The organism is Bartonella sp. ML70XJBT.G, assembly GCF_028618575.1.
In the GTDB taxonomy this organism is placed as follows: Bacteria; Pseudomonadota; Alphaproteobacteria; order Rhizobiales; family Rhizobiaceae; genus Bartonella.
Genome location: NZ_JAQITA010000009.1, coordinates 1 through 97,671, shown reverse-complemented (window position 1 = coordinate 97,671; position 97,671 = coordinate 1). Strand labels below are relative to the sequence as shown.

At 37.8% G+C, this 97,671-nt stretch carries 77 protein-coding genes, 6 tRNA genes and 1 pseudogene; 40 read left to right on the top strand and 44 right to left on the bottom strand.

Going from position 1 to position 97,671, the window contains the following annotated elements; genetic code table 11:
* The 3 genes from PVV64_RS05765 to folE all read right to left on the bottom strand — a co-directional run.
* Positions 1-672 (bottom strand): DUF4102 domain-containing protein (locus PVV64_RS05765; RefSeq protein WP_273760172.1); only part of this gene is annotated, 672 nt, incomplete at its 3' end.
* 161 nt (positions 673-833) lie between these two features.
* Positions 834-918: transfer RNA gene (locus tag PVV64_RS05760), tRNA-Leu, on the bottom strand.
* 135 nt (positions 919-1,053) lie between these two features.
* The gene (gene folE, locus PVV64_RS05755; protein WP_273760171.1) at positions 1,054-1,677 is read right to left on the bottom strand and encodes a GTP cyclohydrolase I FolE; all 624 of its coding nucleotides are present in this window, start codon (positions 1,675-1,677) and stop codon (positions 1,054-1,056) included.
* A 126-nt stretch (positions 1,678-1,803) separates the two neighbouring features.
* Between folE and PVV64_RS05750 the strand changes: the two genes are divergently transcribed.
* From PVV64_RS05750 to thrS, 3 genes are all read left to right on the top strand, one after another.
* Positions 1,804-2,232: an iron-sulfur cluster assembly scaffold protein gene (locus PVV64_RS05750; protein ID WP_273760170.1), complete on the top strand. Its 429-nt coding sequence runs from the start codon at positions 1,804-1,806 to the stop codon at positions 2,230-2,232.
* On the top strand, positions 2,233-2,586 hold the full coding sequence (gene yidD, locus PVV64_RS05745; protein WP_273760169.1) for a membrane protein insertion efficiency factor YidD: 354 nt from the start codon (positions 2,233-2,235) through the stop codon (positions 2,584-2,586).
* A 118-nt stretch (positions 2,587-2,704) separates the two neighbouring features.
* Positions 2,705-4,681 carry a threonine--tRNA ligase gene (thrS, locus tag PVV64_RS05740; protein ID WP_273760168.1) on the top strand — a complete coding sequence of 659 codons (1,977 nt, stop codon included), beginning with the start codon at positions 2,705-2,707 and terminating at the stop codon, positions 4,679-4,681.
* Between the two features lie 45 nt (positions 4,682-4,726).
* On the opposite strand, the gene PVV64_RS05735 is transcribed toward thrS, so the two are convergent.
* The 5 genes from PVV64_RS05735 to PVV64_RS05715 all read right to left on the bottom strand — a co-directional run bounded on the left by PVV64_RS05735 (position 4,727) and on the right by PVV64_RS05715 (position 8,645).
* On the bottom strand, positions 4,727-5,230 hold the full coding sequence (locus tag PVV64_RS05735) for a MerR family transcriptional regulator (protein WP_273760167.1): 504 nt from the start codon (positions 5,228-5,230) through the stop codon (positions 4,727-4,729).
* A gap of 195 nt (positions 5,231-5,425) precedes the next feature.
* Complete coding sequence (locus PVV64_RS05730; protein WP_273760166.1) at positions 5,426-5,755, bottom strand: integration host factor subunit alpha; 330 nt, start codon at positions 5,753-5,755, stop codon at positions 5,426-5,428.
* A 78-nt stretch (positions 5,756-5,833) separates the two neighbouring features.
* Complete coding sequence (locus PVV64_RS05725) at positions 5,834-6,808, bottom strand: beta-ketoacyl-ACP synthase III (protein ID WP_273760165.1); 975 nt, start codon at positions 6,806-6,808, stop codon at positions 5,834-5,836.
* A 36-nt stretch (positions 6,809-6,844) separates the two neighbouring features.
* On the bottom strand, positions 6,845-7,927 hold the full coding sequence (plsX, locus tag PVV64_RS05720; protein ID WP_273760164.1) for a phosphate acyltransferase PlsX: 1,083 nt from the start codon (positions 7,925-7,927) through the stop codon (positions 6,845-6,847).
* 160 nt (positions 7,928-8,087) lie between these two features.
* Positions 8,088-8,645 (bottom strand): DUF177 domain-containing protein, encoded by a 558-nt coding sequence (locus tag PVV64_RS05715; RefSeq protein ID WP_273760163.1) that lies wholly within the window; start codon positions 8,643-8,645, stop codon positions 8,088-8,090.
* A gap of 300 nt (positions 8,646-8,945) precedes the next feature.
* On the opposite strand from PVV64_RS05715, the gene PVV64_RS05710 reads away from it, so the two are divergent.
* Positions 8,946-9,365, top strand: a complete 420-nt coding sequence (locus tag PVV64_RS05710) for an outer membrane protein assembly factor BamE (protein WP_404978415.1) — start codon at positions 8,946-8,948, stop codon at positions 9,363-9,365.
* Between the two features lie 51 nt (positions 9,366-9,416).
* Here the strand turns inward: PVV64_RS05710 and nusB are convergent, their stop codons facing one another.
* From nusB to glyA, 6 genes are all read right to left on the bottom strand, one after another.
* A complete protein-coding gene (nusB, locus tag PVV64_RS05705; protein ID WP_273760162.1) occupies positions 9,417-9,887 on the bottom strand; it encodes a transcription antitermination factor NusB in 471 nt (156 codons plus the stop codon).
* Between the two features lie 2 nt (positions 9,888-9,889).
* Positions 9,890-10,348, bottom strand: coding sequence for a 6,7-dimethyl-8-ribityllumazine synthase (locus PVV64_RS05700; RefSeq protein WP_273760161.1), 459 nt, complete (start codon positions 10,346-10,348; stop codon positions 9,890-9,892).
* 81 nt (positions 10,349-10,429) lie between these two features.
* Positions 10,430-11,047 (bottom strand): riboflavin synthase, encoded by a 618-nt coding sequence (locus PVV64_RS05695; protein ID WP_273760160.1) that lies wholly within the window; start codon positions 11,045-11,047, stop codon positions 10,430-10,432.
* On the bottom strand, positions 11,029-12,156 hold the full coding sequence (gene ribD, locus PVV64_RS05690; RefSeq protein ID WP_273760159.1) for a bifunctional diaminohydroxyphosphoribosylaminopyrimidine deaminase/5-amino-6-(5-phosphoribosylamino)uracil reductase RibD: 1,128 nt from the start codon (positions 12,154-12,156) through the stop codon (positions 11,029-11,031). The genes PVV64_RS05695 and ribD overlap by 19 nt, the downstream gene beginning before the upstream one ends.
* Positions 12,149-12,631, bottom strand: coding sequence for a transcriptional regulator NrdR (nrdR, locus tag PVV64_RS05685; RefSeq protein WP_273760158.1), 483 nt, complete (start codon positions 12,629-12,631; stop codon positions 12,149-12,151). The genes ribD and nrdR overlap by 8 nt, the downstream gene beginning before the upstream one ends.
* Before the next feature lie 13 nt (positions 12,632-12,644).
* On the bottom strand, positions 12,645-13,958 hold the full coding sequence (gene glyA / locus PVV64_RS05680) for a serine hydroxymethyltransferase (RefSeq protein ID WP_273760157.1): 1,314 nt from the start codon (positions 13,956-13,958) through the stop codon (positions 12,645-12,647).
* Between the two features lie 312 nt (positions 13,959-14,270).
* Between glyA and argC the strand changes: the two genes are divergently transcribed.
* The gene (gene argC / locus PVV64_RS05675) at positions 14,271-15,206 is read left to right on the top strand and encodes an N-acetyl-gamma-glutamyl-phosphate reductase (protein WP_273760156.1); all 936 of its coding nucleotides are present in this window, start codon (positions 14,271-14,273) and stop codon (positions 15,204-15,206) included.
* 20 nt (positions 15,207-15,226) lie between these two features.
* Here argC and PVV64_RS05670 read toward each other — a convergent pair whose 3' ends face one another.
* The 4 genes from PVV64_RS05670 to hfq all read right to left on the bottom strand — a co-directional run bounded on the left by PVV64_RS05670 (position 15,227) and on the right by hfq (position 19,997).
* The gene (locus tag PVV64_RS05670; protein ID WP_273760155.1) at positions 15,227-16,318 is read right to left on the bottom strand and encodes a COX15/CtaA family protein; all 1,092 of its coding nucleotides are present in this window, start codon (positions 16,316-16,318) and stop codon (positions 15,227-15,229) included.
* A gap of 122 nt (positions 16,319-16,440) precedes the next feature.
* On the bottom strand, positions 16,441-18,216 hold the full coding sequence (locus PVV64_RS05665; protein ID WP_273760154.1) for a hypothetical protein: 1,776 nt from the start codon (positions 18,214-18,216) through the stop codon (positions 16,441-16,443).
* Positions 18,217-18,358: 142 nt separating this feature from the next.
* Complete coding sequence (gene hflX, locus PVV64_RS05660; protein ID WP_273760153.1) at positions 18,359-19,702, bottom strand: GTPase HflX; 1,344 nt, start codon at positions 19,700-19,702, stop codon at positions 18,359-18,361.
* Positions 19,703-19,757: 55 nt separating this feature from the next.
* Positions 19,758-19,997 carry an RNA chaperone Hfq gene (hfq, locus tag PVV64_RS05655; protein WP_273760175.1) on the bottom strand — a complete coding sequence of 80 codons (240 nt, stop codon included), beginning with the start codon at positions 19,995-19,997 and terminating at the stop codon, positions 19,758-19,760.
* A gap of 724 nt (positions 19,998-20,721) precedes the next feature.
* Here hfq and PVV64_RS05650 point away from each other — a divergent pair.
* The 8 genes from PVV64_RS05650 to mazG all read left to right on the top strand — a co-directional run bounded on the left by PVV64_RS05650 (position 20,722) and on the right by mazG (position 34,071).
* Entirely contained in the window at positions 20,722-25,284 is a 4,563-nt protein-coding gene (locus tag PVV64_RS05650) for a hypothetical protein (protein WP_273760152.1), read from the top strand.
* A 622-nt stretch (positions 25,285-25,906) separates the two neighbouring features.
* Complete coding sequence (locus PVV64_RS05645; protein ID WP_273760151.1) at positions 25,907-28,225, top strand: NADP-dependent malic enzyme; 2,319 nt, start codon at positions 25,907-25,909, stop codon at positions 28,223-28,225.
* Between the two features lie 203 nt (positions 28,226-28,428).
* Positions 28,429-28,713 carry an acyl carrier protein gene (locus PVV64_RS05640; RefSeq protein ID WP_273760149.1) on the top strand — a complete coding sequence of 95 codons (285 nt, stop codon included), beginning with the start codon at positions 28,429-28,431 and terminating at the stop codon, positions 28,711-28,713.
* Positions 28,714-28,724: 11 nt separating this feature from the next.
* Positions 28,725-29,900: a beta-ketoacyl-ACP synthase gene (locus tag PVV64_RS05635; protein WP_273760148.1), complete on the top strand. Its 1,176-nt coding sequence runs from the start codon at positions 28,725-28,727 to the stop codon at positions 29,898-29,900.
* A gap of 14 nt (positions 29,901-29,914) precedes the next feature.
* Positions 29,915-31,189: a beta-ketoacyl-ACP synthase gene (locus PVV64_RS05630; RefSeq protein ID WP_273760147.1), complete on the top strand. Its 1,275-nt coding sequence runs from the start codon at positions 29,915-29,917 to the stop codon at positions 31,187-31,189.
* 70 nt (positions 31,190-31,259) lie between these two features.
* Positions 31,260-32,288: a zinc-binding dehydrogenase gene (locus tag PVV64_RS05625; RefSeq protein WP_273760146.1), complete on the top strand. Its 1,029-nt coding sequence runs from the start codon at positions 31,260-31,262 to the stop codon at positions 32,286-32,288.
* A gap of 6 nt (positions 32,289-32,294) precedes the next feature.
* Positions 32,295-33,224, top strand: coding sequence for a lipid A biosynthesis lauroyl acyltransferase (locus PVV64_RS05620; RefSeq protein WP_273760174.1), 930 nt, complete (start codon positions 32,295-32,297; stop codon positions 33,222-33,224).
* Between the two features lie 31 nt (positions 33,225-33,255).
* A complete protein-coding gene (mazG, locus tag PVV64_RS05615) occupies positions 33,256-34,071 on the top strand; it encodes a nucleoside triphosphate pyrophosphohydrolase (RefSeq protein WP_273760145.1) in 816 nt (271 codons plus the stop codon).
* A 74-nt stretch (positions 34,072-34,145) separates the two neighbouring features.
* Here the strand turns inward: mazG and sufA are convergent, their stop codons facing one another.
* Positions 34,146-34,511, bottom strand: coding sequence for a Fe-S cluster assembly scaffold SufA (sufA, locus tag PVV64_RS05610; protein WP_273760144.1), 366 nt, complete (start codon positions 34,509-34,511; stop codon positions 34,146-34,148).
* Positions 34,512-35,144: 633 nt separating this feature from the next.
* On the opposite strand from sufA, the gene PVV64_RS05605 reads away from it, so the two are divergent.
* Positions 35,145-35,221, top strand: a tRNA-Pro gene (locus PVV64_RS05605).
* 535 nt (positions 35,222-35,756) lie between these two features.
* On the opposite strand, the gene PVV64_RS05600 is transcribed toward PVV64_RS05605, so the two are convergent.
* Entirely contained in the window at positions 35,757-36,215 is a 459-nt protein-coding gene (locus tag PVV64_RS05600) for an Hsp20 family protein (RefSeq protein ID WP_273760143.1), read from the bottom strand.
* 283 nt (positions 36,216-36,498) lie between these two features.
* Here PVV64_RS05600 and PVV64_RS05595 point away from each other — a divergent pair, with 283 nt between their 5' ends.
* From PVV64_RS05595 to PVV64_RS10510, 4 genes and pseudogenes are all read left to right on the top strand, one after another.
* Positions 36,499-37,416, top strand: coding sequence for a serine aminopeptidase domain-containing protein (locus tag PVV64_RS05595; RefSeq protein WP_273760142.1), 918 nt, complete (start codon positions 36,499-36,501; stop codon positions 37,414-37,416).
* 780 nt (positions 37,417-38,196) lie between these two features.
* On the top strand, positions 38,197-38,559 hold the full coding sequence (cpdR, locus tag PVV64_RS05590; RefSeq protein WP_004858948.1) for a cell cycle two-component system response regulator CpdR: 363 nt from the start codon (positions 38,197-38,199) through the stop codon (positions 38,557-38,559).
* Between the two features lie 96 nt (positions 38,560-38,655).
* Positions 38,656-38,730, top strand: a tRNA-Val gene (locus PVV64_RS05585).
* An 802-nt stretch (positions 38,731-39,532) separates the two neighbouring features.
* Positions 39,533-39,719, top strand: a pseudogene (locus PVV64_RS10510) (integrase); the annotation flags it as partial.
* Between the two features lie 741 nt (positions 39,720-40,460).
* Here PVV64_RS10510 and PVV64_RS05575 read toward each other — a convergent pair.
* The 5 genes from PVV64_RS05575 to PVV64_RS05555 all read right to left on the bottom strand — a co-directional run bounded on the left by PVV64_RS05575 (position 40,461) and on the right by PVV64_RS05555 (position 43,600).
* Positions 40,461-40,537, bottom strand: a tRNA-Arg gene (locus PVV64_RS05575).
* 38 nt (positions 40,538-40,575) lie between these two features.
* Positions 40,576-40,881 (bottom strand): ETC complex I subunit, encoded by a 306-nt coding sequence (locus PVV64_RS05570; RefSeq protein ID WP_273760141.1) that lies wholly within the window; start codon positions 40,879-40,881, stop codon positions 40,576-40,578.
* Positions 40,882-40,968: 87 nt separating this feature from the next.
* Positions 40,969-41,045 (bottom strand) — tRNA-Pro (locus PVV64_RS05565).
* Between the two features lie 657 nt (positions 41,046-41,702).
* Positions 41,703-42,392 (bottom strand): DnaA regulatory inactivator HdaA, encoded by a 690-nt coding sequence (gene hdaA / locus PVV64_RS05560; protein WP_273760140.1) that lies wholly within the window; start codon positions 42,390-42,392, stop codon positions 41,703-41,705.
* Complete coding sequence (locus PVV64_RS05555) at positions 42,389-43,600, bottom strand: AI-2E family transporter (RefSeq protein WP_273760139.1); 1,212 nt, start codon at positions 43,598-43,600, stop codon at positions 42,389-42,391. Before PVV64_RS05555 ends, hdaA begins: the two co-directional genes overlap by 4 nt.
* Before the next feature lie 156 nt (positions 43,601-43,756).
* Here PVV64_RS05555 and purM point away from each other — a divergent pair, with 156 nt between their 5' ends.
* The gene (gene purM, locus PVV64_RS05550) at positions 43,757-44,842 is read left to right on the top strand and encodes a phosphoribosylformylglycinamidine cyclo-ligase (protein WP_273760138.1); all 1,086 of its coding nucleotides are present in this window, start codon (positions 43,757-43,759) and stop codon (positions 44,840-44,842) included.
* Positions 44,839-45,450 (top strand): phosphoribosylglycinamide formyltransferase, encoded by a 612-nt coding sequence (gene purN / locus PVV64_RS05545; protein ID WP_273760137.1) that lies wholly within the window; start codon positions 44,839-44,841, stop codon positions 45,448-45,450. Before purM ends, purN begins: the two co-directional genes overlap by 4 nt.
* Positions 45,451-45,857: 407 nt before the next feature.
* On the opposite strand, the gene PVV64_RS05540 is transcribed toward purN, so the two are convergent.
* The gene (locus PVV64_RS05540; RefSeq protein ID WP_273760136.1) at positions 45,858-48,398 is read right to left on the bottom strand and encodes a response regulator; all 2,541 of its coding nucleotides are present in this window, start codon (positions 48,396-48,398) and stop codon (positions 45,858-45,860) included.
* Between the two features lie 210 nt (positions 48,399-48,608).
* On the opposite strand from PVV64_RS05540, the gene PVV64_RS05535 reads away from it, so the two are divergent.
* Complete coding sequence (locus PVV64_RS05535) at positions 48,609-49,115, top strand: flagellar biosynthetic protein FliO (protein WP_273760135.1); 507 nt, start codon at positions 48,609-48,611, stop codon at positions 49,113-49,115.
* Positions 49,116-49,168: 53 nt separating this feature from the next.
* On the opposite strand, the gene dksA is transcribed toward PVV64_RS05535, so the two are convergent.
* Positions 49,169-49,585 carry an RNA polymerase-binding protein DksA gene (dksA, locus tag PVV64_RS05530; protein ID WP_273760134.1) on the bottom strand — a complete coding sequence of 139 codons (417 nt, stop codon included), beginning with the start codon at positions 49,583-49,585 and terminating at the stop codon, positions 49,169-49,171.
* 327 nt (positions 49,586-49,912) lie between these two features.
* Positions 49,913-50,446, bottom strand: coding sequence for a flavin reductase (locus tag PVV64_RS05525; protein ID WP_273760133.1), 534 nt, complete (start codon positions 50,444-50,446; stop codon positions 49,913-49,915).
* Between the two features lie 140 nt (positions 50,447-50,586).
* Here PVV64_RS05525 and rpe point away from each other — a divergent pair, with 140 nt between their 5' ends.
* The 10 genes from rpe to PVV64_RS05475 all read left to right on the top strand — a co-directional run bounded on the left by rpe (position 50,587) and on the right by PVV64_RS05475 (position 59,710).
* Entirely contained in the window at positions 50,587-51,261 is a 675-nt protein-coding gene (gene rpe, locus PVV64_RS05520) for a ribulose-phosphate 3-epimerase (RefSeq protein WP_273760132.1), read from the top strand.
* 10 nt (positions 51,262-51,271) lie between these two features.
* Positions 51,272-52,576, top strand: coding sequence for an adenylosuccinate lyase (gene purB / locus PVV64_RS05515; RefSeq protein WP_273760131.1), 1,305 nt, complete (start codon positions 51,272-51,274; stop codon positions 52,574-52,576).
* An 83-nt stretch (positions 52,577-52,659) separates the two neighbouring features.
* Positions 52,660-53,208 (top strand): alpha/beta hydrolase, encoded by a 549-nt coding sequence (locus PVV64_RS05510; protein WP_273760130.1) that lies wholly within the window; start codon positions 52,660-52,662, stop codon positions 53,206-53,208.
* Positions 53,209-53,385: 177 nt separating this feature from the next.
* Positions 53,386-54,150 carry a phosphoribosylaminoimidazolesuccinocarboxamide synthase gene (gene purC / locus PVV64_RS05505; RefSeq protein ID WP_273720726.1) on the top strand — a complete coding sequence of 255 codons (765 nt, stop codon included), beginning with the start codon at positions 53,386-53,388 and terminating at the stop codon, positions 54,148-54,150.
* Positions 54,151-54,228: 78 nt separating this feature from the next.
* The gene (gene purS / locus PVV64_RS05500) at positions 54,229-54,468 is read left to right on the top strand and encodes a phosphoribosylformylglycinamidine synthase subunit PurS (RefSeq protein WP_273760129.1); all 240 of its coding nucleotides are present in this window, start codon (positions 54,229-54,231) and stop codon (positions 54,466-54,468) included.
* A 12-nt stretch (positions 54,469-54,480) separates the two neighbouring features.
* Positions 54,481-55,152, top strand: a complete 672-nt coding sequence (gene purQ, locus PVV64_RS05495) for a phosphoribosylformylglycinamidine synthase subunit PurQ (protein WP_273760128.1) — start codon at positions 54,481-54,483, stop codon at positions 55,150-55,152.
* Between the two features lie 292 nt (positions 55,153-55,444).
* Positions 55,445-57,655, top strand: coding sequence for a phosphoribosylformylglycinamidine synthase subunit PurL (purL, locus tag PVV64_RS05490; RefSeq protein WP_273760127.1), 2,211 nt, complete (start codon positions 55,445-55,447; stop codon positions 57,653-57,655).
* 64 nt (positions 57,656-57,719) lie between these two features.
* Positions 57,720-57,953 carry a BolA family transcriptional regulator gene (locus tag PVV64_RS05485; RefSeq protein ID WP_273720678.1) on the top strand — a complete coding sequence of 78 codons (234 nt, stop codon included), beginning with the start codon at positions 57,720-57,722 and terminating at the stop codon, positions 57,951-57,953.
* A 99-nt stretch (positions 57,954-58,052) separates the two neighbouring features.
* A complete protein-coding gene (gene grxD, locus PVV64_RS05480) occupies positions 58,053-58,385 on the top strand; it encodes a Grx4 family monothiol glutaredoxin (RefSeq protein ID WP_273760126.1) in 333 nt (110 codons plus the stop codon).
* Between the two features lie 68 nt (positions 58,386-58,453).
* On the top strand, positions 58,454-59,710 hold the full coding sequence (locus tag PVV64_RS05475) for a multidrug effflux MFS transporter (RefSeq protein WP_273760125.1): 1,257 nt from the start codon (positions 58,454-58,456) through the stop codon (positions 59,708-59,710).
* 94 nt (positions 59,711-59,804) lie between these two features.
* Here the strand turns inward: PVV64_RS05475 and parC are convergent, their stop codons facing one another.
* Together parC and aspS are read right to left on the bottom strand one after the other, a co-directional pair.
* Positions 59,805-62,054 (bottom strand): DNA topoisomerase IV subunit A, encoded by a 2,250-nt coding sequence (gene parC, locus PVV64_RS05470; RefSeq protein ID WP_273760124.1) that lies wholly within the window; start codon positions 62,052-62,054, stop codon positions 59,805-59,807.
* Positions 62,055-63,048: 994 nt separating this feature from the next.
* On the bottom strand, positions 63,049-64,842 hold the full coding sequence (gene aspS, locus PVV64_RS05465; protein ID WP_273760123.1) for an aspartate--tRNA ligase: 1,794 nt from the start codon (positions 64,840-64,842) through the stop codon (positions 63,049-63,051).
* Positions 64,843-64,976: 134 nt separating this feature from the next.
* Between aspS and rnd the strand changes: the two genes are divergently transcribed.
* Positions 64,977-66,131: a ribonuclease D gene (gene rnd, locus PVV64_RS05460; protein ID WP_273760122.1), complete on the top strand. Its 1,155-nt coding sequence runs from the start codon at positions 64,977-64,979 to the stop codon at positions 66,129-66,131.
* Positions 66,132-66,673: 542 nt separating this feature from the next.
* On the opposite strand, the gene ppx is transcribed toward rnd, so the two are convergent.
* Positions 66,674-68,185 carry an exopolyphosphatase gene (ppx, locus tag PVV64_RS05455; RefSeq protein WP_273760121.1) on the bottom strand — a complete coding sequence of 504 codons (1,512 nt, stop codon included), beginning with the start codon at positions 68,183-68,185 and terminating at the stop codon, positions 66,674-66,676.
* A 6-nt stretch (positions 68,186-68,191) separates the two neighbouring features.
* Positions 68,192-70,372: an RNA degradosome polyphosphate kinase gene (locus tag PVV64_RS05450; protein ID WP_273760120.1), complete on the bottom strand. Its 2,181-nt coding sequence runs from the start codon at positions 70,370-70,372 to the stop codon at positions 68,192-68,194.
* Between the two features lie 310 nt (positions 70,373-70,682).
* Here PVV64_RS05450 and PVV64_RS05445 point away from each other — a divergent pair, with 310 nt between their 5' ends.
* Both PVV64_RS05445 and PVV64_RS05440 read left to right on the top strand, forming a co-directional pair.
* Positions 70,683-70,931, top strand: coding sequence for a zinc-finger domain-containing protein (locus PVV64_RS05445; RefSeq protein WP_273760119.1), 249 nt, complete (start codon positions 70,683-70,685; stop codon positions 70,929-70,931).
* Between the two features lie 33 nt (positions 70,932-70,964).
* Positions 70,965-72,212, top strand: coding sequence for an FAD-binding protein (locus PVV64_RS05440; RefSeq protein WP_273760118.1), 1,248 nt, complete (start codon positions 70,965-70,967; stop codon positions 72,210-72,212).
* A 188-nt stretch (positions 72,213-72,400) separates the two neighbouring features.
* Here the strand turns inward: PVV64_RS05440 and dnaE are convergent, their stop codons facing one another.
* Complete coding sequence (dnaE, locus tag PVV64_RS05435; protein WP_273760117.1) at positions 72,401-75,889, bottom strand: DNA polymerase III subunit alpha; 3,489 nt, start codon at positions 75,887-75,889, stop codon at positions 72,401-72,403.
* 399 nt (positions 75,890-76,288) lie between these two features.
* Here dnaE and recG point away from each other — a divergent pair, with 399 nt between their 5' ends.
* Positions 76,289-78,397: an ATP-dependent DNA helicase RecG gene (recG, locus tag PVV64_RS05430; protein WP_273760116.1), complete on the top strand. Its 2,109-nt coding sequence runs from the start codon at positions 76,289-76,291 to the stop codon at positions 78,395-78,397.
* Positions 78,398-79,218: 821 nt separating this feature from the next.
* On the opposite strand, the gene glmS is transcribed toward recG, so the two are convergent.
* From glmS to PVV64_RS05405, 5 genes are all read right to left on the bottom strand, one after another.
* A complete protein-coding gene (gene glmS, locus PVV64_RS05425; RefSeq protein WP_273760115.1) occupies positions 79,219-81,042 on the bottom strand; it encodes a glutamine--fructose-6-phosphate transaminase (isomerizing) in 1,824 nt (607 codons plus the stop codon).
* A gap of 171 nt (positions 81,043-81,213) precedes the next feature.
* Complete coding sequence (glmU, locus tag PVV64_RS05420; protein ID WP_273760114.1) at positions 81,214-82,563, bottom strand: bifunctional UDP-N-acetylglucosamine diphosphorylase/glucosamine-1-phosphate N-acetyltransferase GlmU; 1,350 nt, start codon at positions 82,561-82,563, stop codon at positions 81,214-81,216.
* Positions 82,564-82,577: 14 nt separating this feature from the next.
* Positions 82,578-83,366 (bottom strand): cytochrome c biogenesis CcdA family protein, encoded by a 789-nt coding sequence (locus PVV64_RS05415; RefSeq protein WP_273760113.1) that lies wholly within the window; start codon positions 83,364-83,366, stop codon positions 82,578-82,580.
* Between the two features lie 45 nt (positions 83,367-83,411).
* Entirely contained in the window at positions 83,412-84,389 is a 978-nt protein-coding gene (locus PVV64_RS05410) for a carboxypeptidase regulatory-like domain-containing protein (RefSeq protein WP_273760173.1), read from the bottom strand.
* Positions 84,390-84,450: 61 nt separating this feature from the next.
* On the bottom strand, positions 84,451-84,774 hold the full coding sequence (locus tag PVV64_RS05405) for an iron-sulfur cluster assembly accessory protein (protein WP_273760112.1): 324 nt from the start codon (positions 84,772-84,774) through the stop codon (positions 84,451-84,453).
* A 100-nt stretch (positions 84,775-84,874) separates the two neighbouring features.
* Here PVV64_RS05405 and PVV64_RS05400 point away from each other — a divergent pair, with 100 nt between their 5' ends.
* The 3 genes from PVV64_RS05400 to PVV64_RS05390 all read left to right on the top strand — a co-directional run bounded on the left by PVV64_RS05400 (position 84,875) and on the right by PVV64_RS05390 (position 90,526).
* A complete protein-coding gene (locus PVV64_RS05400; protein ID WP_273760111.1) occupies positions 84,875-86,071 on the top strand; it encodes a deoxyguanosinetriphosphate triphosphohydrolase in 1,197 nt (398 codons plus the stop codon).
* Positions 86,072-86,102: 31 nt separating this feature from the next.
* Complete coding sequence (gene argS / locus PVV64_RS05395; protein ID WP_273760110.1) at positions 86,103-87,860, top strand: arginine--tRNA ligase; 1,758 nt, start codon at positions 86,103-86,105, stop codon at positions 87,858-87,860.
* A gap of 146 nt (positions 87,861-88,006) precedes the next feature.
* Positions 88,007-90,526 (top strand): SPOR domain-containing protein, encoded by a 2,520-nt coding sequence (locus PVV64_RS05390; protein ID WP_273760109.1) that lies wholly within the window; start codon positions 88,007-88,009, stop codon positions 90,524-90,526.
* 153 nt (positions 90,527-90,679) lie between these two features.
* Here the strand turns inward: PVV64_RS05390 and PVV64_RS05385 are convergent, their stop codons facing one another.
* Positions 90,680-90,982, bottom strand: a complete 303-nt coding sequence (locus tag PVV64_RS05385) for a hypothetical protein (protein WP_273760108.1) — start codon at positions 90,980-90,982, stop codon at positions 90,680-90,682.
* A gap of 297 nt (positions 90,983-91,279) precedes the next feature.
* Here PVV64_RS05385 and PVV64_RS05380 point away from each other — a divergent pair, with 297 nt between their 5' ends.
* A complete protein-coding gene (locus PVV64_RS05380) occupies positions 91,280-92,389 on the top strand; it encodes a branched-chain amino acid aminotransferase (RefSeq protein WP_273760107.1) in 1,110 nt (369 codons plus the stop codon).
* A 123-nt stretch (positions 92,390-92,512) separates the two neighbouring features.
* Here PVV64_RS05380 and glpX read toward each other — a convergent pair whose 3' ends face one another.
* Both glpX and PVV64_RS05370 read right to left on the bottom strand, forming a co-directional pair.
* On the bottom strand, positions 92,513-93,499 hold the full coding sequence (glpX, locus tag PVV64_RS05375) for a class II fructose-bisphosphatase (protein ID WP_273760106.1): 987 nt from the start codon (positions 93,497-93,499) through the stop codon (positions 92,513-92,515).
* Between the two features lie 154 nt (positions 93,500-93,653).
* Positions 93,654-94,964 carry a homoserine dehydrogenase gene (locus tag PVV64_RS05370; RefSeq protein ID WP_273760105.1) on the bottom strand — a complete coding sequence of 437 codons (1,311 nt, stop codon included), beginning with the start codon at positions 94,962-94,964 and terminating at the stop codon, positions 93,654-93,656.
* A gap of 1,086 nt (positions 94,965-96,050) precedes the next feature.
* Here PVV64_RS05370 and PVV64_RS05365 point away from each other — a divergent pair.
* Positions 96,051-96,125, top strand: a tRNA-Glu gene (locus PVV64_RS05365).
* A 151-nt stretch (positions 96,126-96,276) separates the two neighbouring features.
* On the opposite strand, the gene PVV64_RS05360 is transcribed toward PVV64_RS05365, so the two are convergent.
* From PVV64_RS05360 to PVV64_RS05345, 3 genes are all read right to left on the bottom strand, one after another.
* Complete coding sequence (locus PVV64_RS05360; protein WP_273760104.1) at positions 96,277-96,504, bottom strand: hypothetical protein; 228 nt, start codon at positions 96,502-96,504, stop codon at positions 96,277-96,279.
* A 116-nt stretch (positions 96,505-96,620) separates the two neighbouring features.
* Positions 96,621-96,848, bottom strand: a complete 228-nt coding sequence (locus PVV64_RS05350; protein WP_273760102.1) for a hypothetical protein — start codon at positions 96,846-96,848, stop codon at positions 96,621-96,623.
* Complete coding sequence (locus tag PVV64_RS05345) at positions 96,845-97,507, bottom strand: lysozyme (RefSeq protein WP_273760101.1); 663 nt, start codon at positions 97,505-97,507, stop codon at positions 96,845-96,847. Before PVV64_RS05345 ends, PVV64_RS05350 begins: the two co-directional genes overlap by 4 nt.
* Positions 97,508-97,671 lie beyond the last annotated feature (164 nt).

Below are 97,671 nucleotides of genomic sequence, written 5' to 3'. Positions count from 1 at the left end.
AGATTGATAAAAATGAGGAACTTCTTTCCAGGGCATAGCCGGAATATTTTGAACATTTTGAATAAATTTTCCCAATAAAGCTTTTGCTTTTGGTACCAATTGCATATCTACATCTATACCGCGTGCCACTGCATGTTTTATAGCAATATTTAAACGCGATAAAGCCTTGCTCGCTGTTTCATTTTTTGTTTTCCAAATAGGTGATAAACACTCTTTTATATCAATCTGCGTCAATTCAGTAATTGCTATATCTCCAAGCTTTGGGAAAACATGCAATGTAAGAGGTGTTAACCACCTTGCGGCTGTTCCTTCATTTTTCAATTCGCTTTTTTTGGCTTCAAAGGCGCTTAAAACAATTTCTCGTAAAGAAATACTATCAACAACCTGTCGTAACTTTTCATTTTGCCTTTTACGAATCGGGTCAATCCCTTGGTTTAAAAGATCACGGCAAGAGGTAGCCTTAAGTCTTGCTTCTTTCAAAGATACAACACTACAAGAGCCTAACCCCATTTCACGACGTTTTTTATTGAAATCGAATCGAAAAACCCAACGTCCTTGATTCTGTGCTGTTTTAATAAGCCATAATCCAGCTCCATCTGCATATTTGCCTTTAGGCAAATTTTTTACAGATAAAGCAGATAATCTATCACGTGTTCTTGTTTTCCTAGTCACTTTTCAAACCACCTTTTGAACCACCTTTTGAATTGCGCTTTCGGTGGTTTCATCAGATATCAAAATCGTATGTAAAAAACAATTAAGGAAATAAAAACAATCACTTATAAATGAAATGAGACAAACAGCGACATCAAGTGATATTGTAGAGAATCTATAAGTGGTGCGGTCGAGAAGACTCGAACTTCCACGGGTTGCCCCACAGCGACCTCAACGCTGCGCGTCTACCAATTCCGCCACGACCGCACATGGTGAAGAAAAATATTTCAGTTTTCTGGCTTTAACAAATCACAAAGCAAGGTACAAGCCTATTTTCACTTTCCCATAATTTATTTTACTCAAACAGTTTATAGTAGAAGATAAATCACGAAAATAGAGGCTTTACTGTGATCTTTGAATCATCATGATGAAGTGAGCCTGTATAGCTTGATCATCTTCATAACAACCACGAAAACATGTGGTAATCGTTGTTGCCCCTTGCTTTTGAATTCCTCGCATGGCCATGCACATGTGCTCAGCCTCAATCAATACCGCAACACCATGTGGTTGCAGATGCAGCGCTAAAGCATCCGCTATTTGAGCTGTCATAGATTCTTGGGTCTGTAAACGACGAGAAAAAATATCTACAACACGCGCAATTTTTGAAAGTCCAACAACCTTTTTATCAGGAAGATAGCCGATATGAGCTTTTCCAACAATTGGGATCATATGGTGCTCACAATGCGAATAAAAAGGGATGTTCTTTACGATTATTGCCTCATTGTATCCTGAAACTTCTTCAAAAACTGTATCTAAAATTTCTTCAACCGATTTGCTATAACCCATAAAAAGTTCGCGATACGCTTTAGCGACACGTCTTGGAGTATCTAAAAGTCCTTCTCGATTTGGATTTTCTCCTATCCACAAGAGCAATGTACGAATCGCTTCTTCCACCTCTTCAAAGCTTGGACGCTTCTCTTCAGATAAAAATAGCTCTCTCGTACCTCCTTTAACAACATTATGCATTTAAAAACTCCAAGCTTACCTTACACAAAGCATTTGCTATCTATCTATTTCATTTTGTATAATCTCTATATAAGCGAATGAAAAGCTTAAACAATCACGACCCCTCAAACATTTTGGTAATAGCGCATGATTGACAATATCTATAGTGATGAAATACTTAAACATGCTGCACATATAAGTAGAATTGGTCGTCTTTACAATCCGGATGCAACGTCAAGAAAGTGCGCGCGCCTTTGCGGTTCAACAATCACTGTAGATTTAAAAGTAGCAAATGATATCGTTATCGATTTTGCTCATGAAGTGCATGCATGTGTGTTAGGCCAAGCTTCAGCTTCGCTCTTAGCATCTCATGTCATAGGACAAACAACACAAAATCTGAAAATGTTACATCAAATTATCGATTATATGCTAACCCAAGATGGTCCCCCTCCTCCAGCACCCTTTGAAGCCTTTTCTTGTTTGCAGCCTCTTAAAGACTATAAAGTACGTCATGCCTCAACAATGCTTCCCTTTGATGCTATTGTGGATTGTCTTAAACAAATTGAAGAAAAATAAATGCTCAAATTACAGCCTCAACAAAAAAGGAAACAAAAGCGAAATTATACGGGCCCTTGGAAGAAAACACCGGGGCGATTGTTGGGTATTTTCTTGATACGTTTCTATCAAATAACACTTTCCAGTCTCATAGGAAATCAGTGCCGTCACGCACCAACCTGTTCAGAATACACGTATGAAGCAATCGCACGCCATGGGCTATGGGTTGGTGCGTGGATGGGGCTTTTTCGTCTTATACGTTGTGGTCCATTTGGAACCTATGGATTTGATCCAGTTCCTAGCTCTCTTGAAGGACCTTATTGTTTTTATAAACCTTGGCGTTACTGGAAAATTTATAAAAAACACAATAAATAATTCTTTTCTTTTTTTATACGTATTGATAAAAAATAGGCTATAGATTTTAATAAATGATGACTCATTTTTTACAAAACCATCCGCAATCGTTGGCGGAATTGGCTTAAAGGGGTATTTTATGTCTTGCTCTGTTTCTCTTTCTTTTCCTGATGGTTCAAAACGTAATTATCCCACCGAAATGACAGGCCTAGAATTAGCAGAATCCATTTCTAAATCACTTGCAAAAAAAGCAGTCGCCTATAGCCTTAATGGAATCACTCGAGATTTATCGGATCCACTGGAACAAACAGGTCAAATAGAAATTATTACTCGAGAAGATCCCCGTGCTCTTGAACTCATACGTCATGATTGTGCACATGTTTTAGCTGAAGCAGTACAAGAGCTTTTTCCTGAAACACAAGTGACTATTGGTCCTGTTATTGAAAATGGTTTTTATTATGATTTTGCACGCGAGCAGCCTTTTACATTGGAGGATCTCACCGTCATTGAAAAGAAAATGCGTGAAATTATCCAACGGAATAAACCTTTTAGAAAAGAAATTTGGTCTCGTGAGAAGGCGCGCGAGATTTTTTCTGAGAAAGGCGAACTCTATAAAGTTGAGCTTATCGATGGCATTCCTGCAAATCAAGATTTAAAAATCTACTATCAAGGTGATTGGTTTGATCTTTGCCGTGGACCACACATGCAATCTACTGGACAAATTGGCAATGCCTTTAAATTGATGAAAGTTGCAGGTGCTTATTGGCGTGGGGATGCCAATAATCCAATGCTAACGAGAATTTATGGCACGGCATTTGCCAACGAAAATGACTTAAAAGCCTACCTCCACATGCTAGAAGAAGCTGAAAAACGTGATCATCGCCGCTTGGGACGTGAAATGGACTTATTTCATTTTCAAGAAGAAGGACCGGGCATGATTTTTTGGCACAAAAAAGGCTGGAAAATGTTCCAGAATTTGATCAACTATATGCGAAGACGTCTTGATGATCATCAATATGCTGAAGTGAATGCACCACAGGTTCTCGATAGATCACTTTGGGAAATATCTGGTCATTGGGGATGGTATAAAGAAAATATGTTCAAAGTGATTCCAGCCGCTGAGGATTGGGATAATGAGTCTATTTATGCTCTCAAACCAATGAATTGTCCTGGTCACGTACAAATTTTTAAACATGGTTTAAAGTCTTACCGCGATTTGCCTATCAGACTTGCTGAATTTGGTGTTGTTCATCGTTATGAACCTTCAGGCTCTCTCCATGGACTTATGCGTGTGCGCTGCTTTACACAAGATGATGCGCATATTTTTTGTACAAATGAGCAACTTGCTGATGAGTGCCTCAGTATTAATGATTTAATCTTATCAACTTATGCTGATTTTGGTTTTAAAGAAATTAGCCTTAAGCTTTCTACACGCCCTGAAAAACGGGTTGGTTCTGACGCATTGTGGGATCATGCGGAGAGTATCATGAAATCCGTTCTTCAAACAATTGAAACAAAATTTGCAGGACAAATCAAAACAAGCATCTTACCAGGCGAAGGTGCATTTTACGGTCCCAAATTTGAATATACATTAAAGGACGCTATCGGTCGTGAATGGCAATGTGGCACCACACAAATAGACTTTAATCTTCCTGAACGTTTTGGAGCATTTTATATTGATAAAGATTCAGAAAAGCATCAACCTGTTATGATTCATCGAGCTATTTTTGGCTCAATGGAACGTTTTCTTGGTATATTGATCGAAAATTTTGCTGGACATATACCTCTGTGGCTTGCACCTGAACAAATCGTTGTGGCAACAATCACATCAGAAGCAAATGAATATGCACAAAAAATCACAGCAAGACTTAAAGCTATTGGACTTTCTGCAACATCAGACCTTCGTAATGAAAAAATTAACTATAAAATACGTGAACATTCTTTACAAAAAGTTCCTGTGATTTTGGTTTGTGGAAAACGCGAATCTGAAACGAATAGCGTCAACATGCGTCGCTTAGGAAGCACAGAACAAACTCTTTTATCTATAGAAGAAGCAATGAAGCGCCTCACAGATGAAGCAACACCACCAGATTTGCGTCGTTTAATAAATGCCTAAATAACACTAAAAGATAGCAGAAAGCATAAAGAGAAAGAAGTGCCGTTATCGTGCTCTATCAAGTACACGTTTGCATTCAATCAATTCAAACAGTATTTCTTGCAATAATGCTTTGTCAGTTTTATCTTTGTACGCATTAACAGAACCTATCGATGCTTCGCCTTCATTCTTCATAAAACCTAAAAGCCCAAAAGAAGACTTTTTAGACTTATTGTTGCTAGTTTCAGAAGTTTGTCCCGCATGTTTTTTTTCTATTACAACACTCATAGCATCAAGATTTCCATTTACTAATGCAGTAACAAAAGCAACACCATTTTCCTTTAAAAGGCGCTGTACACCTTTTATCGTATAACCCTGATCATAGAGTAACTGTTTAATACCATTGAGCAAGTCAACATCAGCAGGACGATAATAGCGCCGTCCCCCTCCACGTTTCATTGGTTTAATCTGCCTAAAACGTGTTTCCCAGAATCTTAACACATGCTGAGGAAGCTCCAACAACTCAGCCACTTCGCTAATTGTGCGAAAAGCATCGGAGCTCTTATCCATTTTGCAACACCTTATCTAAAACATTACGAATGATTTCATGAAAGACTCAATCAATTCTTAATCTCTCAACAAGATTAGTCAAAAATAGGACTACACTTGATGACATTTAAACTAAAAAGCCTTTTTTAACAAAAACGCAGAACTCGATTTTATACAGTTTTTTTAACAAATATTAAATATTGTAATAGCATTTAGTTATGCGATATTATTTTTGCTTGGTTGTCTTGCACGATGCGAATCAAGGATTCTTTGTTTAAGTACATTTGCAGCCTTAAATGTCACCACACGTCGCGGAGAGATAGGAGCTTCAATACCAGTTTTCGGATTGCGTCCAACGCGTTCATTTTTACTGCGAACTTGAAAGGTTGCAAAAGAAGATAATTTAACTGCCTCACCTCTTACCAATGAATTGCAAATTTCATCTAGAACCAATTCAACCAAAGCTGCTGATTCAGTGTGTGACAAGCCCACCCTTCTACACACTACGCTCGCTAAATCTGCACGCGTTACTGTCTTACTTGTCATTATAACCACCTATTTCAAATATTAAAAATTACAAAGTGACTTATACGTTTTATTCAAATATGGTCAAGCGACTATAATTTACCAACGAATAAGAATTGCTCCCCATGTAAACCCACCCCCCATAGCTTCTAACATGATGAGATCTCCTTTTTTAATTCTTCCATCATCAATTGCCGTTGTTAAAGCCAGTGGCACCGATGCTGCGGATGTATTACCGTGTTGATCAACGGTAATCACCACTTTATCTATGGTCATTCCCAATTTTTTAGCTGATGCTTCAATAATACGCTTATTGGCTTGATGAGGTACAAACCAATCTAATTGTGAAGATTCCACACCTGCCGCCGCAAAACAATCATCCACCACATCCGTTATCATACCCACTGCATATTTAAAAACTTCTCGCCCTTCCATGCGCAAATGACCTGTTGTTTGTGTTGTTGAAGGACCACCATCAACATACAGCTTATCCATATACGCACCATCAGAGCGTAATCTCGTAGACAATATGCCACGATCAAAAGCACTCCCCTCCTCACATTTATATGCTTCCAAAATAGCAGCACCTGCACCATCACCAAATAAAACACATGTCGTGCGATCTTTCCAATCTAAAATTCGAGAAAATGTATCAGATCCGATAACTAAAATTCTTTTGGCAGCTCCGCAGCGTAAATAAGCATCTCCTGTTGTTAAAGCAAAAATAAAACCGGAGCAAACAGCTTGAATATCAAAAGCAAATCCATGACGCATTCCCAAGGCATGCTGAATTTCAACAGCCGAAGCAGGAAAGGTACGATTCGGGGTTGAAGTTGCTAAAATAATACAATCAATGTCTTTTATTGTTAAACCAGCATTGATAAGTGCTGCTCGCGCAGCTTCAACGCCTAAAGAAACAGTTGTTTCATTTTCATTGGCAAGATAACGTTGACGTATTCCCGTACGCTGAACAATCCATGCATTTGATGTTTCAACAAATTGCGCAATCTCATCATTTGATAAACTCTTTTGAGGTAAGGCACTTCCTACACCACACACAATGGATCGAATCATTCGTCCCTAACCTTTTCTTGATACTTTTTCATTGTATTATAAAAGCTTATCATAATCTCCCCCGTTCATTATCACTTCATTTTCTTGATCAAAAAGTGTTTCTTTATTCTCATGAAACCATCGTAAATCAGCAGTTATTTTTTTCAACAGTTCGTTATGGACCATCTCATAACCAACACGGATAGCAGAGGCAAAACCTTTAGCATTAGCGCTACCATGACTTTTTATGACAACACCATTCAAACCTAAAAGCACACCACCATTCACCCTATCAGGATCCATTTTATTCTTCAGTGTACGAAAAGCGCCCCGCGATAAAAAGTAACCAAGAGATGCTAAAAAAGAACTCCGCAATGCACAGCTTAAGATCTCTGCTATTTGTCGCGCAGTTCCCTCTGCTGTTTTCAAGGCAATATTACCAGAAAACCCTTCTGTTACAACAACATCTACTGTTCCCTTTCCAATATCATTGCCTTCAACAAATCCTTTATACTCTAACCCCTCTAATTGCACATCACGCAATATCATTCCAGCTTTTTTAATTTCATGAAGGCCTTTTACCTCTTCAACCCCCACATTTAAAAGCCCAACGGTTGGTTTCTCGGTATGATATAGAGCACGAAACATACCAGCTCCCATAACCGCCAAATCAACCAATTGGCTAGCAGATGCACCAATTGTGGCTCCAATATCCAAGACAATACTCTCACTACGCAGTGTTGGCCAAATACCTGCAATTCCTGGACGCTCAGCTTCCGCCATCATTTTTAAACAAAAATAAGACATTGCCATAAGCGCACCAGTATTGCCGGCAGAAATACAAGCATCAGCTTTGCCATTTTTCACCGCTTCGATTGCATGCCACATGGATGATTTACCACGTCCATTGCGAAGTGCCTGACTTGGTTTCTCATCCATACGCGTATAACTTTCTGTAGGATAGAACTGTGACACAGAGGCCAAACAAGGGTATTTTTTTAAAACTGGCTCAACAATTTCTTCTATCCCATAAAACAGAAAATAAACATCTGGCAAATGTTTTTGTGCAATTGCTGCTCCTGCAATAGTTGCTTCTGGACCATAATCACCGCCCATGACATCCACAGAAATTCTAATCACGCTTGTCTATCCCACATCTCATTTACGCATCTCAAATGCCTATCACAATTTTTGACTATTGGAACAACAAAAAAATAGCCGGCAAAAATAGCTCCGCAAAAAATAACGTTTTTATACTAATATACAACAGATAACTTTTTTATGTTTTTAGTTTTTACAATCATTTCCAATCTTTCAAAACAGCAAATGGCGATGATTTTTGTTCAGATTTTTCTTCATTTTCAACCACACACATCTTGACCCCCTCTTTGCGTGGATAATGATTAATGGACAACTCAAAAAATTCTTCCATGATAGCTCCGATATCAATTTTATCGCCATAAAACACTTCTGGCATATCTTGCCCCTCCGCATCTAGAAACAATTCCCCTGTATCCTCCAATATGTTAGGTTTCAATAAATTTGAATCTTCAGGAACAAAAACGACCTCAATCTTTTCGTGGATAATATTCTCTAGTGGCTCTAAAGTGACAACACATAATTGCATTATACGTGCCTGCAATAGTCCTTTTATACGTACCCCATGTTTTTTCCACGGAAAAATATGAAATTTTCCCTCACAAGATTTTACTTCAACGAGAGCATGATTTTTAGCTAAATGCGCACATTCTCGCTGGTTTGCACAAATATGAACCCTTATGCCTTTTGCAGGAAGAGAGCGTACTAATACTGGATAAGCCAAGGCAAATGTCATTTGAGGAATATTTTGAACATTCATTGGCAACTCCCGAATAGGAAAAAATATATTGCGCTTCTATTGAGCCAAAACACATTTCATTCATTTTTTTCTTTTCTAAAGAAACTCTGTATGGCATAATTCGCCTTATAACAGGGAAACTCAATGTAAGCTACGGTAGATGAAGCTAAAATGAGAAAAAACTTGAGGTTACTTTCTTGTAATATGTCTAAATGTACTTGTAATATATCTAAATATAAAAGGGAGATACCATTGTTTCAAATACCCCAGAGAGTGGACGTGATCAAACGTAAATTATGGATTGGTCTGTCAATAGCAAGCATGATAGCAATTGCGGGTTGTAGTATTCTTGATTCCTCAGGGACAAGCCAAATTTATCAAGAAGGTTACGTTCTTGATAAAAATGCTCTTAACTCCATTACCATTGGATCAAGCCAAGAGCAAGTTTTGCTCACGCTAGGAACGCCCTCGCTTAAAACAAAATATGACAATGAGGTCTTTTATTATATCTCACAAACGCGCTACCGTGGGATGCAATTTATGAAAACAAAAATTATTGATCGTAAAGTTTTGGCTATTTACTTCAACAAAAATGATCAGGTTACTAAGGTAGCCAATTATGGTCTAAAAGACGGTCAAATTTTTGATTTTATTACACAAACCACACCAACAGCGACAAAAGAGCAGCCTTTTTTAATTCAAATTATAAAAGGCCCAGCCGATTTACCTATCCATAATTAAGTTATGACAATCTGTATACAACCCTGATAACATCAGGGTTGTATACATCTTTTAAGTGCGAACTTTTTTTGCCATGCCATCAAGAACTGCGTTGACAAGTTTTGGCTCATCGCCTTCAAAAAATGCCTTTGCTATATCTACATATTCATCCATAACAACAGCAACAGGTACGTCTTGGCGATTAATCAACTCCCACAAACCCGCACGCAAAATTGCGCGTAATATAGAATCAAGACGTGAAAGTGACCACTCTGCAGAAAGCTGCTGATGAAGCATGGGATCAAGTTGCTTTTGATTCTTTACAACACCAGTTATAATAGCCAAAAACCACTGATAATCAGCATCAAGATACTGATCTCCATCAATATCTTTTCCTAGACGATAAGCCTCATATTCAGCAGCAGTTTCCATAACACCAGAACCGACTATATCCATTTGATAAAGTGCTTGAACTGCAGCAAGTCTTGCTGCTCCACGTTTATTCGCTAAACGGGGAGAATCTCTTCTTTTCTTATCAGGCATATTTACTGATTATCTCCAAATCTCTTTTTTAGAGCGACCATACATAAAGCAGCTTGAGCGGCAAAACCACCTTTATTTTTTTCATCCTGCCTCGCACGCGTCCATGCTTGTTTTTCATTTTCAACAGTCAAAATACCATTTCCAATAGCCAACTGTTTATGAACAGTTAAATCCATCAAAGCGCGGCAAGAATCATTGGCAACAATTTCAAAATGATATGTTTCACCCCGAATAATACAACCAAGTGCTACATAACCATCGTAAAATACCTTATTACTTTTTTCGGCAAAAGCTATTGCGCTTGGTATTTCTAATGCTCCTGGAACCGTTACAACATCATAGCTTGCTTCAGCTCTTTGCAAAGCATTCACTGCACCTTTCAAAAGTGCATCAGAAATCCCCTCATAAAAACGCGCTTCAACAATCAAGAGGTGCGATTTTTTATGCAGTTCTTTTATCATAACCAAATTCTACCAGAAAATGAATCAATACGTATAAGATTATAAAGTCTAAAATTCTAAAAACTATGAGTAACTTTTAGCTTATTTATCTTTCATTTTAAAATCAGAAAATTTTGCAGCATAACGAGCAAACTGATCAATTTCTAAGTTGACCTGATCTCCAACTTTAGCTTTTCCCCACGTCGTCATTTCAAGTGTATGACGAATAATGAGAACATCAAAAAGACAATCCTCAATACAATTAACAGTCAAAGAGGTTCCATTAAGAGCAATAGATCCCTTATTTACAATAAAGGGCGTAAACCGTGTTGGAACTTTTAAGAAAAAACGAACTGCATCACCTTCATTTTTCTGATCAATAATGAGAGCGAGGCCATCAATATGCCCAAAAACCAAATGTCCACCCATTTCATCACCCAGTTTGAGCGAACGTTCTAAATTAATACAAGTTCCTTTTGACCATCTAGCAAGATTCGTCAAACGCAACGCTTCTTCCCATGCCTCCACAACAAACCAATTGATATGAGCGTGTTTTGATCCTCTCTCAACAATTGTTAGACAAATTCCAGAACAAGCAATTGATGCACCAATTTTTAAACTTTCTAGATCATAGTGTGTCGAAATCTTTAAACGCACACCTTGCTTTAAAGATTGAACATCTTCAACACAACCAATGTCCGTTATAATCCCTGTGAACATAATGTTTTACGTCTCCATTTATAAAAACGGTCATTTCCAAACATTCTTGTCTCAACTTCATAAAACTGCGAGAGATAATTTGCAAAATGAGGTGCTTCAATACGGTTTTGTCCTAAAATAATGGGGGCATAAAAGCATACCAAATGATCCACACAACCAGCATTTAAAAATCTTTCCCCTGTTTTTACACCTCCCTCAAGTAAAACACTCTGAATTCCACGTTGATAAAGGAGCTGTAAAATTGCAAGAGGTTGCATGCAACCATTTTTCATTTCTACCGAATACACTGATACACCTGATTTCTCGAGTGCCGTTTTTTTGCTTCCCTTGGCAAGATTCATATCACAAATAATCCATGTAGGAATTTTTTTTGCCGTTTGCACAACTTTTGCATCAAGGGGGACAGATAAGTCTGTATCCAAAATAATACGTATGGGCGAACGCATTTCCATTCCTGGCAAACGACAATTCAATTGTGGATCATCTGCTAATATAGTACCAATACCAACAAGAATAGCATTATTTTGAGCACGCAGAATATGCGTATGCGTGTGAGAAATCATTCCACTAATTTTGATTCCCCCCTGCCCTCTTTTTCCCACACCATTATCGGCAGAAATAGCCATTTTCAGAGTAACAGCACAACGTTGCATCTTCCTTATACACCAATGTGTGCACAATGCTTCAAAAGCTTCTTCAGCCAAAACACCTTCAACAACCTCAATACCAGCCGTACGTAAAAGAGCAATACCACGACCATCAACACGCTTATCTAAGTCAGTAAGAGCAATAACAACGCGAGAAACACCTGAATCAATAAGCGCATTTACACAGGGCGAGGTTTTTCCATAATGTGAACAAGGCTCTAACGTAGCATAAACAGTAGCTCCACGTGCTAAAGAACCGGCCATGCGCAAAGCCTGTACTTCAGCATGCGGTCTCCCGTCTATAGCTGTTACACCATAACCAACAATGTATGGTCCCGAAGCGTTATCGTTTTGCACAATCAATGTACCAACAGAAGGATTCTCACCGGTCAAACCAACATGACGCTCTGCCAAACGGATAGCTGCTGCCATAAACCGTTCATCTTGCACTCTTTTATTCATCAAAACAAAATTCTGTATCCGTTACACTCTTCGACAACTCGTCTATAACATCGTGAAAATCACTTGCATTACGAAAATCTCTATAGACAGAAGCAAAACGGATATAGGCAATATCATCAATTCTTTTCAATGCTTCCATCACAAGATGTCCAATTTTTTCTGAAGCGATCTCTGGTTCCCCCAAACTTTCAAGTTGACGGACAATACCAGAAATCGCTCGCTCAATATGGTCAGGATCAATATTCCGCTTACGTACAGCGATATCAATTGATCGCATTAATTTATCACGATCAAATGGCTCACATCGTCCACTTTTTTTAGAAACTAAAAGCTCACGCAACTGAACACGTTCAAAAGTTGTAAAACGACCGCCACAAACCGAACACACACGCCGACGACGAATAACGGATCCCTCTTCGGCTGGACGCGAGTCTTTGACTTGTGTATCCTCATATTGGCAGTAAGGACAGCGCATCTCTTGGGTATCCTTAACAAGTGCTAAGATAAGAGTAAAGAGGAAATTGATTCGTTATATCTTTCACCTTTTCCTTAACAGTCATTTCAACAGCACTATTATCCGCATCGCTTTTTGCTGTTCCCAGACCATCAAGAACTTCTGAAATCAGGTTCCCCACTTGAATAAATTCTTTTTCTGCAAAACCACGTGTTGTTGCAGCAGGTGATCCCAAACGAATTCCTGAGGTGATAGATGGTATTTCAGGATCAAAGGGAATACCATTTTTATTACAAGTAATATTTGCTCGTCCCAAAGCCAATTCGGCACGTTTTCCTGTCACATTTTTGGAACGCAAATCAACCAATAATAAATGATTATCTGTACCACCAGAAACAATATTAAAACCATTATTCTGTAATGTTTTTGCTAAGGTTTTAGCATTGGCAACAACATCAGCACTGTAAGTCTTGAAAGAAGGCTGCAAAGCTTCCGCAAATGCAACAGCTTTAGCTGCAATCACATGCATTAAAGGCCCCCCTTGAAGACCGGGAAAAATCGCTGAATTAATTTTTCTGGCTAAAACTTCATCATTTGTTAAAATCAAACCTCCCCGAGGACCACGCAATGACTTATGCGTTGTTGTTGTTACAATGTGTGCATAGGGAACAGGTGAAGGATGAACACCGCCAGCAACCAAACCCGCAATATGCGACATATCAACGAGAAAATAAGCACCAATTTCATCTGCTATTTCGCGGAAGCGTTTCCAATCCCATAGACGAGGATAAGCAGAACCACCTGCTATAATAAGCTTAGGCTTACGTTCTTTTGCAAGGCGTTCAACTTCCTCCATATCAAGAATTTGATCTTCCTGACGCACGCCATAGGAAACAACATCAAACCATTTTCCAGACATATTGACCGATGAACCGTGTGTCAGATGACCACCAGCATTTAAATCCAATCCCATAAATGTGTCACCAGGCTGGAGTAAAGCTAAAAAAACCGCTTGATTCATTTGGCTACCAGAATTAGGCTGGACATTTGCGAAAGCAGCACCAAAAAGCTGTTTTGCTCGTTCGATTGCTAAATCTTCAACGATATCAACAAACTGACATCCCCCATAATAGCGTTTTCTTGGATAACCTTCTGCATATTTATTTGTTAAAACTGACCCTTGTGCTTCAAGAACAGCTCTTGAAACAATATTTTCTGAAGCAATCAGCTCAATTTCATGTTGTTGACGCTCAAACTCCCCCTTAATTGCATCAAAAATTGCAGAATCGGCAGTTTGTAAACTATCATTAAAAAAGCGCTTTTGTATGTCATTTCCTTGCTGAATCATAAAACACATTCCTAAATTAAAAAATAAATTTATTAGACGATAACACAGCAAATTACGCAAACCAAATATTTAAAACCACTTTCACTTAAAAAGTGGCAAACTTTATTTAATTTCTTTACTAGATAAACAAAAAACGTTTCCCTCACAAAAATAGTAAAAAATGAATATTAAAATTTTTCTCATGGGTTCTTAATGGTCCCATTTTTTACAAGCAAAACGATCTATAAGTTCAAGAAACACAATAATTTAAGTTAGTAATTATTTATAATATGATAAGCAAAATATGGCAAAAAATCATTTCAGGCAAAGAGAATGGCAACAAAAGTTTTTATTGATGGTGAACATGGAACTACCGGATTACAAATACAAAAACGGCTAGCAGAGCGTTCGGATTTTAAATTACTCTCTCTAGCGCATACAGATCGACATAATATTGATATTCGTCGAGACTGTCTTAATCAAACTGACATTGCTATTTTGTGTCTTCCAGATGATATCGCACGCGAAACCGTTAATTGGCTTAAAAATAATAAAAAAATTAGAATCATTGATAGCTCGACAGCCCACCGTATTGCGCCAAATTGGGTCTACGGTTTTCCTGAAATGACCGCGGGACAAAAAAAACGCATTCAAGCGGCACATTACGTGAGCAATCCTGGATGTTATCCTACTGGCGCAATTAGCTTGATTCGACCACTACGTGAAGCTGGCCTGCTGGATTCTTCTTATCCGATATCAATTCACGCGATATCCGGTTATACTGGTGGCGGCAAGCAATTAATTGCACAAATGGAAAACCACTCTCAACACAATGATGTTCGAGAAAATTATTTTATCTATGGTCTTAATCTTGAACACAAACATGTCCCTGAAATTAAACTCTATGGACAAATGAGCCAAACACCTATTTTTACACCAAGTGTTGGTCGTTTTCCGCAAGGAATGATTGTAAATATTCCACTCTACCGCCATTTATTTACAAAATCAGCTAATTGTTCTGATCTACGAGAAATTTTTGAAAACCATTACAATGGACAAAACATTATAACAATTGCATCACAAGAAGAAACAGATACTCTCACTCGTCTCAATCCAGAATGCTTAGCACATACAGACAAGATGAAACTGTTTGTGTTTGGCAATGAACGCGAAGGAATTTTCAATCTCTGTGCTCTCTTCGATAATTTAGGAAAGGGCGCAGCCGCAGCAGCTGTTCAAAATCTCGACTTAATGCTATCAAGAAGCTAGACTTTTCTCGATAGATAGCTTTATTCAACAGCGCGATACGCTCCTTTTGTTGCGCGCCAATGGGCAACTGAAAAACACAAAACTGCTAACGCAACACTTTGGTGGATAAGCCCTAAGCTTATGGGCACTTCATGGAGCAAGGTCAAAATACCCAAAAATGCTTGAATAACAATCATAATACATACAAAAAATGCACGACGAGAATGTGTTGAATTTGGCACACTTTTTCGCAGATAGAGAGCATGAATAACCGCTGCAACAAATAAGAAATAAGCAAAAAAACGATGGACAAATTGAACTGTTAAGGGATTTTCGAAAAAATTGCGCCAAACAGGAGTATGTTGCAACAATCCATCAGGAATAATCTGAGCATCCATAAGGGGCCACGTATTATAAACTTTTCCAGCATGGAGTCCTGCAACCAAAGCCCCCAAATAAATTTCGATCAAAATAAAAACAACAAGCCACCCTGCAAAATATTGTATCTTTTGACCAGCTGGTTTTTCTGAATATTCTGCGAGCCCTCGTGATAAATAAGTAACAAAAATAATAACAAAACAAGCTGTTATAAGATGAAATGCCAAACGATATTGGCTCACGCTGGTCAAATTACTTTGGCCAATACCTGAAGCAACCATCCACCAACCAATGAATCCTTGAAATGCAATAAGAATGGGAACAATGGTAAGTTGAAGTAAGATATTTTTTTCAATACGCTTGGTCGCCCAAAACCAAATTAAACCGAATAAAGCAACAAGTCCAACAAGACGCCCTAAAACGCGATGTGCCCATTCCCACCAGAAAATCACCTTAAATGCATTTAACGTCATATCACGATTAAGCAGCTTATATTGCGCTATCTGTTGATATTTTAAAAACTCTTCTTGCCATTGCTCCTCACCAATAGGTGGAATGACTCCATGAATTGGCTTCCACTCAGTTATCGACAACCCTGATCCCGTTAAGCGGGTAGCCCCCCCCACTAAAACAATTGCCAAACAAAGTAATAAAATAGAATAAAGCCACAGGCGAATTTGTGTTCTATTTTTTTTCTGCAATGGTGTCAAAACGCTGTCATTAAAACTCTTTATGGTCATCTCTGATTGCCCCACGCCTCTCTCCAATCCCAATTCATTTTACAACTTAAACATGACAAATCTTAACTCTTTTAAATTATGTACTACAACTTTAGTATAAAACAAGGGTAGCACAATAACATGCAATTCATATTATTCTATGAGAGATATGAGTCCACCACACGATAAAGAGTCTTTGGAAACTGACGCACCATTTTTCGTATCCAATCTTGTTCATGAAGAGCAATACTACAGATATAATAGTCTGATAGCCTCGCAAATTGTTCAACTCCATATTGAGGTTCACTCTCCATCTCTAAAATAATAAAATCATAATTCTTTTTAAATTCTTGTAAGAGATTCGGAATACCATCTAAAAAATCTTGTGCAGACACAGCACTCGTTAACCCTTGTGGAAGAATATCAATGCCCGTGTCATAATCACGATAAATAACATCCTGCAACTGAGCATTTCCTGTTAAAATATCGGTCAATCCTCTATGTGGACCAATGACTTTCTCTATTTGTTGACCAGAAACATCAACCAACAGAATGGTTTTGCCCTCTTTGATGAGATGAAGAGAGAGCTTTGCTGCTGTTCGTGCAGCTTCTGGCCCAATAATTGAAATGATCACCGAAGTGCAACGCTTCAAAAAATCGGATAATCCTTCTATTGTAACAAAAGATTCAAGATTTTCTATTTTTTCAGATACAAAAGCGCTCTCACCACTTTTAAAATCATTTTCTCTTAGTTTATCTTTCCTTGTTGCAGAACATTGACGAAACAACAATGCTCCTCCCAAAAGAGTGATCAAACTCGTAAAGACACTGATAATAACATTCTTTCCATAAACATCCATAAAAGGAATTGCTGTTAACGTTGTTGGTACAACGACATGAATCTTTGTGTTGTGCAAAAGAGAAGAATCCTTATTCATCTCTTTGTTTTGCGCATCTACCACAGCTCTTATTTTATTTTCGAGCTCGTTAAACATTTGATTCAAAGACTGGGATTGATCTTTTACAAAAAAACTCATCCTTTTTTTAAGTTGTTTTTCGAATTCTGTTGCCAGAATCTCATCGGAGTGAAACTGGTGAACAATTTGCAAAATTTTATTTTCTAATTGCTGAGAAACCGCCTCTAATTCAGCAGTCATTGCTTTTATTTGAGGATGTGTCCAGCCTAATTGTACAACCATATGCGCTCTTTGCGTTTCCAAAAGATCACGCTTAGTTTCCAATGCAGAAATCATTGAATTGCCTGCAATAAACGATAAAGACAATAAAGATTGTCCTTTCTCGCGCGCCATATTAATAGTAGAATTCACACTCGTTAAATGAATACGCTTTAAAGTCGCTTCCGTTAATTGTACAGAAAGATCATGAAGCTCTGTTTGTTTTATATTGTGATAAATGAAAGAATCAACAGAAGAACGAAATCCATGCATTATGTCGAAAATCTTAGTCTTATCATAGTGTTGAGCAGTTTGCTGTTCTCTTAACAATATTTTTTTTTGCTGTTGTATAATTGCTTTTGAAAATGCCGAAAACCAAATCTCTAATCCGTGTTGAGCAGCTTCAAGAGTTTCTGCTTCAAAAATAAGATCAAAGCAATTACCATTGCGCAACAAACGGATATTTTCACGAAAATCTTTCTTCTGAGAACTCCCTAAAGAAAGACTCTGTAAGCGTGAATCGTTTAAAACTATGGGCTGTGAAAGAAGAAAAGCGATAACATTATTTTGTTTATCAATTGGCAAAGGCTTCCCAATAGAATCCGATACTGAAAATGTTAAGGTTGCCCGATAAATCCGTGGCTGAATAAAATAATACATCCAAATCAAAAATGTACAGAGCACTGCTAACAACAAAACAACCAAAATGTTTTGCAATACTGTGCGGACCAACAGTTTTCTATCGCACTTAAGAATCATCTTTCTTTCAACCAGCAAAATACTTCATGACTTTTATTTAAGAGAAAGTAGTAACTATCCTCTTAACTTGAAGTCATATTATTTTGCTATGAGACAACTGTAAAATTTAAGAAAAAATATTCAAGAATATCTTACAAAAACTTCAGTTTAGATTTTGTTTGATATAATCCAAGCGTTTTTTTGCTTCACAGGTAAGTACGGCTCTAATGGTAACAGAACCATCATCATGTCCTTCTTGCATAATCTCACCAGAGTTTTCATAAAACCAATCAATAAGCGACATTTGATGAGGTCTTAAAAGACATTCAACCTTTTGCATTTCTCCAAAAATCCGCTTTTCAATTGCTATCAATAATTGATCCAATCCATCGTTCATGAGCGCTGATACCATTACCGCAGGATTTAATCGTGTTTTTGCATTTGTTTGCAAGACATTTAATGCTTGCTCATCCAATAGATCAATTTTGTTCCAAACCTCTATGATACGTTCGGTATCATCAATATCAATACCAAGACTTGAAAGTACCCCCAAAACATCCTGAGCATGCACACGATGATCAAAATCAGACATATCTCTCACATGAAGAATGAGATCAGCTTCAACCACTTCTTCAAGGGTTGCTTTAAAAGCTGCAATCAAATGCGTTGGTAAGTGAGAAATAAAGCCTACCGTATCAGACAAAAGAATAGTTTGTCCATGGGGAAGAATAACTTTGCGCAAAGTAGGATCCAACGTTGCAAACAACATATTCTTTGCCAAGACGTCTGCACCACTTAAATGATTAAAAAGTGTTGATTTTCCTGTATTGGTATATCCCACTAAAGCAACAACAGGATGGGGTGTTTTTTTTCTTTTAGCTCTATGAAGAGCACGTGTTTTCATAACTGTTTCTAACTCGCGACGGATCCGAACAATTTTCTCTTGCAAAAGACGCCTGTCTTCTTCAATTTGCGTCTCACCAGGCCCCCCTAAAAAACCACGGCCACCACGTTGCCTTTCCAAGTGTGTCCAACTACGTACAAGTCTGCTTTTTTGATAAGATAAATGCGCTAATTCAACTTGTAGAACCCCTTCTTTTGTCCGCGCACGCTCTCCAAAAATTTCAAGAATGAGAGCTGTTCTATCAATAACTTTACAATGCCATAATTTTTCCAAATTACGCTGCTGCACCGGCGTTAAAGGATAATCTACAATCGCAAGTTCAATAGAATATTCACTTATATATTGGGCAAGTGCCTCTACTTTACCCTTTCCAAACAAAGTTGCTGGACGAAGTGTAACAATATTAACCGTCTCATGATAAACAACGTCCAACCTTATAGCACGCGCGAGCCCTAAGGCCTCCTTAAGCCGAGAAGATACTGAACATCCCCTTGCGATATTTTCACTTTTATTGTCTTGGCAAATTGGTACCAAAACAACAGCGCGCACTTGTTTTTCAATTCGCGAAGGAAATCCCCCAAATCTCTTATTTTCATTTATCATGGCAATTCAAGCATTTTAAACATGGTATAAGAGATTTTTAAGTGACATGACTTGTTTATTCAGAATTTTCTCCTTCAAACATCTGCACAGATTGTCCGGGCATAATCGTAGAAATAGCATGCTTATAGACCAATTGCGCATGCCCATCACGACGTAGAAGAACACAAAAACTATCAAACGAAGTTACAATACCCGTTAATTTAACGCCATTGACAAGAAAAATTGTAAGCGAAATTTTTTGCTTGCGCACCGTATTTAAAAATACATCTTGCAGGTGTTGTGATCGTTCTGCCATTATTCTTACACCTTTATCACCAATTGCATAGAATATCCGTGCACGCATATCGACTGAAAAATACACAATTGTCAACGTAGGAGCTTCAAAAATCAGCAAAAGACAACTTAATAACGAAAAAAAACCACTTTTTCACCGAAAAAATAACACTCTTAAAGATGAAGAGTGGCATAATCTAGAAAACCTGTCATCAAGAAAATTTCTTCATGTTTACCTTTTACGAATTTCAGTCAAAAACAACTTTCCATTTTGCGCGCTCAAACACCCATGCATACCATATTAGAACACTCTATGCATTTTAAACAAAGAGAAGAATTCCTTAGAATAGTAAAAACAAGTGTAATAGTAACATGATTCGTTAATTTATCACGAGAAAAAATAGGCTGCACACCGCAAACCTGTTCCTACATCGCAATTTAAAAAAAACATTGTGTATCACTTGTCATCAGATTGCCCTTAAACTAAATGTAATAGGCTTATAGTTTTACTTATAAATTAAAAGTTGTAAACAATGTTTTGATTTTTTAAAAATCAAATAATATGTTGTTTTTATTGAGATTTGTAATATTTTTGAACAAGTTAATGCACTGCATTAACTTTAATCTTGATAAGTTTTCAAAAATTTTCTTGGAGCGTATTCCTTTCTAAATAATTAACAGTTAGTATGTCGGAATATCTGAAGAAGGAGGTATCCTTTTCCAGTCTGTAAGAGTACGAGGCGAGTATGGCACGCAGAACCAAGTTACAAACATTTGAAATTGAAGTTGAAGAAGCTCTCTCAAAAGCTATGAATTTTGATTTTGTTAATGCAGAGATTGAAACAATATCACCCAATAATTCTGATAATGTTATTAGTGTAGATGAGCTCATTCAAAAGATTGCGATGGCAGAAGAAGAAGTTTTCGCTGAAAATGGTACTTCGACTCTTATCTCCAATATTCATGATAGTGCTGTTATTGATGAATCCGTTGTTGAACAGCTTTTTGCTTCCAAAGCTGGATCTGAACTTTCAGGTGGGACTGTTCATAACAGATTATTATCCACACAACTTTTTCCTGCTAATGATGATATTACAACGCCTTTAAATTATGGATTATTAAAGCAGCGTTCTACCTCTCGAATCTATTGGTCTACAACAGCACTCAGTGCTTTATGGGCAACAGGAGGTGCTATTATTGCTCATAAGCTAGCTCCTGCTGGACTCAATTCTTTATCGAATATTACTACTTTTGTTACATCCTCGACGGGACTAGCTGTAGCCGCTGGAACAGTGATTCCTATTCTTATCTCTTGGGGATTTGCTCAATTAACAAAACGCTCGAATGAATTGCATAATATTGCTCTTCTCATGACCAATGCTGCACAACGTCTTAGTGAACCACAGCATATTTCTGAAAAACAAGCTCTTGCTATAGGGCAGACCATTCGTGAAGAAGTTGCGGCTATGAACGAAGGGATTGAACGTACCCTTGGGCGTGCTGTTGAGCTTGAAGCGATTATACAAGGAGAAGTTCATAATCTAGAACAAGCTTATGCTGAAAATGAGTCCCGCATTCATACTCTTATAAGAGAATTGAGCAATGAACGTATAGCCATCTTGAATCATGCTGATCGAGTTCAGTCAACAATTAAAGGAACACAAGAGCAACTGAATGATGAATTTGGCTTGGTTACTTCTAAGATTGTAACCAATGTTGAAAAGCTTGTGCAAACTCTTTCCCAGACTTTACAAAAACAAGGAGAAGATCTTGTTGAAAAACTTTCCCATGCCGGTGATGGCGTAACAAATCAACTCGTTGAAAAATTTAATAAAACTACAACACAAATCCAGCAAAAAAACACGGAATTTTTTCACGAATTAGGGAAAAATTTTGAGAGCTTCTCAAAACGTTTTGATAATAATGAAAAACAGATAGAGAAAACTTTCCATGAAACTTCTGCTAAAGCTGAAATGCATATTGCTAAAATGGCAACGCATATACAAGCAGCAACAGAGCAAACTCTCCACAGTGTTGATGAAAAATTTAAAGCACTAGATGAATCGATTATTAATCGCAATAATCAGTTTCTACAAAATTTTGATGACAAAGTTATACAGCTCGATGAGAAAGCATACAAACTCTCTGCTAAATTTGATAACGTAACTTCAGAAGCGATTGAAGCTTTTGAAAACCGTTTAGCAAATGTTGATCTTTCTCTTAAAGAGCACAGCAATTCCATCATTGAATCCTTCATAGCGCGCAGTCAAGATCTAGAAGAGAATGCTGAAAAACTTGGTCATTTCTTGGAATCACATGTCTTGCAAATTAATGCAAATCTTCAAGAAAGAACAGCTGATATCACCGACGCCTTTACAAATGGCCAAGAAACTATTCTTTCTGCAATCGACAAAAGCAAAGAGAAACTAAAAGAAGAAGTTCAACATATCGATAATGCTATTATTGATATCATACAAGAATGTTCGCAAGACTTCAAATTGCAACTTTCTGATCAAAGATCCCTCATGGCAAACATGCTCGACAATGAAAAGAATAAAATTGCCGATACATTAAGAATTCAAATTGATGCCTTAGCACAAAATACTTCAAGTCTTGAAAAGATTTTGATTGATAATGTTCAAATTGTTGATCATCAAGCAGAAAATCATGTTGCAAATATCGTTCAATGTACAGAAAAACTACAAAAAGTTATTGCACAAAGCTGCAATACAACGAAAGATGCTTTAGAAGCACAAGCTAGAAATATTGATATACGCGCCGATGCGCTTCGTGATTCTTTGGCGATTAATAGTTTTTCTCTTAACGAAGTTCTTGCAGATCAAACACGTATACTTGAACAACGGATGGAAACGATTCATAATCTCATTGCTAAAAGTGACATACATGTTGATGCCGCGTTAAAACAGCAAATAGGCCTCGTTGAAGATGCAATTGCAGCGAATAATCGAAACATTACCGAAACGGTTCAAGGGCATATCAGAAATCTCGAAGGACATGCTGAAATTCTAAAGAATACTCTCTCTCAATCTAACGGAACATTCTTTGAAGCCCTTGAAACACGTATAGAAACCTTGGACGAGAGTTTGGAAAATCATACTCGCCAAATCTTTGAGCGTGCAACCAACCTAGAAGAAGCTTTTTCAGAAAAGCTTGGACAGATATGTGAAACTATAGAGATGCAAACATCTGTCCTTGAAAAGCGCTCTGATTCATTGCAAACATCTATGATTCTTAATAATGAACAAAGTCAAGCAATTCAACAAGCTCTCGAAACAAGTGTTGATAATATACGGAGTACATTGGAAGATTCCGTTAACACGGTTGCAAATAGCTTGCGTGATAAAGTGGTAGAAGCCTCCGATATTCTTTCTTCTACAAGTGAACAGATACTTTCATCGGTAGAGAATGTTACCACAAAAGCAGAAAATATTCTCTCAGAGTCTGGCAACCGCATTGTATCAAACGTTAAACAAACAGTTTATGATACCAGTGAAAAAGTTTTATCCGTTCTCTCTGAGCAAACAGCTCATACAATTGAAGCCTTTACAACGGCCAGTCATAATGCACAGGCATTGTTGAATGAAACCATTCACACTTCAACAACAGAAATTGAACAAGTCCTCAATGAGCGCTGCAATGTTCTGCATCACTCCATGCAGAATCTAAAAAATAATTTAGGATATCAACTTTCTGATGTAAGTGATCGTTTGGAAGAAGCAAAGAATCAAACAGCGACTCAAATTTCAGAACACGTTGGAAAAATTACAGAACTGACAAGCCATTTAAATCAAGCAGCGCAGAATACAACGGAATCAATTGGTTGTTTAACACAGCATCTTAGTGAACAGCTCTCCCTTTCAACACAAGATGCTGAACAAAGGATTTATGCATACAATGAGTCTTTAGTGAATAGCTTGGCACAAACCAACTCTGAAACACTTCAAACAGTAACTGCTCTGAAGGATGATCTTGTCACGAATGTCTCATCGATCGTTGCACAATTAAATCAATCAATTGATAGCTTCCACGAAAATAATAATGTTTTATTATCAACAGTTCAAAATATTGATGGTCAATTCAATGAGGCTGCCAATCATTTTTTCCGCAATACGAACCAAGTGGCAGAACAATTATCAGCCTCAAATCAAGCGCTCCATAACAATGTTGAGATTCTGCAAGGACTTTCACAAAATACATTTGAGCAGATTAATCATATAACAAATCGTTTTGGAGAACATGCTAAAACACTTTCTGAAACTATTCATGTTCTCGAGCAGTCTGAAAATTCACTTGGTGCAACCCTTGAAGAAAAACACAACATGCTCTCTGCGTTAAGCAATGCACTTGTTGCAAAATCAAATGAAATTAATCAATTGATTGTACATTATGAAAACGTTCTCAACTTAGCATTAGAACGCACGGATAAAAATGCGCGTCACTCCACCCATTCACTCCAACAATCACTGAATCAACTTATTAATGAAGCTTCAGTACGTTTTTCAGGAGCAGCAAAAGATATACGTCGCTCCGCTGATGACGTTCGTTTAGAACTTTCAAAAATTAATAATGATCTTAATGAAAATGTTCAAAGGCTTCCAGAAAAAACAAAAGAAACAACACAAACAATTCGCACAGCTCTGAATGAACAAATTACAGCATTAAAAGACCTTGTAAACGTTATACAAAAGAATAATCAAAAGAATGCCAATGAACCGATAATGTCAGCGCTTCCTTCATCATCAACACTTAAGAGGAGTGAGAGTATTTCTTCTGAAGTGGTTAAAAAGATAGTGCCGCCTAAACCTGATTTGCAACAAAATCACAATAAAAAGCGGCAAAATAAATGGGTATCGAATCTCTTAGAAAGAGCTTCACGTGAAGAAACTTGGTATGATGAGGTGCCCGATGATACCGTTTTTGCACCGGTACAAACCAAAACGCGCTCTGCAAATGAGTCTCTTAGTTCTTTAGCAGGGGGTATAGTACAAGCCATGAACCATAATGCTGTTGTTGAGCTATGGGATCACTATCGCCGTGGACAAAAAAATATCGTTACAGAACGTCTTTATACTTCAAATGGAAAAAAGATATTTGAAATGATCAAGAAAAAACATATGAGTGATGTTAATTTTAAACATTCCGTGAATCAATATATTGTAGATTTTGAAAAACTATTACGTGATATCTCGCAGGGTTCTGGTTCTTCCGATGCGATTCGTAAATACCTGATATCAGATACTGGAAAAGTCTATACTATGCTTGCTCATGCGAGTGGTCGCATTCAATAACTCATAATAAAAGTGGAAAAGTGTTTTTTCACTTTTTTTCGTTGTCGTGACTGTTCTTCGTCGTGTAACGCATTTGTAACATTCTGCATCAAAGGTTGAGTGGATGATTAATATTGGATTTTTATAAATATCCCAAACAATGTCCTATAAATCGCATAACATAATAGGATAAGTATCACTTCTCCTCCTTCTTTTATGAATTCCTTCATGACTTCACTTTTTTCAGACAATAATAGTCTGTAAATCCTGTTCTCACTTATAAAAACGCTCATAAAGCATATGTTTATGACAACCTAACACAATGTGAATAAGCCTCTCTTTTCTATTCTTCTAAAGCCAGCATTGCAAAAAAAATAACTGCTTGGTAATGTAACCACGCGTAGTATTTTACTTGATTTTTTTAACTGACGAACTTCTGCGAATTTTGTTAAGGGGAGAAGACTTATTGTGCTGATAGCAATAAAATTGTTTAAGAAGCGCGAGCACAAAAAAATATCAAACTGATCGATCTAGGACAATTTGTTTATGCATTTTTATATTCAGAAAAATGAGAATCTATCAGTGCAAGAAACTTATTGTAGATGGAACATCTCATATAAACATACACTAGGATACCGCAAAAATGTCTAAAGAACGAAATAGTGACTTCAGTTTACAAAAAGCTGAACTTGACAGTGCCGCACTTTTTTATCATCAACATCCCAAACCTGGAAAATTGGAAATACAAGCAACAACACCTCTTGATAATCAGCGTGATCTAGCTCTTGCTTATTCTCCAGGGGTTGCAGCACCATGTCTTGCAATTCATAAAGACCCCAATCTTGCCGCACAATATACTTCTCGTTCTAATTTAGTCGCTGTTATCTCTAATGGCACGGCTGTTCTTGGATTGGGAAATATTGGTCCGCTTGCCTCAAAACCCGTTATGGAAGGAAAAGCTGTTTTATTTAAAAAATTTGCCAATATTGACGTTTTTGATATTGAAATCGATGCTCCCACTATTGAACAAATGATAGAGACAGTCTCTGCTTTAGAACCTACATTTGGTGGTATTAATCTTGAAGATATCAAAGCTCCTGAGTGTTTTGAAATTGAAGAAAAGCTTCGCTCTCGAATGAATATTCCCGTTTTCCATGATGACCAACATGGAACTGCCATTATTGTTTCTGCAGCTGTATTAAATGCCTTAAATCTTTCAGGAAAAAAAATTGAAAATGCAAAAATAGTTTCTTCTGGTGCTGGTGCGGCCGCTTTAGCTTGCATTAATCTTTTGGTTCGTCTTGGAGCAAAAATTGAAAATATTTGGCTGAGCGATTTAGAAGGCGTTGTTTATGAAGGTCGCAAGACACTCATGGATCGCTGGAAAGTCAATTATGCACAAAAAACGAATGCACGAACATTATCTGAAATAATTGAGAATGCAGATATTTTTCTAGGCGTTTCAGCGGGAGGTGTTTTAAAATCTGAATATTTAAAAAAAATGGCTCCCAACCCACTCATTTTAGCGCTTGCCAATCCAATACCAGAAATTATGCCAGAAGAAGCACGTTCTGTAAGGCCAGATGCAATGATCTGCACAGGGCGCTCTGATTATCCCAACCAAGTCAATAATGTTCTTTGTTTTCCCTATATTTTCCGTGGTGCATTAGATGTCGGAGCGACCGCAATTAATGAAGAAATGAAAATGGCTGCAGTCCATGCAATTGCAGCTCTCGCTCGTGAAGAGACTTCAGATATTGCAGCACGTGCATATTCAAAGAAACCACCCAGTTTTGGTCCAGACTATCTGATCCCCTCCCCCTTCGATCCACGCTTAATACTACGCATTGCGCCTGCTGTTGCTAAAGCCGCAATGGAAACTGGCGTAGCAATTCGGCCGATTGAAAATATGGAAGCCTATTATGATACTCTCAATCGATTTGTCTTTCGTTCTGGATTAACAATGAAGCCTGTTTTTGCGGCAGCCAAAACAGCAAAACGTAAACGCGTCATCTATGCCAATGGTGAAGATGAGCGTGTGCTTCGAGCCGCACAAATTGTTCTTGAAGAACAAACAGCAATTCCTCTTCTTATTGGCCGCCCTCGTGTTGTAGAGGCAAGATTAAAACGCTTTGGTCTAAGAATTCGCCCTGGCATAGATTTTGAACTTACAAATCCAGAAAATGATCCACGTTTTCGTGATTATGTTAATTTATTTCTTCGTTATACAGGAAGACGTGGTGTTTCTCCTGAAGTCGCAAAAACAATTGTCAGAACATCAACAACAGCGATTGCCGCCCTCGCCGTGATGCGTGAAGAAGCTGATGCAATGATCTGTGGCTTAGAAGGACGTTTTGAGCGTCATCTTGAACTCATTGAACAAGTTATTGGACTCGATTCCAATGTTCGTCATTTTTCTGCTGTGAGTTTACTTATTTCTCCACGTCGTACTCTTTTTTTAACGGATACTTACGTCAATGAAGATCCTTCTGCAGAAGAAATAGCAGAAATGACAGTATTAGCAGCACAAGAAATTGAGGCATTTGGCATAACACCAAAAGCAGCATTATTGTCACACTCGAACTTTGGTTCAAAAAATACAGAAAGTGCGCGCAAAATGCGTCGTGCAACCGAAATTCTTAGCAAATTATATCCCGATTTAGAAGCCGACGGAGAAATGCACGGCGATGCTGCACTTTCTACAGTTTTCCGTGACCGTGTTTTTCCGGATTCACGCCTCAAAGGGGAAGCTAATTTGCTTGTCTTTCCAACACTTGATGCCGCTAATATAACACTTAATCTTGTAAAAAACCTGACCAATGCACTTCATGTTGGCCCTATTTTGATTGGAGCCTCACGTCCTGCACATATCTTAACACCTTCGGTCACATCACGTGGAGTAGTCAATATGACAGCTCTTGCCGTTCTCGCCGCAAATAGAAAAAAAACGAGTACAAAGTAAATGGAAATAACTAAACGCATAATAAAACTTTAAAGTTTTTGAAAATCTTAAAGTGTAGATTTCATGCACTTGCAAATGTATTTACCCTATGAGAAAGACAGCTATGTTCTAAGATTAAGTCTTTTTTTTAAAGAAAAAAAAGGCTAGAAGAGTAACGTTAAGTGTCTTTTGAATTTAGAAACTCTATAATAAGGAATTGTACATTGTCCTCTACATTTGACAAAGTTGCTGATATTATCGCAGAAATCAGTGAAATTGATCGCAGCATAATCACACCTGAAAGCCATACAATCGATGATTTGGGAATCGATAGCCTTGATTTTCTGGACATTGTTTTTGCTATCGATAAAGATTTTGGCATTAAAATCCCTCTAGAACAATGGACACAGGAAGTCAACGAAGGTGCTGTAGCAACAGAAGAATATTTTGTTCTTAAAAACCTTTGTGCAAAAATCGATGAACTCGTTGCCTTAAAACAGGCGGAATAATTTTTTTTACTATGCACCATCAAGCTGTATTCATCACCGGTATAGGACTTATAAGCTCTCTTGGTGAGGGAGTTAATCATCATTGGAAACTCTTGAATGATCCAACACACACACCCAATCTTGATGATACAACTTTTTCCCCCTACCTTGTTCATGCATTGCCTGAAATTGATTGGAATTTACAAATTCCCAAAAAAAGTGATCAACGGCAAATGGGCACGTGGCAACGTCTTGGTACTTATGCCGCTGGCCTTGCTCTTGATGATGCGGGTATGAAAAATGATGAACAATTAACATCAACAATGGATATGATCGTCGCAGCAAGTGGTGGAGAACGTGACATTGCCGTTGATACACAAATTCTCTCACAAGCACGTACAACAGCTGATCACATTTCCATGTTAAATTCAGTTCTTTCGACTGAACTTCGTCCAACTTTGTTTTTGGCACAACTCTCAAATCTTTTGGCTGGAAATATTTCGATTGTTCATAAAGTAACGGGCTCTTCTCGTACTTTTATGGGCGAAGAAGGCAGTGGACTGTCTGCACTTCAAATTGCTGTTGCTCGTATTCGATCAGGACAAAGCACCCATGCACTGGTAGGAAGTTCTTATAATGCACAAAGTTATGATATGTTATTGGCCTATGAACTTGGAGGTCTTTTAACACAAAACGGATGGTCACCGGTATGGGACCGTAGAAATTATCCTGGTGGCGGTGTTATAACAGGTTCTGGGGGTATCTTTCTCGTCCTTGAAAGTGGTGAACAAGCAAGAAAACGCAATGCACATGCTTATGCTGAAATTAGCCAGATCATCACAGATCAAACAGATAGAACAAAAGTCTCGCTTGAAGAAACAATTGTATCAATGTTAAAAATGATGGAAGCGAAATCTGCTTTCGCCATTTCCGCTGCCTCAGGATCCCATGAAGTAACCAAAGCAGAACAAAATGCTTTTGAAACGACTGATATATTTTACCGTGGTATTACAACATTATTTGGTTATATGCGGGAAGCGCAATTTCTTTTAGCACTTGCAATTGCTGCACTTGCTGTTGACAAAAGATGCAGTTTCCCAACATTAAGTACACATGAAAAGCCCTTTTCCAAAGAAGTGCATGAAGCATTTGTTACAACCATTGGCATTAAAAGAGCTGAAGGCATAGTCCGCCTAACTGCTGCCTGAGGAGAATTTCTATAGTGAAATATCATGATTATTTTGGACGTCCGCTTGTAGCAATAACGGGAGCAGGAATCATAACGTCACTGGGACAAGGTAAGCAGGAAAATTGGCAAAAATTAACAAGCGGTGTTAGCGGTATTCATAAAATAACACGTTTTCCCATTGAAGGATTAAAGACCCATATTGCTGGAACAGTTGATTTTCTTAAAGAAAGTACGCTTGGTGCTTCAGCTCTTTCTGAAAGGCTTGCGGAGCTTGCTGCAGAAGAGGCTTTAGAACAAGCGTCCCTTGATAAAATAAATTTTAATGGACCATTATTTCTAGCTGCTCCTCCGGTTGAGCTTGACTGGACAGCACGCTTTGCTCTTGATCAAAAAGAGAGCTCTATTGAGGAGTCTTCTTATGCACATCTTCTTGAAGTCTGCCGCCATAACCTCTATGAGACACTTTTCGAAGCCACACAATTTGGAGCAATTGCAGAAAAGCTGCAAAAAAAAATTGGTACAAAAGGACTTCCTGTCACACTTTCTACTGCTTGCGCATCTGGTGCAACGGCAATTCAATTAGGTGTTGAGGCTATTCGAAGGGGAGAAACGAATCGTGCACTCACTATCGCTACAGATGGTTCAGTTTCAGCAGAATCCCTTATCCGTTTTTCATTATTATCTGCTCTTTCAACCCAGAATGATCCTGCAGAAAAAGCAGCAAAACCCTTCAGCCGTGACCGCGATGGTTTTGTGATGGCAGAAGGGGCTGGTGCTCTTGTTCTTGAATCTCTCGAAAGTGCCCTAAATCGTAATGCGACAATTTTAGGGATTCTAGCCGGCTGTGGAGAAACAGCTGATGATTTTCATCGTACACGTTCAAAACCCGATGCATCTCCAGCAATTGAAGCTGTTCGTGGAGCTTTAGATGATGCAAAAATAACCATCAATGAAATTGACTATATCAATGCGCATGGAACCTCAACACCGGAAAATGAAAAGATGGAATATATTGCATTATCAACAGTCTTTGGAGATATTTTAAAGCATATTCCTGTTTCTTCTAATAAGTCAATGATTGGCCATACATTAACTGCAGCTGGCGCCATAGAGGCTGTTTTTTCGCTTTTAACGATTCAATCAGGGATCCTTCCCCCTACAATCAATTATGATGATCCTGACCCTGCTATCCCTTTAGATGTTGTTCCAAATTATAGTCGTAAAGCTTGTGTCAATGCAGTTTTGTCAAATTCCTTTGGATTTGGTGGTCAAAATACCAGTCTTGTTATCACAGCCTATAAAGGATAATCTTTTTCAATATTGATCAAACTTGATCATACTTAATCTCATAGCCTTAATACATTAAAGAGGGATAATAATGCGTGCACTGCAACTCTTAAATGAGCGCCAGCTTGAACTCACCAATATTGCTCCACCACCACCTCCTCCTTCCGATGAGGTAACTGTCCGTATAAAAGCTGTTGCTCTTAATCATATTGATGTATGGGGCTGGCGTGGTATGGCTTTTGCTAAAAGAAAAATGCCACTCATCATTGGTGCAGAAGCTTCTGGTGAAGTAATTCAACTGGGAAGTAATGTTAAAAATTTGCAACTTGGACAGATTGTCTCAATTTATGGTGCACAAACCTGCGGAATATGCCAAGCTTGTGGTGAAGGACGTGATAATCTTTGCAGTCAAGTAAAAGGCGTCTACGGTTTTCATCTTGATGGATTTGCCTGTGAACTTGTTAATTTGCCAGCACGTCTATTGGTTCCTGCCCCTGCAAAGTGTGAGGCGTTGCAAGCAGCTGTTGCTCCTATTACTTTTGGCACTGTAGAACATATGCTTTTTGATAATGCAAAACTACAAGAAGGCGAAACAATTCTGATACAGGCTGGTGGTTCTGGTATTGGCTCAGCAGCTATTCAACTCGCCAAACAGAAAGGATGTACAGTCATCACAACTGTAGGTTCCGATGAAAAAATGGCAAAAGCACAATCGCTTGGTGCAGATCACGTTATTAACTACCGTAAAGATCGTTTTGAAGGGATTGTACGCAAATTAACCAAAAAACAAGGGGTTGATGTTGTTTTTGAACATGTGGGAGCCGATACATGGAATGGTTCTCTGTTGTGTATGAAACGAGGAGCACGCTTGGTAACTTGTGGTTCTACTTCTGGAGTTACAGCACCACTTAATCTTATGCATTTATTCCAACAACAACTGAAAATATTCGGTTCATTTGGTTGTCGTATAGAAAATATGCAAAACGCCATGCAGAAAATGGCACAGGGCATTGTGCACCCTGTCATTGATACAATTGTTGGATTTGATGAAATTGATACAGCTTTAAAACGCATGGAAAGCCGTGATGTTTTTGGTAAAATTATTCTTAAAATTGATTAAGTTATGATGAAGTTTTATATTAAAAATTTTATTTATCATATTAAAATAATAGCAAAAAAATTGTTTTATTTTTTATGGGGATATTTTCTCATTGGTTCTCTGTCTCTTTTAAAATATTTTCCAGTCAATATTGGAGTTTCTTTCTTTTCTTGGCTGGCAAAAACATTTGGTCCCCTTCTACATCGTCATCAAATCGCTCTTGCTAATCTTAGAGCTGCGTATCCAGAAAAAACCGAAGCAGAACTCCAAGCAATTGCAATGGAAATGTGGGAGAATATAGGATGTTTTTTGGCTGAATATATTTTTCTGGATAAAATTTTTGATTTTGATCCTCATGCAGACCAACCAGGTTTTATTGAGGTTAAAGGTATTGAAATATTTCAACGATTAAAAAATGAAAAAAAACCGCATATTTTTTTCACAGCACATACCGGAAATTTCGAACTCCTTCCTATATGCGCGCAAAGTTTTGATCTTAATGTGACAGTGTTATTTAGACCACCCAATAATCCCTATATTGCCAAACGGGTTCTTAAAGCTCGGAAAACGTCCATGGGGCATCTTGTTCCATCCAAAGCTGGTGCAGCTTGGGCATTAGCAGCCAAGTTAGCAGAAGGTAAAAACGTTGGTATGCTTGTTGATCAAAAATTTCGCCGTGGTATTTTAGGAACATTTTTTAAGAGACCACTTAAAACAAATCCTTTAATTATAAAACTTGCTCGTCAATATAATTGTGATATTTATCCAGCACGTTGTATCCGTCTTTCTGGAGGGCGTCATCGTTTAGAATTATATGAACGTGTAAAACTCCCACTTGATGAAAAAAATGAAATTGATATAGCCGCTTCCACGCAAAAATTAAATGATATTGTTGAAAGTTGGGTGCGTGAATATCCAGGACAATGGACATGGTTACACAGACGTTGGGATGATTGATATATCCATAAGCCTTATAGGAGAGGCATAAATGATCGCCTCAAAAGATATTAATACTCTTATAGCAATTGTTACAGCATTACGAAATCGTGAGAGCGGATGCGTCTGGAATATAAAACAAACATTCGAATCTCTCATACCCTATATGCTCGAAGAAGTTTATGAGGTTATCGATGCCATTGAACGAAAAAACAAAACAGACCTTTGCGAAGAGCTTGGTGATCTTCTTTTACAGGTTGTCTATCATGCTACAATCGCTCAAGAAGAAGGAAGCTTTACTTTTGAAGATGTTGTTTACGCAATCACCCAAAAAATGATTCGCCGTCATCCTCATGTTTTTGGTAATGCGGAACAAAGAAAACGGGGGTTTATAGCAGAAGAATGGGAACATATTAAAAAAATAGAATGGCAGAAAAAAAGCAGCAAAGAAGCAAATATATCAGAGGATGTGACAAAAAGCATTCTTGCAAAAGTAAAAAAAATCCAGCCAGCAGATCAAGAAGCGCTCGCCTTACAAAAAGAGGCTGCAAAAGTCGGGTTTGATTGGCGTGAGAGTCATAAGATTTTTGCAAAAATTGAAGAAGAACTCCATGAACTCAAAGAAGCAATCCGAGATAATAAAATATCAGATATAGAAGCAGAATTCGGTGATCTTTATTTTGTTTTGCTGAATCTTGCATGCCACCTCAATATTGATTCACAAAAAGCATTAAAAAAGACAAATACAAAATTTCGCAATCGCTTTACCTATATTGAAGAAAGCCTATCCATGCGATCTAAAACATTGGCTGAAACATCCTTGAATGAAATGGAAGAACTTTGGAATAAGGCTAAAATGGAGAGATAAAAAAGATCGGTTTCACAAACCTACAAAATGATCGCTTGAATCACTCGATGAGATCTTACAGCGCTCAACTGGCTTTATATGTTATTGAACTGATTTTGCAAGGCAGGACGAAGTTCTACCGATTCCCCACACCCACATGCTGAAACTTGATTAGGATTTTTAAACACAAACCCAGATCGAAGTGTTGTCACTTCATAATCGACCTGTGTTCCTAATAAAAATAACACGGCATCATGTGCTATAAAAACGCGAGCCCCATCTACTTCGACAACATCTGCATCTAATTTCTCTTCTTTTACAAGAGTAATGGTATATTCCATACCCGCACAACCACCTTTTTTGATGCCAATCAGAATACCCCGCGCATCTTTTGCATCCATAATCGTTTTAACACGTTCTACTGCAGCTTCTGTTAAAGTTATTACCGAAAAACGGCTCATTATCTACTCTTTTCTTACTCAATAAAGATATTTAGAGCATTCTATCTCCAACGTTCTATTTATCTGGTATATGAGAAATAAATCCACAAGATATAAATTGAATGTTTTGATTTTTTCTCATCGGAATAAAAGCCTCATATTTAACAATTTAGATTTATGATTGTGCAATCTGAGATTTTTATTTTATAGCTCTTATATCTGATACAAAATGCTTTTTTATAAAATCAAAAATAAAGAAAAACTTTCAATGTCATAGATTTACCATTGCATTTATAAAATGGTTATCTTTTTTTTAATTCCTGATGAACAAACAAAAGCCTTAAAAATCTATCATCATTACTCCCGTCTTTACGAAATCCTCTTAAATATTAAAAAATGAATATGTTTCTATGCATAGGGAAATTTACCTTATGTCTCCACAAAACGCGTAAAATAATTCGATGCATATGTACATATAACACCATACATCAATGAAACTAAAGACTGAACAATTTAATGAACAAAAACTATTGAAGTACAAAATTTCGCTTTACAAACGTAAGCTTTTTAAAGAGCAAGAGTATTTTAGATTTTATTTCTCTTCACTTTTCTCTTGCCTTTAAAGAGACAGTCGTTTAGTCGTTTTATACAATTCGGAGCGTAGCGCAGCTTGGTAGCGCACTTGACTGGGGGTCAAGGGGTCGTGGGTTCAAATCCCGCCGCTCCGACCATTTTCGGAGGAACTTTCAAGTCAATACAGAGTGAGGTTATTTGTGGCTATCATCTAGTTTGGCATATTTTGGTAGCTCATTTGTAGCAATTCATTTTTTCAAAGCTTTCCCTCACTTTTTAGCAGATCTTGGTTTTACCATTTTACCCTCTTTTTGATTTTTAGATTTCATACCCTGCCTAAAAAATTCTCATTTGAAGGTAAAAAATAGTTATGAAACCAATAAATTATCACTTTTCTCTAATAAATTTTTCTCTCTCATTTAAACACAGTGAGCCATCTACAAATACACATATGCCTCTTTTGTGAATTAAATTATTCTTCCATTATGCAGAGATGAAGTTTAAAAACAGTTCTACTTCCTCAACTTACCGTGATATATCATGGGAGGATTATCATAAATTGAGAATAAAGAGTAAAAAGTCTTTCTTTTAATCAAAGACATTAAAAACGCGAGACAAAAGCCTCGCGTTACCTTATTATTCCAAGGAATCTATCATCACTTAGCTTTCTCAGCTAAATGCACTTTAGGTCTACTAGGTGTTATCATTTTGCATGACGGATGATGATGATGTCTGCACAGTTATTTTTTTAGGCTTTAGCTCAGCAGGCATTTCTCTTTTAAGCTGAATATGAAGAAGACCATCGCCAAGTTCTGCTCCGATAACTTTAACATGATCCGCCAAATGAAAACGCCGCTCAAAAGCACGCGAAGCAATACCTCGATAAAGGAACTCCCGTTCTTTATCATCATCTTCAGGTTTTCTTTCCCCCTTAATAATCAGCTGGTTACAATGCGTTTCGATATCGATTTCATCTTGAGAGAAGCCCGCAACAGCCATAGAAATTCTATAAGAATCTTCGGTTAAACGCTCGATATTATAGGGTGGATAGGAAGAGACATCATCAGGTTGTGTCCTAGAATCAAACCAGTTAAAAAGATGATCAAAACCTACTGTGGAACGATAAAATGGTGAAAAATCTACTTGACGCATAAACATTGCCCTCCTTTAGAGCGACTATAATTTATAAATTGGTTCACAAAGTTTCCAAATGGCCAACTTTCCCATGAACCCACAGTCCCATTATGGCGACCGCACTATTTATCTGGTAGTCATTCTATAATATTTCAACGGTTTTGTAATTTAAGTTTATAAAAATACATAAAAAGCAATATAATTATTTGCCTAACTCATCTTCATCATTACATAAATATTTTAGTCCTCTCGTTATCTCATTTTGTACTAAGTTACAAAAATACACAGCAAAGGATGTAAATTGGAAACACCTCTTTATCCTACAAACTGCAATCCCACCCCTCCCAATATCTGTCATAGCTACCTTAAAATAGCTACAAATCGCAAAATTCGTTTTGCCCTAACATATCCTGAAAGAGAAAAATCTAAGGGAACAGTCGTTATTCTCGAAAGCTATGCAAACATTTTAGAAGAATATTTTTTATTAATGAATGAACTATCTAAACGTGGTTTTCATACAGCAATATTTGACTGGTTTGGTCGAGAAAAATCACCACTTAAGACAAAAAAACAAAAACGACATCATTATTTTGATATTAACAATGATATAAATGACTTAGATGAATTTCTTAAAAAAATTGTATACCCTGACTGTCCACCACCTTACTATATGCTAACCTATGGTATAGGTGGTTTGATAGCATTGAGTGGATTGGATCTTCTTAACCATCAGTTTAACAAAATGCTTTGTGTTTCTCCCCCTTTTGCCCCTTTAGGCAATAAAACAAACGGCTTTCAACATAAATTAACACAATTTCTTTCTGATATAGGTCTTGGCTTTTTACCAGCTAAAGGTGGGAAAAAATTCAAACAAACACAACAAACAAATAGACAATTGGAACGCGCTTATAAAGCACCCTTCTCCTCTATCAAGCCTCCAACATCGCAATGGATGGCATCCGTACTTAATGCAATTGATTCCATGAAAAAAAATATCCTTCATGGGCATTTAAAAATTCCAATACTGTTTATCCTCGCCAATCAAAACAATATGACCAACAACATTGAAGTGCGACAATTATGTCAACAAATACGTTTAACAGACAGTATCACCGTTACAGGTGCCGAACTTAATACAATCATGCATGAAGAAAATTACAAAAAACAGTTTTGGGCTGCATTTGATGCATTTATTTCCGCGGATATATCCGTGAAATAACATTTCTTAATAGAACCATAATTTGATGTCAGAGAGTAAAATATACTGCTTTTCAAAGTAGAAATGTGAGCGTGTTACAGAATTTTCTTTAAAGCTTTGTTTATACAATTAAAAGTTTAATATTTGAACTTCTGTAAAAAACAATCGGTTATTTGAGATACAAAATTGGGTAATTATGCAAAATTATAAACGTATAATAAATAATAGCAACATTCAGTAAAATCTTTGATATAAGATGATGCAATATTCTCAATAAATTATCAAAATTGTGTTTGTAGCTATTGTATTTTTTCTTCTTTAAGAGATTGATTTTATTTATAAAGATTTTAATAAACCAAGTTATTTTTCTAATGTATCTCTCTATAAAGACCTACGAAAAACAAATATAATTATATGTTGTCGTATAACTTCTCAAACTTAAACACAGCAAATCAATATAATACTTCTCTCGATTTCCCATATAGATATTTATAAAGTGAATATTCACGTAAATACCTAAAAAACGCTGTGATTAAGCATGAGAAAAATGAAAAAGAAAAAGAAATTACGATTAATTGCGTTTAAGATATTCACACATAGCGTTTTTATTTCAACGCCACATACATTTTGAATTTAACCAACTCACAACCAATCTACTATATTCTTGACAAGAATGTAAGAATTAACCATTTTGCCATTCATTCCAATTATGAGCATTTTATCATCTTTTTTATAAATACTCTCTATTATATAATTGGTGTGGCAAAAAACTCTGACAAATGGAGCCATTGGAACATAATCATGAAACGAATCCTGCTTGCAGAAGATGATAACGATATGCGCCGCTTTCTAGCAAAAGCTTTAGAGCGTGCAGGCTACGAAGTCGCTGATTTCGATAATGGTGCTAGCGCATATGAACGTTTACAAGAAGAACCCTTTTCCCTTCTCCTTACTGATATTGTAATGCCAGAAATGGATGGTATTGAACTAGCACGACGTGCTACTGAAATTGATCCTGACTTACGCGTAATGTTTATTACAGGATTTGCAGCAGTTGCACTCAATTCAAATAGCGATGCTCCACCTGATGCAAAAGTACTTTCTAAACCGTTTCATCTGCGTGAACTCGTGAATGAGGTTGAAAAAATACTGATAGCGGCTTAAAGGGCATTTTTCCAAATTATTCGTGTCTGATAAAGAGAAAATTAAATTAGGCATTGACGTTTGAAATTCTATGTGGTGTATGCAACTTCATTAAGTGGGCGTGTAGCTCAGCGGGAGAGCACTACGTTGACATCGTAGGGGTCACAGGTTCAATCCCTGTCACGCCCACCATTTAGTTTTATATCCTAGATAAACTATTAAGTTATTGTCTCTTTTAAAAGGTACGGGACACCTAAAATAAAACTATAGGACTAGGATCCTCCAACACGCCACAGTGCGTCCTTTTTAACAACTTTTTCTGATAATTCTTTGCATTTTATTCAATCCTATTATGAAGCACTATGCAATGTTCTAACCAACATACCAACAATTTTACCGCTAAATGAATCAGAGAGTTTTATTATAGAAATTTTACCATTAGTATTTTCTTGTCTTCTCAAGAACATTGCTGTTGTCTAATTCAACCTATTAAGCTGAATCTCATAGCAGTGGATCTTTTAAGAAAGATATTCTTTATTATCGATAAGAACTACAACGAACCAGAATTTTTTCCGTTTTGATAACAACAAAAGCTCTCAAGTAAGAATGGCTTTTTGCTCTCATTTAGTTTGAAAATGCTGATCGAAAGAAATAAAAATATTTTTGCTCTGTTCCAATATGGAGATATAATAACATTACATTCCCCCCCTTTCTCTACTTAAAAGAGATCTTTAATATCTTACAAGTAATTGATTTATAATAACAATCTATCGTTATTCATGATTGAATTAGAACCTCTAATACCATAAGATTCTCTCATTTCAAGCCTTTCCCATATTAAATCAATCAAAATCACTCGCTTACACATCACAAGCGGGATGAGTGTGTGGATAAAAATTGTACAAGAAAGGAATAAAATAACTCTGATGAATGGTCTTAGGTGCCAAGAGCTGTAGCAACATTGGAGGTTGGAAAATAGTATGATGGTGCCAGCTTGTTATTGCACAAGCATAAAAATGGCGATGCTCACAATGGATTTACCATTATACCCTCCACAAACGCCGTCGTGAAATGAACTTGGGTGCCTTAAAAGATGTCTCTTTAAAAAAGATGAATGTGCCCTAACTGGGTAGCGTTCTGTTTTGCATGAGGAGTGTTCCCCCATTAAAGACCGTGAAAAATAAAAGCGTGATGCAATACGCAATCTCCATTATTTAAAAAATCTTTTTAATTGAGCGTTTGATAATACTCTTTTAAACAAAAATTCTGCCTTGAATATAAATCGCCTACCTTTCCTAAAGGCAGAAGGATTTCTGTGCTATGGTCAGAAAAAAAGATATTAACTAATATTGCCCTGTTTCTGAACAGTTAGCCCCCCGCATAAGCTTATCTGAATTGATACCCTTTATATTTTTTCTATGATGATACAGTTAGGATAAACTAAAAAGTTATCAAAGATCCATATCATCCATCTCACAATAGAAAAAGCCAATTTAAAACAGCTATTTTTTCCTATTTTAGCGAAATAAGCAGAAAACCTTTAAATTGCTTCCCTAAGTGATAAAATATTCATTTTTGGGAAAAGTGGAAATAAGCCTATCAAAGAGAGTTTTGGCAACCTGTTTCGTACAGCGTGTAATCAAGCAGGAATCAATAAATCAGCACATGATCTTGAGAAAATGAGCAGAACACCTGCTTACTATCAACAGAGGGGAGCTACCGTATCACCACTTCAAGCACTTTTCGGCTAAACAAAAAACAGCCTAGCATTAACTTTATACAAAAATATCCAATAGAAAAAACTGAGCAATCGAATCAATAAAAACTTTCAAAAGGTTCGGAGTATGTAGGAAAACAAATTCATAGAATCAAAAGAACATAAATTCCTGAACTTTTGATAAACTATTGATATCATTTGAACATGGTGATCCCGACAGGATTCGAACCTGTGACCCACGGCTTAGAAGGCCGTTGCTCTATCCAGCTGAGCTACGGGACCAACTGATTATTCTCTCCATTGCCACAACACCCTTAAACTTAATGCGTCCAAGGTTGCTGCCTATCACTACGAAAATTATCAGAATAAGAGACAACACGCCGAATCGATCTATGCGCTCTCTCTACACGATAAGGAATAGCATTTTTGTCTGCAAAAGCAATCGCCTCTTCCTTGCTCTTAAAATGGATTTTTATCTGACTACTTACATCAGCGGTTGCCGTATATCCCATAAGAGGCTCAAGCATTTTTGCCTGTGATGGCTCATATTGCAAAATCCAAAATCCAGTATTCCTTTTACCTGACTGCATAGCCGTCTTTGCAGGACTATAAATACGTGCAATCATAGTTAGTTTCCTTTAGACTACACAACACTTGAATGATAATTCCTCACCACGCACCGATTGTAGCATTCCCTCACATAAAATCAAATATGGTCGGAGCGATAGGATTCGAACCTACGACCCCCTGATCCCAAATCAGGTGCGCTACCAGGCTGCGCTACGCTCCGCCATTTATATTTATTTGATACACATTCCCTAAAATTTTCACGACAGAAGTGCAAGAGAAAAACACGTTTTTTAAAAAATTTTATTGTATTTCTTTACAAAAAAGAACTTTTTTAGTTTTTTTTCTCTTCTTTGAAAGATTCATTGACAAAAATAAAAAAACAATATCCATCAAAAAAGGAAATCAATTGAGGTGAATAACAATTCAATTCTCTATGAAAACTCTCAATATTATATCATTTCAAAAATGATTTTCATGACATCAAAAACATCTCATAAATATGATTCTACCGCGCTCACTTCGCATCACAAAAACTATAAAATTCCAGCTTTTTTCATGGGATTCTCAGAACGAATCATAAAAAAATTAAAAACCTTCTATTATTCTCTCTACCTGATCACTTTTTTTTCAATTCTACGCTTTTCTAACAAGAGCAACACTAAACTAAAAAATAAATATTTTTCTTAAATGATAAAAAAGCTCATAAAAAACACTATCCGTGCGAGAAACAGATAGATAAAAACACACTGCTTATTCACTTTAGACAGATGTCAAAAAAGCAAATGCTTAAATAACCACATTTCTATTGACGACAGTAGCACAACAAATAGAACAGCAGCTTTTTTATGAACAAGTTTGAGCTATACTAAAAAAACATTCATTGAATTTCCATATTAAGGACTTCACTAATGATAGCACGCGTTACTTTGCGCTTTCGTTCTAATGTTAACCGATCAACAGAATCAATAACACGCCTCAGTGCGAATACAGAACGTTCACAACGACTTACAAGATAAGAAACAGCATCCGGATGAACAATAATCTGCTTATCGGAAAAAAGTTTGAACGCAACAGCTGTTAACAATGCGTCATCAGGCTGATGAATCGCAACCAATACAACTGAATTAAGACGACTTTTTAAATCATTTAACTTTAAATCCCATGCTGATGGTCTTGTCCGAGCAGTTATCAACAAAGTAGCCTGACGTTTATCAAGATTTGCTTGCTTAACACTATTCATCAAATGAAAGAGCCCTGTCTCACTAATTTCCCCCGCATCAATATCTTCAATTAAACATGCTCGCCCTAGAGAAGCCATAGCAACAGCTTGATCAATTTCATTGCGATGAACACTTAAAGCATTCGTTTTTTGCAGCCATACGCTAGAAAAGTGCGTCTTTCCAGATCCTTCTTGTCCAACCAAAACTGCAATAGGGAAAGCCCAATTTGGCCAATGATCAATAAGCTGAAAAGCCATACGATTGCTTTCCGTCACCACTAAATCATCGAAGCGAAAAATCGGATTATAAGGAAAGTTTAAAGGTAATTGCGTTTCACGCCCGTTCATTCTAGGGACTCCGAATTTCCACTTCGCGAATACATCTGAGAATTAAGATACGTATGAAGAGCAAAACGAACCAAAACAGCAACAGCTGCAGCAGCAGGAACAGCAACGAGCATACCAGTAAAACCAAAAAGTGAAGAAAAAGCAAAAAGTGCAAACATCAACCACACTGGATGTAATCCGACGGATGACCCCACAAGTTTTGGTTGGAGAATGTAGCCTTCAACAAATTGCCCAATTAAAAAAAGAACCACCACAACAACAATTCCCCCCCAATTATTTGGATAGAATTGAACCCACGCAACACCAACAGAAAGTATAAAGCCACTCATTGTACCAATATAAGGAACAAAGCTGATAAGACCAATAAACATACCAATCAAAAGAGCAAAATTGAGTCCCGTGATAGTGAGACCAATAGCATAATATCCTCCTAATATGAGACAAACTGTTCCTTGTCCACGAACAAAACCAGCGATAGCTCTATCCATTTCATGAAAAATACTACGAACAGTTTCAAGATGATCGCGCGGTATCAACGAATCAATTGTTGCAACCATACGGGGCCAATCTAAGAGCATGTAAAACGTCACGACAGGTGCCACGACAAATAGGCTGACAAGATTAACGATAGATTTTCCTGACTTTAAAAGTGAATTTAAGAGAGAGGTAATAAAGTCAGAACTTTTGCCTAAAAGTCCTTTAATGTTACTCTGTAATTCATTTGGATCACTCCCAAAATAGCGCCTCACCCAATCAAAATCATGCTCAACGAAAAAAGTTTGAATACGATTAATATAAACGGGTAAACCATGACTCACAAATTGTTGTATTTGCCAACTGATAATAGGAATCAAAATAATTAAAGCAGCAACAAAAACAACAAGAATTAACACAGTAATGAGGATAGTACCAAAAGCACGACGAATACCAAATTTTTCAAGCAATTGAACAATAGGATTAAGAAAATAAGCCAACACAATCCCTGCTACAAAAGGAAGCAAAATGGATCCAAAAACAAACATAAAAAGAATGAAAAAAAACAATGTACCAAGCCAGAAAAAAATTTGTTTTTTCATATTATTTGGTAACGGTATTTGAGTATACGCTGGTACATAAGTCTTATAACGGTCACGAGAACCATTCTCACTCACTTTTTTTTTCATAAGCTGCCAAGAAGATTGTCCGTGATTATCTGATATCTTGCTCATAAAATATCCTAAAAAAACTCTTCACAAAGATTATAAACTTCTTCACCATAAGCTACAAGTAAAGTTGCTTATTTTCTTATCAATATCTCTTGCAGAGATCACTCTATCATGGCATTGCATAACATTAAAACCTGATTTTTCATAAGGAAGGCTCCAATGAGCAATCAAGATATCATAAATGATAAATCCAACTGTGGTCTTACCTACGCAAAAGCCGGTGTAAACATTGATGCGGGCAATGCTATGGTAGAAAAAATTAAACCCTTAATACGCACAACAAAACGCACAGGAGCCGATGGAGAAATTGGTGGTTTTGGTGGACTTTTTGATTTAAAAGCAGCAGGCTTCACAGATCCCATTCTTGTAGCTGCGAATGACGGGGTGGGAACAAAATTAAAAATTGCCATTGAAGTAGGTATCCATGATACTGTGGGAATTGATCTTGTCGCTATGTGTGTGAATGATTTACTCGTACAAGGTGCGGAACCTCTCTTTTTTCTCGATTATTTCGCAACGGGTAAGCTTGATCCTGAACAAGGTACTGCAATCATTTCCGGTATTGCTGAAGGATGTAAACAAGCAGGCACAACCCTTATTGGAGGAGAGACTGCAGAAATGCCAGGTATGTATGCACAAGGAGATTATGATTTAGCTGGTTTTGCTGTAGGAGCATGTGAACGTGGCGCATTACTCCCTTCAAAAGACCTTACAGAAGGTGATATCATTTTAGGTCTTAACGCATCTGGAGTTCATTCCAATGGCTTTTCTCTTGTCAGGCGAATCGTTCAAGAAAGCTCTCTCAAATGGGAAGATTCAGCCCCGTTTAATCCTCAAATGAACCTTGGGAGAGCATTTCTCACACCAACACGCATTTATGTAAAATCTCTTCTTCCTATTATGCGAAGTTACCAAGGAATCAAAGCTCTTGCACATATCACCGGTGGTGGCTTTCCTGAAAATATCCCACGGGTCCTTCCCTCTTCTCTCTGCGCTGAAATCAATCTTTCTAACATTCATGTTCCCCCCGTCTTCTCATGGATTGCCAAACAAGGTAAAATAGAGAAAACAGAAATGCTACGAACATTCAATTGCGGCATTGGTATGATTGTTATTGTAGCGCAACAAGCAGTTGAAAAAATTACGCAAGAACTTGAAATGCGAGGAGAAAGCGTTACCAACCTTGGCGTTTTAACAAAACGCCAAGATAAAGGAATACTCTACAAAGGTGTGCTTTACTTATGAAAAAACGAATTGTTGTTTTTATTTCTGGCAACGGATCTAATATGGTTGCCCTTGCCAATGCCTGTAAACAAAAAGAATACCCTGCTGAAATTGTTGCAATTATTTGTGATAATCCTCACGCCGCTGGCATTGAAAAAGCTTGTCACCATAACCTACCTGTTCATGTTGTTGATCGCAAAAGCTATCCAACAAAAGAAGCCCATGAAGAAGCAATCTTCACAGTTCTCGCTCAACATCAGCCAGACCTGCTCTGTTTTGCAGGTTATATGCGCCTCATCTCATCACGTTTTGTAAAACTTTATGAAGGGCGAATTTTAAACATTCACCCTTCTCTTTTACCTTCATTTAAAGGTTTAAATACACATGAAAGAGTTTTACAAGCAGGAGTTAAAATCAGTGGTTGCACTATTCATCTTGTTACAGAAGACATGGATGCAGGAAAAATTCTTGCTCAAGCGGCCGTTCCAGTTTTCCTAAGTGATACAATTGAAAGCTTAGCGCAGAGAGTTCTTAAAGCAGAGCATATCCTCTATCCGCTGGCTTTAAAAAACTTCATTGAAGGAGAAAACAAAACTGTAGATAACCAGCAACAACTTTTATCCTTTTGAATATTTTATTGAGTGTTTTCGATATTTCAACATAAGAGAAACCATTTTCTCCACGAATAATCTTCTTGCGGAATCTGTAGTCTTCTTTAAATTGCTAACGGTTACCCAAATGACTGTTACTTATTCTCTTTAATAATTTTACGCCTATTGTTTATCTTTTCAGGATTTTTCGATTTTTGCCTAACAATCTTAAAATAACGTCCTTCTCCCCACTCTAAAGAACGCTGATTCTGAACACTACAGTCTATAAACGATCTAAATTTTTTTGCAGCTCCCCACAACTGACCACTTCACGTGCTTAACTCCATAGGTACTATGCCCCCCACTTTAATATTTTTCTCTATGCTTACAAAAACACCTAATGTATAAACTTTTACATCCCTTACCCTATTGCATAACTTTTGATTTTATTGTGCAAGTGTTTCTTTAACTGTTAAAGCTAATTGTTTGAGTGTAAATGGTTTAGATAAAAAACCAAAAATAGCATCTTGAGGAAGATTTTTAGCAAATGCATCTTTTGCATATCCAGAAACAAAAAGAAATTTGATATCGGGATAATTTTTACGTGCTTCCTTGAGCAAGGTTGGGCCATCCATTTCTGGCATCACCACATCAGAAACAATGATATCAATTTTCCCATTATTTTCCTCAAGAATGGCGAGGGCTTCCACTCCACTTTCTGCCTCTAAAACAGTATATCCTCTCATTTGCAGCGCTCTTACACCCCCCATTCTGACAGCATCTTCATCTTCAACCAACAAAACAGTTGCAGATCCTGTTAAATCTGTATTTTTTTCTTGCTCTTCAGCTTTTTCAATCTGTGGGGAAATTTTTCCACTCTTATAAGGAATATAACGAGGAAGAAAAATATGAAATGTTGCTCCTTCACCCTCTCTACTCTCACAATAAATATAACCACCTGTCTGCTTGATAATTCCATAAACCATTGATAAACCAAGCCCAGTTCCTTTTCCCACTTCTTTTGTTGTAAAAAATGGTTCAAACATTTTTTCTTGTACAGCAGATGATATACCGGTCCCTGTATCTGAAATAGTCAATTGCACATACTCACCAATTCCACAACCAACATGGTCAAATTCAGCACTCTGTTGTTTTGTAATATTATTTGTTGCAATCGTAACCACTCCTCCATTGGGCATAGCATCACGTGCATTAATAACCAAATTCATAATCACACGCTGGAAAGATGCTTGATCAACTTCAACGCTCCATAAATCTCTTCCATGAATAATTTTTAGCTGAATATTATTCCCTAAAAGAGGTAAAATAAGATTGCGAATATCTGATAAAAAGTCTGTAAAATCAACTTCTTCAGGTCGAAGCGTTTGCTTTCTAGAAAAGGCGAGTAATTGTTGTACAAGTGCCGCTGCACGATTAGCATTATTTTTAATATTGATAAGATCCGCATGAGCAGGATCAGAACTACGGTGCGTATTTAAAAGAAGATCGCAAGACATCAAAATTGCTGTTAAAACGTTATTAAAGTCATGTGCAATACCACCAGCCAATTGTCCAACAGCTTGCATTTTCTGACTTTGCATCATTCTATCTTCAAGTGTTTTGTGTTCTGTTGTTTCTATAACAGAGATAATGACAAAATCCTGTAAAAGATCATCATAATACGATTTTATAGGCATAATATGAAGACGCAAATGGCGTTCTTCATTATCTGCCAAAACGGTCTCTAGAACTGTATCATTTTTATTTGTGGTCATTTTCTGAAATGCGCGTTCTAACAGTGCATGATCGCGACGAGATATCACATTATAAAGATTGAGAGTTTTGTCTGTACATCCCATCAATGATGAAAAGGCATTATTCATATAAACGCATTGACCTTTTTGATCCACCACCGCTATTGCAAAGGGACTTGCATTAAAATATTCTACGAAGACACTGGGTAATTTTAATTGATCATCATTCTCTTGCTTTTGTATTTGCTGTGGAATGATCACAATACGATAAATATCCTCATCCTCGGAAAGAGAAGAAACACACATAAAACAATTCAATATTTTTTTAACACTGCTCTGTGCATTGCAACATAATGAAAACCTATAAGGCAAAGGGTATCCTGAACTTTGATATTTGTTGTTTTGCAAACAAATATCACTCCATGTACTTTTTTCTCCAACACTTTTCAGTAACTGATCAAAACTATATTGACCGACAGAAAAATTTGCTAAATCAATTGAAAACCACTCAGCAAAAATCGCATTTGCGTAAAGAACTGTTCCTTGTGCATTCACGGATAAAAAACCAACAGGTGCTTGATCTAAATGATTGATCGCCTCTTGAAGATGAGAGAAAAAAACCTCACGATACTCCTGCAAATGCGAAATATCAGCAATACGCCAAAATAAAAGCTTTTTTCCCTGCTTTGTGATCGGCTGAACAGAGATATTATACCAAGTAGCCCTTTTGTGTGTAGAATGAGCAAAAATCGCTTGTTCAACTCTTAACTCTTCTTGCGCGGCAAGCTGATGACACGCCGCAACCTTTAAGCGATACGCCAATGCCCCCGCGCCTGGAAGATCAGCGATAACCCCATAACAAGAGGACTGAGGGTTATAGGTAAGAATTTTTCGGTAATTTTGATTAGAATAATAAACAAAACCAGCTAAATCAGAGACAATAATTGCATCATCGCTATTATTAAAAATATTAAGATCACATTCATCGTGCGGTTGCACGGCATGATATTTTAAAACCCCTATTCCACTCAAAACAAGTGCAGCTCCCCCTATAGCCGCCAAAGCCCAAAAAAACGCCATTCCAATTTTTTGCAAAAAGCTCTGTGGATAAAAAAGATTTACAGCGCCCCAAATGAAGAGAAAAGCTATTATAAAAACAACACTAAGAATCATACCTCCTCGATATCCAGAAGAAGATAGTGATCCTTCACTATTCTCAAAACCTTTATCCATCTCACTTTGCCTTGATTATAGCTATTGCTTAGCGACAAATTGCCTCTATAACCGTTGTTATAGAGTATATACTATGATAATATCGTCTCAAAACAAATCACTCAATGTTAAAAGATTTTTTCTTGTATTATTAAGAGAACCTCTTTGAGATGTTTTATAAAGCTGTCTCAATAAAAAATAATATTTCCATTCTAAAATGGGAGAAATTTTATGGTTATCTGGTTATCAAACCAAATAGGCACAACCGCCGCTAACATAATTACAAGCATTGTATTTTTCATAATAACATGCGCAGCTATTGCTATGATCATCCTCTTTGTAACCCGTTTAAAGAGAAAGAGGCTCAGTATCGATAGAAATAAGCGTCCACCGCGATTAACTCTCTGTGAAACAATTGCTATCGATCGTACACGTCATCTTGTTTTGGTACGTTGTGATAATAAAGAGCATTTGCTTCTTATTGGCGGACTGACAGATATTGTTGTCGAAGCCAACATAAACAGTACGTCTCTCATAAAAAAGAAAGACACACAGCCAACATTATCAACAACAGAAACTGCTCTAAGCAACAGTCCAACAGACAGAAGATCTAGAGAACATACGCACAGCAACAATACCACTTCTTTTATGAAGCAACATGTAGAAGATTCAGCAATCACCGCTGAAATCGAAGGACGGCAAGAGCCATCTTTATTTATCCCTTCTCAGAACAAATGAAATACTCAATTCCAGTACTAAGAATGTCACTTTGGCAAACATTGTAAAGAATTTTAATCATCGCGATAAACTCTTTCTCGTCGTTCATGGCGCTCTTGTGCTTCCAACGATAAAACTGCAATTGGGCGGGCTTCAAGACGCTTTATACTAATAGGCTCGCCAGTTTCCTCACAAAAACCGTAAGTTCCATTATCAATGCGCTCCAAAGCAGCATCTATTTTTGAAATGAGTTTCCTCTGACGATCCCGAGCACGTAATTCAATCGTACGATCAGTTTCGCAAGATGCTCTATCGGTCAAATCAGGTTGACCAACATTCTCTTCTTGCAAATTTTCTAAAGTCTCACGCGCTTCTCTTAAGATATCATTCTTCCAAGAAACCAATTTAGCACGAAAATATGCCTTTTGTCGCTCATTCATAAAAGGCTCATCTTCACTAGGGCGATATTGATGATCAATCTCTTCGCTCATGCCATAAAAACCTCCAATATATGGTATGTGCGGACTATATATTGTGCAACACCACGCAACACAAGTGTAAAATTCTTTTTCCATCTACTTAAAAATGTGTTTAAAGCTACGGAGTATATTTCCACGACTTTTTTGCATAACATATATTCCCTCGACATAACCAGTTGTTCAGGGCTCTTCTATCCATCTTTTTAGCCATGCCTATAAACCATAAATAAAGGAAATGTAGATATTCAGTTTCATGTAAACTAATCTTTATCCAATGATTTGGCTAAACCTTAAATATATTAACAATCAATTGTCTCAATATGTAAAAAACAAAAAACTTTACAAAGATAGAGTGTGATATTCACGATTCAAATACATTAAAGCGTCTTTTTCTTGATTACGACTGATAGCGACAACTTCACCAATCAAAACACAATGGGTTGCATGTTCATGCCAACAAATTAAACGACAATCAAAAGACGCCAAAGCATCTGAAAGACTAGGTGCACCAGTCAGCAACGTCTTCCATTGTGCGATATCAAAACGTTCATTTTGTGTAACATTGCAACGCCTAGAAAAAATATCCGCTAGTGGACGATGTTTGCCCGCTAAACTATTCACACAAAAGTTCCCATTCTCCATAAACAACCGATTCTTGAGGTTATGCCGCATAAGACAAACAAGAATGGTTGGAGGATCATCAGATAAAGAACAACACGCTGAAACCGTTACCCCGCGTCTTCCTTTCATGCCATTTGTGGTCACAATATGCACAGCGCCTGCAAAATGACTCATAGCATCTCGATATTCTTGCGAAGAAACAGTAATATTATGTTGAAGTTTAGGTATTAAATGTGTTGTATGATTTGACATATCCTTCACTTATATAGCTTTAAAATTCCCAATAATTTTTCCATAAAAATTCATGATATGAATTTTTCTTCTACGTCTAGCACAAAAGATATTTTAGTATACAAAACGACATGATAAAAATAGCCCATCAGGAGATCTTCATGCCCCATTCTCACCTCATTTCGCCTTCGCTCTTGGCCTGTAATTTCTCCAAACTTGGTCAAGAAGTCCTTGATGTTATTGATGCCGGAGCAGATTGGCTTCATCTTGATATCATGGATGGCCACTTTGTTCCTAATATCACTTTTGGCCCAGATGTCGTCAAGATTCTCCGCCCATTAACCAAAGCAATATTTGACGTTCACTTGATGATCACACCTGTCGATCCTTATTTAGAAGCTTTTGCAAAGGCTGGTTCAGATATTATAACCATTCACGCTGAAGCAACTCCCCATCTTCACCGTTCGCTCCAAACAATTAAAGCAATGGGAAAAAAAGCAGGACTTGCCCTCAATCCTAGCACGCCAGAACATATAGTTGAGTACTTGCTTGATCAATTAGATCTTATCCTCATCATGACAGTCAATCCTGGTTTTGGAGGGCAGAAGTTTATTCCAGAAATGAAAGATAAAATAAAACGCGTTAAAAGCATGATTGCCAATAGGCCTATTGATCTTGAAGTTGATGGTGGTATCACCGTTGATACAATTGGGATAACTGCAAAAGCTGGTGCAAATGTATTTGTCGCAGGCTCTGCAATTTATAAAGATGGCAACAAAGCGCTTTACAAAACCCGTATTAATGCATTGCGCCAAGCCGCAATTCACTCACAATAAGGAAAAAGTCATGATAACACGTTATGCCCGCCCTGAAATGGTAACAATTTGGTCACCACAAACAAAATATCGTATCTGGTTTGAAATTGAAGCACATGCCTGTGATGCGCTTGCAAAACTGGGTGTGATTCCAAAAGAAGCAGCAAAAATTATTTGGGAAAAAGGAAAAGCAGCCGAATTTGATGTCAATCGCATTAATGAAATTGAGGCCATCACCAAGCATGATGTTATAGCATTTCTAACCCACTTAGCTGAATTTATTGGACCAGAAGCACGTTTCATTCATCAAGGCATGACCTCATCAGATATTCTAGATACAACACTTAATATACAACTGATGCGTGCCAGTGATATTTTGCTAAAAGACATAGATCAACTTCTTGAAGCATTAAAAAAGCGTGCTTTTGAACATAAAGAAACTATTACCATTGGACGCAGTCACGGTATTCATGCTGAACCAATAACATTTGGTGTCAAATTTGCTCTTGCATACGCTGAATTTTCTCGGTGCCGCAAACGCCTTCTTGCCGCACGTGAAGAAATTTCCACTTGCGCTATTTCCGGTGCCGTAGGTACTTTTGCAAATATTGACCCACGCGTTGAGGAACATGTAGCAAAAGCATTGGGACTACATACTGAACCTGTTTCCACCCAAGTGATACCACGCGATCGTCACGCCATGTTCTTTGCAACGCTTGGTGTTATTGCATCATCCATTGAAAGATTAGCTATAGAAATACGTCATCTACAACGAACAGAAGTTTTGGAAGCAGAAGAATATTTTTCCCCTGGACAAAAAGGCTCCTCAGCTATGCCTCATAAGCGTAATCCAGTTTTAACCGAAAATCTCACTGGATTAGCGCGTATGGTACGTTCCTTTGCAATCCCTGCCATGGAAAATGTAGCTCTTTGGCATGAACGAGATATTTCCCATTCATCTGTTGAGCGCTATATTGGCCCTGATGCGACCATTACCCTTGATTTTGCTCTTGCTCGCCTCACATCTGTTGTTGAAAATTTAATTGTCTATCCAGAAAATATGCAAAAAAATCTCAACAAATTCCGAGGTCTTGTTCATTCACAACGCGTGCTTTTAGCACTCACGCAAGCTGGAATGAGTCGTGAAGATTCTTACCGAATTGTACAACGCAATGCGATGAAGGTGTGGGAACAAGGAAAAGATTTCTTAGAAGAACTACTCCATGACAAAGATGTTACAAAAACTTTAAGTGAAGCAGAACTTCGCGAAAAATTTGATCTTTCCTACCACACTAAACATATCAACACGATTTTTCAACGCGTTTTTGGAAAATGACAAAAGCATATATTGCACACAAGCAACAAGCATATTGTCCTTACCTTATGAGACAAAAGCTGTGGTAATGAAAGAAACAGTGAATGAAAGCAAATCAACTCGATATTCTTATTGTTCCTGGCTACAAAGGGTCTGGTCCTGATCATTGGCAAACGCGATGGGAAAAAAAATTGTCTACAGCTCGCCGCGTTCAACAAACCCATTGGTCGAAACCTGTTTGTGCAGAATGGGTTCATGAGCTGAAAAACGCCATTGCACAAGCACAAAAACCTGTTGTGATTATTGCCCACTCATTAGGCGTTCCTACAGCTATTCATGCAACGCAACAAAATGCAAAAAAAATTTGTGGCGCCTTTTTTGTTGCACCTCCAGATGTAAACAATGAAAACATCCGCCCCAAACATTTCATGACATTTGGTCCCTATCATGGTCAAAAATTACCGTTTCCCTCTGTTCTGATAGCCAGCCGCAACGATGAATTTTGTCAATTTTCAGTAGCAGAAAAACTTGCTCATGATTGGGGATCATTCTTTGTTGATGCTGGGCAATCTGGCCACATTAATACAGAATCTGGGCATGGACCTTGGCCTGAAGGACTTATGGTTCTCTCTCATTTTCTTGCAAAAATTTAATGAAAGAGAGATAATTGCCTTCACCTTCTCTATATTTGTAGTTCCATGACTCTTTGCTCAAAGTTCCAATGACAAAAAATATCAGAAGTGCTATAGCAATCATTGAGAATTTCTGCCAATTAGGATAGTATTACTTATCAGTGTTATTAAAACCTCTCAAATCAATAGAGAATCATGATGAATCGTCGCCACCGTATTTATGAAGGCAAGGCTAAAATTTTATATGAAGGACCTGAACCAGGAACCTATATTCAATTTTTTAAAGATGACGCAACTGCCTTTAATGCCAAAAAACATGAAATTATCGACGGAAAAGGAGTTTTAAATAACCGTATTTCGGAACATATCTTTAGCCATCTTAGCCGTTTGGGTATCCCGACACATTTTATCAAGCGCATAAATATGCGTGAACAGCTCATTAAAGCCGTTGAAATTATTCCATTGGAAGTTGTGGTTCGTAACGTTGCTGCTGGTTCACTTGCCAAGCGTTTGGGATTGGAAGAAGGAACGGCCCTTTCGCAGTCCATTATTGAATTTTACTATAAGAATGATTCTCTAGATGATCCAATGGTAACGGAAGAACATATCACTGCCTTTGGCTGGGCCGTTCCCCAAGAAATAGAAGATATTATGCAACTTTCGATTCGTATTAATGATTTTCTTTCTGGGCTTTTTGCAGGTGTTAACATTCAGCTTATTGATTTCAAAATGGAATTTGGTCGCCTATGGGAAGATGAAACAATGCGCATTGTTCTTGCTGATGAAATCTCACCTGATTCTGCAAGGTTATGGGATATGCAAACGCGAGAAAAAATGGATAAAGATCGTTTTCGGCGTGATATGGGCGGACTTATTAACGCTTATCAAGAAGTAGCAAAACGCCTTGGCATTATCAATGAGAATGAACCTCCACGACCAACTGGTCCAGTGTTAGTAAAATAGTGACATGAAATCACCTTCCTTTAATATTGGCAAATGGACCTCTTTAAGGAGAGGACCTTTAGCAACAGGAGATAAAAAATGAAAGCACGTGTTACAGTGACTTTGAAAAACAGTGTCCTTGACCCACAAGGAGAAGCGATTGTATGTGCTTTAAAAAGTTTAGCGTTCAAAGGCATTCATTCCGTTCGCCAAGGAAAAATTTTTGATGTTGTGCTCGATGATCAGCCTTCTGAAACTGCAACGCAAAAACTTGAGGAAATGTGTAAAGAATTACTGGCAAATACCGTCATTGAAGACTGCACTATAGAGCTTCTGTAAGTGGGGTCTTTCATGAAAACTGCTATTATTCAATTACCTGGATTAAATCGCGATCAGGATATGATTGCAGCATTACGCCATATAACAGGAATCGAGCCATTAAAAATTTGGCAAACAGAAACAACAATTCCGGATGTAGATATTATTGTTATTCCTGGTGGTTTTTCTTATGGGGACTATTTAAGATGTGGAGCGATTGGTGCACGAACCCCTGTTTTGCAAGCTGTGCGTGAAAAAGCAGAAAAAGGTGTTATCGTTATTGGCGTATGTAATGGATTTCAAATTTTATTGGAAGCTGGTTTATTACCCGGCACTTTAATGCGTAATACTTCATTAAAATTTGTTTGTCGTGAAGTAAAACTTGAAGTGGTAAATGCCAATACAAAATTTTCTCGCTATTATTCCAAAGGGCAAATTATTCGTTGTCCTGTTGCACATCACGATGGGAATTATTTCGTCGACAGTGAGACATTAAAACAAATAGAAGACGATGATCAAATTGTTTTTCGCTATGCAGAAAATACAAATCCTAACGGTTCGATAAAAGACATTGCCGGTATCATCAATAAGACTGGTAATATTCTTGGTATGATGCCTCATCCTGAAAATTTTATTGAACAAGCACACGGTGGTACTGATGGCCGTTTGCTTTTTCAAAGTGTTTTAGAATTGACAAATGGATAATAACAAAGAAGATTTTATGCTGCCTCACTGTGTTAAAGTCAAAAATCTGTGTCATTTTCCCATACGACAAATTGACCAATAAAATATTTTTACAAACACAACGGAGTATCCTTTTAAAAACATACAAAGATTTATTCAAAAACCCTTAATAACAAGGGCCAATAACCAGCATTTCCGTTTAGGATTTATAAAACGCTGCCTTATCAAACCGATAAAGTCATTTATGACCGAAACTGCTCGATTTAAAATAATAAAGATGCTAAATCTTGATTAATTTGATGGATAAAAAATCATGAATCCTTACAATAACAGAGCCATTACACCAGAACTCATTGCCCAACATGGTCTAAAAGATAATGAATATCAACACATCCTGACCTTAATTGGCAGAGAGCCAACATTTACTGAACTGGGAATTTTTTCGGCAATGTGGAACGAACATTGTTCCTATAAATCATCCAAAAAATGGCTTAAAACACTTCCAACAGAAGGAAAATGTGTTATTCAAGGACCTGGTGAGAATGCTGGTGTCGTTGATATTGGTGAGGGTCAATGCGTTGTTTTCAAAATGGAAAGCCATAACCATCCCTCCTATATTGAACCTTATCAAGGGGCAGCAACAGGTGTTGGTGGCATTTTGCGTGATGTCTTTACCATGGGTGCACGTCCTGTTGCAGCTATGAATGCCTTGCGATTTGGAGCTCCCAATCATCCTCGAACACGCCATCTTGTTTCCGGCGTTGTTTCTGGAATAGGTGGTTATAGTAATGCTTTTGGCGTCCCAACCGTTGGTGGAGAAGTCAATTTTGACAAGCGCTATAATGGCAATATCCTTGTAAACGCTTTTGTCGCTGGTATTGCAAAAACCGACTCTCTTTTTTATTCCAAAGCCCAAGGAGTAGGACTTCCTGTTGTGTATCTTGGTGCAAAAACAGGACGTGATGGTGTTGGTGGAGCAAAAATGGCTTCTGCCGAATTTGATGATTCAATCAGTGAAAAACGCCCAACAGTTCAAGTAGGTGATCCTTTTACAGAAAAATGCCTTCTTGAAGCTTGCTTAGAACTCATGGAACTGAGAGCTGTCGTTGCTATTCAAGATATGGGTGCAGCAGGTTTAACATCTTCTGCGGTTGAAATGGGAGCAAAAGGAGATTTAGGGATACAACTTAATCTTGATAAAGTGCCCGTCCGTGAAGAAAACATGACAGCCTATGAAATGATGCTTTCTGAAAGCCAAGAACGCATGCTCATGATATTGAAACCAGAGCTAGAAAAGCAAGCCGCAGCAATTTTTCATAAATGGGGACTTCATTTTTCGATTATTGGAAAAACAACCGATGATTTACGTTTTCGTGTCTTTCATCAAGGAGAAGAAGTCGTCAATCTTCCCATCAAAGAACTTGGGAATGAAGCGCCTGTTTATGATCGTCCTTGGAGTGAACCCGTAAAAACACCACTTCTTAAAATAGAAGACGTTGAGAGGGGCGAAAATTTGGGAGATGCACTTCTCTCATTATTGAATTCTGCTGATCAAAGTTCAAGGCGATGGGTTTATGAACAATATGATACACTTATTCAAGGAAATACGCTTGTTCGTCCAGGAGGCGATGCTGGAGTCGTTCGTGTAAGCAGTCATGACAAACGTGCTCTTGCTTTTTCTTCTGATGTAACACCTCGCTATTGTGAGGCTGATCCTTATGAAGGGGGAAAACAAGCCGTCGCAGAATGCTGGCGAAATATCAGCACCACAGGTGCAACACCATTAGCCGCCACAGATAATCTCAATTTTGGTAATCCTGAAAAACCTGAAATTATGGGACAATTGGTGTTCGCCATTAAAGGTATAGGAGAAGCTTGCAGAATTCTCGACTTCCCTATCGTTTCAGGAAATGTTTCTCTTTATAATGAAACCAATGGAGAAGCAATTCTTCCTACCCCAACAATTGCTGGTGTTGGCCTTCTTGCTGACTGGTCTAAAATGGTAACAATCAGTGGTATGCAAAATGGAGATACTATTGTTTTGATTGGAGCATGCGGCTCTCATTTAGGTCAATCAATCTATGCACGTAATATTTTAAATATTGAGACAGGTGCCCCACCTCAGGTAGATTTACAACTTGAAAAAAAGCATGGACAATTTGTTCGAGATGTCATTCATCATGGTTTTGTTAATGCCGCTCATGATATTTCTGACGGTGGATTAGCCATTGCTCTTGCAGAAATGGTCATAAAAGCTGAGAAAGGAATTAAAATCAAATTAAGCAACAAACAGCCACCCCATGCAGAACTTTTTGGAGAAGACCAAGCGCGTTATCTTTTAAGCGTCAAATCTCATGCCCTTAGCGATCTTAAAGAACTCGCACAAACAAACGCAGTTTCTTTAACAGAACTTGGTCGAGTTGAGGGTGATTCTCTTGACATAGAGGGGATATTAACACTTTCCATAGACAAACTGATACAAGCTTATGAAAGTTGGTTTCCGCAATTCATGGGCAAGGAATAAAAAGTTATTCGTCTCTACTTGGCTTAATGTTATTCTAACAAAGAATAAATAAAGGAGAATAATTATGGCAATGAGTGCCCATGCGATTGAAACACTTATTCGCGAAGGTATTCCCGATGCAACTGTGATAATTCGTGATCTAGCTGGCGATGGAGAGCATTACGCTGCTGAGGTGACTTCTGAAAGTTTTCGCGGAAAAAGCCGTGTCCAGCAACACAAAATGGTCTATGATGCTCTTAAAGGCAATATGGGAAATGATCTTCATGCGTTAATGCTGCAAACGAACATTCCCAAATGATTTTTAAAATTCTTCTTGCATTCATTCACTCAATATGAGTAAAAAATAGGATGGATGTGAAACATACATTTACAAAATCTGCAATATTGAGGAATAAAGATGACCACTGTTCATGATTTTATTGACAACGAAATTAAAGAAAATGATGTCGTTTTATTCATGAAAGGAACCCCCGATGCTCCACAATGCGGATTTTCAGGACAGGTTGTTCAAATCCTCGACTATTTAGGATTAGATTATAAAGGAATCAATATCTTAACTTCTCATGAATTGCGTCAAGGAATTAAAGACTACTCAAATTGGCCAACAATTCCACAACTCTATATCAAAGGTGAGTTTGTTGGTGGTTGTGATATTGTGAAAGAAATGTTTCAAAATAATGAATTGCAAGAACTGCTAAAAGAGAAAAATATTCCTTGCAATAAATCATAGGTATCTTTCATTTTCAGCCTCTTAAAAAGAGCTGTTTTCAGTAGAAATTTTTATTTCAAGGATGCCTTATGTCATATTTAATTGACGAACAAACGCACCGTGATGCGATTAGAAAAAAAATTGGCTATAAGGAATTTGTTCTTCTTATTGGTGCGCTCATGGCTATCAATTCTATAGCCGTTGACATTATGCTTCCAGCCATGCCTGATATTTTAAACAGCTTGCATGTTCTCAATGAAAATGATCAACATTATATCATTTCTGGTTATCTTATAAGTTATGGTATCACACAAATATTTTTTGGTCCGATAAGTGATCGTTATGGACGTCGCAAACTGATTCTTATCGGTCTTGCATTTTATGCTTTTACAGCAATTGGTTGTGCTTTTGTATCCAACTTTTCTCTATTGCTTATTTTACGTATCTTGCAAGGTATAGGAGGTGCTGCTATGCGCGTCCTCACAGTTTCTGTTGTACGCGATCTTTATAGTGGTCGAAAAATGGCAGAAGTTATGTCTATCGTTATGATGGTTTTTCTGATTGCTCCCATGATTGGACCGGCAACAGGACAATTTATTTTATTGTTTGGAAACTGGCAAATTATCTTTATCTTCATGGCAATTATTGGTTTTGGACTGATGATTTGGATTCAACTACGCTTGCCTGAAACTCTTTATAGACAACGTTCTCTTTCTTTTTCTTCGGTCAAACATAACTTATGGGTTGTCATAACCAATCGCACAACACTTTGCTACACACTCGCAACTTCCATTGTTTTAGGTTGCATTTTTACCGCTGTTAATACATCGCAGCAAACATATGAAGGAATTTATAATCTAGGACTCTGGTTTCCCATTGCCTTTGCTGTTGGTGCAGCTTTTCAAGCTCTATCATCATTCTTTAATTCTCAATTGGTTGGACGCCTTGGCATGCGACGTATCGCACACACCATGCTTTTGCTCTTTTCTATCACCTCATGTATCTGGTTTATTGGCTCACTCTTAACAAATGGCATTCTCCCTTTTCCTTTTTACATGCTGCTGTTTTGTATATTGATGTTTGCCTGCGGCGGCATTATGGCCAATTTCAATACACTTGCTCTCGAATCTTTAGGAGAAATTGCTGGAACAGCATCTTCTGTATCTGGTTTTCTTCAGACATCTATCGCTACCAGTCTTGGTTTTTTCATTGCACAACAATTTGATGAAACAACGATACCCAATTCAGCAGCATTTTTCTTTCTCAGCATCATCGCCATATTTTTTGTTCTATGGGCTGAACGTGGACAGCTTTTTAGGCAATATCACCATGATCCTAACGAATAGAAGCAGCTCAAAAAAGTTAATGATACTCTTACGGTAAGAAAATCATACAGTTGTTCTTTTTAACGGTTTATACTTTATAAATCAGGTAGATGATTCAACTCGTAAATTTTCCTGATTTTGGAAATCCTTTTGGAACCAAACGCCCCACCCCAGCGCGCATTCCTATCCACTCAACAAGATCATCAGCTTGACGGTTAAAACAGCGCTCAGCTGTATCTTGCCAACTTAACCCTTCGGATAAATAAAAGGTTTTGGCATCAACAATACCGCCCTCTTTGTAACGTTGCAGACGAACACCTTTACCACGACTCATTTCTGGTATTTGTTCAATGGCAAAAATAAGCATTTTACGGTTTTCACCAACTGTTGCAACATGATCACCTTTTACTGGAATACAGAGTCTTACTTTATCAGGCGACTTTGCATTCATAATTTGCTTGCCTTTTCGTGTATTAGCAATCACTTCGGTTGCAGGTACAATGAAACCATTTCCATGAGATGAAATTAAAAGCAATTTTTCCTGTGTATGATAGACAAAAGCTGTCAGAACATCGTGCTCATCATCCATATCAACTAAAAGGCGAATGGGTTCACCATGCCCCCTTCCTCCAGGTAAACTATTTGCAGCAATAGCAAAAAACTTTCCCCCCGTACTTACTACAATAATTTTATCTGTAGTGAATGCTGGAAAAGCTAACTTCAAACAATCCCCTTCTTTGAACGAAAGCGCGTTATAATCACTAAGATGTCCTTTTAAAGCGCGCATCCAGCCCTTCTCAGAAATGACAATCGTAACTGGTTCTTTTTCGATCATCGCTTGGTGAATATCATCAATATCACGCTTTGGTGCCTCCTCAAATGTCGTACGTCTTTTTCCCAAAAGAGTATCAGGACTAAAAATTTTACGAACCTTTATGATTTCCTCTGAAATCACTTTCCACTGCTTTACACGAGAGGCTAACAAATTCTGCAGTTTTTCTTTTTCAGCACGCAAATTTTCAAATTCCTTACGAATTTCAAATTCTTCAAGCTTACGTAAAGAACGCAAACGCATATTAAGAATCGCCTCAGCTTGATTTTCTGTTAATTGAAAACGGTCGATGAGCTTCTTTTTTGGTTCATCCTCTTCACGAATAATCTGAATTACCTCATCAAGATTCAAATATGCGATGAGATATCCATGAAGAATTTCTAATCGGCAATCAATTTGATCAAGCCTATAATGAGAACGGCGAACAAGCACTTCTTGGCGATGTTGGAGCCATTGCTGTAAACTTTCACGCAGAGAAAGAACATTGGGTATTTTTCCAGAAGATAAAACATTCAAATTAAGAGGAAATCTTACTTCAAAATCAGTCAATTTAAAAAGAGACTCCATAAGGAGTTCAGGATCAACAGTACGATTTTTAGGAATAAGCACAATGCGGATATCTTCTGCCGATTCATCTTGAATATCTTCAAGCATTGGTAAGCGCCGCGCAAGGAGCAATTCTGCTGTTTTTTCAATAAGGCGTGACTTTTGAACTTGATAGGGAATTTCGGTCACAACAATCACATAAGAACCACGACTGCCAGTTTCCTGATGCCAACGTGAACGCAAGCGAAAAAATCCACGCCCAACACGATAAGATTCCTCAATACTCTTTTTAGGTTCAACTAAAATACCACCTGTTGGAAAATCAGGACCAAGCACAAAGCGATTTAATTCCTCATCATTGACATCGGGATATGCAATCAAATGGAGTGCTGCATCACAAAGCTCCGCAACATTATGGGGTGGGATAGATGTCGCCATACCAACAGCAATACCTGATGAACCATTTGCTAAAAGATTAGGAAAAGCTCCAGGTAAAACAACTGGTTCTTCATCTTCTTCATTATAGGTTAAACGAAAATCAATAGCATTTTCATTAATCCCCTCAAGCAGCAACGCAGCCACTTCAGTCATACGTGCTTCCGTATAACGCATAGCAGCAGCATTATCACCATCAATATTACCAAAATTTCCTTGTCCATCCACCAATGGATAACGAACAGCAAAACTCTGAGCCAAACGCACCAATGCATCATAAATAGAGGCATCACCATGGGGATGAAATTTTCCCATCACATCGCCAACAATCCGTGCGCATTTGGCATAAGACTGCCCTGGATTAAGCTTGAGTAAACGCATAGCATGGACAATGCGTCGATGCACAGGTTTTAAACCATCACGGACATCCGGTAACGCGCGGTGCATAATAGTAGAAAGCGCATAAGCTAAATAACGCTCTTGTAAAGCAGAACGTAACTCTATTGGCTCAATATGTTCTTTATCAAAAGGTAAATTCATTTTATCAGACATAACATAAGGACAACAATTCCCAAAATAATGAGCAATTATTCCATAAGATTTTGAGTATAATCTTTTATGAGCCGACTATTGTTATTGAAAATCGACTATATAAAAATAAACAGGACGATTAAAACATGAACAGAAAATTATATCAATTTGAAAAAGTTATACGCATACTCTAAACTTTTTCTAAAAAGCCATATAGAAATCCTGAATATATTCAGCCTAATTTTTCTGAAAGTCTAACAATACCTACAACGCATTAATTTATAATGATAATTCACTGTTTTGCTAACAAAATAAGAAAATTAAAATATAGTAAGATTCTCTCATTGCAAATCTATTCATGGTGAATCAATAAAAGCATTCTTTTGCAAATGACACGTGGGATGAGCATGTGGATAAAAATTGTAAAAAAGAAATGCCTCTTATATAAACCCTCTCAGGGACAAGAGATGTCGCAATATTGGGAAGTTCTGACAAACAACGATAGTACCGACTTGTTGCTAAACTCTAAAACCTTATAGCTATTGAATATGCTTGACCTCTTACTGCCTAAAAACAAAGATTACTATGAACACCATTTTGGTAAACAATTCTGCTTTTGTAGCAAATGCCCCTTAGCTATCCTCCGTGCACTTCTCTTCATAGACTCTAAGAGCAAAAGCCACCTTCAATATTTATCTCTATTGCTAACAAAAAAACTCAATGTATAGAGCATTAAGTACCTTATATCATGATCTCAAATAATACTGTTTTGGAATACAATCGGACAAAAATAATATTTCGTTTCTATCATGGATAGTATGAAGTTTGTTCGCATAATGCAATGCTATTAAACATCGCATTATGCTTATAAACACTAAAATAACTGCCCTTTTCTACAATGTAAAAAAATGCAAATGCAGTATAGCCTTAAGCTTTATAAACAACATATACACATACACTAAGAATCTTAAAACTTCACTGTAGAGAGAAAACTGCTAAAAATCCAAAATCAATTTCATGAACTATTTTTGTTAATAGGAGCCATTCGTATCCCTAAATCACGTAATTGTGCAGAAGAGACATCAGACGGCGCCCCCATCAAAAGATCAAAGGCTTGCTGATTCATAGGAAATAAAGCAACCTCACGTAAATTTTTAACGCCTTGTAAAAGCATAATAATACGATCAATACCAGCCGCCATACCACCATGGGGTGGAGCTCCATAATGAAATGCACGATAAAGAGCACCAAAACGATCTTCTACCACCTCTTTGGAAAGACCAACAAGATTAAAAACTTTAAGCATCATTTCTGGTGAATGATTACGAATTCCACCCGATGCAATCTCATAACCATTACAAACAAGATCATACTGAAATGCTTTAAGCGTGAGAGGATCTTGACACTCAAGAGCATCCTCTCCCCCTTGCGGCATAGAAAAAGGATTATGTGCAAAATCAAGTTTTTTCTCATCTTCATTCCATTCAAAAAATGGAAAATCAACAATCCATGCTAAAGAGAAAGAATCTCGATCAACAAGATTTAATTCTTCCCCTACTCTTGTGCGTGCTGCACCGGCAAAAGATGCAAATTTCTTTGGATCTCCTGCCACAAAAAAACAGGCATCACCACTTTCAAGACCAAGCTGCATACGAAGTGCTTCAGTCCTTTGCTCGCCAATATTTTTGGCAATAGGACCAGCCCCTTCAAATTTTCCTTGCTCTTCACGCCAGAAAATATAACCAAGCCCAGGCTGTCCCTCACCTTGTGCCCAGCCATTCATACGATCACAAAAAGCACGACTTCCACCCGTTTTAGCTGGAATAGCCCACACTCGTGCATTTTTATCATTCGCTAAAATATGCGCAAAAACTTTAAAACCAGAATCATAAAAATGCTGTGAGACATCCTCCATAATAATCGGATTCCGTAAATCAGGCTTATCCGAACCATATTTTCGCTTTGCTTCATCATAAGAAATACGAGGAAAGTTTTGTGTTACAGGTTTTCCATCTGCAAACTCTTCAAAAAGAGAGCGCATAATAGGTTCCATTGTTACAAAAACATCCTCTTGTTCAACAAAACTCATCTCAAGATCTAATTGATAAAACTCCCCTGGAAGACGATCAGCGCGGGGATCTTCATCTCTAAAACAGGGAGCAATTTGGAAATAACGATCAAAACCCGACATCATCAACAACTGTTTGTATTGTTGAGGAGCCTGTGGCAATGCATAAAATTTTCCCTGATGAATACGACTTGGCACCAAAAAATCACGTGCTCCCTCCGGTGATGAAGCCGTCAAAAGTGGTGTGGTAAATTCGGTAAAACCATTCTCTTGCATAGAGCGTCTGATAGCAGCAATGATTTCTGTACGACGCATGATATTTTTATGCATAGTTTCACGACGCAAATCAAGAAAACGGTACTTCAATCGAATATCTTCTGGATAATCAGGTTCGCCGAAAACGGGTAAAGGAAGCTCATCAGACTTTGAAAGGATTTCCACCTCTTTGGCAAAAATTTCAATTTCGCCTGTTGGAAGAAATGTATTAATAACCTCATCAGCACGTGCACACACTTCCCCATCTACACGAATGACCCATTCAGAACGTATGCTCTCAATAATTTTAAAAGCTGGCGAAGCAGGATCAGCAACAATCTGCGTAATTCCAAAATGATCACGTAAATCTACAAAAAGGATTCCGCCATGATCACGAACACGATGAACCCATCCCGAAAGACGAACTTTTGTTCCTACATCACATTTACGAAGAGCAGCGCAATGATGACTGCGATAACGATGCATAGTTTTTGCCTTTGATATAATTTTCACATGCGCTACAAAGGCTTTTTCATAACCATTTGTCAAGATATGAGGATAAAGACTCAAAAAAAAAGTCAAGAAAAGACAAATTTAATTTCTCTCGTTATAATAGAATGATGATGAATCTTATTACACAAACCAAAGAACTTGAAATTGCACTTTCTATTCTGCGTACCTCAGATTTTGTAACAGTCGACACTGAATTTATTCGTGAAACAACTTTTTGGCCCCAATTGTGTCTCATTCAGCTTGCCTCACCAGACACGACAGCTCTCATTGACCCAATGTCACAAGACATTGATTTACACCCATTTTTTGATCTCATGAACGATAAAAAAATTGTCAAAGTTTTTCATGCAGCACGTCAAGACATTGAGACGATTTATCATCTTGGAGGCGTCATTCCCGCCCCTCTCTTTGATACACAAATAGCAGGATCAATTTGTGGCTTTGGTGATTCTATCTCCTATGACCAAATTGTACAACGTTGCACTGGACATCAAATTGATAAATCATCTCGTTTTACAGATTGGAGCTACCGTCCTCTTTCCGAAAAACAGTTGCTCTATGCCCTTGCCGATGTCACCTATCTTAGAGACGTTTATCTCTTATTAAAAAATCAGCTAGAAAAAAACAAACGCGCCCACTGGATGGATGATGAAATAGCAATCCTTTTAGCACCCAAAACCTATGATATGCCAGAAGATGAGGCATGGAAAAAAGTAAAAGGCAAAATCAAAAAACCACGTGAACTTGCCGTATTACAAAAAATAGCAGCTTGGCGTGAACGTAAAGCACGCAAATATAATATTCCACGCCGTCATATTATGAAAGATGAGTGTTTGATTGAAATAGCAATTCAACAGCCAACAGATGAAACTGCCTTAAAACGTTTGCGCAGTCTAAACAAAAACTGGGATAAATTCTCAATCACGCAAACGCTCATCAAAGCTATAAACGAAGGCTTAGAAATTGATCTTGCAACGTTACCCCCTCTTCCTAAATATAATCCACACAACGAGACATCAACTGCCCTTATCGAACTTCTTAAAGTGTTATTAAAACTCGTTGCCAATGAAAACGGCATTGCACCAAAAATTATTGCCACGGCTAATGATTTAGAAAAAATCGCTAATGGATGTATAAAGAAAAATATTCCCGCTATGAATGGTTGGCGCTATGAAATATTTGGGAAAAAAGCCGAACAAATGCTCAAAGGCCAGATAGGATTTTATTTTGACAACGGAAAAATAAACATCAAACAACTCTAATTTACAAAAGATTTCTCAGCATTTGCATTCTAAAACTGGCGCAATAAAATCTTTAAAAAGATTTGTTTTATTTTGAGTATAATCAGTGAACAGAAAAACAAAAAAGAGGAATTATGTAATTTCACTTGGCTCCGCGCATTTTATCTGAAAAAATAAAAGCTTTTAAGTACTTTCATTCTGGAAAAATCTGCTTCATCATCCATATTTCCGCGTGAACTTAGAATGTGCTTTATGACCGATGCAAATATGGTAAAATGCCTTACAATTTTTAAATTTAAATTTGCTCAATGCTTGCTCAAAAAGACGATGAATTCTTGAAATTTCTCATTAAATACCGAATAATAAATGAAGAAAAAATTCTAAATAATAGCGGACTGATTTGTAGAAATAGCAGTGTAGCACAAAAAAGTGTGAAAGCATAATACCTTCATATTATGAATATCCTATAGCAGGCGTGACACAAAAACAAAAAGATAAATCTCCATAATACCCCTCATATGTAAAAATAGAGTACGGAATTCTACAAATGAATAGAAAAAGGATCAAAACGTTTCAAAAGAAAGAGGCTGGTTTATGATTTTTGATAACTTCTTTAAGTGACTGAGAGGACGTTCTCCTAATAAATCAGCATAACGCCTCGGAATATATAAAACAACGTGATCTGTCTTTTTTTGCCACGATAAATGGGGTAAAATGCCTGCCGTAGAAGCACTAAAAAGATAAGCAATCCGCATAATTTCACCAAGAATTCTTGCTTTTTCAATAATATTTTTAGTTGCGAGTTGAAAAATAGGAAGGGATTCTTCATCAATTAATGAACCTGTATTGCGAAAAAATACAGCAAGCGCAGCATAAGCACGCCCCTCGTGAGAAATTCCCGGATATGATCCTAGTGCTATTCGATTAGCAGCCTCATTCCCCCTATAATCCGGATGGATTCGCCAACCAATATCCGCAAGAAGACAAGCAGCCTTGCGATAACGGCATTCATTTTCAGTCTCGAGAATCCCAAAAGCCTCAAAAGCGCTTGTCGTAAAATCAATAAGTTCTTCTGCCTGCTTTGGTGAACGAGCCCGTAAAATAGCCATTTCCGTGCATGCTGCAATGAGAGGATCTGAATCACGAATTTTTTGCGACAATCGTGAATAAAGAAAGCCTTCACGAACACCTGCTCCAGAAAAAACTATTGTTTCAAACTCCATACATTGAATAAGTTCAATAAGAATGATCGCCCCATAAGACAAAAGCTGACGACGATTTTTTGAAACAGCTGTAATTCCTTGCATATTATCAATGCTGCCACGCACAACAAAACGCAGAAAATCTTCCATTTCAGCTGCATCAACTTCATAGCCATGCATAACAGGCAACCGATAATGTTTGGTTGCCATATGGAGCTTTGCCAAATTACGCCAAGTCCCTCCAACAGCATAAAAACGCCGTGCCCTGCCTTTACAAACGACAGCAGATTTACCAAACTGCTCATGGGCAATTTTTGTGGCAATCGCAATATCATTATTAGACATATACTGTAGGCGTAAACCACCTAAGGGCAGTGTTACGCCCTCACCTACTTCAGAGTCATCAATATCAATAAGCTCCAAACTTCCACCACCAAGATCTCCAGAAAGACCTTTAGGTTTATAAAAAGTAGAAATCACCCCATATGCTGAATAAACAGCTTCTTCACTTCCTGAAAGAAGATATATTTTATTTTGCAAGATATTTTCAGCATTTTGAAGAAAGACTGATCCGTTTTTTGCTTCTCGCGCTGCGGCTGTTGCAAGTGTATAGACCTCATCTGCTCCAATCTGTCGACAAAGCGCACGAAACCGCTTCAATGTTTGCAACGCCATTTTTATAGAATTTTCTTCTAAAAATCCAGTTTTTGCAACACCTTGACCAAGACCACAGAGGACTTTTTCATTAAATAAAACCGTTGGCGAACGAACAAGACCTTCATAAATAACGAGTCGAACAGAATTTGAGCCAATATCGATAACAGCAACAGGTTTACACCCCTTCAACCGTCCCTGAGCATTTATATATGTCATTGGATTTCAGTCTTTATATATTTTGGCTTGTCGCCGATGCAACGCCATCAAAGATGAAGCAGAAGACTCAAAAGAATTTTTCCACCCTGCAGAACCTGCATTGGCCATAAAATACTCCTGTGCATTAAACGGACTTTCACCTCTTTGCGGTATTATACGCCTTGATTTTCCATTAGAGAGTATATCAAAACTTTGTTGATTATCAATAATATTAGCCAACATAATTTGTAAAAGAATTTGCTTACGAACCGTTTTATTCAAAACTGGAACCAGTATTTCAATACGATAATCCAGATTACGAGGCATCATATCAGCAGACCCTAAATAAACAAGAGCGTTCTCATTGGGTAAATCTTCACCATTACCAAAGCAAAAAATACGACTATGTTCAAGAAAGCGCCCTACAATTGACTTTACACGAATATTATCTGAAATTCCTAGAATACCAGGGCGTAAACAACATATACCACGCACCACCAAATCGATCTGTACACCTGCTTGACTCGCACGATATAAAGCATCGATAATTTCAGAGTCAACCAATGCATTGACTTTCATCCAAATAGCAGCAGACCGCCCCTGCCGCGCATGAGTAATTTCCCCTTCAATATGCTCCAAAATACGATTGCGCAATGTTAAGGGTGAAAAAGCAATCTTCATGACCTCATTTGGACGCTCATGCTGAGCAATATAATGGAACAATAATGCAACATCACGCGCAGTATCATCATCGTTGGTAAAAAAAGAAAGATCGGTATAAACTTTAGCATTAATAGGGTGATAATTTCCCGTGCCAAGATGCACATAAGAGCAAAGACGTTTATCTTCACACCTCGTAATCAGTGACATTTTAGCATGTGTTTTCAAGGCAACAAAACCAAAAACAACTTGTACACCTGCCCGCTCAAGATCACGTGCCCAGCGAATATTCGCTTCCTCATCAAAACGTGCTTTCAGTTCTACCAAAGCAGTGACAGATTTTCCCTGTTTAGCAGCCTTAATCAAAGCACGAACAATTGGACTATCATTCGATGTACGATAAAGAGTCTGTTTGATTTCCACAACATCAGGATCGTTAGCCGCTTGAAGTAAAAATTGTACAACAACATCAAAGGATTCATAAGGATGATGAAGTACGATATCGCTTTCACGAATAGCTGCAAAGCAATCACCCCTATGCTTACGAATAGATTCAGGAAAACGAGGATGATAAGGAATAAATTTTAGGTCATTCCGTGGAATAGAAACAATCTCTGAAACCATATTAAGTGCCAAAAATCCATCAAGAACACTGATCCAATTATCAGGAACAGCAAGGGCTTTACTTATGAAGTGGCGTAAATTCTTTGGTGTTTTTGCATCAAATTCAATTCGAATAACCTGCCCCTGACGGCGCCTTTTAAGAGCAGTTTCAAAAAAATGAACAAGATCTTCAGCCTTTTCTTCCACTTCAATATCACTATCACGAATCACTTTAAATGTACCAATTCCATCCACTTGATGATCAGGAAATACATAATTTATAAAAAGACGAAGAACATCTTCACAGGCAATAAAACGAAAATGATTCTCTTTTTGAGGGAGAAGAATAAAACGCTTTAAAGCCATTGGCAGTGGCAATAACGCTATCATTTCTTGTTGATCATCACGCCATGACAATTGCAGAGCAAGAGAAAGCCCTAAATTAGGAATAAACGGAAAAGAGTGAACAGAATCAACAAACAAAGGTTCTAAAACAGGAAAAATTGTCTCAAGAAAATATTTTTCGAGCCATAATTTTTCAATTTCTGCAAGCTCATCAGAACAAATAATTTCGATAGCATTCTGTTTTAATTCATGACGTAAAACATGTAATTCTCGTAATTGCTGAGTCTGCAAATGGGAAATCTCAGCGAACACAAGATCAAGCTGTTCCTGCGGTGTGCGCCCATCTGCACTGCACACTGTCACGCCAGCACGAATTTGAGCAGCAAGACCAGCAACACGAACCATAAAAAACTCATTAAGATTTGCTGCGGAAATAGAGAGAAATTGTAGTCGTTCTAATAAAGGATGCTTTGTATTCGTGGACTCCATCAATACACGCGTATTAAATTGTAACCATGAAAATTCTCTATTAATAAACCGCATCGGATTTTTCATCGTTATATCCGATAAAAAAATCTGGTCTTTCACCCTCTGCCCCATATACTTTAGCTAAACTTCCTTTATACTTTCTAAAAATTTTATAATTAAATATATGACTGAACACTTTACAATATATTACTGTTTAACGATCTCTTTTTCTCATCTGATTTACCTTGAATATTTCACAAACATTTGAGACTCTTTCTGTACGCAAGATGCTAAAAAACAGAGTGATACGCTCATGAACATACAAGATAGTGAGTTTATCTTAAAAAGCACCTTGCATTATCATAAGCTTTATTACAAACTTGTGCATAAAATAAAAAATCCAATCATACCTGATGAGACAATTTATTCGGAGTTTAACACCATGACTGATCATAACATTCCCCATTTTCAAAATGATCGTGGATATAAAATAATCGAAATTGGTGTAAAAGAATTTATGTGTGTGGGGGCAACACAACCCTTTGATCACCCTCATATTTTTATTGACATGGGAGCGGCTGATGAAAAAAATTGCCCTTATTGTTCAACACTGTATCGCTATATTTCCTCGCTATCATACAATCAGACAAACCCACCAGGATGTTTATATCATCCAAGCAATTCATTATAATACATTTTCTTCTTTTTCACTATGACAAAGCTTATGGACCAATCACCAATCATCGTTGGAGGTGGGATTGCAGGCTTAAGCACTGCCTTAGCATTCGCCCATAAAGGAATAAAAACGACAGTTATTGAAAAGTGTAAACAGCTTGAAGCTGTGGGAGCTGGTATTCAGCTTACTCCAAATGCAACCTGTATCCTTTCTCATTGGGGAATTCTTCATAAGCTCATAGAAATGGGTACGACGCCACACTTTCTTGAGTTAAAAGATGGGCTCTCTTTAAAAACGCGATTGCGTGTTGATCTGATCAATTTATCAGAAAAATACTGGAAATTCCCTTACATTACGATTCATCGTGCCGCCTTACAAAAAGTTTTACACAACGCTGTTATGGAAAATCCCTTTATTAAATATAAAACAGGCGAAACTGTTCTATCGTTGATCCAAACCACAAACAGCATGAACATAAAAACAATCAAAACAGATACATCAAATACGACAGAACAACACCAATTTTATTCAACTCCGCTCCTTATCGGATGCGATGGAGTTTGGTCCACATTACGGAAATTGGCTCCTTTTCATGAAAAAGCAGATTTCAGCGGCTTTATTGCTTGGCGGGCAACAACAGAATTTGAAAATCTTCCTAAAGACTTTCGCTCTTTATTGCACAATGTGAAAACAATCATAGCTTGGATGGGACCTCAAAATCACCTTGTTGTCTATCCCATTCAACCATCAGCAAAACTGTTTAATTTTGTAGCCATTACAAATAGAAACAATCCAAAAGAAGGGTGGGCGCATAAAGGAAATAAAGAACATTTGAAATTTCTTTTTAAAGATTGGCATGGACAAATCTCGCAAATCTTTGACCATATTGATAAGTGGACCTATTGGCCCCTTTTTCATATGAAAAAACACCGTTTTCTAGGCTTAGAGCGACAAGTCTTTGTTGGAGATAGTGCACATGCAGTCCTCCCCTTTGCCGCACAAGGTGCTGCTATGGCAATAGAAGATGCTGCCACATTAGCAGAAACGCTCTCTCTTAAAAATCTGTCATTAAAAAAAGCTCTTTCACTTTATGAAAAAATACGAACACCTCGAATAAGAGCAGTAAAAAAACGCGGAGATTTCAATAAAATAGTCTATCACGCAACGGGTCCTATGGCAATGGCACGTAATTTTATTATGAAAATTCGCACACCAGAGAATATCATCTCTCAGCTTAATTGGCTTTATATGTATGATACGATGAATGCCATAAAAATATATGATAAAAAATTATAAAATACCTTCACTAACTTGAGAAACACAAGAAATATTTTATTCACTTTATGATGCTAGGCTCCAACATCATTGATCAAAAATAAAAACAAGAATTTTCAAAATTTCCAATCTGGTTTAAAATAAAATTCTCCTTCAACAATCACTTCAAACATAGTGTATAAATAAGCACTCACCTTATAACTCTTGATTTAAGTTAACTCCACAGCAATAACTCCTGGAATTAATTTCATAGCGCTTGCTATATGTGAATTAACTTTGTATCGTTTGGGGAGCGTAATTTCGACCTCCCGTAATCCATCGTCTTGAATAAGAACAAGCCCAACTTCTCCATTCCCCTGAGGATTTAAATTCTGCTCAATTTGCGCAAGCATATCAACGGTCTTTATAAAGAGACGCAGCATTTTATGATTCTGCAATGCTTCCTTTTCCAAAGATTGGACGGTCTCAAGGCGCAAACTCACACCTTCAGAGCGATTTTCCGCACTCACTGTAATGATAAAAGATTTTCCAGGCTCTAGTATTTCTTCATAATCCGCAAGTGCTTCAGAAAAGAGAACTGCTTCGTACTGTCCACTCGTATCAGAAAAATGAATAATCCCCATTTTTTTACCAGACTTTGTTTTACGCACTTGTTTTGCTACGACAGTTCCAGCAAGTCTAGCAGCAGTTGCTCCCCCTTTTACGGCATTAGCAAAATGAAGCCAAGTTTGAACGCGTTTTTTAGCAAGAATAGCTTGATACTCATCTAGAGGATGCGCAGAAAAGTAAAAACCTATTGCTTGAAATTCTCGATGAAGTTTTTCATCTGGTAACCAAGGAGAGGTTTGCGATAAAATCAACGGCTCTTTTAATCCACCCAAAATGCCAAATATATCAATCTGTCCACTAGAATTGTTTTCGAGAATACGAAGCGCACGTGCATGAAGTGTCCCAAGACTTGCCAATAAAACCTCCCGTGCAATATGAAAGCAATCAAAAGCGCCAGCACAAATCAAGCTTTCCATCGCACGCTTATTAACAATACGCGGATCAATACGCTCGCAAAAATCTTCCAAATCCTTAAAAGGTTTATTTCCCCGACAAGCAACAATATGATCAACAACCGCTTCGCCTACACCTTTAATGGCAGCAAGAGAATAATAAATACAGTTATCACCAACTTCAAAAATACGATGTGACGTTTGCACACAAGGTGCAATAACTTTAATACCCAACCTTAATGCTTCACGGCGAAAATCATTTAACTTATCCGTATTTGTCATATCATATGTCATTGAAGCGGCTAAAAATTCAACGGGATGATGTGCTTTCATATAAGCTGTCTGATAAGAAACGATTGCATAAGCAGCAGCGTGCGACTTATTAAAACCGTAATCGGCAAATTTTGCTAAAAGATCAAAAATAATATCAGCCTGATCTTTATCAACACCACCAGCAACAGCTCCATTCACAAAGCGCGTCCGCTGTTGTTGCATTTCTTTATGAATTTTTTTACCCATAGCACGACGTAATAAATCCGCTTCCCCAAGCGAATAACCAGCAAGCACCTGAGCAATCTGCATCACCTGTTCCTGATAGACTATAACACCTTGTGTCTCTTTAATGAGATGATCTATTTTAGGATGAATGGAAGCAATTTCCTCTTCCCCGTGTTTTCGTGCATTATAGGTTGGAATATTCTCCATTGGACCAGGACGATAAAGCGCTACAAGAGCAATAATATCTTCAATCCGATCAGGCCTCATTCCGATGAGTGCTTTACGCATACCAGCACTTTCCACTTGAAACACGCCAACCGTTTCACCACGTGCCATCATAGCATAAGTCGCTTCATCATTGAGAGGGATATTCGACAAATCTATTTTGCTCCCCTTTCGTGCAACAAAATCTGCCGCCATTTTCAAAACAGTAAGGGTTTTTAAGCCAAGGAAATCAAATTTGACGAGCCCTGCCTGTTCAACATATTTCATGTTAAATTGTGTCACAGGCATATCGGAACGAGGATCACGATACATCGGAATAAGTTCTGAAAGCGGTCGATCACCGATAACAATCCCTGCAGCATGGGTTGATGCATGACGATAAAGCCCCTCCAACTGAAGCGCAATATCTAATGTACGCCCTATGAGGGGATCTTTTTTCTTTTCTTCCTCAAATTTAGGTTCATCCTTAATAGCATCAGCCAATTCAACCTGACTTCCAGGTGTAGCAGGAACGAGTTTTGTAAGATAATCCACCTGCCGATAAGGTACTTCTAAAACACGCCCAACATCACGCAATACCGCACGTGCTTGCAATTTACCAAAGGTAATGATTTGCGCAACTTGATCACGACCATATTTTTTTTGAACATACTGAATCACCTCTTCGCGACGCTCTTGACAAAAATCGATATCAAAATCCGGCATCGACACACGATCAGGATTAAGAAAACGTTCAAAGAGAAGAGAAAAACGCAATGGATCAACATCAGTAATAGTCAACGCATAAGCAACCAGTGAACCAGCACCAGAACCACGCCCTGGACCAACAGGAATATCATGGGCTTTTGCCCATTTTATAAAATCTGAAACGATAAGAAAGTAGCCTGAAAATTGCATACGTGTAATAATGGACACTTCATAATCAAGCCGCTCTTCATAATCTGTAACAGTATATCCTTCAGCCAGTCCAATTGTCTCAAGGCGCATTTTCAAACCAGCTTTAGCTTGATTTAACAATTCACTATCTTCTACTTCTAAAGTACAGTTTGAATCAACAGACTTTTCTATAAAACGAGGCAAAATGGGTTTTCGAACTGGGGTAGCGATATGGCAACGCAAGGCAATTTCAACACTGTTCTCCAGAGCTTCTGGAAGATCAGAAAACAGTGCCACCATTTCATCTTGTGATTTCAAATAATGATCTGGTGTCACACGTTTACGCTCTGGATTAGAGACAATTTGTCCTTCTGCCACTGCCATCAGTGCATCATGGGCTTCATAGCCTTCTTGATTCAGAAAAAAAGCTTCGTTGGTTGCAACAAGAGGAATTTCATATTGATACGCCAACTCAATAAGCGCAGCTTCTACTTGTTGATCAAAAGAGCCATGTCGCTGTAATTCTACATACAGACGATCAGCAAAGATTTTTTTTAAAGAAATTAAGCGTTCAGCAGCCCGTTCTTTTTTCCCTTCTGCCAAAGAGAAATTAATAGGCCCTCCCTTTCCTCCCGTTAAAGCAATGATTCCTTCACTATGCGCTGACAACCAATCAATTTTGATATGAGGAGGATCAGTATCGCACTTATCAAGATAAGCACGACTGACAAGACGAACCAAATAGGCATAACCGATCTCGCTAGCCGCTAACAAAACAACAGAGCAGAAATGAGCAGGATGACGCCCTTGAGTAAAACGTGCATTATCCTCTTCATCAGCAAAATCAACAGTGAGCTGACAACCAATAATAGGTTGTATACCATGAGAAAAACAATATTGCGAAAATTCCAAAGCACCAAATAAATTATTTGTATCGGTAATAGCAACCGCTGGGGTATGATCTGAAATGGCATGTTGAATAATTTGTGGAATTTTCAAAGCCCCTTCAAGAAGTGAATAAGCAGAGTGCACTCTCAAATGAATAAAGCGAGGAAGAGATTTTTTTTCATCTCGTATTTTACTTTTATCTTTTTTCACTCTCACAGTTTCCTACTCTAAAATAAATGTCAAATTATACCCTTATCTGCCTTATAATAGAGAATACTTTAATTTACTCGTCCTTAAATTTATAGGCTCATCCCTCTGCATACGAGTAAGATATTGCAATTCTATTGCGATTTATAAAAGGCTTTTATCAAAAAAATATCTCTATTCACAGCTAATAAACAGACAAAAAGAAAAAGCAAAAAATCGGATAGAATATATTGAATAATACCTCTCTTTTTTGTACTTTTTTATTTTATGTATTCTTTAAATATGAAGCTTTTTTTCTTAAAGCTCAAAATGTAAATAAACTCTCTTTTTCTTCGATGACTTATCCCCAAAAAGCTCTTTTAAAGCACTAGAAAAAACAAAAAGAGCAAGGTAAATTTGCTTATGCTTCCAAGCCTTATTGCTCCCTTTTTTAATTCTATTCGTACTCTTTCTGGGGTTACACCTAAAATCTATAGCTTATTGGCAAAAGTCTTAAATATTAATCCCACGCAACACGAACCCACCCTCATGGATCTTCTTCAATTAATGCCTTATTCCGCTATAGATCGCAGAACGCGTCCCAATATTGCTGAGGCCCAAGAAGGGAATACCGTTACACTCGAAATTGTTATTGATCAGCATCAGCCACCACCAATGGGACGTAACCGATTACCCTATCGGGTTACGGCACATGATCCAACAGGAAAAATGAATTTAGTCTTTTTTCATGCTCAACCCGCTTGGTTGAAAAGACAACTACCGGAAGGAAAAAAAGTCATTGTATCAGGCAAAGTGGAACGTTTTAATGGACAACTTTCAATGATCCATCCCAATCATATCATAGCAAGCGAACAATCAAATCAAATTCCCTTGATAGAACCCGTTTACCCTTCTACCGCTGGACTATCGGCAAAAACACTAAGGCATATCATACAACATGCCCTTGATTCTCTTCCTCTCTTACCAGAATGGATAGAAGAAAACATCAAAAAGCAGCAAAATTTTTGCTCTTTTTCTGTTGCTTTACGCCGTATTCATACACCCATGGATCCCAATGATTTAGCTCTAGAAAGTGCGGCACGCAAACGCCTTGCCTATGATGAATTGCTCGCTTGTCAACTGGCTCTTGGACTCGTGCGTTTGAAAACCAAGTCTCTCTCCGGAACCTCTCGACCATCAACAGGAATTTACACGAAAAAATTGCTGCAATCCCTTCCCTTTCAACTGACAAATGGACAAACAAAAGCGATACATGAAATTGCAAAGGATATTGCTTCAGCAGAGCCGATGTTAAGGCTACTTCAAGGGGATGTAGGCGCAGGAAAAACCGTCGTAGCACTGATGGCAATGGCACAAATTGCTGAGAATTCAGGACAATCAGCTTTAATGTCGCCAACGGAAGTTCTCGCTAGACAACATTTTGCAACAATTGCACCTCTTGCTGAAAAGATTGGTTTACAAACAGTTCTTTTAACAGGGCGAGAAAAAGGAAAGCTACGCAAAAATATTTTGAACGCTATTCACTCAGGCCAAGCTTCTTTTATCATTGGAACCCATGCCCTCATACAAGAGAGTGTTTCCTATCATAATCTTTCTTTAGCCATTATCGATGAACAACACCGTTTTGGTGTACATCAACGCCTTGCTTTAACGGCAAAAGGCCATAAACCTGATATGCTTGTCATGACTGCTACTCCAATTCCACGCACGCTCGTCTTAACAGCTTTTGGAGATATGGATATTTCACAGCTCACAGAAAAACCAGTGGGACGACAACCCATTACAACAGCAACACTTTCTCTAAAACGTATTGATGAACTCATAGAACGAATTACCGTTGCATTAGAAAAAGGAGAAAAGCTCTATTGGATTTGTCCTTTAGTGGAAGAATCAACAGCTCTAGAGCTTACTTCTATTGAAAGCCGCTTTGCTATTCTCCAAGAGCGATTTGGAACACGTGTTGGTATGATCCACGGCAAAATGTCAACGGATGAAAAAGAAGCAGCCATGACATCCTTTAAATACGGAAATATCAATATCTTAGTTGCAACAACCGTCATTGAAGTAGGCGTAGATATTCCAGATGCTTCAATCATCGTCATCGAACATGCGGAACATTTTGGTCTTTCACAACTCCATCAATTGCGTGGACGTGTTGGACGAGGAGAGAAAAAATCCTCCTGTATTTTGCTCTACAAAGATCCCTTAACAAAAACAGCTGCAACACGCCTTAATATTATACGTAGTACCGAAGATGGTTTTAAAATCGCTGAAGAAGACTGGCGGCTAAGGGGAGAAGGAGAGCTTTTAGGCACACGACAATCTGGTATGCCCGAATTTCACATAGCAAACCTTGCCGTACATAGTAATCTTTTATTATTAGCCAGAAGAGATGCGCGTTTATTTCTGCAACGTGATCCTCATCTGTCTTCAGAGCGAGGACAAGCCTTACGTTTACTGCTTTATCTTTTCGGAAAAGATGATGCTACACGTCTCTTACGAGCAGGATAATAATAAAAAAGCCCTTCAACCAAAATGAAAAATTTTATTCAAAAGCTTTCTCTACAGTTTGTTCTCCCACGACCTTCCTCACATAGAGTATACTGAAAAACTCTTGTTCGCATTCTCAAAATTATAGAGTCACACAAACCAAACTCTCTTTTCCCATATCCAAGATTCTACTATTCTCGCATGAAGACAGGCGCATAGCATATTCTTTCTACATTTTCCTCTTCACACATCTAGACCTTCTTTTGACATGCCCAAAAATATTTCTGTATTCAATATCCTTATTTAATTGAATAAAGTACTGATTTATAATAATAATTCATGTTTTCCCATATTGAATGAAAGAGCCCAATATTTCATTTTTCCCCTTTCAAACCCATTGATATTCCCCCCTCTTACACATCACAAGCGGAACTAGCGCGTGAATAAAAATTGTACAAGAAAGGACTGAAAATGTCCTTTTATGAACCGCCTTAGCTGCCAAAAACTGTCGCTATATTGAAAGCTGACAAAGAATATGACGGTGCCGATTTTTTCCTTCATAAGCCTAAAGATGGTCGTTGCTCAACAGCTTTATCACAATGCTATTTACGGACGCTGTCGCAAAAATGAGCTGAAAAACATTGAAATTTAATAAATACACAAATACGCAACACATTGGCGCTCTGTTTTACGTGAGGTGCATGCCACCATTAAAGAACGTGAGAAACACAAGCGTGAAGCAATATATCATCTCTATTCTGTAAAAAATAAATAACCACTCTTAAGTCATCTTTTGTATTCTTAAAATTCTTCCTGCAAAACTTCAAAATACAAAATCATTTTCACTCAACAGTGACAGATTTTGCTAAATTACGCGGTTGATCAACATCTGTTCCTAATAAAACAGCTGTATGGTAAGCAATTAACTGAATAGGTAAAGCATAAATAATAGGTGTAATAAGTTCTGGAATATCAGGTAAAATGATTGTTGATAAAGTATCAAGATGAACTGCTTCTGCCCCTCTCTTATCCGTGATCAAAATAATACGCCCTTTTCGTGCTGCCACCTCTTGCATGTTAGAAACAGTCTTTTCAAACCACCGATCATAAGGTGCAACAACAATCACTGGGATTGTCTCATCCACCAACGCAATTGGTCCATGCTTTAACTCACCCGCAGCATACCCTTCAGCATGAATATAAGAAAGCTCTTTCAGTTTAAGTGCCCCCTCTAAAGCAATAGGATAAGAAGTTCCACGCCCAAGATACAGGACACCTTTTGCATGCGCTAAATCACGACAAATATGTTCAATCTTATCCTCCAGCTTTAGAACCTCATTTAAAATACGCGGAATTTCTGCCAATTGTTGAACAAACTGATGCTCCGCCTCCTCTGAGAGATATCCCCGTTGCTTAGCGGCTCCAAGCGCCATTGCGGCAAGCGTTGTTAACTGACAGGTAAAAGCTTTTGTAGAAGCAACACCAATTTCTGGTCCAGCGCGCGTTGGTAGAATAAAATCAGCTTCTCTTGCCATTGTTGATTGCTCAACATTCACAATTGTCGCGGTTTTTACATCACGTTCACGACAATAACGCAAAGAAGCTAATGTATCGGCTGTTTCACCAGATTGAGAAACAAATACCGATAATACATCACAAGTGAGAGGGGGTTCACGATAACGAAACTCTGAAGCGACATCATTATCAACACTTAAAGCAGCAAATTTTTCAAACCAGTAGCGCGCGACTAAGGTTGAATAATAAGCCGTTCCACAGCTTGCAAAAACGATCCGATTAATATTTTTCCAATCAATTGCATTCTCAAATGAGCGAACCGTATGGCTTCCAAGGTCAAGATAATGCGCTAAATTATGAGAGATCACTTCAGGTTGTTCAAACATTTCCTTATGCATGAAATGTCGATGATTCCCCTTAGAAACCAATAAATTTCCTTCCAACAATGTTGTCATAGGACGTTTTACCGGTTGATTATCCGTATCATAAATTGTTACCCCCTCTCGTGTCAAAACAGCCCAATCACCATCTTCCATATAACTAATACGATTGACGAAAGGTGACAAAGCAATAGCATCCGATCCAACAAAAAATTCATCTTTTCCATAGCCAATTGCTAGTGGTGGTCCAGAACGAGCAGCAATCATAAGATTATCTTCACCCTCAAAAATAACAGCAAGTGCAAAAGCACCTTGCAATCTTTTCCAGCTTGTGCGCATGGCTTCCTGTGGAGAAAGACCACTGTTTAATGCGCGCGTAATTAAATGTGCAATAACCTCCGTATCTGTCTCTGTTTCAAAGCGATAACCATCTTCAATAAGCTCCCTTTGCAATTCTACAAAGTTTTCAATAATGCCATTATGAACAATCGCCAGCTTTTCTGTTACATGAGGATGCGCATTTCGCTCCACAGCAACTCCATGGGTTGCCCAACGCGTATGGCCAATTCCTAAATTTCCTTCTAAAGATATTTTTTTTAATTTTTCTTCTAAATGAACAAGCTTGCCTTCTGCGCGTACGCGATAAATCTTTCCCTTATGAACTGTTGCAACCCCCGCGGAATCGTACCCTCTGTACTCAAGACGCTTTAAACCATCAACTAAAGAGGATGTAACACATCTTTTGCCAAGAATTCCGATAATCCCACACATTTAAAAACTCCAACTCACATCTGAGATTTATATAATCTCATAAAACAATCAAAATATCTTCATTTTAAACTTTAAGATCTCAAATAAATAAAATAGGGAAAGTAAGATCTAAAATAAGCCTCCTACAAAATTTGAGATCATCTCAAAACAAAGAAAAGAGACTGAAAACGATCACTTTTTCTGTTTATCTGCTAATAAACGCGCACGCAATTTCGTTGCATAATCCTTTTTCGTCACTTGTCGTGCACGTCCAAAAGCCATACTATTCATAGGAACATTTTCAGTGATAACACTTCCTGAAGCAATGTAAGAACCATTCCCTATTATTAAGGGAGCAACAAGTGCTGAATTAGATCCAACGAAAGCATGATCACCAATCGTGGTTTTATATTTATGAACACCATCATAATTACAAGTAATAGTCCCAGCTCCGATATTGCTATATGTACCAATTTCTGCATCCCCCACATAACTCAAATGATTAATTTTAGAGAATTCTCCTACTCTCGCTTTTTTGACTTCACAAAAATTTCCAACCTTTACTGACCGTGCTAACTCTGTCCCAGGACGCAAACGTGCATAGGGCCCAATCTGCGCATTCATACCAACAAGCGCCCCCTCTAGATAACTAAAGGCATGAATAACCGCACCAGACTGTACTTTTACCCCTTGCCCAAAATAAACATTTGGCTCAATGACAACACCAGGTTCAATCTCTGTGTCATAAGAAAAATAAACAGTCTCTGGTTTAAGAATTGTCACACCAGATAACATGAGATCACGTGCTTTACGCTTTTGCCACAAAGCATCAGCCTCAGAAAGTTCAAAACAGTTATTAATCCCGACAATATTTTCAAAAGGCACTTCGACAACACGAATATCTAATCCTTCACGCGCAGCAATAGCAACAATATCCGTGAGATAATATTCTTGCTTCGCATTATTATTACCAACCTTGCCTAAAAGAGAAAGCGCATGCTTTCCCTGAAGAGCAAATATTCCCCCATTACAAAAAGAGAGCTTTTTTTCTTCATCGCTGGCATCTTTTTCTTCTACGATCGCGATAAGTTTACCATTTTTCTCAACAAGACGCCCATATCCCGTTGGCTCTAGAGCGTGAAAACCAGCCACAACCACATCTGCTCCACCAGCAAGTTGTGCACGAATTTGTTGCAATGAATTTTGCTCAATCAAAGGAGTATCAGCAAAAACGATAAGCACATCATCAACCCCTTTCTGCAAAGCTGCGCGAGCAGAAAGAGCAGCATGAGCCGTTCCCAAACGCTCTCCTTGTTCAAAAATCATTGCATTTTTTGCAAAAGACTGAACAATTTCCGTAACATCTTGAGCACCAAATCCCACAACGACAGCTAATTGCGAAGTCCCTGCCGCTTCTATTTGTTTGATGACATGGCATATAAGAGGCAATCCAGCAATTTTATGCAACACTTTAGGAAGAGACGATTTCATCCGCGTCCCTTCACCTGCTGCAAGAATAATAGAAAGACAATTTTTAACCATAAAAACACATAAAACTAACGAGAAAATCCAAAAAAACTTATAATATCATCCCAACGAAGAGCTTCAACATAACTCAAAGAAGGATAATGTTCCAAGAGCCAGAAGGAAAGATCTTGCATAGAACCTGTTAAAAATAAAATACCGCTCATAACTAAAAAAAGACCAATAACTTTTTCAACTTTTCCTAAATGAATACGAAAAGCTCCTAAAAATCTCATAAAACTGCTGGAAAAGAGAGCTGCTAAAATAAAAGGTACTCCAAGACCTAATGCGTAAACTCCCAAAAGAAATGCTCCCTCACCTACAGTCTCTTTTGTCCCAGCCAAAGTTATGACAGGTCCCAATATTGGACCAATACAGGGTGTCCAACCAAATGCAAAAGCTAAACCAATAACATAAGCCCCTAAAGGACCAGCAGGCATTCCTCGTGTTTGAAAACGTGCTTCACGAAATAAAACAGCAATCTTGAAAAGACCCAAAAAATTTAAACCAAAAATGATGATGATAATTCCAGCAGCAATTGCAAACCAATCTCGGTAATAACCGATAAACTTACCAATTGTGCTTGCACTAGCACCCAAAGCAATAAAAACCGTTGTAAAACCAAGCACAAAAGCAATAACAGAAGATAGAAGCCCCCATCGTATAAACGTCTTCCCCTGATGTTTTTCTGAACGAAAATCATCAATACCAATCCCTGCCATATAGCATAAATAAGGGGGAACTAATGGCAAAACACAGGGTGATAAAAAAGACAATGCACCTGCAAAAAAAACACCAACTGTTGAAATTTCTACCACCAAAACCCTCCACCCATCTCTCATTATCCTTTATGCGATAAACTGCTCTTAATCCACTTCCTCATCGATTCGTTGCATATTTTGTGCATTTGCTACCACATTTATTTCCGCATCATGGCCAGAAACAACAGAAAAAACTTTCTGGTAAATTTTATCCTGATTTTTAGCAATCGCAATATACTCACCCTCAGCTAATACGAGTGAAACATAAGCGCCAACCGTCTCATAAACAATATCGCCAGAATCATTGGTAATAGACCAACTTGTATCTGCAAGCGCTTCGCCTCCTTCTTGCCGTACCAACTTTAAGATAATTTGAGCAGCTTGATGTTCAAGAGTGACTTCTGTAATTTTCCCTGTATCTACTTGGACATCAGAACGAGCAGTAGCATTAATAGAACCATAATGGGAAGCAACATGATAACGGCCAGCTTTCAAACGCACAATTGATTGAGCACTAATATTTGATAAAATAACGCCAGTTTCATCATTTTCTTTTTCATCCTCATAAAGAGTAAAACGCAATTCCTTTTCATTGATGATACCATTGAGCAATGTAGCATTTAAAATAATGCCACCAGCATCAAGGATAAAATTCTTTACAAGATTTTGTCCACTTTCTAAATCTATATGCTGTACTGCACTCGCATGACCAAATGAGAGATGAACAAGATAGCTTCCTGGTTCTAAATCAAAATGGGCACTCCCCCCCTCATAAGTTGCAATGAGTGGTAATTTATTATCAATCCCTAAGATGGGTGCATAAACCCGCCATATGAGCCCTTTTACAATATCTTCCTTCTTATTTTTTAATCGAGCATGCAAAATAAGCTGGCTTTGAGCAACAAAATTCTCTTTATTCTCTTTTTCATAATCTGCTTCATGATCTGGAGATGTTATCATAAAGCTTTTTAATTGTGTCTGTTGGTAATCTTTCCCTTCTTCAGAAAAGGCGCTATGGCTCCAAATCAATACACCAAACACCACGCACAACCACCGGCTCAATCTTTTCGTAAAAACACCCATTTTTATATTGTTGACCAAACTGTTCATTTTTTCAAGAAACAATATCACAAAGTCATCACTCTCAAATTGAAAAACTCACACCACACCCACACGATGAAACAGCATTAGGATTGTGAATTTGAAAAGACTGTCCCATAAGATCGTCAACAAAATCAATTTCAGCCCCTTCCATGAAGGGAAGGGATAATGAATCAATAAAGACAATTGCCCCATCTTTTTTCAGAACGAGATCATTCTCACACATTTCAGAAACCAAACTATATTTATAAGAAAAACCGGAACACCCACCGCCTTCAACGGAAATACGTAATCCTATTTTATCGGGTTCACTCAAAAGTATCTGAGCAATTTGCTTGGCAGCAACATCTGAAATATTCACACGCATTCTGTATATCCTTGCATTAAACTATCAAGAAAGAGTATTGTTAACTAAAAAGAAGTTAATAAACCAACCTCAATTTTAAGATGAGAATGGACAGCTTGCAATGGATATAAGTAATATTAATTCCCAAGCTCGAGCGGTCTACAGTACCAATCCGCACACAAGCCGTGGGAGATTATTTTACGAAACTACAAATACCCTACGCTCACCGTTTCAACGAGATAGAGATCGTATTATTCATTCTAATGCATTTCGACGCCTCAAACACAAAACACAAGTGTTTATCGCTGATGAAAGTGATCATTATCGTACACGGCTGACGCATTCAATAGAGGTTTCTCAAATTGCACGAACATTAGCCCGTGCCCTTTGTCTTGATGAAGACCTTGCCGAAGCCATTGCTCTTGTTCACGACTTTGGGCATACGCCTTTTGGTCATGCAGGAGAAGATGCCCTCAATGAAGCAATGGCACCTTATGGTGGCTTTGACCATAATGCACAAGCGTTACGCATTGTCACAAAGCTAGAACAACGCTACGCAAATTTTGATGGATTAAACCTCACATGGGAAACGCTCGAAGGACTTGTAAAACATAACGGTCCCCTTTTAGGTCCTTATGCAAACCAAAAAGAAATTCCTATTGATATTCTACAATACAATGCAAAGCAAGATCTTGAGCTTGACTGTTTTGCGGGACTAGAAGCACAATGTGCTGCTATTGCTGATGATATTGCTTATAATGCGCATGATATTGATGATGGACTCCGTTCACAATTTTTAACACTTGATCAGTTCGAACAAGTTTCACTAACAGCAAAATTATTACAGGATATTACAGACGAACATCCACAACTCGATCAAACTCGTCGTGGTTACGCACTAGTACGAAGACAGATAACGATCATGGTTGAAGATGTCATAAAACAATCACAAAAAAAACTAGCACAAATCAAACCCACAAGCAGCAATGATGTTCACCACGCAAAACAAACCATTGTTACCTTTTCCCCCACAATGGCCATTTATGAAAAAGAACTCAAAGATTTCCTGTTTAAAAATCTTTATTACCATGATCAAGTTCTTAGTCGTCGTAACGCAGCAAAATGCATTGTCCAAAAATTATTCGACTATTATTATAAAAAACCAGAGAACCTGCCTGAAAATTGGTGCAAAAAAACAGTGCACTTAACGAATCATGAGTTAGCACGTCATATTGCGGACTTTTTGTCAGGGATGACCGATCCCTATGCTCTACGTGAATATCACCGTTTATTTGACTATACAGATAATTTCATTTAACTGCTTTTGAATACCATGATGGAAGTTGAATATGAATCTCTTTAAAAACTTCGAGAAAAAAATTAAAAAATCACTTGAGTCATCTGATATAAAAGGAAAAAATGGTGAAGGTTTAGATTTATCAAAAATCACTGTTGACCCTCCACGCGATTCTTCCCATGGTCATTTATCAACCAATGCGGCTATGGTGCTTGCCAAGTCTATTGGATTAAATCCTCGAACACTTGCGGAAAAAATTATCAATCTTCTTAGAACTGACCCCTCTATTGAGCATATTGATGTTGCCGGTCCTGGTTTTATTAATATAAAGCTGACCAAATCATTTTGGCAAGATATTATAAAATCGATGCTTGAATTAGGTCTTTCCTATGGTCGTATCTCCATGGGGCAAGGAAAACGTATCAATGTTGAATATGTATCAGCAAATCCAACGGGACCAATGCATGTGGGACATTGCCGAGGTGCTGTAGTAGGAGATGTTCTTTCCAATTTGCTGCAATTTGCCGGCTATGACATTACAAAAGAATATTATATAAATGATGCCGGTCAACAAATCGAAATACTCGCTCACTCTGTACTCTTGCGTTATCGCGAGGCTCTTGGAGAAAAAATCAATGAAATTCCAGAAGGTCTCTATCCTGGTGAATATTTGATACCCTTAGGACGAGCACTTGTTCAAGAATTTAGTGACCAATTGCTTACTATGGAAAAAGAGAAAGCTCTATCTATCATAAAAGAACGTGCCATTCATGCCATGATGTCAATGATTCGCGAAGATTTAGCAGCCCTTAATATTTATCACGATATCTTTTTCTCAGAGCGAATGCTTTACGCAGATGATGCGCGCGCTATTCGTAATACGATTAATGACCTCACCTTAAACGGTTATATCTACAAAGGCAAACTCCCACCACCCAAAGGGCAAACTGTAGAAGACTGGGAACCAAGCGAACAAACTTTATTCCGTTCAACAGATGTAGGAGATGACCAAGATCGTGTCTTAATTAAATCTGATGGTTCTTACACTTATTTTGCTGCGGATGTTGCGTATTTTCATGATAAATTCAATCGTCATTTTGATGAAATGATTTATATTTTAGGAGCAGATCACGCTGGTTATGTAAAGCGGTTAGAAGCGATGGCAAAAGCAATTTCTGGCGATAAAGCCAAATTGAGCGTTTTCTTATGCCAATTAGTCAAGCTCTTTCGCAATGGTCAACCTGTACGCATGTCAAAGAGAGCGGGATCATTTGTCACTCTGCGTGATGTTGTAGAAGAAGTCGGGCGCGATCCAGTTCGTTTTATGATGCTCTATCGCAAATGTGAAGCCCCCCTTGATTTTGATTTTGCAAAAGTAACAGAACAATCGAAAGATAACCCTATTTTTTACGTGCAATATGCAAATGCACGCTGTCATTCAGTCCTCCGTCAAGCACGAGAAATTCTTCATATTGAAAATCTTCCAAATGATACAATAATCACGCACCTGAACCGATTAACAGACGATAATGAAATATCCTTAATACGCAAATTGTCTGAATATCCACGTATCATTGAACAGTCAGTCATTCATAAAGAACCTCATCGATTGGCATTTTACCTCTATGATCTGGCTTCCAGCTTTCATACCCATTGGAATAAAGGAAGTGATAATCTGAATTTACGCTTTATTCAGCCTGATGATAAGGAACTATCGCTTGCCAGATTGGGCTTAGTACAAGCTGTCATAAATATTTTATCATCAGGACTTACAATTATAGGAGTCGAAGCCCCAATAGAAATGCGTTGAAAAAGTTCTATAATGACATAAAATGAGTACTTTATTAATAAACTTTTTCGTATATTTTGATAGAGAGGGGAAAATTGTAATTAAGATAACAAATCAAAATTAACCATTTATTGCACGCAAATGCAGATCATCATGTGAGAAAAGCTATGAGCGATAATGATCGCAAGAATCCACACGAAATGAAACAAGATCATGAACATCATGATCCTTTAGAGAGACTTACGCGAATTTTTAATCCGCACAAACAAAGCGAAAGTCGAAATGATCACTCTCCTATACAGACTGATCAAACGATGTCTCATTCCTCTAAAGCTCCATCCCCTTCTGAAACTCCATCCTATGATGATTTTGATTTGTCCTTCCTAGAAGCAGAACTGGAAAATAATTTAACGAAAGACTTCCCCTTTGATGATCAAAAGAAGCAGCACAACTTACACACAACCGCCGGTGAACCAGTCTTAGATATTGCATCAACTTCTTCTTTCGAGCCTTTAGAAAGAAAGAGCTTTTTACTTAAAAGAGAAAACTCTTTACCTATGGATCATGATGAAGAACAAATTTTAGATGCACTTTCTCCGTTACCTATCGCCAAAAATCAATCACCTCAAAAGGGCAATACCTCTTTTGAAAAAAGTACTTTTAGTGCACAATCAAAAGATTCTTTTCTTGATGAAGCAAATGAATATGCAAACAAGAAAATCACAACGGATTACCGCGAACAAGTTGATCGCTTTTCATCAACAATCTCGCCACAGGAAAATCAGAAAAATACTGTAAACATACAACAAAATGATGATGACAAGCAAAACTTCTACGATGCTTCTGTGCAACATCCCTATAAAGTTTCAAGCAATGAAAAAAATCGACTTCAAGAATATCGTCCTGATGTTTTTCCCCCTTCTACAGACGTATTCTTGTCTTCTTCTCATCTTATTGTAGAGAAAGAAGATACTGGAAGAAATGAGACAAGGAGAAATTTCTCATCACCCTTAGATACAACACAGATGAGCAAACATTCAGATGTAAAAGACTTCCCCCAAGAGCATCATACGACCAATGAGCCTCATTTTTATGAAGAAGAATCCTTACAACAAGAAACTTATGCTGAAAAAACTCTAAAATATAATGATACTCAAACCGAATATATCAATGCCCCTGAAAATATCTCTGCGCAAAGCAATACAAAAGAAAGTTTCTATAATCAAAATAATTTAAAAGATAGACGCTCCTCATCGGAAGCTTTTGCGACCAGACAAAGGGACAGTTTCTTTGCTCATAACTATACGCATAGAAACACTCCACCTCCAGGTGTCGATACTTATAAATTTGCAGAAGAACTCGTAGAAAGAACTGGACCAATTATGGTGCCTGAAGTTCCCTATGAAGCTCCAGAATATGACATACCGACGGATGGTTTAAAAGAAGAATTTGCTGATGTTCTCAATGTTGGACGTGTTTCAGAGGAAACTTTTTCGCGGCAGCAACAACAAAATGAAGTTTTCAATGAAGTTTTTCATCGAACCATGCAAAATCCAAGAGAAAGAGAAGATGCGTATACAAATTCCCAAAATCAAAATTCCAACTCTTTTCCCACGGACAATATGGAATATAACTCTTCCTCTTTTACTGAAAAGCCATCATACGAAGATCGAGATGAAACATCGACTTATGCATCATCTCCTCCTCCTATAAAAAGTTTTATTGTTGGGAAAACTCTTATCAAAAGTGCTCTTCTTCTTATTTTAATAGCCATTGGTTTTGTTGGTTATTCTCATTTTTTTACGCCATCACAAAAAAATGAAGAGACCCCTATTATCCATGCTGACAATACACCTTTCAAATTCAAACAAGAATCAACTGAACCGAAGGATGATGTTGGCCATAATTTAGATGTTTATAAACAAACAACTGAGCAAAATGAAAAGCAAGAAAATACACAACAATTCCTTATTGATAATTCTGAACAGCCTGAAGACTTAGCAGAAGTAAACCAACAAGAAACGACAGATTCTTTATCTCCTTCTTTTGCTGAATCCGATGTCGATGATGCGGTAACCGAAGCCATCAATCACACTATTCCAACAAGAGAAGTACAAACTGTTATTGTAAACCAAGATGGCACAGTTGTATTAGCGCCAAGGAATTCCCCAGAAGGAAAAAATGCTCATGATACAAAAGAAACGAATGATCAAATAACGGAAGAGAAATTTCAAGATTCGTCTCCTATTGCTTCGCACGAATCCGATATAAAGCACAAAGAGACAGAAGAGAAGCTGATGGGTGATATCGATGCAATAATAGCGGAAAATACTTCTCATTCTGATATTGAAGAAAAGTTTATACCGGTGCCTTCACATGCAGAAAAAAATACACATGATTCTTCTCATCCAACGCTCTCAAACAAAATAGGCATACAAAATGCAGAAAATTATTACGTACAACTTGCATCCCAACCAACCCATGAACTCGCTAGGGATTCACTGAAAAAAATGAAATCGAGATTTGGATCCCTTATCGGTACTCGTCCTCTAAATATTCAATCTGCTCTCATACCAGGAAAAGGAACCTATTATCGTGTTCGAATTCAAACGCAAAACCGGAATGATGCCATAAGCCTTTGTGAAAATATCAAAAGTTATGGAGGAAGTTGCTTCATCACACGCTAAAGAGAAGAATGCAACGGCATTGAAAACCGTTGCATTATTGATGCTTAGAGCAATTACTTTATCGCCAACTTTAGGAGTTAAAATCTATCTGATCCCTTTTTCCATAGATTGTAGATCATATTACTCTTTACCCCATGTTGGATTTGTCCCCTCTCAAGGGGTTTGTTCATGAGATAAAGGCAATCCCTGATCCTTATAGGTATAAGGTACTGGAGATGTTGGATTTAAATCTTTTTTCGGAGTTGTTATTGTTTGGCTTGATTCCGTCGTATTATAGTGAGATACATGTTCAGGAGACCTTTCAAAAAAAGATCCTAAAAAACCGAAAATAAGCCAGAGTAAAAAAAGCGCTAAAAGAATGGCAAGGATACCTTTACCAATTGCATTACGCTGCTCACGCTCTTTCTGTTCTTCAGAAAGACGTTCCTCGTATGTGTGGTAATTTCTATCAATCATAGTAAATTCCTTTTCTAAACTCCCCTACCTTCAAGTTATAAGATATACATATATGAAATTATTAGACACTTTTTAGGAAACGACCAATATGTATAAAGGTTCCTGATGATTTGATAAAATTCAGAAGGAAGACACAAAAACAGCAACAAAGCATCTCTCAATAACCCTTCTTTTAATTTATAATAAAGCATTGACACAACTAATTTGCTAATAATAAAGTGCTCCATTAAAAGAATTCCTTTATTTTTTATAATATAAAATATCTAGAAATAAAGCACATCGCAAAAGGTTTTACTTATGAGCTCTCCTGCATCATCAATTCCGTTTAAAATAGAACAACATCCATCACCTTTCTCAGATGAAAAACGTGAGCGTATTCTTCAAGATCCTGGTTTTGGGCAGTTTTTTACAGATCACATATGTACCATCCAATGGACTAAAACCAAAGGTTGGCATAACGCTGTTATTTCTCCATACAAGCCTTTAGAGATTAGCCCAGCAAGTGCTGTTTTGCATTATGCGCAAGAAATTTTTGAAGGTTTAAAAGCATATCGCGCAAAAGACGGGCGTATTTTATTGTTTCGCCCTGACGCCAATGCACAACGCTTCATAGAATCAGCAAAACGCTTAGCTATGCCTGAGTTGCCAGAGGACATTTTTTTAGAAGCTGTTCATAAATTGGTAAGAATTGATCAAAAATGGGTTTCTGGAAGTCCAAATGCTAGCCTCTACATACGTCCATTTATGTTTGGCAATGAAAACTTTTTGGGCGTTCGCCCTTCTGAAGAATATCTTTTCTGTATCGTAGCATCTCCGGTTGAATCATATTTCAAAGGAGAAGAGAGATCTGTCAGCGTATGGATTGAAACAGATTATAGCCGTGCTGGTCTGGGAGGAACAGGTGCAGCAAAATGTGGAGGGAACTATGCAGCAAGCTTACTTGCACAAAAAATCGCAACTGAAAATAATTGTAGCCAAGTACTCTTCCTTGACATGGTTGAACATAGATGGATTGAAGAGCTTGGTGGTATGAATGCTTGCTTTATTATGGCAGATAATACACTTGTAACACCTGCACTAACTGGCACTATTCTTCCAGGAATAACACGTCATTCAATTTTACAATTAGCTCAACAAATGGGATTAGCGATAGAAGAACGTCCTTATTCTTTTGAATCCCTTAAAGAAGATGCACGAAGTGGTCATCTTAAAGAAGCCTTTGCTTGTGGTACAGCAGCCGTTATTACATCAATTGGTCATTTCAAATATAAAGGTGGTGAATTCGTTATCGGAGATGGAATGGTTGGTGAGATAACAAAACAACTCCGCACACAGCTTGTTGAGCTTCAAAAAGGCGATAGAGAAGATAAAAATGGTTGGGTACACTCTGTCAAACTCTCATCATAGAAAGATCATCTCTAAACATAACCGCCAACACTTCCCATGAGTCTATTTCTTAGCAAGCTCATGGAAGTGTGCCTCCCCAACAGATGATTTTTGTTTTTGAAGAGCTACAGCAAAAACAAGGGGTTAATCAAACTTTGAATAATCCCTATGCTGTGCTTTAATATTGCGGATGGTGCCCGTATGCGAACGCATTACAAGGGTTTCTGTCTGAATATAACGAGAAGTAAATTTAACACCAGAAAGCATATTGCCGTCCGTGACACCTGTTGCAGAAAATAACACGTCCCCCTTTACCATTTCTTCCATTGTGTAAATTTTATTAGGGTTATCGATCCCCATTTTGGCTGCACGCGCGATTTTTTCGTCTGTATCAAGCAGCAAACACCCTTGCATCTGTCCACCAATACAACGTAAGGCTGCAGCGGCTAACACACCCTCTGGAGCTCCACCAATCCCCATATAGATATCAATACCCGTTTCCTCTGAATCAGTTGTATCAATAACAGCTGCAACATCCCCATCACCAATTAAACGAATTGATGCACCTGTTGCGCGCACTTCATCAATCAGTTTTGTATGGCGAGGACGATCCATAATACAAACAGTAATCTGATTAACGCTCACACCCCGAGCTTTAGCAAGAGCGTGAATATTATCAGCAGGATGCGCATCTATATCAACAATCCCCTTTGGATAACCAGGACCAATAGCAATTTTTTTCATATAAACATCAGGAGCATAAAGGAGGTTCCCCTTTTCAGCAATGGCAACCACTGCTAAAGAATTAGGAAGATTTTTTGCACAAATTGTCGTTCCTTCAAGTGGATCAAGCGCGATATCAATCGCCAGTCCATTTTGTAAACCGACTTTCTCTCCAATATACAACATAGGAGCTTCATCGCGTTCACCTTCGCCAATAACCACTGTTCCATCAATAGGCAACTGATTAAGTTCCTGACGCATGGCATCCACAGCAGCTTGATCAGCAGCCTTTTCATCACCACGTCCACGCCAGCGTGCCGCAGCAACAGCAGCACGTTCAGTTACGCGTACCAATTCAAGTGTTAAAATACGATCAAGCCCATTTAAAATTTTCTGAGTTGCTGGCATATAAAATTCCTACTGAAAAAGCAATACAACAGATACTAGCATTTATTACTAAATATCTAAATATAAAGAAGAACGCTTTTGACAAAGATGCGTACTTTCCACAAGAGAAACAGTACTCCAGCCTTTATTTGTCATCATAAACAAATTACCAGTTCTATCCTATAGGTTCAATACGAATGAATTGAGATTTTGCAACAAGATGTCCATCTTTTTCAATTGCAGCAAGCGCTTTGCGTACATTCACTTCCGTTGTCTCATGCGTTATTAAAATAATTGTTTTGACTATCTGGCTTTCTACAAAAGGCCTTTGAACAATCGACTCTAATGAAATGTAATTATCAGCCATATGCTTTGCAACCGCTGCAAAAACCCCAGCACGATCATGAACATTTAAACGAATAAAATAACCACCTGCATGATGAGAAATACGCGCTTTTTTGTGCGGAGCAAGGCTCAACGCTGGACTTCTTAAAACAGGTGCATACTGAAAATGAGGATGTGTTTTCGCTATATCAGCTAAGTCACCAATAACCGCTGATGCTGTTGCCACTCCCCCAGCACCGGGACCAGAAAATAAGAGTTCACCCAATAAATCACTTTGAATAGAAAGAGCATTGGTCACACCGTGAATCTGCGCAATCATTGATGATGTTGGTACCATTGTGGGGTGAACACGCTGTTCAATTCCAGTATCGGTCTTTAAAGCAACTCCTAAAAGCTTAATCCGATATCCCAATTCATCAGCAGCACGGATATCAACCTGCGAAATATTGCTAATTCCTTCAACATAAACATCATCTAACGAAACGGTCGTTCCAAATGCCAAACTTGTCAATAAAGCTAACTTATGAGCAGTATCATGACCTCCAATATCGAAAGTGGGATCCGTTTCAGCATAACCAAGCCTCTGTGCATCTTCCAAACAATCCTTAAATGAAAGACCTTCTGTAAACATGCGCGTTAATATATAGTTGCATGTACCATTAAGAATGCCATAAATCCGCGATATTTGATTACCAACAAGTGATTCTCTCATCGCTTTAATGACAGGGATTCCCCCTGCAACGGCGGCTTCAAAATGAAGGAACACACCTTTCTTTTCTGCATTAACAGCAAGTGCCACCCCGTGTTTGGCGAGAAGCGCTTTATTAGCAGTAACAACGTGATGCCCAGCCTCAAGCGCCTTATTAACAGCTGTATACACAACCTCTAATTCGCCACCAATGAGCTCAACAAAAACATCAATCTCATGAGAAGCAGCCATTTCTACAGGTGAATCAAACCATTTTACATCACTCAAATCAATGCCACGGTTACGGCTTTTATCACGCGCACTAACCGCAACAATTTTAATTGCACGTCCACATTGGTCAGCCAAACTATTGGATTTTTCACGTAAAATTCGAATAACTGAACTACCAACAGTACCAAGCCCCGCAATACCAACCCTTAAAGCCTCTCTCATTATCTAACTGCTTATCCCTATCTTCTCTAAAGCTTATCCCTATCTTCTCTAAAAAATATTTAAATAACCTGCTAATCAATCCAAATAACACTTATAACCAGTATGATCTAAAGAAGTCCCCCATTTTATCTAAACCAATTTTTACCCTCGTACAACAGCACCACTCATATAACCAAAATTCTTAAAACACTAACATTTCTTTTTCTCAAATCTTTTCTCAAAAATGAAGAATCTCTATAAAATGCTTATTTTAAATATTGAAAATGCCATGAGAGCATAAAAATCTTAACTACGCCCCCCATCCTTCTTTATATATTTCTCTATAGATTGCTCACAAACACTCTTATGGAAATATCCGATATTCTCAACAGGATTTTACATTGCATAAAACTATAATTCATCTATTTTCAATAGAAAAACATATCCGCTAGTCTAACATTTTTTAATATATTCCATGTAGACTATTGCAAACATTCTCAATGGGAACTGTTAAATCTATAGATGCAGATTTTATCAACAAATTATATCAAAAAACAGTTCTATTTTAAAAAACAAAACTTTATTCATAAAAACTAAACTAATAAACAAAGCAAAAAATCCAAAGACAAGTAATGCCCAGTGAAAAACACTCAAGTTTTGAAAAATGAAAAAGATGAATATAATAAAATAGAAGTGAAGACTACATACCCTGCTAGCGTCATATAATTTAAACGTCTGTTCCTACATTCAAACGTCTTAATAAATCTTATCTCAAAACAGGAACCATAAGCTTGGCTTATATATAACGCGATCCTCAAATATTGCCGAATGATGTCCACGCCTAATTAAATTAATTTCTCCATGTACAGAAACCTTCAAACAAAAAGATTTTAAATATAGGAAAGAGCAAGAAGTGTTAAACTTTTATTCTCTTCCAAAAATCTCCTCATTTAACTGCATAAAGTAAACAGAGAAAAATGATTATTTATTCCACTTTTCAGAGAAGCATAGCGAAAAATAATCTCATAAAATATGTTTTTTTCAAAAAAATCACGCAGAGGGCTTGCGAATTAAAAAGATCCTCTCTATAAGCCTCTTCATTGGTTTGCGCCCATCGTCTAGCGGTCAGGACGCCGCCCTTTCACGGCGGAAACAGGGGTTCGATTCCCCTTGGGCGTACCATACTTCTTTTTCTCTTAAATAACATATTGATTTCTCATATGTTTTAAGAGGTAAGGGATACCCGAATAAAAGTAAGGGAATAGGATTCTCAATATACCTCTCAATTATTGCGAATCAGAACTTCTTTCCGAGGTCTTTTTTTGCTATTTCTCTAACTCTTCGTGAGCCATTTTTTCACGTGTGAGAGACTATTTTCTAGCGCCTCCATAAAACGAGCTAAATCGATTACAAACATGAAGACAATAAGGGCAATCCACTTCATAATACGTGACATCATCTTTATGCCTTGATACGTCTCTATCATCTCATGAAGGAGCTGTTGTTCCGTTTCTGTCAGTTGTTTGGTGTTATCTTCTTTCTTGGACATCTTTCCAACCACATTCCTGCGCTCCCTGTTGATTATGTTTCAATATATCTCTTGCTAGGTTGGAACTGATGACCTGAACATCTTGTTTATCCAAATAAATGGGCAACCAACCAACACAAGAAACAGATCTATTTGCTGCGCACCCAACGAGACAGAGCAGCACGCACACTAGAATCACTTTTTTGATTAACTTCATTTTCAACCTCAAGACGTGTTCTCGCTCTCTTTAAGGCTGTCTCTACCTGCTTATGCCGCTCGCTTTGCTTGCCAACATGAAAGGCTTTCGCCAAAGCGATAAAAAAAACGGCTATAGCCGTTAACAGAAGAGACAGATTTCTTTTCACCCAATAAATCACAAGCGCTGTTCCTTAAACCGCTTGGCTACAATCACAACACCTGTGAGCGCCGCTAAAACCATTATCCCTGCCAATGCCCATTGCACTGGTCCATTGCCAACCAAAAGTCCTCCAAACCCAGAACAAGAGCCTATAATCGGGGCAAGCGCCTCTAATTGGAAAAGACCTGCTCTATTCTTGGTTTCCACTGTTTGGTAATTGGAACAAACATAAGAGCCCTTTGCCCATAACCCTGATTCAGCGGCTCTACGGTTAGCTAATCCTTTAAGACGTTTGCCTCCTACCTTATTCCATTTCTGTAATTCCACCGGAACCGATTCGTAATCCCCTTGATTAAGCTTTTTCAATAATGTCGATTGGCAAAAAGCTTTTGTGCCTACATTATAACAAAACGACACCAATGCCGCAAATTGGCTATCTGTTAAGGTAACCGTCACCGATTGGTCTACCGACTTCTCAAATTGCTTTAAGTCCTCACAAAGGATTTCTTCCGCTTGCTCTTTTGTAATACGCATGCCCTTGTGGACCAAAGGTTTGCCCGCATGGCTGGTATGACCGTAACCTATCGTCCAGATGCACGCCGTATCCTTATACGCTTCTAATCGCAAGCCTTCCCATTGTTTAATCAGCTCTAATCCTTCTTGTGAGATCCTTCTCATCTGTTCCTCCATAAAAAAAAGCCCCACATAAGCGGGGCTCGATAAAGTGGTTTTTCAATTATTCTATAAGCTCTTCACTCTTTATTCTCTCTGATCAATTGCTCAACTTCTTCAACTCTAAAGCCAAGTCTATAGAGAGGGGCATATTCACTTTCCTGTAATTC

Coding starts and splice junctions, on each gene's coding strand:
- folE (WP_273760171.1), bottom strand. CDS start 1,677: ATGCATAATGTTGTTAAAGGAGGTACGAGAGAGCTATTTTTATCTGAA.
- PVV64_RS05750 (WP_273760170.1), top strand. CDS start 1,804: ATGATTGACAATATCTATAGTGATGAAATACTTAAACATGCTGCACAT.
- yidD (WP_273760169.1), top strand. CDS start 2,233: ATGCTCAAATTACAGCCTCAACAAAAAAGGAAACAAAAGCGAAATTAT.
- thrS (WP_273760168.1), top strand. CDS start 2,705: ATGTCTTGCTCTGTTTCTCTTTCTTTTCCTGATGGTTCAAAACGTAAT.
- PVV64_RS05735 (WP_273760167.1), bottom strand. CDS start 5,230: ATGGATAAGAGCTCCGATGCTTTTCGCACAATTAGCGAAGTGGCTGAG.
- PVV64_RS05730 (WP_273760166.1), bottom strand. CDS start 5,755: ATGACAAGTAAGACAGTAACGCGTGCAGATTTAGCGAGCGTAGTGTGT.
- PVV64_RS05725 (WP_273760165.1), bottom strand. CDS start 6,808: ATGATTCGATCCATTGTGTGTGGTGTAGGAAGTGCCTTACCTCAAAAG.
- PVV64_RS05715 (WP_273760163.1), bottom strand. CDS start 8,645: ATGAATGTTCAAAATATTCCTCAAATGACATTTGCCTTGGCTTATCCA.
- PVV64_RS05710 (WP_404978415.1), top strand. CDS start 8,946: ATGATAGCAATTGCGGGTTGTAGTATTCTTGATTCCTCAGGGACAAGC.
- nusB (WP_273760162.1), bottom strand. CDS start 9,887: ATGCCTGATAAGAAAAGAAGAGATTCTCCCCGTTTAGCGAATAAACGT.
- PVV64_RS05700 (WP_273760161.1), bottom strand. CDS start 10,348: ATGATAAAAGAACTGCATAAAAAATCGCACCTCTTGATTGTTGAAGCG.
- PVV64_RS05695 (WP_273760160.1), bottom strand. CDS start 11,047: ATGTTCACAGGGATTATAACGGACATTGGTTGTGTTGAAGATGTTCAA.
- ribD (WP_273760159.1), bottom strand. CDS start 12,156: ATGAATAAAAGAGTGCAAGATGAACGGTTTATGGCAGCAGCTATCCGT.
- nrdR (WP_273760158.1), bottom strand. CDS start 12,631: ATGCGCTGTCCTTACTGCCAATATGAGGATACACAAGTCAAAGACTCG.
- glyA (WP_273760157.1), bottom strand. CDS start 13,958: ATGATTCAGCAAGGAAATGACATACAAAAGCGCTTTTTTAATGATAGT.
- argC (WP_273760156.1), top strand. CDS start 14,271: ATGGCAACAAAAGTTTTTATTGATGGTGAACATGGAACTACCGGATTA.
- PVV64_RS05665 (WP_273760154.1), bottom strand. CDS start 18,216: ATGATTCTTAAGTGCGATAGAAAACTGTTGGTCCGCACAGTATTGCAA.
- hflX (WP_273760153.1), bottom strand. CDS start 19,702: ATGATAAATGAAAATAAGAGATTTGGGGGATTTCCTTCGCGAATTGAA.
- hfq (WP_273760175.1), bottom strand. CDS start 19,997: ATGGCAGAACGATCACAACACCTGCAAGATGTATTTTTAAATACGGTG.
- PVV64_RS05650 (WP_273760152.1), top strand. CDS start 20,722: ATGGCACGCAGAACCAAGTTACAAACATTTGAAATTGAAGTTGAAGAA.
- PVV64_RS05645 (WP_273760151.1), top strand. CDS start 25,907: ATGTCTAAAGAACGAAATAGTGACTTCAGTTTACAAAAAGCTGAACTT.
- PVV64_RS05635 (WP_273760148.1), top strand. CDS start 28,725: ATGCACCATCAAGCTGTATTCATCACCGGTATAGGACTTATAAGCTCT.
- PVV64_RS05625 (WP_273760146.1), top strand. CDS start 31,260: ATGCGTGCACTGCAACTCTTAAATGAGCGCCAGCTTGAACTCACCAAT.
- PVV64_RS05620 (WP_273760174.1), top strand. CDS start 32,295: ATGAAGTTTTATATTAAAAATTTTATTTATCATATTAAAATAATAGCA.
- mazG (WP_273760145.1), top strand. CDS start 33,256: ATGATCGCCTCAAAAGATATTAATACTCTTATAGCAATTGTTACAGCA.
- sufA (WP_273760144.1), bottom strand. CDS start 34,511: ATGAGCCGTTTTTCGGTAATAACTTTAACAGAAGCTGCAGTAGAACGT.
- PVV64_RS05600 (WP_273760143.1), bottom strand. CDS start 36,215: ATGCGTCAAGTAGATTTTTCACCATTTTATCGTTCCACAGTAGGTTTT.
- cpdR (WP_004858948.1), top strand. CDS start 38,197: ATGAAACGAATCCTGCTTGCAGAAGATGATAACGATATGCGCCGCTTT.
- PVV64_RS05570 (WP_273760141.1), bottom strand. CDS start 40,881: ATGATTGCACGTATTTATAGTCCTGCAAAGACGGCTATGCAGTCAGGT.
- hdaA (WP_273760140.1), bottom strand. CDS start 42,392: ATGAACGGGCGTGAAACGCAATTACCTTTAAACTTTCCTTATAATCCG.
- PVV64_RS05555 (WP_273760139.1), bottom strand. CDS start 43,600: ATGAGCAAGATATCAGATAATCACGGACAATCTTCTTGGCAGCTTATG.
- purM (WP_273760138.1), top strand. CDS start 43,757: ATGAGCAATCAAGATATCATAAATGATAAATCCAACTGTGGTCTTACC.
- purN (WP_273760137.1), top strand. CDS start 44,839: ATGAAAAAACGAATTGTTGTTTTTATTTCTGGCAACGGATCTAATATG.
- PVV64_RS05540 (WP_273760136.1), bottom strand. CDS start 48,398: ATGGATAAAGGTTTTGAGAATAGTGAAGGATCACTATCTTCTTCTGGA.
- PVV64_RS05535 (WP_273760135.1), top strand. CDS start 48,609: ATGGTTATCTGGTTATCAAACCAAATAGGCACAACCGCCGCTAACATA.
- dksA (WP_273760134.1), bottom strand. CDS start 49,585: ATGAGCGAAGAGATTGATCATCAATATCGCCCTAGTGAAGATGAGCCT.
- PVV64_RS05525 (WP_273760133.1), bottom strand. CDS start 50,446: ATGTCAAATCATACAACACATTTAATACCTAAACTTCAACATAATATT.
- rpe (WP_273760132.1), top strand. CDS start 50,587: ATGCCCCATTCTCACCTCATTTCGCCTTCGCTCTTGGCCTGTAATTTC.
- purB (WP_273760131.1), top strand. CDS start 51,272: ATGATAACACGTTATGCCCGCCCTGAAATGGTAACAATTTGGTCACCA.
- PVV64_RS05510 (WP_273760130.1), top strand. CDS start 52,660: ATGAAAGCAAATCAACTCGATATTCTTATTGTTCCTGGCTACAAAGGG.
- purC (WP_273720726.1), top strand. CDS start 53,386: ATGAATCGTCGCCACCGTATTTATGAAGGCAAGGCTAAAATTTTATAT.
- purS (WP_273760129.1), top strand. CDS start 54,229: ATGAAAGCACGTGTTACAGTGACTTTGAAAAACAGTGTCCTTGACCCA.
- purQ (WP_273760128.1), top strand. CDS start 54,481: ATGAAAACTGCTATTATTCAATTACCTGGATTAAATCGCGATCAGGAT.
- purL (WP_273760127.1), top strand. CDS start 55,445: ATGAATCCTTACAATAACAGAGCCATTACACCAGAACTCATTGCCCAA.
- PVV64_RS05485 (WP_273720678.1), top strand. CDS start 57,720: ATGGCAATGAGTGCCCATGCGATTGAAACACTTATTCGCGAAGGTATT.
- grxD (WP_273760126.1), top strand. CDS start 58,053: ATGACCACTGTTCATGATTTTATTGACAACGAAATTAAAGAAAATGAT.
- PVV64_RS05475 (WP_273760125.1), top strand. CDS start 58,454: ATGTCATATTTAATTGACGAACAAACGCACCGTGATGCGATTAGAAAA.
- parC (WP_273760124.1), bottom strand. CDS start 62,054: ATGTCTGATAAAATGAATTTACCTTTTGATAAAGAACATATTGAGCCA.
- aspS (WP_273760123.1), bottom strand. CDS start 64,842: ATGCATCGTTATCGCAGTCATCATTGCGCTGCTCTTCGTAAATGTGAT.
- rnd (WP_273760122.1), top strand. CDS start 64,977: ATGATGAATCTTATTACACAAACCAAAGAACTTGAAATTGCACTTTCT.
- ppx (WP_273760121.1), bottom strand. CDS start 68,185: ATGACATATATAAATGCTCAGGGACGGTTGAAGGGGTGTAAACCTGTT.
- PVV64_RS05450 (WP_273760120.1), bottom strand. CDS start 70,372: ATGGGGCAGAGGGTGAAAGACCAGATTTTTTTATCGGATATAACGATG.
- PVV64_RS05445 (WP_273760119.1), top strand. CDS start 70,683: ATGACTGATCATAACATTCCCCATTTTCAAAATGATCGTGGATATAAA.
- PVV64_RS05440 (WP_273760118.1), top strand. CDS start 70,965: ATGGACCAATCACCAATCATCGTTGGAGGTGGGATTGCAGGCTTAAGC.
- recG (WP_273760116.1), top strand. CDS start 76,289: ATGCTTCCAAGCCTTATTGCTCCCTTTTTTAATTCTATTCGTACTCTT.
- glmS (WP_273760115.1), bottom strand. CDS start 81,042: ATGTGTGGGATTATCGGAATTCTTGGCAAAAGATGTGTTACATCCTCT.
- glmU (WP_273760114.1), bottom strand. CDS start 82,563: ATGGTTAAAAATTGTCTTTCTATTATTCTTGCAGCAGGTGAAGGGACG.
- PVV64_RS05410 (WP_273760173.1), bottom strand. CDS start 84,389: ATGGGTGTTTTTACGAAAAGATTGAGCCGGTGGTTGTGCGTGGTGTTT.
- PVV64_RS05405 (WP_273760112.1), bottom strand. CDS start 84,774: ATGCGTGTGAATATTTCAGATGTTGCTGCCAAGCAAATTGCTCAGATA.
- PVV64_RS05400 (WP_273760111.1), top strand. CDS start 84,875: ATGGATATAAGTAATATTAATTCCCAAGCTCGAGCGGTCTACAGTACC.
- argS (WP_273760110.1), top strand. CDS start 86,103: ATGAATCTCTTTAAAAACTTCGAGAAAAAAATTAAAAAATCACTTGAG.
- PVV64_RS05390 (WP_273760109.1), top strand. CDS start 88,007: ATGAGCGATAATGATCGCAAGAATCCACACGAAATGAAACAAGATCAT.
- PVV64_RS05385 (WP_273760108.1), bottom strand. CDS start 90,982: ATGATTGATAGAAATTACCACACATACGAGGAACGTCTTTCTGAAGAA.
- PVV64_RS05380 (WP_273760107.1), top strand. CDS start 91,280: ATGAGCTCTCCTGCATCATCAATTCCGTTTAAAATAGAACAACATCCA.
- glpX (WP_273760106.1), bottom strand. CDS start 93,499: ATGCCAGCAACTCAGAAAATTTTAAATGGGCTTGATCGTATTTTAACA.
- PVV64_RS05370 (WP_273760105.1), bottom strand. CDS start 94,964: ATGAGAGAGGCTTTAAGGGTTGGTATTGCGGGGCTTGGTACTGTTGGT.
- PVV64_RS05345 (WP_273760101.1), bottom strand. CDS start 97,507: ATGAGAAGGATCTCACAAGAAGGATTAGAGCTGATTAAACAATGGGAA.